Here is a 115,343-nt window from a genome sequence, read left to right as displayed (position 1 = left end):
AGTCCCCTGGGCGCCTTGTCTGGCACTCTTCACATCCGAGTGCCAGCGTTCCCCGGCCCAGTGTACGGCTGTGGGGTACACCCGGGGCAAGGTCGGCCCCTGGTGCAGCGTCGTAGGGCTAGCGTCGCGGTATGACGGTGACTTGGGAAGAGCTCGGGTGGGAGCGGGTCGCGGCCGGGGTGGGCCGGGTGCGGCTGCCGGGCTGGGACTGCACGGCGGGGCTGGTCGTCGGGGCGGGCGCGGTGCTGATGATCGACGCGGGGTCGAGCCTGGCCGAGGGGGTGCGACTGCGGGCCTGGGCCGAGGAACTCGGCGGTTCCCGTGTGACCCATCTCGCGCTCACCCACCCGCACTTCGATCATGTGTTCGGGGCGGCGGCGTTCGCGGGCGCGGAGGTCTTCGGGGCGGTGGGGGTGGACACCGTGCCGGCCGAGGAGCTGCGGGCGGACGCGGTGCGCAACGGTCTCGACGAGGCGGCGGCGACGGAGGCCGCGGACACGCTCGTCCGGCCCCGGCACCTCGTCTCCGGCGAGTGGACCCTCGACCTCGGCGGCGGCCGGCAGGTCCTGCTGGCGAACGTCGGCCCCGGTCACACCGCCCATGACCTGGCGGTCCTGGTCCCCGGCAGCCCCGAGACGGTGTTCTGCGGCGACCTCGTCGAGGAGTCCGGCGAGCCCCAGGCCGGACCCGACGCCGTACCGTCCCACTGGGCCGCCGCCCTCGACCGGCTCCTCGAACTCGGCGGCGAGGACGCGCTGTACGTGCCCGGTCACGGGGCGGTGGTGGACGCGGCGTTCGTACGGGCGCAACGCGACGCGCTGGCGACCCGTTTCGGCGTGTCGCGCTGATCGTGTGTCCCTCGGCCCCGAGCTTCTCCTATCGTCATCCGAATGCGCCAGTACTCCGCCGACCTGACCCCTCCCTGGAAGCGGCCGAAGCCGGTCCCCGAGGCCCCGGCGGAGCCCGGACTGGTGGTGGAGGAGCCCGGCACCGGGTTCTGCGGGGCGGTGATCCGCTGCGAGGCGGGCACGGTGACCCTGGAGGACCGCTTCGGCAAGCACCGGGTGTTCCCGCTGGAGCCGGGCGGCTTCCTGCTGGAGGGCAGGGCCGTGACCCTCGTGAGACCCGCGTCGTCCGCGCCCGTACGTCCCACCCGTACCGCTTCCGGTTCGGTCGCCGTCCCCGGCGCACGCGCCCGGGTCGCCCGCGCCGGCCGTATCTACGTCGAGGGCCGGCACGACGCCGAGCTGGTCGAGAAGGTGTGGGGCGACGACCTGCGCGTCGAGGGCGTGGTCGTGGAGTACCTGGAGGGCGTCGACGATCTGCCGTCGATCGTCGCCGAGTTCGCGCCGGGCCCCGACGCGAAGCTGGGCGTCCTGGTGGACCACCTCGTCCCCGGCACGAAGGAGTGGCGCATCGCCCGGTCGGTCACGAGCGAGCACGCCCTGGTCGTCGGCCACCCGTACATCGACATCTGGGAGGCCGTGAAACCGTCGTCCGTCGGGATCGAGGCCTGGCCCCGGGTGCCGCACGGCCAGGACTGGAAGACGGGCGTGTGCCGGGCCCTGGGCTGGCCGGAGAACACCGGGGCGGTCTGGCAGGCGATCCTGAAGCGGGTGGGGTCCTACAAGGACCTCGAGCCGGAACTGCTGGGCCGGGTCGAGGAACTGATCGACTTCGTGACGGTGTCCTGAGCATCCTGAGCCCCGGCCCCCGGCCCTCAGTCCTGACGCTTGACGGCTGCCGCTTGACGGCTGCCGCCTGACGCTTGACGGCTGCCGCCTGACGCCTGACGCCTGACGCCTGCGTACGGACGCCTGCGTACGGACGCCTGCGTACGGACGCTCAGTCGACCAGGTCCCGCACCACCGCGTCCGCCAGCAGCCGCCCGCGCAGGGTGAGCACGGCACGCCCCTCGTCGTAGGGGCCGCTGTCGAGCAGCCCGTCCGCCAGGGCCCGCCGCGAGGCCCCGAGTCCCTCCGGCCGCAGCAGGTCCAGCGGTACGCCCTCCCGCAGCCGCAGCTCCAGCAGGATCCGCTCCACCCGGCGGTCCTCGGCCGGCAGCAGCTCCCGTCCGGCCCCCGGGGACCGTCCGGCCGCGAGCGCCGCCGCGTACGCCCCGGGGTGCTTCACGTTCCACCAGCGGACGCCGCCCACGTGCGAGTGCGCTCCCGGGCCCGCGCCCCACCAGTCGGCGCCGCGCCAGTACAGCTCGTTGTGCAGGCAGCGGGCCGCCTCGGAGGTGGCCCAGTTGGACACCTCGTACCACTCGTAGCCCGCCGCGGCGAGGGTCTCCTCGGCGATCAGGTAGCGGTCGGCGTGGACGTCGTCGTCGGTCATCGGGACCTCGCCCCGGCGGATCCGGCGGGCGAGCTGGGTGCCCTCCTCGACGATCAGGGCGTACGCCGAGACGTGGTCGGGGGCGGCGCCCAGAGCGGCGTCCAGCGAGGCCCGCCAGTCGTCGTCCGACTCGCCGGGGGTGCCGTAGATCAGGTCCAGGTTGACGTGGTCGAAGCCGGCCGCCCGGGCCTCCGCCACACAGCGCTCGGGCCGGCCGGGGGTGTGCGTGCGGTCAAGCACCTTCAGCACGTGCTGCCTGGCGCTCTGCATGCCGAAGGAGATCCGGTTGAAGCCGCCCTGACGGAGAACGGCCAGGTAGGCGGGGTCGACGGACTCCGGGTTCGCCTCGGTCGTCACCTCCGCGTCCGCCGCCAGCCCGAACTCGTCGCGGATCGCGCCCAGCATCCGCACCAGGTCGGAGGCGGGCAGCAGGGTCGGCGTACCGCCGCCGACGAAGACCGTGCGGACCTCGCGCGGGTCGTCGCCGAGGACCTTGCGGGCCAGGCGGATCTCGTCGATCAGGGTGTCGGCGTAGTTCTCGCGGGAGGCGAGGACACCGCCGGTGCCGCGCAGCTCGGTGGCGGTGTAGGTGTTGAAGTCGCAGTAGCCGCAGCGGGTCGCGCAGTACGGGACGTGCAGATAGAACCCGAGGGGGCGGTCGGCGACGCCGGCGAGCGCGTGCGCGGGGAGCGCGCCGTCGTCGGGGACCGGCTCACCGTCGGGAAGTGCGGAAGGCATGTCGTCCATTGTCCCGTACGTCCGACCCCACCCCGGATGCCCCGGCATCCTGGGACCCCGGGGCCACACCCACCGGCCCGTGAACCGGCTGCCGGGCGGAGGCGGTACCGGGCGCTGCCGGGCGGACGCGATGTCGGGCGGACGCCGGACGCCAGGCGGGCGGTCAGCCCAGCAGCTCCGCGCCCAGCGGCCGCCCCGCCCGCGCGCCCGGCAGGATGTACGCCACCGCCGAGCCCCGCGCCTCGGTGAACCCGCTCAGCTCGTCCTGAGTCGCCATCCGGCGCTGCACCCGTGCGAAGAGCGCGGGGTCCCGCATGAACGCGAGGAACAGCAGGCCCTGGTCGGTGGGGCCGTCGGCGTAGGAGTAGCCGCGGCGCAGCATCCGGGCCCCCGCGTCGAGGCGGGGACTGACGGCCCGGACGTGGGAGCGCGGCGGGGCGGCGTCCACGGGCCCTCCGGCCGACGGACCTCCCGCCGAGGGACCTCCGGCCGGCGGCCCGCCGTCCAGCGGGCCGCCGGTCGAGCGGTCACGGCCGATGATCTCCTCCTGGCGGCGCACCGCGAGCCGCGCGAAGTCCTCGACGCGCAGATGGACCCGCCGTACGACGAGGTAGGTGGCGTTGCCCGACCACACCCAGCGTTCACACTCCTCGGGGGTGGGATTGGCGGGCCCGTCCGGGAAGCCGAGCAGGCTGCGCGGGGTGGTGCCGCCGTCGGGGGACGGGGGCAGGAAACCGTCCTGCCGCCAGCGCGGGTACAAAATCTCGCCGGCCAGCCGGGTCAGGGTCGAGGCGATCCCCTCGGTGGCGTCCGCGGTGTCGGCGCAGAGCTGCACCAGCAGGTCGCCGCCGCAGCGGTCGGGGTCGAGACGGTCACCGGTGAAGGCGGGCAGGTCACGCAGGGCGGCCGGGGCCCGCAGGCCGAGACGCGCGGGGAGCGCGGGACCGATGCCGAGGGTGGCGGTGAGGCGGGCGGCGCGCGAGCTGTCCGACTCCAGCGTCCCGGCGAGGGCCTGCGTCCAGGTCCCGAGCACCGCCTTCAGCGCACGCACGCCCGCCGCGCCGCGCAGGGCGGGGTCGAGATCGTACGCCAGGAGCAGGACGGTGGCCTGCCGCGGGGTCGTCACCCCGGCCTGGCGCAGGCCGTGGAAGCCGGGCTCGCGGGCGTCCTCGGGCGGATCGGCGTCGCGGGTACAGGCGGTCACGGTCAGCCCGAGCCCCGCGCCGGTGATCAGGACGCGTCGACGGGCGGGCGTCTCACTTACGGCATTCGTCGCCTTCGGCACGAACCGGACGATACATGCGCAGACCCGACCGCCCGGTCTCCCCCGCCTCGCCCGACAGCCCCGGCCCCCTCCTGGCCGCCGACCCAGCCTCCTCCTGCCTGCCGACCCAGCCCCCTCCTGGCCGCCGACCCACCCGCCTTCGACCGGCTCCGCCACCCTCGCCACCGCGCCGACCCCGGGCGGACGGGCACGAGCGGCGGCTACTCCGCCTGAAGGACCAGCAGCGCCAGGTCGTCGTCCGGCGGCTGGTCGCCGAACTCGTGGACCAGCCGCCGGATCCGTTCCGCGATCAGCTCCGCGTCGAGTCCGACGCAGCCCGCCAGCGCCGCGGCGAGACCGTCCTCGTCGTCGAACTGGCGGAGGCCCGACCGCCGTTCGGTGACGCCGTCGGTGACGCACAGCAGGCTGTCGCCTGGCCGCAGCTCCAGACTGTCGCTGGTGTACGTGACGTCCTCGATGACCCCGAGCAGGGTCTGCGGGCGCCCGCCCGTGGCGACCGAGCCGTCCGGCCCGAGCAGCAGCGGCAGCGGGTGCCCGGCGGAGGCGAGGGTGCAGCGGACCCCTCCCTCGAAGGGGGCCAGTTCGCCGTAGAGGAGCGACAGGAAGCGGGTCTGCGGGCCGTCGCCCGGCCCGGCGGGGCCGACGAAGGCGCGGGCGGCGGCGTCGGCGGCCTCGGTCGCGTCGTCGAGGAGGAGCTGGTTGAGCCGGTCCAGGACGTCGGCCACGCCATAGCCCTCGCGGGCCAGCAGCCGCAGCCAGGGCCGGGCGAGGCCGATGACGACGGCCGCCTCCGGACCCTTGCCCTGCACATCGCCCACCGCGAAGCACCAGCGGCCGTCGCCCGCCGGGAACAGGTCGTAGAAGTCGCCGCTCGGGCCGCCCTGCTCGCGCGGCTCGTAGACGAGGGCGCTGCGCACCCCGGGGATCTCGGCGACCGCGCCGGGCAGCAGCCCGCGTTGCAGCACGGCGCTGATGGTGGCCTGGCGGGCGTACTGACGGGCCGCTCCGATGGCGAGCGCCACCCGGCGGCCGAGATCCTCGACGAGCCCGGTGACCTCGTCGGCGAAGGCCGGCAGCCCGGCCTGCCCGATGACCAGGGTGCCGAGCGGCCGGCCGCCGGCGACCAGCCGGTAGGCGAGGGCCGTGCCGTTCGGGCCGAGCGCCGCGCCGGGCCAGGGGAAGGGCTCGGGCCCGGAGCGGGGGCCGCCGTCGGGCGGACAGGGGGGATCCTTCTCCAGGGCCCGGCGCAGCTCCTCGACGCGGTTCTCGCAGCCGTGCCAGACCCGGGCCAGCCGGGGCCCGGGCCCGCCGGCCCACTCACCGCGTCCGCTCACCTCGTCCTCCAGCCACACCGCGCACCAGTCGGCGAGCCGGGGCACGAGCAGCTGGCCGGTCAGCGCGGCCACCAGATCCTCGTCGAGCTGCCCGGCGAGCAGATCGGACGCCTCGGCGAGGAAGGAGAGGGCGCCGCGGTTGAGCCAGTCCCGGTCGCGCGACCCGACCGGTTGCGGAACCGGGGCCAGGGCCTCCAGGAGACCCGGGGCGGCGTCGTCGAGCGGGCGGTCGGAGTGGGCGGTGAGACCGGCGTGGCTGAAGCAACCGAGGTGTCCCGCGCGACCGGGGACGTCGTGCTCATGGCCGGGACGCGGCTGGTCGCCACGGCCGGGGAGGTCGGCGTCGTGGGACTCGGCGGCCGTCGGCAGCAGCCGGGCCCAGACCGTCTTCGTCCCCCTGCGGTACGTCACCCCCCAGGCGTCGGCCATCGCGGCGACCAGGCGCAGGCCGCGGCCGTACTCCGGCGTCCCGTACGACGGTTCGGCGGTGCCGTCGCGCGGGGCGCGGGAGGGGTGGTGGTCGGAGACCTCGACGACGACCGCGCGGCAGCCGCCGGGACGCCCGGGGTGCTCGGGATCCTCCTCCAGCCGGCAGGCCAGCTCGACGTCGGTGCCCGCGTGCACGACGGCGTTCGTGACGAGCTCGCTGACGACGAGCGTGGTGTCCTCCGCGAGGCGCTCGCCGGGTTCCCGGGCCTCCCCGGTCCGCCCGGCCTCTCCGGCCCGCCCGGTCTCCCCGGTCTCCACGGTCGGCCCGGTCTGCCCGCTCTCCCTGGCCCCCTTCGCGCCGAGCAGGCCGAGGCCGGCCCACTCCGTCAGCGCGGCGCGCACCAGCTCGCGGGCGGCGCCGGGCGCGAGGGGGCTGCCGTTCAGGGTCGCGCGGATGTGCGGGAGCGCGACCGAGTGCGTACTCGGGTGCGCGGGCGCGCCCTGGGCACGGGACACGGTGTCCCGTTGCGTCGGAATGGCCCCCATGCGCAGCTCCCCGGGCGGTTCGGATGCCCACAGGGTGACAGACCGATCCCGGCCATGAGCGCTGGGTTACCGAAGTGGGCCGTCCTGGGCGAGAACCGTGCTACGCAGCTGTCCGCATGTGCTCGATGAAGCGCGGTTGAGGGGCGGAATCCGAGCATTCGGACTCCGCCCCGGCCGCGCGCCGACGCGCCGTGTCCCGCGCCGTCGCGCCCCCGCGCTCCCGTGCTACGCCTCGCGCGATCCGGCGTACATCTCGTCGATGAGGTGCTTGTACTCCCGCTCCACGACGGGCCGCTTCAGCTTCAGGCTGGGCGTGATCTCGCCGTGCTCGACGTCCAGGTCCCGGGGCAGCAGCCGGAACTTCTTGATGGTCTGCCAGCGCTGGAGACCCTCGTTGAGCTGCTTGACGTAGCCGTCGATGAGCTCCACGGTGACGGGCGCGGCGACGACGTCCGCGTACGACTTTCCGGCCAGCCCGTTGTCCTTCGCCCAGTCGAGGAGCGACACCTCGTCGAGGGCGATGAGCGCCGTGCAGAAGTTCCGGTCGGCGCCGTGCACGAGGATGTTGGAGACGTACGGGCACACCGCCTTGAACTGTCCCTCGACCTCGGCGGGCGCGATGTACTTGCCGCCGGACGTCTTGATGAGGTCCTTCTTGCGGTCGGTGATGCGCAGGTACCCGTCGGGCGACAGCTCGCCGATGTCGCCGGTGTGGAACCAGCCGTCGGCCTCCAGGACCTCGGCGGTCTTCTCCGGGAGCCCGTGGTAGCCCTCCATGATGCCGGGGCCGCGCAGCAGGATCTCGCCGTCGTCCGCGATCCGCACCTCGGTGCCGGGCAGCGGCTTGCCGACCGTGCCGGTGCGGTAGGCCTCACCGGGGTTGACGAAGGAGGCCGCGGAGGACTCCGTCAGGCCGTAGCCCTCGAGGATGTGGATGCCGGCGCCGGCGAAGAAGTAGCCGATCTCCGGTGCGAGCGCCGCCGACCCGGAGACACACGCGCGCAGGTTGCCGCCGAAGGCCTCGCGGATCTTGGCGTAGACGAGCGCGTCGGCGACCTTGTGCTTGGCGCCGAGCCCGAAGGGGACGGCGGCGGTGCCGGTGCGCCGGAAGTTGTCCTGGGCGGCCTTGGCGTACTCGCGGGAGACCTCGGCGGCCCACTGGAAGATCTTGAGCTTGGCCCCGCCGCCCGCGCGGGCCTTGGCGGCGACCCCGTTGTAGACCTTCTCGAAGATGCGCGGCACGGCGGCCATGTACGTCGGCCGGACGACCGGCAGGTTCTCGATGATCTTGTCGACGCGGCCGTCGACGGCGGTGACGTGCCCGACCTCGATCTGGCCGGAGGTGAGGACCTTGCCGAAGACGTGCGCGAGCGGCAGCCACAGGTACTGCACGTCGTCGGGACCGACCAGGCCGGTCGCGGCGATCGCCTTCGCCATGTACGACCAGTTGTCGTGCGGCAGCCGGACGCCCTTGGGCCGGCCGGTGGTGCCGGAGGTGTAGATGAGGGTGGCGAGCTGATCCTTGGTGATCGCGCCGACCCGCTCCTTGATCAGCTCGGCTTCCTTCTCCAGCCGGGCCGCGCCGCGCTTCTCCAGCTCGTCGAGGGTGAGGATCCAGTCGGCGGTCTCCACACCGGCCGGGTCGATCACGACCACATGGGTGAGGGCGGGCAGCTCGGCCCGCTTCTCGACGGCCTTGGCGAGCTGGGCCGCGTCCTCGGCGATCAGCACCTTGGACTCGGAGTCCGCGAGGATGAACGCGGACTCGTCGGCGTTGGTCTGCGGGTAGACGGTGGTCGTGGCGGCCCCGGCGCACATGATGCCGAGGTCGGCGAGGATCCACTCGAGCCGGGTCGAGGCGGCGAGCGCGACGCGCTGCTCGGCCTGTACGCCCAGCTCGATGAGGCCGGCCGCGATCGCGTAGACCCGTTCGGCGGCCTGCGCCCAGCTCAGCGACTTCCAGTCGTCGGGGCCCTCGCCGGCCGCGGCCGGTACCGGGTACCGGTATGCCTCGGCGTCGGGCGTGGCCGCCACGCGCTCCAGGAAGAGGCCCGCGACGGACGGCGGACGGTTCTCGATCAGTGTCTGTGTGTCGCTCACGACATCCTCCGGGCCCGCGACGATGCGGCTGGCTCATTGCGGCGTCGTTCGACGCGGCGGTTGCTGACAGCGGCGGTTGTTGACGGCGGCTGTTGTTTAACTCACGAGTAACTACCGAGCAGGGATCAGAGTAGAGGGCGACTGGCCAGCACGTAAGAGGCTCCGGGCAGTCACTTTCCCCTGAATACAGCCACAGGGCCCGCCGCGCTGTCGCGCGACGGGCCCTGAAAACCTGCGTGGATCGTGACTATTTCTTGCCCTTGCCCGATCCCGGGTTGTCATCACTGCTCAGGACGGCGATGAAGGCCTCCTGCGGAACCTCCACGGAACCCACCATCTTCATCCGCTTCTTGCCCTCCTTCTGCTTCTCCAGCAGCTTCCGCTTACGGGAGATGTCACCGCCGTAGCACTTGGCGAGGACGTCCTTACGGATGGCGCGGATGGTCTCGCGGGCGATGACCCGGGAGCCGATGGCCGCCTGGATGGGCACCTCGAAGGCCTGCCGCGGGATGAGCTCGCGCAGCTTGGCGACGAGCCGCACGCCGTACGCGTACGCCGCGTCCTTGTGCGTGACCGCCGAGAAGGCGTCCACCTTGTCGCCGTGCAGCAGGATGTCGACCTTGACCAGGCTGGAGGCCTGCTCGCCGGTGGGCTCGTAGTCCAGGGAGGCGTAGCCGCGCGTCTTGGACTTCAGCTGGTCGAAGAAGTCGAAGACGATCTCCGCGAGGGGGAGCGTGTAGCGGATCTCGACCCGGTCCTCGGAGAGGTAGTCCATGCCGAGCAGGGTGCCGCGCCGGGTCTGGCACAGCTCCATGATCGAGCCGATGAACTCGGAGGGCGCGAGGATCGTGGCGCGTACGACGGGCTCGTACACGTCGTCGATCTTGCCCTCGGGGAACTCGCTCGGGTTGGTGACGGTGTGCTCGGAACCGTCCTCCATGACCACGCGGTAGACCACGTTCGGCGCGGTGGCGATCAGGTCGAGCCCGAACTCGCGCTCGAGCCGCTCACGGATCACGTCGAGGTGCAGCAGACCCAGGAAGCCGACGCGGAAACCGAAGCCGAGCGCGGCGGAGGTCTCCGGCTCGTACACCAGCGCGGCATCGTTGAGCTGGAGCTTGTCGAGGGCGTCGCGCAGCTCGGGGTAGTCGGAGCCGTCCAGCGGATACAGACCCGAGAAGACCATCGGCTTCGGGTCCTTGTAACCGCCCAGCGCCTCGGTGGCGCCCTTGTGCAGGGTGGTGATGGTGTCACCGACCTTGGACTGACGGACGTCCTTCACGCCGGTGATCAGATAGCCGACCTCACCGACGCCGAGGCCGTCGGCCGACTTCATCTCGGGGGCCGAGACGCCGATCTCCAGCAGCTCGTGCGTCGCGCCGGTGGACATCATGCGGATCCGCTCACGCTTGTTGAGCTGACCGTCGATGACACGCACGTACGTCACGACACCGCGGTAGGAGTCGTAGACCGAGTCGAAGATCATCGCGCGCGCGGGGGCGTCCTGGACGCCGACCGGGGCGGGGACCTCGGCCACGACCCGGTCCAGCAGCGCCTCGACGCCCAGACCGGTCTTGGCGGAGACCCTGAGCACGTCCGCGGGGTCGCAGCCGATCAGGTTGGCGAGCTCCTCGGAGAACTTCTCGGGCTGGGCGGCCGGAAGGTCGATCTTGTTCAGTACGGGGATGATCTTGAGGTCGTTCTCCATCGCCAGGTAGAGGTTGGCGAGAGTCTGGGCCTCGATGCCCTGGGCGGCGTCGACCAGGAGGACGGTCCCCTCACAGGCGGCCAGCGACCGGGACACCTCGTACGTGAAGTCCACGTGCCCGGGGGTGTCGATCATGTTGAGGATGTGGGTCTTGCCCGGATCCCCGGTCGGGGCCCAGGGCAGTCGGACCGCCTGGGACTTGATCGTGATGCCGCGCTCGCGCTCGATGTCCATGCGGTCGAGGTACTGAGCACGCATCTGCCGCTGATCGACCACTCCGGTCAGCTGGAGCATGCGGTCGGCGAGCGTGGACTTGCCGTGGTCGATGTGCGCGATGATGCAGAAATTGCGGATCAGAGCCGGGGCGGTACGGCTCGGCTCGGGCACATTGTTAGGGGTCGCGGGCACGCAGGGTCCTGTCTCTTGAGGCGCCTTGTGCCTCGGGTCGGATCGATACGTAGGCTCCATGGTCCCACGGGTGGGGACCAGGGACCGGTTTGGGCCACTCGGGGAGCCACTGGTAGTCTGGGCAGCTGTGTCTCCTGCCCTCTCAGCACAAGGCACATCTCCTCGGAGAACTTCTCGGACAACACTCTCGGGGAGCTTCGGGGTATCTCGGAAAATCATCGGCACGGGACCTTCGCGGGCCCGTGCCTGAACCTGAAAAGGCTCATTCGTGGCGAACATCAAGTCCCAGATCAAGCGGATCAAGACCAACGAGAAGGCTCGGCTGCGCAACAAGGCCGTCAAGTCCTCCCTGAAGACCGCGATCCGCAAGGCCCGCGAGGCTGCTGCCGCGGGTGACGTCGAGAAGGCCACCGAGTACCAGCGCGCCGCGGCGCGTCAGCTCGACAAGGCCGTCTCGAAGGGCGTCATCCACAAGAACCAGGCCGCCAACAAGAAGTCGGCGCTTGCTTCCAAGGTCGAGACCCTCAAGGGCTGATCCCCTCAGATCTGATCGCCGGAAGGACCAGGGCGGGCCCTCTCTCATCCGCCCCCGACCGGCACCCCCGGATCGCGCACGGCCTGCGTTCGCCACGCGGGCGCGATCCAGCAGTTCGAAGCTCTGAACCGAAGGCCCCCGCGCCTCGCCCTTCCCCAGGGCGGGTACGGGGGCCTTCGGTCTGCCCGGGGCCGTATTCTCCGACGGTCACCCGGGGCCGTCTTCTCCGACAGTCACCCGGGATCGTGACCGTCGGGGCCGTCGGGGTGTCAGGACCAGAAGTCGTTGCTCGTGTCGATGTCTTCGACGCACTCGTCGAGATCGCTGATCTTGTCACCGACGATCCGGAAGACGATGCCCCCGTTGTCGTCCATGTGCTTGCCGTTGCGGTCCGCGGTGATCCGGTGCAGGGAGACGGCGTGCCCACGGCCGTCGACGAGCACGGTGCGCAGGTCGACGCGCAGCGAACCGCCCGTCTCCGAGAACAGCTTGCCGTACATCTCCATGACCGCGTCGAGGCCCTTGAAGTCCCCGGAGAGCATGTGGGAACCGGGCACGTGGTGCGTACAGTCCCCCGTCATCATCCCGCGCAGGGCGTCCATGTCTCCGCGGGTGAAGGCCTCGTATCCCTTGCGGACGAGTGCCGCGTGCGGGTGTTCAGCCATGTCGATCGCCACCTTTCGCATGCGCCGGCGATGTGCGGCTGGTACCCCCGATTCTCCTCCCCGGCGGGGGAACGGCTACTGGATCACGCCGGTGACACCTGGGATGTACGGCTACCCGCGCCCCCCGGACCGCGCCGCCCGCGCGATCGCCACGACGGCCTTCTCGAGGGCGTACTCGGGGTCGTCACCGCCGCCCTTCACTCCCGCGTCCGCCTCGGCGACGGCCTGGAGCGCGACGGCCACTCCGTCCGGCGTCCAGCCCCGCATCTGCTGGCGCACCCGGTCGATCTTCCAGGGTGGCATGCCCAGCTCCCGCGCGAGATCGGCCGGCCGGCCGCCGCGCGCCGAGGACAGCTTGCCGATGGCCCGCACTCCCTGGGCCAGCGCACTGGTGATCAGCACCGGCGCGACCCCGGTCGCCAGCGACCAGCGCAGCGCCTCCAGCGCCTCGGCGGCACGCCCCTCCACCGCCCGGTCGGCGACGGTGAAGCTCGAGGCCTCGGCCCGCCCGGTGTAGTACCGCCCGACGACGGCCTCGTCGATGGTCCCCTCGACATCGGCGACCAGCTGGGACACGGCCGACGCCAGCTCCCGCAGATCGCTGCCGATGGCGTCGACGAGCGTCTGGCAGGCCTCGGACGTGGCCGACCGCCCGGTCGCCCGGAACTCCTGTCGTACGAAGGCCAGCCGGTCCGCCGGCTTGGTCATCTTCGGACAGGCCACCTCCCGCGCCCCCGCCTTGCGCGCGGCGTCCAGCAGCCCCTTGCCCTTGACTCCGCCGGCGTGCAGCAGCACCAGCGTGATCTCCTCGGCGGGCGCCCCCAGGTACGCCTTGACGTCCTTCACCGTGTCGGCGGACAGATCATGCGCGTTGCGTACGACGACGACCTTGCGCTCCGCGAAGAGCGACGGGCTGGTCAGCTCGGCGAGCGTGCCGGGCTGCACCTGCTCCGGGGTCAGGTCGCGCACGTCCGTGTCGGCGTCGGCGGCCCTGGCGGCGGCCACCACCTCCTGCACGGCACGGTCGAGCAGGAGGTCCTCCTGTCCCACGGCAAGCGTCAGCGGGGCGAGCGGGTCGTCATTCGCAGTCTTCCTGGCCATCACGGACAGCATCCCACGAGCCACTGACAACCCGACCCCCACCGACGAGCCGCCAAGGTGCCGCCGACCGGCCGCCAAGGAGCCCGCCGACGGGTCCCGCTCACGGCTCCTCCCGCCAGCCCTCCCACTCCCCCGCGAACTCGTCCAGCGCCGCCGCGTCGAGCCGTTCCTCCTCGTCCCGCAGCAGGACGAGCCACTGCGCGTCCTCCGCGTCGTCCTCCCCCGCCAACGCGTCCCGGACGACCCGCGGCTCCTCACGCACACCGAACCGCTCCCCGAGCGCCTGGGCCACCTCATCGGCGGCATCGCGATCGGGCAGCACCAGCACATGTCTCACATCACTCACCGCACCATTTTCCGACACGCCCAGGAGACAGCGCTCCAACCGGTCCCCCAGAGGTCCACCCCGACCGTTCAGCTCGACCTTTCACCCCGACCTTTCAGCTCGACTAGTCAGCTCGACCTTTCAGCTCGACTAGTCAGCCCGGTCGGTCACCTCAGCCGGTCGCCCCCGCCGGTCACCCCCGCCGGTCACTCCAGCCGGTCGCCCCGGGCCGGTCACTCCAGCCGTCGCCGAGAGGCTCTCCGTGTTCAGTCCCGCGTCACCCGCAGCTCTCCTCCCGTCCCGGCGGCCACCGCCAGCGCCCCGTCCCGGTCCGTCCGCAGCACAGTCGCCCCTCCCGCGCGCAGCGCCGCGACCGTGCTCGGCGCGGGGTGTCCGTACGGGTTGTCCGCGCCGCAGGAGATCAGCGCCAGCCGTGGCGCCACGGCGCGTATCAGGTCAGGATCCTGGTAGGCGGAGCCGTGGTTCCGCCTTAGTCCCTAGGGGACAAGGAACAGTGACAGGGGAACAGGGAGGGGGCGGGGGCAATGACCGCCACGACACAACGCATCGCCGCAGAGGTTGTAGTGCGGACCGCGAGAGAGTACCTGCGCGTCAGCAAGGGCCGGAACCGGTCGACCAAGAGCACCCGCGACCAGCACAGCGACAACCTGGCGGCCGAACTGGACCACGGCCCGTGGGCGTGGGGCGAGCCCTACGAGGACACTGGCAGTGCCAGCAAATACGCGCGCAAGATCCGCGACGACTTCGAACAGATGCTGGCCGACCTGCAATCCGGTGCTTTCGGCAAGCCCGGTGACGTCCTGGTGCTGTGGGAGATCAGCCGCCTGGCCCGCGAGACCGGCCGGGGCGTAGCCCTCGTGGACGCCTGCGAGGACGGCGGCTACCTGATCCACATCACGTCCCACGAGCGCACCTACAACCCCGCCAACTACCAGGACCGGCATAGCCTGATCAGCGGCATCAACGACGCGGAGAAGGAAGCCCGGCTGCTGTCCGCACGCACGCTTCGCGGCCTCAACGGCGCAGCCCGCGAGGGGCGTCCGCAGGGTCAACTGCCCTTCGGCTATCGCCGGGACTACGAGGTGGTGGACGGCCGCCCGCGCCCCGTCACGCAATACCCGGACCCCGAGACCGGCCCCCTGGTCAAGGAGCTGTACGAGCGCGTGGCGGGTGTGGACAGCAGGCTGCCAGAGCCCATGTACGCCATAGCCCGGGACTGGGAGAAGCGCGGTGTGACCGGGAAGAACGGGAAGGCGTTCACTCCCCAGAGCCTCCGTTCAATGCTGCTGCGGCCGGCCAACGCCGGGCTGCGCAAGCACAACGGCGTCCTGACGCCTGAGCAGTGGGAGGGGTGGACGCCGATCGTCGGTCGCGAACTGTTCGACCAGGTCCAGCGGCTCCTGGCCGACCCGTCCCGCCGGAACTACACCGGCGAACACATTCAGCACGTGCTGACCATGACGATCAAATGCGACGTCTGCGGGGCCGGAATGGTGGTCGTCACCCGCAGGCGGAAGGGTTCCAGGGACGCGGTCGGCTACCAGTGCGGGGCCCGGGGCCACGTGTGGATCCCCAAGGCGGAGACGGACCGGGTGCTGATCGGCGACCTGGAGGCGGCGGACCTCGAGACCAGGGAGCCCCGGCCCGTGTTGGGCGTGATCCTCGCCTACCTGTCCGCCCCGCAGCGTCTCGCACGGCTGCGACGGCCGGCCGCCGACCGCACCGAGGCGGAGGCCGCCGTGCGCGCCGAACTGGACGGCCTGCGCGCCGAGCTGGAGGTGCTGGAGGCCGCGCCGCGTCCAAAGACAGCCCGTGCGCGCCTCCAGCGCACGGCTGACATGGAGGAGCTGGAGCAGGACGCCGCCGCCCTCGAGGCGAAGCTGGCCCGGATGACGGCCCCGGACCCGCTGGAGGGCATCCTGCCCACCGACCCGGGGGCCGACCTCGTGGCGTGGTGGGAGGCGGCCGGGGTGCAGCGTCAGCGCGCCGTGGCGGGCCTTCTGCTGGCCCCTGAAGTCCTCGGGCAAGTACGTGTGATGCGGGCGCCCAGCCGTACGTCCGTGCCCGTTACGGAGCGGCTGAGGTGGGTCCGTGCCGAGTGACCCTGCGGTTGTCCCCCTGCCGGGAACAAGGGGACAAAGTCGGGGGACACGCGCGATCTTGTCCCGCTGAACCTCTTGCCTCTTTCTCCGGGCGCAAGAGATCTTGTCCCGCCTTACACCAGCCCTCATCTGCAACGGGACACCAACGATCTTGTCCCGAGGGCGAGTGGCTCTCGCCCGGATGCTTCCCTCTCTCGCCGGGACATGAGCCACCTGGCGAACTGAACCTCTCGCCTTTCGCCCTTTCGCTCCGAGGCGTATTCAGGGGCCGAAAGCGATCTTGTCCCCGCGCATGACAGAGCCCCGCCGGGCGGAAGGAGACGGTCTTCCCGGCGGGGCTCTGCGTGTCCCGGCCCCGAGGTGCCCAGTCCCGGGGCCGGTGGCTTACACCGGCCAGATGCGGCCGTCGTCGTCCTTGCGGACTTCCCGGCACCGGTGCAGGTACCCGAGCACCAACGGGGCCGACAGGCGGTCGTGAGCGCGCTCCAGGCGCTCCGTCAGTTCGTCCAGCGTCAGCCCGGGGTGAGCCGCGAGGATCTGCCGGAACCTTGCGCGGGCCGCTGGGCTGACCGGCTGCGTTATGGAGGTCATGACAGCCCCGCCCGGATCAGGCACTCCGCTATCCGCTCGCGTTCCTCGTCGGTCCAGAACGGGTCCCGGATCACCTCGCCGAGGGTCTGCAACTCGCCCCACGTCACGCCCAGCACCTGTTCCATCGCGGCCAGGGCGGAGCGCGCGCGGGCCGCCGCGTGCACGAGCTGCGCGCGGGTGGCGTCCATGATGGGCGGCCGGTTCGCCGGGGTCAGGTCCACGCCCGTGGTGAGCTGGACCAATTCCACGACCGTTCCCACGGCGGCCCGGTAGTCCTGGGTCAGTGCCTCTATCGCCTCGCGGCCGTTGTCGATGAGTTCCTGCCGGGCCGTCATCGCTCGCTCCTCTCCCGCAGATCGAACAGGGCTCCGCCGCCCGCGAGGCCGTACCGGATCTTGACGCGCCGGCGGTCCGGATCGGACAGGGCGTCGAAGTGGGCCAGGCACGGCCGCCAGTCGGAGCCGTTCCCGGAGCAGGCGCAGCGGCCTGTAGCTGCCCGGCTCATCGGTACGCCTGGGTGCGGTCGTGCGTGCCGAACACGGCCGCGTGACCGTCGCAGTACCGCGTCCGCGTGCAGCCGCAGGCCATCACAGCACCCCGCGTGGACCTGGCTGCCGCTGTGAGGGCCGTAGCCGGGTCTACTGACGCCAGGCGCCGGATGGCTTCCGTGCGGCGGCGAGAGGCCGTACCGAGCGCGTCCTCAGCAGCCCGGAACTCCTGCCGGACGCGGGACTGTTCGGCCTCGAGGGCCGCGTCCAGCCGGTCGGCCTGCGCCCGGCCCCGGGCCAGTCGGCGCTCGCGGTCCTCGGCGGCCCACCGCTCCCGGTCCCTCGGGCACGGCTGCGCCCCGAGCAGCGCGACATACGCCGGGGAGTCCGCAGGCCGCAGCCCTCCCAGTGCACGGGCGGACGCATCGGCGTAGCACCAGCGGCAGTGTGTGCGCCAGGTGTCCCTCGGGATCGCAGCCGTCTCCACGGCGGCCCGGCCGAACAGGGCCACCGCGTCGGAATTCAACGTGCGCAAGGTGTCGCGGCCACGCGGCGACGAGATGACGCGCCGGGCCTGGTCGGGGTTGGCGATGTCTTCGCGGCCGTCCGCGAGGACGACCATGTCCAGATCCTCGTCCGGCCAGATGGTCCGGCGCACCTGCTGCGCGAACGTCAGGGCGTCCGGCTGCCGCGCGGAGGCTTCCGTCCGCCGCTCGTGGAGCAGCCGGGTCACGTCGTCCTCGCGAACGGCGGCGGGCTGGCCGGCGCGCGAGGCGTCCCGGATGTTTCCCGTGCTGATCATGTATCGCAGGCCCCGTTCGCTGAGTCCGAGGACTCGGGCCGCCATTGCCACCGGTATCTGACCCATCGTCCGACCTGCCCCGTTCAATTCCGGAAAGTGTTGTTCCGGAAGGAAGATACGCTCGATTCCGGCGCACGCTTTCCGGAACCGGACCGGCCGAGATCGGAGCCGGGAGGCGTGCGCCTTATGAATTAGCTAAATCAACTCCCGTGCAAGTGCCGCAGGTTGGTTTAACTAAAACATCAAACCGTTACGGATAGAGCGTTCCTGACGCCGTTTCGACTGGCAATTGAGCGGCTAAATTACATGTGTAGGCCCCGGACGGGCCGCGATGCGGGTACGGCGCTCGCCAGGAACACCGGCTATGCACGCAGGTCGTAGGAGGGGAGAGCCCTCCAGCCGAAGGAACCCGGAGCCTGAGGGCTCCGCCGAACCTTCGTGGAGTGCCACGTGCCCAGGAAGTACGTTCTGAAGAACCCGGCGTCCCCTGAAGTCCGCCGCGAGCGCGCGCAGAAGGCGCGAGCCGCGCAACTGTCGGTAGAGCACTACGTCCAGAAGATCGTGGACCGTGCCCCCGAGCTGACCTCGGAGCACCTCGACAAGCTGCGGTCCCTGCTCGTTCCGGCGGGGGGCGCCACCGAATGAACGCATACGTAGAAAGCCCCGGCGGCAACCGGGGCTCTCAGAAAGTCATGCCGGGCGCTAACACGACAACGACTGCTGTTAATGCTACCGCAGCGGACACCGGAATTAACCGGATCATCGAATTCACTCCGGAGAGCCTGGCCGCACTGGTAGCGCGTGCGATCAGCGAGGAGTGGGCCCGGGAGTTCGGGATCATCCCGTGCCGCCACCCCGACGACGCTACGTCGCGCGGCATTGCCGGGGTGTTCGTGCGGCAGCCCGGGTTTCTCATCCCGTGGCGGCAGCCCGACGGCTCCACGGTGTGGCACTACCGGCCCGATGTGCCGGTGGTCGTAGACGGCGAGCCGCGCAAGTACGTGTGCCCGAAGCGCAAGGACGGCGAACCCAACCCGCTTAACCATGTCCGGCCGGCTGAGCCGGGAGCGTCCACGCTGCTCGTGGAAGGCAATCTCCAGACCGTAGCCGCCGCCAGGTACGCCCCCGATGACTGGGGCGTGGTCGGCATGAATGGCTGCTGGGGGTGGCGCGGCGCGGACCTGACGTGGGCGCTGGGCAAGGACATCGTGGTCTTCCATGACGCGGACCTGGCGGACAACCGCGACGTGTACGACGCCATCGGCGGTCTGCTGGAGGCGCTGGACGCCGAAGAGGCCCGCAGTGTCCGCGTGGCCCGGCTGTTGGGAGGCAGCCAGAAGGACGGCCTGGACGACATGCTGGGCCGTAGGCCCGAGCACACCCGGGCGCGCTTCCTGGTGAACCTCACGGACAAGGCCACGGACAAGCTGCCCAAGGCCCCGCCCAAGAGGAAGTCCGAGTTCTTCGACGGGTTCGGCGGCCTCAAGGTGGAGACCCTGACCAGCCGCGTCCTCGCCGATCACCCGGCAGCCCTGACCGCAGAGGACAAGATCGCCCTATACCGGGATGGCGTGTACCGCATCGACGGCCTGGGCTTCACGGCCGCCGTGGCTCGGCTGCTGGGTGAGCAGCACCGCCCGGCGCACCTGTCCGCAGCGGAGCAGAAGGCGCAGGCCACCCTGTATGAGACAGGCCGCGTGCTAAGGACCCACACCGACGAGCCGCTGGTGAACCTGGCCAACGGAATGCTGGACCTGCGCACGGGCGAGCTGAAGCCCCACGACCCGGCGTACCTGTCCACGGCGCAGCTTCCCGTGGCGTGGGACACCGAGGCGCAGTGCCCGGTGTACGAGGCATGGCTGAAGGAGGTGTGCCCGGACCAGGTCGACGACTTGGAGGAGGTCGTCAGCACGATGCTGAACCCGTCCCGGACACCGTCCAAGGCTGTGTTCCTGTTCGGTCCGTCCCGGTCCGGCAAGTCCACGTTCCTGCGGATTATGCAGCTCATCGCAGGCGGAGAGGTGAACGTGTCCGCCGTGACGTTGCACCAGCTCGCAGACAACCGCTTCGCGGCGGCCAACCTGTACGGCAAGATCCTCAACGCAGCGGCCGACCTGTCAGGCGCGGATGTATCGGACCTGTCCCTGTTCAAGATGCTCACGGGCGAGGACGCCGTGCACGCAGACCGAAAGCACGGGCGGCAGTTCGCGTTCACGAACACGGCGCTCTTCGCCTTCAGCGCCAACGAGCTGCCCCAGGTCAGCGAGTCGTCCCGGGCGTACGTGGAGCGCATCAAGCCGTTCTGCTTCCCGCACTCCTTTGCGGGCCGCGAGGATCCGGGGCTGGAGCGGAAGATCCGGGAGGAACTGCCCGGCATCCTCGTGCGCTGGGTCAAGGCGTGGCAGCGCAAGGCGGAGCGGGGCCGATACGCGGAGACTCTGCCGCACGTGGCAGCCGAGTTCGAGTCCCGGTCGGACCGGGTGCGGCAGTGGTTCAGTGAGGAACTGGCCGTCACCACCAAGCCAGGTGAGGGACTGAAGCCCGCCGAGCTGCTCAAGCTGTTCCAGGAGTGGACCGAGGCCAACGGGCTCAAGTCGCTCGGGCGGAACACCCTCACAAGCCGACTGAAGGGGTGCCCCGGGGTGCGAGAGATCCGCGTGGGCCCGTCCAAGACGCGGGCGCTGAACGTGATCAAGGAGCCGTCCGCCGATCCATTCGAGTAGAGGTGGCAGAAGTGGCACTTTCTGAGCTACTGCTGCGACCTGGGGATTGCACCCCCTACACCACGCCGTAGCTGAGAAACCCCAGAAAACTGCCACTTCTGCCACCCGGAGGGGTCCGGCCCGCGAAACCCGCAGGTCGGACCCCGTTTCGGTGGGTGGCACTTTTCGAATTCAGAAGTGCCACCCGGAGGCAGATAAGTGCCACCGGCGGACCGCCCGAGAGGCAGATCTGCCCCTGCTGGCGCTACCGAGAGGCAGAACCGCCACCGAACCGGCACCCGTCCATCAACGAAACTGCCACTCGACCCCGTGGAGCCTCAGCCACCGAAAGCCCGCCACGGCGGCGGGTGCGCCGGACGACCAGGCGCGCGTGTGTCTCGCTCAGCCCCGTTCCGGTATCAACCACGCCATCTCGTCGGTGACCTCGGCCCTGTGCCTCCTACCGGGCGCCGTACTCCGCTTGCAGGCGGGCCAGCAGGTCACGCGCTTGAGGTGCGGAGAACACCGTCACGTCGTCCCCGTCTTCGGGGACGCCGATCTTCCATTCGCCTTCCTTGTCCCCGGCTTCCACATGGATGGGCGGCTGCGCTATCCACATCACATCGATGCCGCGCCGGACCACCACGGCTATGAGTTCCGGCAGCAGCGGCCGGCCTCCCACACCACCGGGCCCCATGAGCAGGTCCGCGAGTGCTTCGGTGGCGTTGTCACCCCGCGCGGCCTCCGAGATGAGAGAGACCTGCCCGTTGCTCTCACTCGTGAGCGTCACCGTCATGTACGAGGAGTCCTCAGGCCGCAGCCACGGTGGAGTTTCCCAGTTGAAGGTCATTCGCCCATCCTCCCCACGTTGCAAGGGAGTTGATGCCTTCCGCACGGGATCGCGCATCGCTTGACCGGATCAGGACCCTGACCTCGTTTGGCCGTTTGCCGGGAAGGGGCGACCATGCCCCGGAAGTGAGCACAGGGAGGTGAGCAGGTGTCCAAGAGCAAGGCGCAGCGGGCGGAGCGGGACGCGCGTATCTACGGTCTGGCTCTGGCCGGGAAGACGGAACGCGAGATCGCCGCAGCGGAGAGCCTGAGCCCGTCCCGCATCCACGCCATCATCACGGAGGAGATCGGGCGCCGGGTCGGCCCGCCGGCGGAGGAGTACGCGGCTCGCCGGGACGCGGAGCTGTCCGAGCTGTGGTCCCGTGCGTTCACCATCGTCTCGGACCCGGCCAAGGACGCGGATACGCAGATCAAGGCCCTGTCCGCCGCTCTGCGGGTCAACGAGAGCCGGCGGAAGCTGCGGGGCGTGGACGCCCCCGAGGCGCTGAGTGTCCAACTCGACAGGCGCCTGGATCAGGAGACCGAGGCCGTGACTGTCGCAGTCCTCGCAGCCCTGCGCGTCCTGAGCGTGGAGGGTGAGCGCCGGACGGCCGCCCTCGAGGCCGCCGCAGCCGCGCTCACCGGGGGCCCGGAGCCTGAGCCGTTGCAGCATCCGCCGGCCGCGTGCACGCCGTACGTCTCCAGCGGAGCGCTGTTCATCGACGGACCGGGCGGCATCCGCTACCGCGTCGTAGCCGAGGAGCGGGCGCCCGCGCCCATGGTTTCCCAGCTCGCGCTTCCGCCGGGGCCGTCGGCCACCCGGGCGCAGCGCGGCGACGGACCGGACGGCGCGGACGCCGTGCTGGACGCCCTCGCCGACTTTGAGGAGGAGTTCGGCCCGCTCGGTGAAGGAGATTCGGACGAAACCCCCGGTACCGCCATTAACGACAATTAATGACTAGATACTTGTGCAAACTGATCCGGGCTAGACGGTACTGACGGTACTGCTCACAAAACTGCACGTCAGAGGGAGGGGCAGCCATGAAGCCTGCCGAGAAGAACGCCTCGAGGCGCCGCGAGATCAAGCGGGAGCTGCGGGACATCGCCCGCCGGCCGGACACCCCGGGAGCAGCCGGCCGCGTGCAGCGGCTCCGCGCGGAGTACCGGCGCCTGGTCTCGGCCCACCGCGCCCCGGCGCCCGAGAGGTCCGTGGCCCCGCCATCGGGCCTGACCGAGGAAGACGCAGCAGCGGTGGCGACGTGGCCGCCCGAGCTGCGTGCCCGAGTGCAGGGCGCCGCGCTCTCCCGCGTCCTCGCGCCGTGGGGGAGGAACTGACGGTGGCCCACCGCATCCGGCGGGTTCCGCCGGCGAGCCTCGGACCCATGCTCCACGCGGCGCGGCTGCGCACCGGAACAGGGCTGCGCGCCACGGCTCGTGCGGTCGGCATCGCCCCGTCATACCTCGTGGGCCTGGAGTCCTCCGAGCGCGTACCGTCACGCACGGTCGCCCGGCAGCTCGCGGACGTCTTGGCCCTGGCCGACGGCGAGCGGGCCCTGTTGCTCGCGGCGGCCGTAAGCGACGCGGGCCGCGACTATCCCCGTCCGCGTCCGGTCGGTGACACTCGTCGGACGATCCTCGGTGACGCCTCGGACACGTCCACGGACGCGCCCTGACTGTCCGGTGACCCGGCTGTGACACGGGTCTGACGGGGTGCCGGACAGCACCGGCATCGCTGCGACCTAGGACTCTCTTCCGCCCGCTCCGCCCGGCGCGGACACCCGCAGGTGACGCGGAGGTGGCGGACACGGACTGGTACCGCCGGTACCGTCTCGCCCCGCTCCGCATCCTGACTTCCGTTCAATCGCTCTGTATGCCTAGGCGAACACCTCTGGCTCCTGATAGTCTCGGGATATCAGGAGCCAGAACACGGAGCGAGGGACGATGACGGAGATCATGGAACGGTCGGCTCTCGCCCCCGAGATCCGCACCGCCGGACCGCGCCCGCTGTCCGAGGCGGCCCGCGCTGCGCTGGAGGCCGGGACGGCCGACAACACCCGGCGCGGATACAGCTCCGACTGGGCCGCGTTCACCGTCTGGTGCGCCGCGACCGGTGAGCGCCCGCTGCCTGCCACGGCCGAGACGCTGGTGGAGTACGTGACGTACCTGGCGGCCACGCCGTCCGCGCGCACTGGCCGGCCGCTGGCTCCGTCGTCCATCCGCCGGGCCCTGACCTCCATCCGTGCCGCGCACCGGGCGGCCGGCGTCACCCCGCCCGAGGTCATCGGCGCGCGCAAGGTGCTGAGCGGCCACCTGGACAAGCTGGCCAAGGCCAAAGACCCGGCGGCCCGCCCGCGCAAGGCGGCCCCCGCCACGCCCCGGGAGCTGCGCGCCATGCTCGCGGACGTCGACCGCACGACGCTGAAGGGGAAGCGGGACGCTGCGCTGCTCCTGCTCGGGTTCGCCACGGCGGCCCGCGTCTCCGAGCTGTCGTCCCTGGACGTCTCCAGCGCCACGGAGACCGAGCACGGCTACGACGTGCACGTTTACCGGCACAAGGTCCGCGAGTGGACGGACGCCCCGGTCATGTACGGGACCGACCCGGCGACCTGCCCCGTCCGCGCGCTGCGCGCCTACCTGGTGGCACTCGCCGAGGCCGGGCGCACCGAGGGCCCACTGTTCGTCCGCATCGACCGGCACGGCCGGGTGGCTCCGCCGATGATGCGCCGGGGCCAGATCATCGGAGACCCCACGGGCCGGATGACCGGTGAAGCCATCGGGGACCTGGTGGCCACGCTCGCCGACCGCTGCGATCTGAAGGGCGAATGGTCCGGGCACTCCCTGCGCCGGGGCTTCGCCACGGCCGCGTATGCGGCGGGCAGTGACCTGCTGTCCATCGCCCGCGCAGGTGGGTGGGGTGACGGCTCGCGGACGCTCGCGGGCTACGTGCAGACCATCGACCGCGTGAAGAACTCCCCGTTGATCGGTATCGGGCTCTGATCGCCCGCCGGTCGGCAGGGGAAGGGTGCGATTCCAGCCACGCCCCTGACGGCTGACAGCCGACCGCCCGGGGAACAGGGAGACACCCAAGGTCCGGGGACGGATTCTGTCTCCTGACACGGCGCTGACTGACGTCCAACGATGGGCTGAATGACACGCTGACACGTCAGACCATGGCCGGAATCGTTCGACCGTGTCAGGCCGACAACCGACGCCCCATCTGCTCCTTTATGTTGATCTCTCACAACTTCGCACGAACTATTGCGAATTCGGCGAAGCGCATGCACTCTGAGAGCAGCAAGACAGGCGGGCGGACCGGCAACGGTCCACTTGGAAGGCCCCCAGGACCAAGGAACTTGGCCGGGGCGTTCACCACTCCGGTGAACGCCCCGGCCTCTTTGCGTTTACGGAAGGAACCCGCGATGCCGAGCGAGACGCCCACTGATCTGATCCGAGCGGCCGAAGCAGCCGAATTGCTGGGCTGCCACGTCGCCACCATCCGCAACTGGGTCAAGGCCGGGTGGGTCCAGGGCTACAAGGTCGGCCGGCTGATCAAGGTGAGCCGGTCCGAGTTGCTCGCCTACGCGAAACCCATCAGTCCGAAGATCTGAAAAGGCCGCCGGGGTCTATCCACCCCAGCGGCCCGGTGCCTTCCGTTCCTACTCACGGCCAAGCGAGACGACTCGAAAGGCAACACCATCATGGCGTACATCCCCGCCCTGCCCGCACTCCACACCCCCCGCCTCACCGGTGCTCAGGCCGCCAACGTGCTGACGATGGCGTACGCGGCAGGCGACGACTCCGAGACCGTGGCACTGGCCGACCTGTTCGCCGACCTCGGCTCGAGGGCCGACCATGCGCAGCCCAGCCCCGCCGCCGCGTGCCTGTCGGCCGCCCTGCGCGGCGCCGCCCGCCAGACCGCCGCCCGGCTGTCCTGACACCTCGGAGGGATCGACATGGCGCACAGCACCGCATCACGCACCGCACTGCCGTACAACGTCGCTCAGCACGTCCTCCTCGCGATGACGTCGAACAGTCTCGGCAGCTTCCTCGCGCTCATCGACGCGACCGGAGACGACCGCGTGGCCGCAGGCCTCACGCCCACGCTGCTCCAGGCTCGCTTCCTGCTGTGGATGGAGGGCGAGGCGGAACGGCTGGGAGTGCCGGGCTTCGAGATCCTGCCCGCCTGATCCGCACGTGCGACCGCCGGGGGCCACGCCAGGTCCCCGGCGGTCTGCTTCCCCGACCGATAGATGACGTCAACCAGGAGAGAAGCGAACCCATCATGAAGCACGAACCGGCCGATAACGTCCCGGACTTTGGCGAGGACATCGATACGCCGCTACTGCGCCGGCGCTGGGGCCGCAGGCTCCGCTTGGTCCCCGACCCACAGCCGTCCGAGGCAGAGCTGGCCCTGCTCAAGGTCGAGGTGGAGCTGGCGGCCGTCATTGCGCGGGGCCCGGTCATCGCGGCCGTGGTGGACAGCCTGAACCAGGCCGTGGAGCGCCTTGCGGAGGGGCTGCGGGCCGGCTGACCGGCCAATCCAGCAGAGGACCCCGGTCCCAACGGGCCGGGGTCCTCGCACGTCCGACGTAGGGTTACAAGGGACTAAGGCGAACCCGTGATGGGCCACCTTGAGCACGTCCACCCCACGCACCAGCGGTGCCGCCGCCGACCGCAACAGTGCCTGCTGGGCCGGGGGTTCGAGGTCGCCGAGCAGCAGCATCCGCAGACCGGCCACCCGTACGAGCAGCGTCACGCTCGCGTCGTTCGGTCCGTCCGGTCGCGGCGCCGGGCTCGGTGGCGGCCACAGCACCTCCCAGTCGAGAGCACCGACCCGCCGCCGCTCCCCGGCCGCGGCCCGCACCACCGGCACGTGCCTCGCCTCCGCCTCCTTCCGTACGAACTCCACCTGGTCCACGGGCTCCTCGAACCCCGTCGTCTCGATCGCCCCCACCGCCCGGCCCCGCAGCACCCCCGGCAGCCCGGCCACATGATCGGCGTGGAAGTGGGTCAGCACGACGAGCGGCACCCGGGTGATCCCGAGCTTGCGCAGACAGCGGTCGACCAGCGCCGGGTCCGGTCCGGCGTCGACCACCACACCGGCGCCCCCACCCGCCGCCAGGACGGTCGCGTCACCCTGCCCCACGTCGCACATCGCAAGCCGCCAGCCCGGGGGCGGCCAGCCCGTGAGCACCCGGGTCAGCGGCGGCGGTTGTACCACCACCAGCAGAAGCAGCGCTCCGCAGACCGCGCACAGCCACGGGTGCCGCGACAACCGCCGCCCGAGCAGCAGCACCCCGCCCGTGACCAGGGCGAGCAGGAACGCCCCACCCCAGCTCCCGGGCCAGTCCACTCCCCCGCCGGGCAGCGCCGCCCCGGTCCGCGCCACACCCGCGATCCACCGGGCCGGCCAACTCGCGCACCAGGCCAGCGCCTCGGCCACCGGCATCGCCACGGGAGCAGTCGCCAGCACCGCGAAGCCCAGTACCGTCGCCGGCGCGACCGCGAACTCCACCAGGAGATTGCAGGGCACCGCCACCAGACTCACCCGCGCCGACAGCACAGCCACGACCGGCGCGCACAGCGCCTGCGCGGCTCCCGCGGCCGCCAACGCCTCCGCGAGCCGCGGGGGCACCCGGCGCCTTCGCAGCGCGGCACTCCAGCGCGGCGCCAGCGTCAACAGGGCTCCGGTGGCCAGGACGGACAGCAGGAACCCGTAACTCCGGGCCAGCCACGGGTCGTACAGCACCAACAGCAGCACCGCCGTCGCCAGCGCCGGGATCAGGGAGCGACGGCGGCCGGTCGCCAGGGCGAGCAGCACGATCGCTCCGCAGGCCGCGGCGCGCAGCACGCTCGGATCGGGCCGGCACACCACCACGAAGCCGAGCGTGAGCGCTCCACCGAGCAGCGCGGTCGCCCGGAGCGGGACGCCGAGGCGAGGCGCCAGACCGCGGCGCTCGACGTGCTGGGCCAGCCCGGGCGGGCCGAGGAGCAGCACGAGGATGATCGTGAGGTTGCTGCCGGAAACGGCGAGGGTGTGGGCCAGATCCGTCTCTTTGAACGCCTCGTCCAGCTCGGGGGTGATCCGCGAGGTGTCCCCGACGACCAGCCCCGGCAGCAGTGCCCTCGCGTCCGCCGGAAGTCCGTCGGTGGCCTCCCGAAGCCCGGCCCGCAGCCGCCCCGCCCACCGCTGCGCGGCCGACGGTTCCCGCACGACCGACGGCGCCGCTCGGCCCCGCACCCGCAGCACGGCCGCGAATCGGTCCCCGCCGGCCAGCGCGGGCACCAGCCGCCCGGTCACCCGCACCCGTGTGGACGGCAACAGCCCCAGCCACGAAGCCCCGGACCGCGCCCCGACGCCCCGCACACCGACCCCGGCCCCGGCCCCGGCCCCGGCCCCGGCGACAATCCGACCGCCGGGCACCTGGCGGCCCTCGGGATTCGCCCGTGCTCCACCCGTGCCCCGGCGCGAACCGACGTCCACCAGCACCAGCACCGGGGCCCGCGTCGCCACGGCCGTCCGGGCAGTCCCCTCGACTCTGCGCACCTCGGCGTTGATCAGGACGGAGTCCGAAGTCACATGGTCCCCTCTGACCCGGGGCCGGGTGAGTCGTGGGTCGGAGGTGATCTCGACCTCGGCGGTGACGGTCGCGTACTCCCGAGCCAACTTCGGCACCGGCCCGCGACGCAGATCGGCCCCGTGCAGCCCGGCCGACGCGGCAGCCGCGGCCACGCAGAGCAACGAGGCCGCGACGGTGGCCCTGGGCCACAGGCGCCGGCCGTCAACAGGGCCCGCACCGCGCCTCGCCGCACGCCGCCTCACGATCAGAAGGGCACCGCCGGCCAGCAGGCAGACGGCCACGATGCCACCCACCCACCCCGTGGACGCGTCCAACGTCAGCGCCGCCGTCGCCCAGGCCGCGAGTGCGGGTGGTACGAGCCGTAGATCCACCGGCCCTTCCTGACGCGGATGGGCGTCGCCCAGCCGCTTCCCCGAGGCCGCGTGCACGGCCCGCCGGACGGGGAAGCCGGGCCCGGCCCGAACACCGACGGCCTCGGTGTCCTCGCGCCTCATGGCCGCACGAGATTCCGCAGGTCGGCGAAGCGTCGCTCGCCGATGCCGTTGACCTCGCGCAGTTCGTCCACCGATCGGAAACCGCCGTGCTGCACCCGGTAGTCGATGATGTGCCGCGCCAGCACGGGGCCCACACCGGGCAGCGTGTCGAACTGTTCCACGGTGGCCGTGTTGAGGGAGACGGGGACCGGGGGCCCGGCTCCCGTGCCCGCACCGGTGGACCCCGCCGCCGACGAACCCGCTCCCGTCCCCGCCGCCCCGGCCTGCGGCACGGGGCCGCCGACGACGACCTGTTCCCCGTCCACGAGGAAGCGCGCGCGGTTGAGACCGTCGGTGTCGGTGCCCGGTCGCACACCACCGGCCGCGCCCAGTGCGTCGACCACCCGTGAACCGGCCGGGAGGCGGTGGATGCCGGGCTTCCTCACCTTGCCGCTGACGTCCACCACGATCTCGGCCCCGGCCGTGCTCCCCACGCCCGGCGGGCCTGCGGAAGGGGCGGGCCCAGCGGCCGGGTTCGGCTCCTCGGCCTCGTAGGGTGCGGCGGCTCGCACCACCTCCGGTGGCCGCACCGGCTGGGCCCGGCCGACCCAGAAGTGCTGCACGGCGAAGGCCGCGGCGACGAGGAGCAGCACCGAGAGCGCGAGCACGCTCCCGCGTTCCAGTCCGCAGCGCGCCAGCAGCCACACCGGCATCCGCTCCCGCAGCGCAAGCCCCGCCCGCTCCTGCCAGGCCCCGGCGACACCAGGACCACTCCCCTTGCGGACCTCCTCACCGCCGTCACCGCCGATGCCGCCATCGCCAACGGCTGCGAAATCAGCAACAGCTGCGGCATCGACATCGGTGTTCTGCTCACCCTCACCGTCGGGCGCAGCTCCCTGCGGCGCACCGGACCTCTTCGGAGCACCCGGCGGCGGCCCCATCCCCATCTCCCCTTGTTCCCCGGGCCGTCGGGCGAAGAGCACCTTCGCCCGACGGCGGTTCTCCTCCGCCGAGGCATGCCGGTGTCCGGTCCGGGCGCCGCCTGGCGGACGGAGACGGTGGGAACGGCCGTCGGAGCCGCGGCCCCGGCCGGGGCCGCTGGTCGCGTTCGGGCTGCGTGGACGTGATCGAAGTGCCATGCGACGAGGATCGGACACTTCGCCACATCGCGTTGATCTTGCTCAATTTCCGGGGTTGACGGCCCAGTTGTGGATAACTCCGTCACTCACACGAGTGAGCCGGGCCCTCAGCGCGGCGAGACCACGACCCCCAGCAGCCCTGGCCCGGTATGCGCCCCGATCACCGCGCCGACCTCGCTCACATGCAGGTCGGCGAGTCCGGGCACGCGGGACCGCAGACGGTCGGCGAGAGCGGAAGCCCGGTCGGGAGCGGCGAGATGGTGGACGGCGATGTCGACGGGCGCGCTGCCGGCCCGGTCGGCCCCGAGTTCCTCCAGGCGCGCGATCGCCTTCGACGCCGTCCGTACCTTCTCCAGCAGGTCGATGCGCCCCCCGTTCAGCTGGAGCAGCGGCTTCACCGCGAGCGCGGAGCCCAACAGGGCCTGGGCGGTGCCGATCCGGCCGCCGCGGCGCAGGTACTCCAGGGTGTCGACGTAGAAATAGGCGGAGGTGCCGGCCGCCCGCTTCTCCGCCGCGGTGACGGCCTCGTCCACGGTGCCGCCCGCCTCGGCGACCTCTGCCGCCGCGAGCGCGCAGAAGCCGAGCGCCATCGCGACCATGCCGGTGTCCACCACCCGTACCGGCACGGGCGCCTCACGCGCCGCGACGACCGCGGCGTCGTAGGTGCCGGACAGCTCGGCGGAGAGGTGGAGCGAGACGATGCCGGTGGCGCCGGACTCGGCGATCCTGCGATACGTCTCGGCGAAGAGCTGGGGGCTGGGGCGCGAGGTGGTGACGGAACGTCGCTTCTGCAAGGCCTGCGCGAGGGAACGGGTCGAGATCTCGGTGCCCTCTTCGAGAGCCTGGTCGCCGAGGACGACGGTCAGGGGCACCGCGATGATGCCGTGACGCTCCATCGTCCGCTGCGGCAAGTAGGCCGTTGAATCCGTGACGATCGCGACATGGCGGGACATGACCTGGAGGTTACCTGGCGTAGCCCCCGTGCGGCAGCCCGGCCCCTCGCAGCTGGACCGCCCTTGACCGAATCAAGTACCACGCCCAACGGCACCTGATCCAGGACCGCGTCACACGGCGAACCGGGGCCCCGGAGGGCAGGAATCCGGCACCGGGCTCAGGTGGTGCTCTCGGGGCGCGGCTTCTTCTGCCAGGGGTAGGCGGGGCGCGGTCCCGGTGGGGTGATGGCGGGCCGCGTCGGTTCCTGCGTGGTGCGCGCGCCGGGTGTCTCCGGCCAGGTCTGTCCTGCCGCCGCGCTGTCGGCGGCCGGCGCCTCGGGCCACGGGGGCGGCGGCGTCTGCGTGGAGGGGTCCGACGTGGTCCAGTGCCGCAGAGCACCGGCCTCGACGTCGATCTGGGTGCTGAGGGAGTCGAGGTCGTCGTCCGCGAAGCGGCGGGCCCGGTCCCGGGCCGCCCAGCGCAGCGAGTCCGCCGATCCCACGATGCGCTCGGTACGCTCCCGCAGCGAGGGCAGCCGCGCGGTGAGCGTCGTCCGGTCCGGTTCGGATTCCAGACGCTTGAGCTCGCTGTCCAGTTCGTGGCCGTGCGCGCTGAGCCGCTGGAACAGGGCGAGGGACTCCTTGAGGGACTCGTCCTCGGTGACGCCCGCGTACAGCGCGTCCTGGGTGGCCCGCATCGACGTGCGCAGCTTGAGCCTCAACTGGGCGATCTCGCCGGCCGGTCCGAACTGGGCGAAGGACTTGGCTCGCAGAGTGTGGTCCTCGACCGTGCGGCGGGCCTGGTCGATGGTGCGGTCGACGCCCCGCTTGGCGGCGCCGATCACCTTCACCGTGGCGTAGGCGCCGAGCACCAGGAAAAGCACGAAGAGCAGGGCGACGACTGCGATCACTGCTTCCACGAGCTCCTCCTCCGGCCTGCCACGACACATCCGGCGCCGCACAGGGCACGCCGTACTTCAAACGGTAAACGAGAAGGGCAGGCTCGGAGTTCCAGAAGAACCCCGAACCTGCCCGTAGGGGACTACCCGGAGCCGCACTCACCGGCCCGCGCCACCCGGCTCCGCGGTGCGTACCGCCCCGTCGTTCTCATGCTCACGCTCATGCCGGAACGATGTTCACCAGCTTCGGCGCCCGCACGATGACCTTGCGGATACCGGCCCCGCCCAGCGCCTTCACGACAGCCTCGTCGGCCAGCGCCACCTTCTCCAGCTCCTCGTCGGAGATCGCCGGGGACACCTCCAGACGCGCCTTGACCTTGCCCTTGATCTGCACGACGCAGGTCACGCTCTCGTCCACGACGTACGCCGGGTCGGCGACCGGCAGGTCCTGGTGGACGACCGAGTCGGTGTGGCCCAGCCGGCGCCACAGCTCCTCGGCCACGTGCGGGGCCAGCGGGGCGACCAGCAGCACCAGGGGCTCGGCGACGGAACGCGACACCGCGCCGCCCGCCTTGGTCAGGTGGTTGTTCAGCTCGGTGATCTTGGCGATGGCGGTGTTGAAGCGCAGGCCCTCCAGGTCCTGGCGCACCCCGTCGATCGCCTTGTGCAGGGCCCGCAGGGTGTCCTCGTCGGGCTCGTCGTCGATGACGCTCAGCTCGCCGGTGGTCTCGTCGACGACGTTGCGCCACAGCCGCTGCAGCAGGCGGTACTGGCCCACCACCGCGCGCGTGTCCCACGGGCGCGACACGTCCAGCGGGCCCATCGCCATCTCGTACAGGCGCAGGGTGTCGGCGCCGTACTCGGCGCAGATCGCCTCCGGGGTGACCGCGTTCTTCAGGGACTTGCCCATCTTGCCCAGCAGGCGGCTGACCTTCTCGCCCTGGTAGAAGTACGCGTCGTCGCGCTCCTCCACCTCGGCGGCCGGCACCGGGAAGCCGCGGCTGTCGCGGTAGACGTAGGCCTGGATCATGCCCTGGTTGAACAGCTTGTGGAACGGCTCCGCGGAGGAGACGTGACCCAGGTCGAACAGGACCTTGGACCAGAAGCGGGCGTACAGCAGGTGCAGTACGGCGTGCTCGGCGCCGCCGACGTACAGGTCGACACCGCCGTGCGGCTGCCCCTCGCGCGGGCCCATCCAGTACTGCTCGATCTCCGGGTCGACCAGCTTCTCGCCGTTGTGCGGGTCCAGGTAGCGCAGCTCGTACCAGCAGGAACCGGCCCAGTTGGGCATGGTGTTGGTCTCGCGGCGGTACTTGCGCGGACCGTTGCCGTCGCCCAGGTCCAGGGTGACGTTCACCCAGTCCTCGTTGCGCGACAGCGGCGTCTCCGGGGACGTGTTCGCGTCGTCGGGGTCGAAGGTGCGCGGCGAGTAGTCCTCGACCTCCGGCAGCTCCAGCGGCAGCATCGACTCGGGCAGCGGGTGGGCGACGCCGTCCTCGTCGTAGACGATCGGGAAGGGCTCGCCCCAGTAACGCTGCCGGCTGAACAGCCAGTCGCGCAGGCGGAAGTTGACGGTGCCCTTGCCGATCCCCTTGCGCGCCAGCCACTCGGTGATGCGCGCCTTGGCCTCGACGACGCCCAGGCCGTCCAGCGAGATGTCGTCGTTGGAGGAGTTGATGATCTTCGCGTCGTAGGACCCGAACGCGTTCTCCCAGGTCGACGTGTCGGTGCCCCGGCCGTCGGTCGGCTCGACGATGCAGTGGATCGGCAGCTCGAAGGCGCGCGCGAACTCGAAGTCGCGCTGGTCGCCCGCCGGGACGGCCATGATCGCGCCGGTGCCGTAGCCCATCAGCACGTAGTCGGCGATGAAGACGGGGACCTGCTCGCCGTTGGCCGGGTTGGTCGCGTACACGCCGGTGAAGACGCCGGTCTTGTCCTTGGCCTCGGCCTGGCGCTCGACGTCGGACTTCGACGCGGCCTGCGCGCGGTACGCGGCGACGGCCTCGGCCGGGCTCGCGTGGCCGCCGGTCCAGACGTCGTGCGTGCCCTCGGGCCAGGCGTCCGGGGTGAACTTGTCGACCAGCGGGTGCTCGGGCGCCAGGACCATGTAGGTCGCGCCGAACAGGGTGTCCGGGCGCGTGGTGAAGACCGTGATGCGCTCGCCGTCCACGGGGAAGTCGACGCGGGCGCCCTCGGAGCGGCCGATCCAGTTGCGCTGCTGCAGCTTGATGGCCTCGGGCCAGTCCAGCGCGTCGAGATCGTCCAGCAGCCGGTCCGCGTAGGCGGTGATGCGCATGTTCCACTGGCGCAGCTTGGCCTTGAAGACGGGGAAGTTGCCGCGCTCGGAACGGCCGTCGGCGGTGACCTCCTCGTTGGCCAGCACGGTGCCCAGCCCGGGACACCAGTTCACCGGGGCCTCGGAGGCGTAGGCCAGGCGGTACTCGCTCAGGACGTCGGCGCGCTCGGCGGCGGTCAGCTCGTTCCAGGACCGGTCGCCGCGCACGCTCCGCTCACCGGACTCGAACAGGGCGACCAGTTCGGCGATCGGACGGGCCTTGTCCGCCTCGTCGTCGTACCAGGAGTTGAAGATCTGCAGGAAGATCCACTGGGTCCACTTGTAGTAGTCCGGGTCGATCGTGGCGAACGACCGGCGCTTGTCGTGGCCCAGGCCCAGCCGGCGCAGCTGGGACTTCATGTTGTTGATGGCCGCTTCGGTGGTGATCCGCGGGTGCTCGCCCGTCTGCACGGCGTGCTGCTCGGCGGGCAGGCCGAAGGCGTCGAAGCCCAGGGTGTGCAGGACGTTGTGGCCGGTCATGCGCTGGAAGCGCGCGAAGACGTCGGTCGCGATGTAGCCCAGAGGGTGGCCGACGTGCAGGCCCGCACCGGAGGGGTACGGGAACATGTCCATGATGAACTTCTTGGGCCGGGCCACCAGCTCGGGGTCACCGGCCAGGTCGCCCTTCGGGTTCGGTGCGGCGTACGTACCCTCGGCGTCCCAGAAGTCCTGCCAGCGTGCCTCGATCTCGGCGGCCATGGCTGCCGTGTAGCGGTGCGGCGCGGCCTCCGCCGGTGCGGCGGCGGCAGCGGGGTTCGTCTCGCTCATGGTCCTCAAAGCTCCATCGATCGTCTCTGCCAGCGGGTTGTCGTCCAGGAAACGAAAAATCCCCTCGCACAGGAGGGGACGCCGCGCCGATTCCGAACCGTCCGTTCACCGGCGGTCGGGACTGATCAGCGCGGCCCACTAAGCAGAAGGCGTACAGCACACATGGCGTTAGGGTACCGCAGGCCTTGAGCAAGCCGCGCCGTTCGTACGTATGCATGGTCGCGACAACGTTGGTGCGACCAGAATGGCGAGGCCGGAACTGAATCAAGGTCAAGGGTTACTTCGCGTAACAGCAGCTAAGGGACATCACAACAGTCACATTGTCGTTTGATAACAGCGCAATAACTCAAACCTCGTACCCATCGGTATGGAGCCACTTAGAGTTCGGCAGCGGGACCGCTTTCCCGAAACTGCTCGGAGTTGCCCCCATGAACCCTCGTTCTAGTAACAGCTCGCTTCCCAAGCCCGGCCGGTCGGCCTACGGGGTGGCGACGGCTGTCGTCCTGGTCCTCATACCCGTGGTCGTGCTGGTCGGCGGCGACCAGTTCCAGGCATTCCTCAACTTCGGTGCGGGCGTGCTGTCACTGGTATGCCTCACCTGCTCGGTCATCTGGGGTCTCGTCGCCCAGGACCGGCTCATCCTCAACACGCGTCAGCGGATCATCGCGCAGGCCATCCACCGGGTGACCGCCGTGGGCTCCATCGCGTTCCTCGTCGTACACATCTCCGTCAAGCTGGTGCTGCAGCACACGGTCCTGATCGCGGCGCTGATCCCGTTCAGCCTGGGCATCAAGGGCAGTGCCGGACTCATCGGCCTCGGCTCCCTGGCCGCCCTGCTCATGATCTTCGTCGGCATCACCGGCGCGCTGCGCAACCGCTTCGCCGCGCCCGCCGAGGTGGCCGCCCGCTGGCGCGCCATGCACATGCTGGCCTACCCGGCGCTGTGCGCGGCCCTGATCCACGGCCTGTTCGCAGGGCGCGCGGCCAAGCCGTTCTTCATGGTCTCGTACGAGCTGTGCCTGGCCGGCGTCATGGCCGCCCTCGCCCTGCGTTCCGCCCCGCGCCCGTTCAAGCGCAAGGTCGCCGACCGGATCGCCACGATCCTGGGCACGCAGGACCGCTCCGCCATGGACGGCCTGGACGCGTCACGCGCGCGTGTGGGAGAGACCGGATCGACCGCGCTGCCCGGCTACGAAGGCCGCTCGGGCCGCTCGCCGCTGACCGACACGATGAGCTCCACCCGGATGTCCCCGCCGTCGTCGTCGCTGTACGGCACGCCCGCGCCCGCCGCCCAGGAGCCCGCGAACGGCTTCGCGGCCGCCTACCGCGCCGTCAACACACCGCAGCGCGGCCAGCAGCAGCCCTACGCGGCCGACCAGACGGCGCGGATGAACCTGCCGTTCGACATCCAGGCCACCGAGGCCATCCCCCGGGTAGACAACGGCGGCAGCACCTCGGGCAGCTGGCCGGTCCCGTCCCCGCCGCCGGTCGGCGAGGCGCCCCCGTCGGCCTACGACCCGCTCCAGGACACGGGATTCAACATCCCGGTCTATGACAATTCGGGTACCGCCGGGTACGGCGGACGTGACGTGTACGACACCGGTGAGACGAACCCCCCTTACGGGACGTACAACCAGAACGACACGTACAACAGCGGTCCCGCCAATGAACCATCACCTGGCTCGTCGTTCGACGCGCCGGGTTCGGGCGAACCTTGGAACACGCCTTCCGGAGGCTATAGGTGAACGAGGCCCTGCCCGACGTCCCAGAAGTCCGCGTGGTCGGGCTTCCACAGCTCACGTCGGGCTTCGACCTTGTCGAGAGACTCGATCTGCCCATGCACCTGAAGGTGCACGGGCCGCTCGAACCCCTGGGCGGAGAGGCACTCGCGAAGCTCTCCGAGAACATCAACCTGAAGGGCCGCGGCGGCGCGGGCTTCCCCTTCCACAAGAAGCTGCGCTCGGTCGCCGAAGCGGCGATCAAGCGCGGCGTACGACCGGTCGTCGTCGTCAACGGCAGCGAGGACGAACCGGCCTGCCGCAAGGACACGGTGCTCATCAACCGTGCCCCACACCTCATCCTGGACGGCGCGCTGCTGGTCGCGGAGGCGCTGGGTGCCCGCACGCTCGTGGTGGGGGTCACCCGCGAATCCACCCAGCGCTCCATGGAGGCCGCGCTCGCCGAGCGCGGCCTCAGCAACGGCCGTAGATCGGCGCTGAAGGCGTTCGTCCAACGCAACCCGATCCGCATGGTCACCGGCGCCGCCGCGTCACTGGTCCGCTCCATCGACGGCGGCCCGCCGATCCCGCCCGGCCGCAAGATCAGCGCCTCGCAGAACGGCGTCGGCGGCGCACCGACCCTGCTCTCCAACGCCGAGACGTTCGCCCAGTTGGCCATCGCCGCCCGCATCGGCCCGGAGCGCTACGGCAACACCGGCCTGTACGACGAGCCGGGCACCGTCCTGCTGACGGTCTCCGGCGCGGTCGCCCGCCCGATGGTGATCGAGGTTCCCACGGGCGTGCCGCTGCGCTACGTCCTTCAGCTCGCCGGCGCCCCGCCGGTGCCCCAGGGCGTGCTGACCGGCGGCTACCACGGCAAGTGGATCGACGCGGCGACCGTCAACGAGGCGATCGTCTCCCGCAACTCCCTCGACGCGGTGGGCGGGGCGCTCGGCGCCGGCGCGATCCTGCCGATCAGCCAGGAGACCTGCCCGCTGGGCGAGTCGCTGCGCGTGGCCCAGTGGCTGGCCGACGAGAGCGCGGGACAGTGCGGTCCCTGCTACCTCGGCCTGCCGGCCGCCGCGCGGGGCATGGAGGACATCATCAACGGCGGCGGCCCGGCCGCCCTGGAGGCTCTCAAGCAGGTCGCCAAGAACGTCAAGCGGCGCGGCGCGTGCTCGCACCCGGACGGCTCCGCGATGTTCCTGGAGTCGACCATCAAGGCGTTCACCGACGACCTGGCCGCCCATGTCCTCGGCAACGGCTGCGGACGCCCCGTGGAGGGCGTTCTGCCGCTCTTCGAGGCCGGCATGGCCCCGGCGGCCATCACGAGCGGCAACGCGCCGGAGGAGAGCGGCTCGAGCCGCCAGAAGATCTTCGTCGACTGGACGCTGTGCCGCGGCCACGGCCTCTGCGCCGACATCCTCCCGGAGGTGTTCCAGCTCGGCGCCGACGGCTTCCCGACGGTGGCACAGGCGAAGGTGCCGCAGAACGCGGAGGCGAAGGCGCTGCGCGCGGTACGCCGCTGCCCGGCGCTGGCCCTGCGGGTCGAGGAGGACACGCGCGCGCAGGCGCCCGCCCGCAACCTCCCGGTCCTCTCCCAGGGCCGCGGCCGCCGCGCCCTCGGCCGCTAGAGCGCCACGCCGACGCCGACGCCGGACCGGACCGGACCGGACCGGACCGACAGACGACAGACCGACGGACGACAAGGGGCCGCCTGAGAACAGGCGGCCCCGAAGCGTCGATCCTGACGGAATGTCCGAAGAGGGAATGTCGGAACGCAATCCGAACGCAAAAAAATCTCGCCGGATCGGATTCGATCCGGCGAGATCTGCTGTGGAGCTAAGGAGAATTGAACTCCTGACCTCCTGCATGCCATGCAGGCGCTCTACCAACTGAGCTATAGCCCCTCGCGGCCTGGCGGCGAAGCCGCGTGCTGACCGTGCCGCCCGGTTTCCCCGGCGGCGACGCCAACATTACCGGCCCCGGGGGTGGACCACCAAATCGATTCCGCCCTGTCCGATTTCACCCGATATGCAGGTCAAGCGGTGACGAACGAGTAGAACCGCTTGAGCGTGCAGTGCTCCTCGAGGAGCCGCCCGTAGATCGGCTCGCCCTCCAGCTCCCGATACGTCTCGATCGGGTCGCCTTTTATGATCAGCGCCCGCGCGCATTCCTCGCACCAGTACTGGTAGTCGGGGTTGACCGGCTCCATGTCACGGACGATCGGGGTGCCGCTGCCGCACCAGTCGCACTTTCGCCTGTGTGCACCCATCGATCAGCTCCAGCTGTGGCCGCAGGCCGTGCACACGTAGGAAATCCCGCCGTTGTCACCAAGAACCTGGGCCACATGACCGGAACCACAGGAGGGGCAGCTGAGCCGGGTGGCCTTGTCCGGTGTCACCGCCGCATCGGAGAGGTGACCGACCTCTCCGAGGATGCTCGCAGGCATCGCTACTCCCTCCCGTCGGGCCGCGCTCCCTTCCGGCCGTTTGATTCTGCCACGGCCGGGCCAATACGGTCAGCGACGCCTCAGTACCAGTCCGGACACGGCACCCAGGACAGCTGTCGTAGCGAGCGCGAACATGCATGTGAGAAGCGCTTCCGAAGAGGTATACGCCTCTTGGCCCCCAAGTGACTCAAGCCGGTGGAAGAACAGTGTGCCGAAGGCCGCGACGCCGATCAGCTGCCCGAGCTGGGTCACCGTGGCGAGCAGTCCGCTGGCGTCCGCCGCGTCCTCGGGCCGCACCGCCGCCAGCGCCCCGGTGAGCGTCGGGCTGAAGGCGAGGGCGAGCCCGACGCCCACACCGGCGTACGCCGCGTACAGCAGGGCACCACCGTGGTCGCCGCCCCGGAAGGCCAGCCCCACTCCCAGCACGGACAGCGCGGTGAGCGTGAACCCCGCCGGGGCCAGGGACCGTTGCCAGGAGGCGGGCCACCTGCGCCAGGTCAGTCCGACCACCCCGAAGACCACCGCGGTCGGCGCGAAGGTGAGTCCGGCGCGCAGCGCGCTGTAGCCGAGGCCGCCCTGGACGTGCAGGGTCAGTACGAACAGGAAGCCCCCGTTGACCGCCATGACGGCCAGGACGCGCAGGACGGCGAGACCCATCCCGGGGTGACGCAACACACGGGGCGCGATCAGCGGAGCGCCGCCCCGCCGGGCGAGCCGGGCCTCGTAGCCACGGAACAGCGCCAGCGCGAGCGCGCCGACGGCCAGCGACACCCAGGCCCACAGCGGCCAGTCCTTCTCCTGTCCGAGCACGAGCGGCACCGTGATCAGGGAGACGGCGGCGCCCAGGAGCACGAGGCCGGGCCAGTCCATCCCGCGCGCCCCTTCCCGCGCCCCCGCGCCCACCGCTGGCCGCCCCACTCCCCCGCCACGGGGCAGGACGCGCCCGCCGACGACCAGCAGGACCAGGCCCACCGGCACGTTCACGAGGAACACCGGACGCCAGCCGGTGCCCAGCAGGTCGGCGGCGACGAGGACGCCGCCGACCACCTGCCCGGCCGCGGCGCCGACGGCGAGGACCGCCGAGTAGGCGCCAAGCGCCCGTACCCGGGCCTCGCCGGTGAACGTGCGCTGGATCAGGCTGAGCACCTGCGGGATCATCACCGCCGACCCGGCGCCCTGCACCAGCCGGAACACGATCAGTTCGGTACTGCCCTGGGCCAGCCCGCAGGCCAGCGAGGCGGTCGTGAACAGAGCGAGCCCGACGAGGTGGACGCGGCCGTGCCCGAACCGGTCGCCGAGACGCGCGCCGGTGATCAGCAGCACGGAGTACGTGATGGCGTATCCGGCGACGACCAACTGGAGGTCCGCGCCGGACGCGTTCAGGTCGGAACCGATCGTGGGGGCCGCGACGTTCACGATGAAGACGTCGAGCAGTGCCATGAACTGGGCCGCGAGCACGACCGCCAGCAGCCGCCGAGGCCGATTGTCAGTGCCAGGGTCTTTACTGGCGGCAGGACTTGAAGCGGGTGGGACGGGCGCGGGGACCGGGCTCGTCCGGGGTGTCGTCGTCATGCGTCGAGCGTGACGAGGATCCGGTACGGGTGCCGAGAGCCCGCCGATGCTGGTACTGACGGCACCTGGCAGAGGACGGGCGGGGGGTCGACCATGGGGACGTGGGGGGACGTGACGATGGGGGACGTGACGATGGTGACGCGAACAGGCACGGAGACCAGGCCGGAGACGAGGCTTGACACAGGGCCGGAGCCGCGACCGGCGCCGCGGCCCGCGCCGGCGTCGGCGCATCGGCGCCGCCCCGAGCTGGCCGCCTTCCTGCGCAGCAGGCGGGCCCGGGTGACACCGGGTGACGTCGGGATGCCACCCGGGCTGCGGCGCCGCACGCCGGGACTGCGGCGCGAGGAGGTGGCGCAGCTCTCGGGCGTGGGCGTGACCTGGTACACCTGGCTGGAGCAGGGTCGGCCGATCAACGCCTCCGCGCAGGTCCTGGACGCCGTGGCGCGCACGCTGCGGCTCGATCCGCCGGAGCGGGAGCATCTGTACCACCTGGCGGAGGTGCCCTACGCGGCCGTGCCGGAGGCTCTGGTGCAGAGCGTGGGCCCGGAGATCCAGGGCATCATCGACGCCCTGGCGCCGCGGCCGGCGGTGGTCTACAACTCCCGCTACGACATCCTGGCCGCCAACGCCGTCTACGACGACCTGTTCATCACGCCGGTGGACGCCTGCACGCCGGGGCCGAACAACGCGCTGTGGCGGCTGTTCACGGTCCGGGAGCAGGACTGCCCGCTGCTGTTCCGGGACAAGGAGCTGCCGGTGATGGTGGCGACCCTGCGGGCGTCGTACGGGCTGCATGCCGGTGAGCCCGGGTGGGAGGACTTCATACGCCGGCTGTCGCAGGCGAGCCCGCTGTTCGCGCGGCTCTGGGCGTCCGGTGACGTGGCGGAGCCCGGCCGCCGTGTGAAGGTCTTCCGGCACGAGGCGGTGGGCGAGCTGCGGATGACGTCGATGTCACTGTCGATCAACGGGATGCCCGAGTGCCGGATCGTCGTCTACACGCCGAACGACGAGGAGACGGAGCGCCGCACGGCCGCGCTGCGGAACGGGGCGACAAAAAATCCCGCCCCTTGAGGGGGCGGGATCCTTGTGAACAGATCTCGACCGATCGCTACCGATCTTTGACAACTCAACAGAGTGTCGACCGACAGACCAGGTGATCCGTGGAGCTAAGGAGAATTGAACTCCTGACCTCCTGCATGCCATGCAGGCGCTCTACCAACTGAGCTATAGCCCCTTGCGTTCTTCCCGCTCGGCGGGCGAACAAGAAGAACTTTAGCCTGCGACCTGCCGGAAAGTGAAATCCGGGTCCCGGCGGCCGCACGGCGCTCAGTCGTCGTCGCCGAGTACCGGCTCGGGCAGGGTGCCGGCGTTGTGCTCGAGCAGGCGCCAGCCCCGAGCGTCCTCACCGAGGACGGACCAGCAGCAGTTGGAGAGACCGCCGAGGGCTTCCCAGTGGTGGGCTTCCAGGCCGAGGAGACGGCCGATGGTGGTGCGGATGGTGCCGCCGTGACTGACGACGACGAGCGTGCCGTCCTCGGGCAGCTTGTCGGCGTGCCGCAGCACCACGGGAGCGGCGCGGTCGGCGACCTCGGTCTCCAGTTCGCCGCCGCCTCGGCGGACCGGCTCGCCGCGCTTCCACGCCGTGTACTCATCACCGTGACCGGCGATGATCTCGTCGTGCGTCAGCCCCTGCCAGAGGCCCGCGTACGTCTCCCGCAGGGCCTCGTCGTGGGTCACTTCGAGGCCGGTGAGGGCGACGAGCTCGGCGGCCGTGTTCGCGGCCCGCGACAGATCCGAGGAGACGATCGCGTCGGGCTGGAGGGAGGCGAGCAGCCGGGCGGCGCGGCGGGCCTGGGCCACACCGGTCTCGGTCAGCTCCACGTCCGTCGTGCCCTGGAAGCGGCGCTCCACGTTCCAGGCGGTCTGGCCGTGCCGCCACAGGATGATGCGGCGGCCACGGCCCGGCCGGCGCTCGGCGGCCGGCCCCGCGGGGGCGCTCACCGCAGGTCCCCGAATCCGGCGGCGTCGTCCTCCTCGGCCTCGGCCTGCAGCTTGGCGTGCTCCTGGGCCTTGCCGCGGGTCGCCTTGGCGTCGGCGGGCAGCTCCAGCTCGGGGCAGTCCTTCCATAGCCGCTCCAGAGCGTAGAAGACGCGCTCCTCGCTGTGCTGGACGTGGACGACGATGTCGACGTAGTCGAGCAGGATCCAGCGGGCGTCGCGGTCACCCTCCCGACGTACGGGCTTGGCGCCGAGCTCCTTCTGGAGGCGCTCCTCGATCTCGTCGACGATCGACTTGACCTGGCGGTCGTTGGGCGCGGAGGCCAGCAGGAAGGCGTCCGTGATCGACAGCACGTCGCTGACGTCGTACGCGATGATGTCGTGCGCGAGCTTGTCGGCAGCCGCCTGGGCGGCGGACTGGATGAGCTCGATGGAGCGGTCGGTGGCGGTCACTACGTGGCTTTCCGTCGGCGGACACTTGTCCCCAAGGGTCTCACGGACCGCCGACGGCACCCCACGTGATGAAGGGATCACCCGCGCGGGGGCCGTTTCCGTCCCGCCCCGCGAGTGATCTCAACCGGCCGATCCGGCCGAGGAGGGCTCGTAGTCCTCGCCCAGGACGACCGCGACGTCCGCGTTCCCGGAGACCGTGCCCTTCTTCACCGCGTCGGCGTCCAGCCTCAGGGTCTGGGCGACCTCGGTGGCGTTCTGCTTGTCGGCGGGGTCCGCGTAGAGCACCCGGGAGGCGGCCGTCGTGCTCGACGGGGTGCCGGCCTCCAGGAAGGTGAAGCCACCGTTGAGGAGCACCACGCGCGCGTCCTCGGTGTAGGCCTTGGTGCCGCTCGCGTTCTGGACGGAGACGCTGACGGCCGCGTCCTTGTCGGGGCTCTTGGCCGCGCCGCCGAGGACGTCCTTGACGACGCTCGCGCTGGCCTCCGCGTTGAGGGTGCCGTCGGTCTGCACGGGCAGCAGCGCGGTCTTGTAGTCGCCGCTCTTGGCGAGGTCCGCGAGCTTGGCCAGGAAGGCGCCGAGGTCCTTGTCGGTCAGCGAGGGGTCGAGGATCTGCGCCAGGGTCTGGACGGTGACGGTGGCGCCCTGCGCGTCGGACGACACCTTGCGCAGCGCTCCCTGCATGACCTGGCCGAACCGCTGCAGTTGGGCGTTCTGGGCCTCGCCCGTGGCGCGGTAGGTGGCGTAGGCGACGGCCATCTTGCCGCTGAGGGTCTGGCCCTTGCCCTTGTTGACGAGGGGTGCCCCGCCCTTCTTGGCGGCCGGGTCGGGCACGGTGGCGTCGGTGTCGACCTCGATGTTGCCGACGAGGTCGACGAGGTTCTGGAGGTAGGGCGTGTCCAGCCGCCAGGTGCCCTCGATGTCGGTGCCGAGGACGGTGTCGAGGGCGTCGCGCGTACCGGCCGAGCCGTCGTCGTCGACGGACTTGGCGAGGGTCGTCGTGGTGCCGTCCTCGTCGGTGACGACGAGCGAGTTGGGCAACAGGACCGTGGCGGCCTGCTTGGTGGTGGTGTTGTCGACGAGCAGCACCGTGGAGGTGCCGCCGCCGGAGGTGTTGTGCAGGTGGACGACGACCACGTCACGCTTCTGCGCGGCGGTGGCGGTCGTGGTGCCGGTGCCGGAGTCCGGGGACGACGACAGGCCGGGCAGCTTCCCGGCGTACCAGAGGTAGCCCACTCCGCCGACCGCGACCAGCGCCAGAACCACGGCGAGGGCGACGAGGCGGCTGCGCGAGCGGCGCTTGGCCTCCTCACGGCGCTCGGTGCGGTTCTCGGTGAAGTTCAGCCAGTCGATGACGTCCTCGGAGTCGCCGTCGGGCTCCTCCACGAACGCGAACTGCTCGGTCTCGTAGTCGCGTTGGGGCAGCCCGGGCGCTCCGGGCGCATCGCGCCCGTCCACCGCGGCCCCGGGCCGTCCGTCGACGTCGATGCCGGTGTCGGCCGCTGCCTTCGCGCCGGTCTCGACCGGACCGCCCTGCTGCGGGATGTAGGCGGTCTGCTCGGCGACGCGAGGCTGTTCGACCCGGGGCTGCTGTCCACCGGCGGCGGTCTGCCCGTAGGGGTCGTACGGGGCCTGGGTCGCGGTGCCGTAGGGGTCGTAGCCGACGGGAGCCTGCCGGCCGGTGTCGTACGGGTCGTAGGCGGGCGTGGGCGGCTGCTGACCGGTGTCGTACGGGTCGTAGGCGGGCGTCTGCTGCTGCCCGCCCGTGGCGTAGGGGTCGTAGCCGTACCCCTGCTGTCCCTGCTGTCCCTGGGGCTGGTGCGGCTGCTGCCCCTGCTGCCCGTACGGGTCGTAGGACTGCTGCGGCACCTGCTGCGACGGGACCTGTCGGTAGACGGGCTGCCCGAACTCGTCGTAGCCGACGAGCTCGTACTGGTCGCCCCCGTACCCCGCGTCGTATCGGTCGTTCACCGGTACCCCTCTCGGCTCACTCGCCGCGGTACAGCTCGCGCTTGTCGATGTAGCGCACGACTCCGTCAGGCACCAGATACCAGACGGGGTCGCCCTTGGCGACTCTCGCACGGCAGTCTGTGGAGGAGATGGCGAGCGCGGGCACCTCGACGAGCGAGACACCGCCTTCGGGCAGACCGGGGTCCGTCAGGTTGTGTCCCGGCCGGGTGACGCCGATGAAGTGCGAGAGGGAGAACAGTTCCTCGCTGTCCCGCCAGGTCAGGATCTGACCCAGGGCGTCGGCGCCGGTGATGAAGAACAGGTCGCTCTCGGGGTTGAGGGACCGGAGATCGCGCAGCGTGTCCACGGTGTACGTGGGGCCGCCGCGGTCGATGTCGATACGGCTCACCGAGAACTGCGGGTTCTCGGCGGTCGCGATGACCGTCATCAGGTAACGGTCCTCGGCCGGGGAGACACTGCGGTGGCTCTTCTGCCACGGCTGGCCGGTCGGGACGAACACGACCTCGTCCAGGCGGAACTGCGCGGCGACCTCACTGGCCGCCACGAGGTGTCCGTGGTGGATCGGATCGAACGTTCCGCCCATGACGCCGAGGCGGCGCTTTCCCGGGTTCGACGGGCCGGTAGGCATGTCCTGCTCTCCCATGCGTGCAGACCCTACCGGCCCGGTTCCGGGGCCCCGGCCGGCGGATGCCCGGAGCGCCCCGCTATGCCGGACTGCCCGTCGGTGAACACGTCGCGTCTCAGCGGTCGCGGTTGAAGCGGGTGGTGATCCACAGCAGGAGCAGCAGGATGAGGAACGCGCTGCCACCGGTGACCAGCGGGCTGAGGCTCTCGTGGTTGCCACCGTGCTCCTCGCCCTCGGCGGCGAGGGTGACCAGCTGGGCAGCGGTGCTGTGAAGGCTCATCTTCGGCAGGACCTATCCGGTGGGCGGGATAAAGATGTCGGCCCATCGTAAGCGGGCGGCCGGGCGGCGATCACGCCGACTCCGCCATTGGGAACCTTCCCGGCGGCTCAGTCGTCCTTCCGCTTGTAGCCCCGCAACAGGAACCACGCGGTGAGCGCACAGCCCAGGATCATCACGACCAGTACGACGCGGAGCAGATTCCCCGCCCCCTGCTGCTGGGCGGCGCCGGCGGCTTCGGTGAGCCAGGCGGCTGCGGGGTGGTGCTCCATGGGGCGGGACTCCTTCGGTGTAGTGCCCGTCCACGGTAACTCCGCCTAGGCTGGGCTCGGCTTCGGGGGCGCAAAGGGCCGCACAAGGGTCCGTAAAGGTCAGGCAGAGGGCCACACAGCAGGTAGCGGCCACACAGACGCACATGGGGGAAGACATGTCCGACGACGGCCACGAGCAGAACGACACCGGCCGGGAGAACGTGCCGAGCAGGCAGCGCAGGCGCTTCCCGGGAATCTCCTCCCGTGCCTACGAGCATCCGGCCGACCGCTCCGCCCTGGTGGCGCTGCGCAAGCTGAGCGGCTTCGACACCGTGTTCAAGGCGCTCAGCGGGCTGTTGCCCGAGCGGAGCCTGCGGCTGCTGTTCCTGTCCGACTCGGTTCGGGTCTCCGACCAGCAGTTCGCGCACCTCAACGACATGCTGCGGGACGCCTGTTACATCCTGGACCTGGAGAAGGTCCCGCCGATGTACGTCAACCAGGACCCGCAGCCCAACGCGATGTGCATCGGTCTGGACGAGCCGATCATCGTGGTCACCACCGGCCTCGTCGAGCTGCTCGACGAGGAGGAGATGCGCGCGGTCGTCGGCCACGAGGTGGGTCACGCCCTGTCCGGGCACGCCGTGTACCGCACGATCCTGCTGTTCCTGACGAACCTGGCGATCCGAGTCGCCTGGATCCCGCTGGGCAACCTCGCGATCATGGCGATCGTCACGGCGCTGCGCGAGTGGTTCCGCAAGTCGGAGCTGTCCGCCGACCGGGCGGGTCTCCTCGTCGGCCAGGACCTGAAGGCCTCCATGCGGGGCCTGATGAAGATCGCCGGCGGCAACCACCTGCACGAGATGAACGTGGACGCGTTCCTGAAGCAGGCCGAGGAGTACGAGGCCGGCGGCGACCTGCGCGACTCCGTGCTGAAGATCCTCAACGTGCTGCCCCGTACCCACCCCTTCACCACCGTGCGCGCGGCCGAGCTGAAGAAGTGGGCCGAGTCCCGCGACCACCAGCGGATCATGGACGGCCACTACCCGCGGCGCACCGAGGACAAAGACACCTCGGTGACGGACTCCTTCCGCGAGTCCGCGAGCCACTACGCGACGAGCGTCAAGAGCTCCAAGGACCCGCTGATGAAGCTGGTCAGCGACATCGCGGGCGGGGCCGGCGACCTGGGCGGCCGGGTGCGGCGCGGCTTCGGCGGGTTCGCGGGCTCGGCTCCGGCGGACGACCAGCCGCCGAGGAACGGCTCGGCCGGCTCGCAGGGCAGCTCGGACGGCTCGGACGGCGGTCCGGACGGGCCCACGGACACGCCTCCGCGCGCCGACAGCTGATCCGCCGTGCGAGCGCGCCCCTGAGCGGGTTCACACCTTCGGCTGGGCGCTCGTCGCGAGCGATCCGCACAGGGCCGTCGCGCCGCCCGTCGCGTAGGGGTCCGTGCCGGCCGGGCCGCCCGTCTTCGCGGTCTGGCCGGCCAGCAGGGGCCGCAGATGGTTCGTGGAGTCCTCGGCGCAGGACAGCGGGCCGGCCTGGACGTAGGACACGATCAGCTGGACCTGGTGGGTGCGCAGGTCGTTGCGGTCGAAGCGGAAGTGCAGCTCGCGGCGGACGGTGAAGAGGGAGGCCGAGGTGTCGGCCCCCGCGCCGGTCGGCCGCAGCGCGTACACGAAGGTGTGGTCGGCGGTGACCTCGAGGGTCGCGGAGTCGGTCTCGGCGGCCTGGAGCGTGCCCTGGACGCGGATGCTGCTGTCGGCCAGCTGGGCCTGGGCGGGGTCGAAGCGGACCAGCCAGCCGGTCGGCGCGTGTCTGCCGTCGGCGGTCGGATGGCTGAAGCTCTCGTCGAACTGGTCGAGCTGCTCGGCTGCGACCAGGGCCCGCACGGGTCGCACCTGCTGCCGGGTGAGCACCTCCGGGTAGAGGGAGGAGTGCACGATGTACTCCTTGGCCGCGGTCAGGGCGGTGACGACCTGGCTGTCGGAGAAGTGCGCGGTGCGCCGGGAGGCGGGCAGCGGGATGCCCTCGGCGCCGATGCGGAACTGCGCGGCGGGACTGTGCGCGAACAGCGACTCGGGATCGGCCGCCCCGGGTACCACGCCCAGCGGGGAGAGCGGGATGACGGTCATCCGCAGGGGCTCGACGGACCGACGCGCCAGGGGGCTCTGGTAGGGGTTGCGTACACCCATGTAGACGGCGGTGCCGAAGGCGACGGCGATCAGCATGACCAGCATCAGCGCCTGTCGTGACAGGCCCCGGTGCCGGGGCGGTCTGCGGCGGACGGCGGGCGCGTGGTCGGCCATGCGCTCCTGCGCGGAGTACTCCTGGATACGGGCAGCACGGACGAACGATTCGTCGAAGACGACGGATCGGTACTCGTCCTCTCCACCTCCGGATGTGCCCTCGGGTGTCCCCTCCGGTGGGTCTCCAGGACCGGCCATACTTTCAGAGTAGGTCTCACGGACCCCGGGTAAACGCCCTGCCGTACGACAACTTCTGACAGACGTTCAGGGTTTGGGCGGAACGGCCGAGACGGGTGGCCGGGAGTAGTCGGCGGACGCCGAGGGCGGCGGCACGCTCCCCTGTTCGAGACCGGTCGTGGCGGGCGAGGGCAGCTGATCCCGGCTGCTCGACGAGGCGCCCCGGTAGACCGCGGCGAAGGCCAGCGCGACCATGCCGACGCCCATGACGAGGGCGAGCATCCAGGCGACGGGACGATGCCAGCGGACCTGCCTGCCGTAGGCCCCGGGGTCGCCGTAGCGGCGTTCCCACGCCTCGGGCAGGTCGGCGTCGTCCAGATCGTCGAGTTCGGGATCATGGCCGAAATCGCCGGGTCCGTCGGAACCGTAGGCGTCGTCGTAGCGGTCGCCTCTGGCGCGGGCACGGCGGGCTTCGGCCTCGGCTCTCGCCTCCGCGGCGGCCAGGAGGCGTTCGACGGCGGTCGGCTCGTGCACCACGGCCGCCTTGATGAACGCCTCGTCGAAGACCACGGAGGCGAACTCTTCGTCCGACACCCCGCGGTCGTGGTCGTCGTCGGGCTCCCAGCCGTCAGGGAACGGCGTACCCCCCACGTCCTCCGGCACGAATCCAGAGTAGACCTGGGGGGTCAATTTGGGCAGTCGGCAGGGAAATTCATCCGCCGGATGAGACACCGCTCACGACGCCCCGGAGGAGGTTTCAGCGCCGTACGTGCCCGTCGCCCGTGACGATGTACTTGGTGCTGGTCAGCTCCGGGAGGCCCATCGGGCCCCGGGCGTGCAGCTTCTGGGTGGAGATGCCGATCTCCGCGCCGAAGCCGAACTCGCCGCCGTCGGTGAAGCGGGTGGAGGCGTTCACGGCCACCGTGGTGGAGTCGACCAACTGGGTGAAGCGGCGGGCGGCCTGCTGCGAGGTGGTGACGATGGCCTCGGTGTGGCCGGAGGTCCACAGCCGGATGTGCTCGACGGCCCGGTCCAGGGAGTCGACGACGGCGGCGGCGATGTCGTAGGAGAGGTACTCCGTCTCCCAGTCCTCGGGCGTGGCCTCGACCACGGTCGCCTTGGAGTCCTCGGCGTAGGCCAGCACGCGCTCGTCGGCGTGCACGGTGACGCCCGCCTCCGCGAGGGCGTCGAGGGCGCGCGGCAGGAACCGGGCGGCGATGTCCTGGTGGACCAGGAGGGTCTCGGCGGCGTTGCAGACGCTGACCCGGTGCGCCTTGGAGTTGATCAGGATGTCGATCGCCATGTCGAGGTCGGCGTGGGCGTCGACGTAGACGTGGCAGTTGCCGGTGCCGGTCTCGATGACCGGGACGGTGGACTCCGTGACGACGGTCTGGATGAGCGAGGCCCCGCCGCGCGGGATCAGGACGTCGACCAGGCCGCGGGCCCGCATCAGCTCGCGCACGCTGTCGCGGCCCTCGCCGGGCACCAGCTGCACGGCGTCGGCGGGCAGCCCGGCCCCGCCGACGGCGTCGCGGATCACCCGGACGAGAGCGGTGTTCGACTCGTGGGCGGAGGACGAGCCACGCAGCAGGACCGCGTTGCCGGACTTCAGGCAGAGGGCGGCGGCGTCCACGGTGACGTTCGGGCGGGCCTCGTAGATGATGCCGACGACGCCGAGCGGAACACGGACCTGGCGCAGGTCGATGCCGTTGGGGAGGGTGGATCCGCGGACGACCTCGCCGACCGGGTCGGGCAGCGCGACGACGTCCCGGACGTCCGAGGCGATGGCCCGCACCCGCTCCGGGGTGAGGGTCAGCCGGTCCACGATCGACTCGCTGGTGCCCGCCTCGCGGGCCTTGGCGATGTCCTTCGCGTTGGCCTCGACGATTTCGCTCGTACGGACCTCCAGCGCGTCCGCGATGGCGAGCAGCGCGTCGTCCTTGGCGGCCCGGGGCAGCGGCGCGAGGTCGGCGGCGGCCGCCTTGGCGCGGTAGGCGGCACGGGTGACCGGGGACATGGAGTCGTACGGCGAGAGCGTGGTCATAAGGGAAGCGTAGTGCGCCGCGCGGGCCGGTCCACCGTTCGTTCCACACCCCGAGATGCGCCACGAGACACACCACGAGACACGCCACGCGATACGTCCCGGGACACCCCGGCGCCCGGCGGCGAAAGCGTCAGTACGGGTGGACGCCGACCGGGGTCGCGGGGGCCGGTCCGTAGCCCGCCGCGATGCGCTGGTGGTAGGTCTGGCGGTCGATGACCTCCAGGCCGACGATCTCCCAGGGCGGCAGCCCGGCGGTCTGCCGGTGCTCCCCCCACAGCCGCAGGGCGACGGCGGCCGCGTCATGCAGGTCGCGGGCCTCCTCCCAGTAGCGGATCTCGGCGTGGTCGCCCGCGTATCTGCTGGTCAGGAGGAAGGGGTGGTCGTGGGCGAGCTGCTCGAGGGCCCGCCGGACCTCCTTCAGCGGGGCCTCCTCGCCGGAGACGCTGAGGGTGACGTGCCACAGCCGGGGGACGTCCACGGGCTGCTCGCCCTTCGACTCGGCGCCCTCCTGGGCCAGGTACCGGTCGCCGGCCGCCACACTGGTCAGCGCGCGCTCCTCACCCGGCGCGCGCGCCGGCGCAGGACCCGCGACACGTGACTGAGCCGGACCGGCCGTACGCGACGCCGTCGAACCGGTTTCGCCGGTACTCCCACGGGCCGCTGCCACCCCAGGGCGCACTCGTCTCACGACGGCCTCCTTTACGCAGCGCTCGTGCGGAATGTGTCCCGCGTTCTCTGTCCCTGGAACAAAGTTGAGCAGGCCGCACCGCTCCGCGGGGCGGTTTCACGGAACGTCCCCCACCGGTACGGACCGTTCGAGCGGGTTTACGGGTGCAGGATCACCAGGTCGTCCCGGTGGACGACCTCGCGCTCGTACTCCGCGCCCAGCTCCCGTGCCAGATCCCTGGTCGACCGGCCGATCAGCTGGGGGATCTCCTTGGCGTCGAAGTTGACGAGGCCGCGGGCCACCGCGCGCCCCCGGGCGTCCCGCAGCTCGACGGGGTCGCCCGCGCTGAACTCGCCCTCCACCGCGGCGATCCCGGCCGGCAGCAGCGAGGTACGCCGGTCGACCACCGCGCGCACCGCCCCGTCGTCCAGCGTGAGCGAGCCCTGCGGGGTGGAGGCGTGCTGGAGCCACAGCAGCCGGTCGGCGGAGCGCTTGCCGGTGGCGTGGAAGTAGGTGCCGGTGTCCCCGCCGGTGAAGGCGTCGGCCGCGTGGACGGCGCTGGTGAGGACCACGGGAATGCCGGCGGCGGCCGCGATCCGGGCGGCCTCGACCTTGGTGACCATGCCGCCGGTGCCGACGCCCGCCTTGCCGGTGCTGCCGATCTCGACGTGCGCCAGGTCCTCGGGGCTCCGCACCTCGGCGATCCGTGAGGTGCCCGGCTTGCTGGGGTCGCCGTCGTACACGCCGTCGACGTCGGACAGCAGGACCAGCAGGTCGGCGTGGACGAGGTGGGCGACGAGGGCGGCGAGCCGGTCGTTGTCGCCGAAGCGGATCTCGTCGGTGGCCACCGTGTCGTTCTCGTTGACGATCGGGAACGCGCCCATCGCGAGCAGTTCGTCGAGGGTGCGGGAGGCGTTGCGGTGGTGGGCCCGTCGGCTCATGTCGTCGCTGGTCAGCAGTACCTGGCCGACGCGGACGCCGTACCGGGCGAAGGAGGCGGTGTAGCGGGCCACGAGCAGGCCCTGGCCGACGCTCGCGGCCGCCTGCTGGCGGGCGAGGTCCCGGGGGCGGCGGCGCAGGCCCAGCGGGGCGAGCCCTGCGGCGATGGCGCCCGAGGAGACGAGCACGATCTCCTTCTCGCCTCCGCTGCGGCTCTTGGCGAGGACGTCGACGAGCGCGTCGACCCGGTCGGCGTCGAGTCCGCCGGAGGCGGTGGTCAGCGACGAGGAGCCGACCTTGACGACGATCCTGCGGGCCTCGCTCACGGCCTGCCTTGCCCCTGCCACCTTGGTCTTCGCTCCTCGCGTAGGTCGACGGCTCCCCGCCTGGCAATCTACGCGAACGGGGGCGGAGGCCGCGCGGGAGTTTCAGCTCGCGGACAGGCTCGCGCTGTAACCGTTCGCTCACGCTTTGCGTACGGCAAAAAGGTTGTACTGGTTCCCCATGTAATTTGAAGAGAACACAAATTTATTTTGAAGTTTGTGTCACCTACAGTTCGCCCTGTGAAGCGCATACTCCTGAGGTCGGGGAAGAGCCCCTTCGACGTCGTCCCGGTCGAGGAAGCCCTCCACCGCGACGTGATCGCCACCAACTCCGGCAACCTGATCTTCAGCGATGCCGCGCACAAGATCCTCACCACGCCGGACTCCGAGGTCTTCTCGAACGGCATGCGGACCGACGTGAACGCGGCGGCCCGGATCAACGAGGAGTACGACGCCTTCGTCGTGCCCCTCGCCAACGCCTTCCGGCCGACCTTCGAGCAGCCGCTCCAGCGGCTGACCAGGCTCATCGGGAAGCTGAAGATCCCGGTCGTGGTGATGGGTGTCGGCGCGCAGACCGGTGTGACCTACGACCCGGCGCGGCTGAAGCCCATGGAGCCCAGCGTGCGCGCCTTCTGCGCGGCGGTGCTGGAGCGCAGCGCCTCCATAGGCGTGCGGGGCGAGTTCACCGAGCAGTACCTCACCGACATGGGCTTCCGCGACGTCGAGGTCATCGGCTGCCCGTCGATGTTCATGCACGGCGACCGGCTGCCCGTCGAGAAGAAGACGGCGGCCCTGACCGCGGAGTCGCGGATCGCCGTCAACGGTTCGCACACCGCGGTGCGCGGCGGCGGTCTGCACAAGGTCATCGCCCGCACCCACGAGCGCTACCCGAACCTGCGCTACATAGGCCAGAACCTCACCGACGCCAAGCAGCTGCACTGGCGGGACGTGGACTCCCCGGCCGGCCGGATCACCGAGATGCCGACCCACCCCGACCACCCCATGTACCGGGAGGACAAGGCCCGGGTCTACATCGACCCGATCACCTGGATCGACGACCTGCGGGACTTCGACTACTCGTTCGGCTCGCGCATCCACGGCAACATCGCGGCGCTGCTGGCGGGCACGCCCGCGACCGTGCTGGCCTTCGACTCGCGCACGCTGGAGCTGTGCCGCTACTTCGAGATACCCCACCGGCTGCTCAGCGAGGTGACCGCGGACCTCGACCCGGCCGAGCTGTACGAGGAGGCCGACTTCACCGGGCTCAGCGGCAACCACAAGGAGCGCTTCGACCGCTTCACCGCGTTCCTGGACAAGAACGGGCTGCCGAACACCTTCACCCACGGCGACGGCGGCGTGGCCTTCGAGAAGAAGCTGCGCTCGCTGTCCTTCCCGGCGGGCGTGCGCCCCTGGAACCACGCCGACCTCGCCTCGCTGGCCGACAGGTTCGGCTGGCTCCAGCAGCGCATCACCGAACTGGACTCCCACAACGCCCAGTTGAAGCGGGATCTGGCGAAGAACCGGCCGGGCGCGAAGGCCGCGGCCAAGGCCGCCGCGGTCATCCCCGCCCCGTCGATCTACCGTCGCGCGAAGCGCGCGGTGGGCGGCCCGCTGCGCCGCGCGCTGAAGCCGAGCAAGTAGGTCCCGCGAGCACGGCCGCACGGCACCGCGGCCGTGCGGCACCGCGGCACCGCAGCCGTGCGGGCTCACGCGGCCGCCCGACCGCCCGGTCGCATCGGGCGGCGGAGTCGGCGGATCCTGCGGCGGACCTTGCGGGTGAAGCCGCGCAGGAAGGTCTCGGTCGGGTCCTTGCGCCAGCCGGGGAACTCCCTGGCCTCGCGGGGCTCGGCCAGGTAGATCCGGTCGGGCAGGCCGGCCGTGCGCGAGCGGTAGTGCGGATAGGCCAGGAAGAGCTGGGTGTCGCGCTTCTTCAGGACCGGTACCGGCTCGCTCTTGGCCTTGATGAACTCGAGGACGTCCACCAGGAGCTCGGGGCGCTGCCGGGCCACCAGCTCCAGGCGCAGCCGCTCGTGGACCCGGAGCCGCTGGGCGACGCCCTCGTTCCAGTAGGTGTCCATCAGCGGCTTGGCCAGCTCCATCTTGGTGCGCCGGATCTCCTCGTCGTTCCTGAGGAAGACGGGCCCGAACTGCGGCAGCACGGTGACGAGGAACGGGCGGACCATGAGCACGTCCCGCTTGGCGCCGGGCGGGACGAGCCGCTCCAGCAGCCCCATCAGGGCGCGCGCGGAGTCGAAGCGCAGGGTGTAACTCCCGCTCTTCGTCACCTGCTTGCCGTCGGTGCGGCCCACCAGGTAGTAGCAGGTGTAGTCGGCGACCACGGAGACGCCGTCGGCCCGCAGATAGGCCTCCATCGTGAACAGGGCGTCCTCGCCGGTCCACAGCGACTCGTCGAAACGCATGCCGTGGCGCTCCAGGAACTCCCGGCGGAACAGCTTCTGCGCGCTGAGGGTGAACTTGATGTTGGAGGAGTAGACGTCCGTACGGTCGAGGGTCTCGCCCCACATCGACTTCGGCGGCTTGCGGTTGATGCCCTCGACCCGGCCGAGGACCACGTCCGTGCCGTTGCGGTCGGCCATGGCCACCATGCGCTCCAGGGCCTCGACGCCGAGCCGGTCGTCGGCGTCGAGGAAGAAGACGTAGCGCCCGGTGGCCTTGGAGAGGCCTACGTTGCGCGGCCCGCTGGGGCCGCCGGAGTTCTCCTGGCGGACCACGGTGACGGCCATGGGCGCGCGGGCGGCGAACTCCTCCAGATACTCCCCGGTGCCGTCCTGGGAGCCGTCGTCCACGGCGATGACCTCCAGGCGCGCCGCGTCGAGGGTCTGCGCCTCGACCGATGCCAGGCACTCGACCAGGTACGGCATCGCTTCGTACGCCCCGATGACCACCGTGACGTCAGGCTGCGCAGCGGTCACTTTTCCCTCTCATCCCGCACCGGTTCCCCCACATGAACACTTTGGATACCCGGTAGACGATGGATGAACGGGGTGGGTTGCCTGGGTTTCGGTACGTGTCCCACATCACAGAACATACAAGAGGCCGGGCCCCCGGGGAGAACTCTCCGGGGGCCCGGCCTCAGGAAATACGGGCGTCAGCCGGCCGTAACACCCTTGGGCAGTTCCGTCGCGTCGTCCGGCGCGGCACCGACCGCGTCGTCCATCGTGACCGCGTGGGATTCCTGGCCCACGTTGCGTGCCTCGGCCTTCAGCGCGAGGTCGGTGATCGCGGTGTCGAACTGCTCGAGCGAGGTGGGCTCGTCGGGTCCGAGCAGGTACTCCTTGAGTTCCTTGCGGTCCTTGGCCAGTGGATCGCCGGCCGGGTCGCGGACCGCGTCCAGCAGCTGGTCCAGCTCGGCGGCGCTGTTGCTGAGGATCACCGCCGCGCGCACGGCGGTGTTCTGCCGCCTGAACTCCTCGGCGCCCAGCTCCGCGGAGTCCGCGACCGCATACGGCTTGCCGCTCGCGATGAAGTCGGAGACCACGCTGGAGATGTCCGAGACCATCGCCTCGGAGGCGTTGAAGCAGTCGTACAGGCGAGGTCCGGCGCCGGTGATCACCCGGTGCTCGAAGGAGGGGAAGGAGCGCCAGTAGGTCTCGTTCCACTCGGCGCGCAGCCGGGCGGCCTCTTCGTGCTTGCGGACGTCGACGATGCCGTCACGGCTGGTGACGGCCTCGTCGGCGCGCTCGTCGAACGCGAGGGAGAGACCGTCCAGCCGGGCCTTGAGGCGAGTCAGTTCCGCCTTGGCCTTGGCCTCGGCCGCCGGGTCCGAGGTGAAGCGGGGGTCGCCCGCCCGCTGGGCGGAGGCCTTCTTGATCAGGGCGGTGATCCGGCGGTGCGCGGCGCCGGCCTTGGCGCTGCGGGTGCCGGTGAAGGGGTGCGGCTTGTACAGGACACGGACCGGGGGTTCGGCCGCGATCAGCTTCTTCACGATGTTCTCGCCGGCCAGCAGGAGCGAGGTGTTGCCCGGGTTGTCGTCCCAGCCCTCCCAGGTGGGCGCGTACAGAACCGTCGGGCAGGACCCGTCGGCGGCTCCGCCGCGGGGACCCGCGGCTGTGCCCTGCGCGGTCTTGATCGGCGCCAGCTGCGGACGGCCGACCTCCACGATGTCCTCGTCGCGGATGCCGACGTCGGCGATGGCGTAACGGTCGCGGCCCGCGCGGCCGGCGGTCCACACCTCGTCGTAGACCTTGCTGAACGGGTTGACGCTGGCGAGCTTGTCGCTGTCGCCGTGGCCGATGAAGACGTGCTTCATGGTCGGCACCCGAAGCAGGTGGATGTTCTTGCCGACGTTCGCGCAGTACAACGCGACCCGCACCATGGACAGGTCCATGTTCATCAGGTGCACCCCCCCGGGCACGCAGACGACGGGGACCGAGGTGGGCGCCATCTTCTCCAGGACGGTGCGCTCACGCAGGATGACCAGGGGCCGGGACTCCATCTGCTCCATGGTCTCCAGCCACATGTTGACCTGGTAGGCGGAGTCGTCGGAGCCGGAGAAGTACAGCACCGTCTGCGGCCGGTACTCGCGCAGCCAGGCGCTGACCGTGCCGAGGACCTTGTCGGCCTTCGGCGGCAGCCGCTTCGCCCGCAGGTACGGCACCAGCGCCAGCACGTACAGCGCGCCCAGGCCCAGGGTGACGCCGATGCCGACGAAGCCCGCGGCCTCGGAGTCGGTGAGCGCGCTGACGAGGAGACCCACGACGGCCGCGAGGTCGAGGTGGAGCATCTTGACGGTGGCGCGGCTCAGCAGGCGGCGCGGCGGCGCGTCCGGTATGCGCAGCCGGGAGGCCACGTCGACGTTCCTGGTCACGACCGGCATCTGACGGCGCTTGCCGATCAGGGTGATCAGCGCGCCGTGCGGGGCCTGGAGGCCGAAGAACACCGTGAAGCACGCGATCGCCGCGTAGAAGACCGGCTCCTGGGAGAGGTCGAGTCTCGCCAGCAGCAGGATCAGCAGCAGCTCGCGGACCAGGAACCGGGTGGACAGACCGGCCCGCACCTTGCCCAGGAGGGCGATGAGGCGACTGCCTTTGCGGTGGAGGTAAAGGTCCGCCAGGTACGTCACGGCGGCCGCGGCGGCGAAGGCGGGGACGCTCGGAACGAGCGCGGCCACCATGAGGCCGGGGTAGCCCAGCATCATGAGGGCCGCCGCGGCCAGTTCGGCCGCGCTGCCCACCCGGGCTACGCGAATAGCGGTGGATATCACGGAGAAACCTGCTCTGGGAGGGGGCCGGTCATAGGTACTAAAAGTCCGGAAAATCCTTTGTGAAGGTTTCGGGAGTCTTACGGATCAGGCCTCTGTGAATTCTCCGTAAACAGGGAGCCACAGAGGCCTGAAAAATCGATGGCTATTTCCGATGGATTATGCCATGCCATCCTGTCGGTCGAGCACTCCGGCCAGAGCCTGCTCGAAGTCCGACGCCCGGCCGGCGGCCGCCGTCGGGTCCTGCTGGCGGACGTCGATCACATGCCCGGTGAGCTCGGAGAGCAGCACGTCGAGCGAGGTGCGGGCAACCGCCTCCGAGGAAAGCAGACTGCCCGAGGGCTCCTGCCCGAAAGCCTTGGTTCGCATGGGCGTGGCCGTGCGCTCCGGGTTGACGCAATTCACCCGGATGCCGTCACCGGCCCACTCGTCGGAGAGGGCCTGGGTGAGGTTCACCATGGCCGCCTTGGTGGACGAGTACAGGCTGTACTCGGCACGCCCCCGCGTGTAACTGCTGGAGGTGTACAGCAGCAGCTGGCCCTTCGTCTCCGCCAGGTACTTGTACGCCGAACGTGCGATCTGCACCGGTGCCAGGTAGTTGACTTTCAGCGCTTCCTCGATGGTCGCGTTGTCGGTCTCGGCCAGCTTGCCGATGCGCAGCACGCCCGCCGTGTTGACGACGTAGTCGATGCGCCCGGTCTCGCTGTACGCCTTGGACAGCGCGTCGTCGACCTCCTCCGGGTTCTCGACGTGCGTGCCGGTGGTGGAGCGGCCCAGCGCGTACACCTTGGCGCCATAGGACTCGGCGAGCTCGGCGATGTCCTTGCCGATGCCGTACGAACCGCCGAAGACGACCACGGTCTTGCCGGTGAGGAGCTCGCGGTAGACCTCCTCGCCCATCTGCTCGGGGGCGGCGGAGGAGGCCAGCTGGAAGAGCTTGTCGGCGATGAAGACGTCGACGGGCTGGGTCACCTTCATGTTGTACTCGTCACCCGCGACGACGTGGATCGGCACGTCGGGCAGATAGCGCAGCACGACGGTGCAGTCGTCGGTCGCCTGGAAGTTGGGGTCGCCCGCCGCCACCTCGTACGCCCGGCGGATGGTGGACAGCTTGAACGCCTGCGGGGTCTGACCGCGGCGCAGCCGGGAGCGGTCCGGGATCTCGGTGATGAACTCACCGTCCTCGCCGTGCGTGCGCGTGACGATGATGGTGTCCGCGGACGGGATGGCGACGTCGACCGCCTGGTAGCGCTCCAGCGCCGTGACGCAGTCGTCGATGACCCGCCGCGAGAGCAGGGGGCGCACGGCGTCGTGGAAGAGGACGTTGAGATCCTCGCCGTCGGCCAGCCCCTCGCCCAGGGCCGCGATGGCGCGCTCGGTGGTCTCGTTCCGCGTGGAACCGCCCTCGATGATCTTCCGGACCTTCTTGAACCCGGCCTTGGCCACGATCTTCTCGATGTCCGGCACGTAGCCCGGCGCCATCAGCACGATGATCTCGTCGATCGAGTCGGCCTTCTCGAAGGTGGTCAGGGTGTGCTCGATGACTGCCTTGCCGGCGATCTTCAGCAGCTGCTTGGGGATCGACAGACCCACGCGCTGGCCGGTGCCACCGGCCAGGATCACTGCGGTGGTACGGGGCTTGGCTATGTGCTGGGACACAGTGGACCTACCTTGGGGCGACAGGGAACGGGGAAATGGTCCCACTTGCGGTTACCGCGATGCAAGGTGAGCGTCGTTCGCTGCAAATGTGCACGCAACCTGGCATTCACCTTGCCTCGACGGCGTTTCCTAAGACTCCGGCGCGGCTTCCCATGGAGGGTCCCTGGAAATCCTGTGAGTTACTGCACAAGGAGTATCTCATTGCCGAGAGTGACCGAGCGCCACGGACAAGAGCGTGCCGAACGGCGTCAGTGCCGTCGGATCCGCTTGAGGCAGCGGTGCCCGAGGACGCGTACGAGCTCCTTGGACGAGGTCCGGTGCACCGGGGGCGCCGAGGCCCCGCCGGATGCGGCGACCACCGCTGCGAGCGCACCATACAGCGCCTGAGCGGCCACCTCGGGTGCGATCCGGGCCTCCTCCGGCCCCGGCCGCCCGGCGGGCTCCGGCACAGCGGACAGCAGAGCCGGGTCACCGATCACCCGCACCCCGGTCGACCCGATCCGCTCGGCCATCTCGGCGCCGATCCCGGTGGCCGCCCGGACCGCCCACTCGGGTGTGGAGATCCTCACGTCCTGTGAGGTGGGACTGCACGTGTTCTTCATATGCATGACCGCACCGTTACGAACCAGTAGGGAATACAGCTCGTCAGGGAGGCCATTACCGCGGAATTCCTTGTTGAGACTGCGCAGCATTTCGGTCTCGGCGAGGGTGAGAGAACGATTCGCCGTGTCAGGAACGGGCTGAAGGAGATTCGCGGGCAGTCCGAGCAGTCCCTCGAAGGTGCGCATCAGCCCGCCGCGGTCCCGGTCGTCCACCACGACGACGGTGACCCGCTCGGGCCCGACCACCCGCACCCACCGCTCGACCAGCCGGTCGTGCCGGTGCCGGCGCCAGAAACTGGGGTTGGGCTTCTCGTAGGGGGCCTTGCGGAGCATGTGCTCCAGCCACTCCTCGTAGCCCATGCGCAGGCCGTTCTGCACGTACTGCTGCCACTGCGAGGGCATGATCCTCACCAGCGGGCGCAGGGTGACCAGCACCTGCACCGGCTCCCCGCCGAGTTGCTCGACGATCCGCCCGGCGGTCGCGTCGTCCGGGGCGTCGGCGAAGAACTCGCTGCTGATCACCGAGGTGTGGCGGCCGGTGGCGTGCACCTGGTCCACGAGCCGCGTCCAGTGCCGCTCGGTGGGCGTGGTGTCGCCGATCATCCCGGTCCGGGAGCAGGCCGCCAGGACGGCCTGCATGGGGTGTCTGCTCTGCGCCGGGTACGCGACGCCGTACGCCGGCAGCTGCTCCTTCGCCGCGAAGAGGGCGCCCTGGATCGAGGTGGTCCCGGTCTTGTGCGGCCCTATGTGCAGCAGGCGGGTACCGGCGGTCAGCGGGGTGGGTTTCACGGGGGCCGGGGCGCCGTCACTCGTACAGTCCGCGGGGTTCGTACAGTCCGTCTCCATGGTCAAGAGACGGTAAGAGGGGTTCCTTAGGGGACGCTGAGAGGAGCCTGGGGCACAGATGAGTCCCGGGCTCCGATCGGCGTTTTCTCACGTCGGGGTTTTCCCGGCCGCCTGCTCCGCTCTTACCGTCCGCCCCAGGGACGGTCGCGTCGACGCCGTCGGGGCGGAAGTCCCGCGTGCGGGCGGAGAAGCGGAAAGACCCGTGGCGGCCGGCCGGTGTACGGCCGACCACCACGGGTCCGGAAGACCAAGCCGACGGAGCCGGCCGGGCTGGAGGGGCTAGAAGGGCTCGAAGCCCTCGAACTCCTTGGCCGCCTCGTCGCGTTCGGCCTGCTTGTCCCGGCGACGCGTCGTCGCGGGACGCGGCTCCTCGAAGCGGTGGTCCTCACCACGGCGGCCGAGCATCTCGGCGCCGGCCGTCACGGACGGCTCCCAGTCGAAGACGACCGCGTTGTCCTCGGGGCCGATGGCGACGCCGTCGCCGCCCCGGGCGCCCGCCTTCATGAGCGCGTCCTCCACGCCGAGGCGGTTGAGCCGGTCGGCGAGGTAGCCGACGGCCTCGTCGTTGCTGAAGTCGGTCTGGCGCACCCAGCGCTCGGGCTTCTCGCCCCGGACGCGGAACAGGCCGTCCTCCTCCAGCGTGACGGTGAAGCCGGTGTCGTCGACCGCCTTCGGACGGATGACGATCCGGGTCGCCTCCTCCTTCGGCCTGGCCGCGCGCGCCGCGGACACCATCTCGGCGAGGGCGAAGGACATCTCCTTCAGACCCAGGTGGGCGACCGCGGACACCTCGAAGACGCGATAGCCGCGCGCCTCCAGATCCGGGCGGACCATCTCGGCGAGGTCCTTGCCGTCCGGTACGTCGATCTTGTTCAGCACCACGAGCCGCGGCCGGTTGCCGAGGCCGCCGTACTGCTTGAGCTCCTCCTCGATGATGTCGAGGTCGGAGAGCGGGTCGCGCTCGGACTCCAGGGTCGCCGTGTCCAGCACGTGCACAAGGACGCTGCACCGCTCGACGTGGCGCAGGAACTCCAGGCCCAGTCCCTTGCCCTGGCTGGCGCCCGGGATCAGACCCGGCACGTCGGCGATCGTGTAGACCGTGGAGCCGGCCGTCACCACGCCCAGGTTCGGGACGAGGGTCGTGAACGGGTAGTCCGCGATCTTCGGCTTGGCGGCGGACAGGACGGAGATCAGCGAGGACTTGCCCGCGCTCGGGTAGCCGACAAGGGCCACGTCGGCGACCGTCTTCAGCTCCAGGACGATGTCCTGGAGGTCACCGGGCACGCCGAGCAGCGCGAAGCCGGGCGCCTTGCGGCGGGCCGACGACAGCGCCGCGTTGCCGAGGCCACCGCGACCGCCCTGGGCGGCGATGTACGAGGTGCCGTGGCCGACCAGGTCCGCCAGCACGTTGCCGGCCTTGTCCTGGACCACGGTGCCGTCCGGGACCGGCAGGATCAGGTCCTGGCCGTCCTTGCCGGAGCGGTTGCCGCCCTCGCCGGGCTTGCCGTTGGTGGCGTTGCGGTGGGGCTTGTGGTGGTAGTCGAGGAGCGTGGTGACCGACTGGTCGACGACCAGGATCACATCGCCGCCACGGCCGCCGTTGCCCCCGTCGGGGCCACCGAGCGGCTTGAACTTCTCACGGTGGACGGAGGCACAGCCGTGGCCTCCGTTACCCGCGGCGACATGGAGTTCGACGCGGTCCACGAAGGTGGTCATGGTAGGTGCCTCCAGCACTGCGAAAACGTACGGGTTTCTTACTGCCTAACACGCGAAAGGCGGACCCGCCTTCCCACACGGGAAGTGAGGTCCGCCTCGCGAAAGTTTCCGATCAGGCGACCGGAACGATGTTCACGACCTTGCGGCCACGGTGGGTACCGAACTCCACCGCGCCGGCGTTCAGCGCGAACAGCGTGTCGTCGCCGCCACGGCCGACGCCCGCGCCGGGGTGGAAGTGCGTGCCACGCTGGCGGACCAGGATCTCACCCGCGTTGACGACCTGACCGCCGAAGCGCTTCACGCCGAGCCGCTGGGCATTGGAGTCGCGACCGTTCCGGGTGGACGATGCGCCCTTCTTGTGTGCCATGTCTCCTCAGTCCCTTACTTCGCAGCCGCGGGGATCTCAGTGACCTTGATCGCCGTGTACTGCTGGCGGTGGCCCTGACGACGGCGGTAGCCGGTCTTGTTCTTGTAGCGAAGGATGTCGATCTTGACGCCCTTGTGGTGGTCCACGACCTCGGCCTGGACCTTGATGCCGGCCAGCACCCACGGGTCGCTGGTCACAGCGTCGCCGTCGACAACGAGCAGGGTCGAGAGCTCGACCGTGTCGCCAACCTTGGCAGTGGAAATCTTGTCAACCTCAACGATGTCGCCGACAGCAACCTTGTGCTGGCGACCACCGCTGCGCACGATGGCGTACACGCGGATCTCACTCTCTCGCTCTGGGACGGCATCCCCGAAGTCCAGCCGCCCGGGAACGAACACGGACGGCCTCTCCCGACCACCGAGGTAACCGGCACCCGGGAGGAAGAGGGTTTACGGGGATGTGACATGTCAGCCGACACGCCGAGGGTCAAGGCTACGGGCCCCGGCTTGAGGGGTCAAACCGGGCCGGGCGTCCGGCATTCACACGTCCCGCGGATCACGGTTTCATCACAGAACTCTCAGCCCTCTCGACGTACCTCCCGCAACGCGCGGATATGCCCCGATCATCCCGCCACCCCCTCCGGCTGAACTTTTCTCGACCATCACGAAAATCCCCAGGTTTCACATACGATCCACAATCATTGCCAAGCAAGATCATCTGTTGATCACGGCTGATCAACACCCTTGGGGGGGACCAGAGTTATGGCTGGAAAGAGGCGTGCCGAAATCGGCCGGAGACGGTTCATACGGCTGGCCGGAGGCGGCGCCGCGGGGGTGGCGGTCGTGGGAGGCGGGGCCGTCACCGCGATGGCCACCGGAGTGTTCGAGTCACCGACGCCGCCGGACCCGTTCGCCAACATGCCGCGGTCGATCGCGCTGAGCCTGCCGTCCGGCACGGGCGGGGAGCCCATACCCGTGCCGCCGCTGCCGGACCCGCTGGAGGGCGGCAGCGTCAGCGCGCCGAGCGCCGGCACGCACATCCCGTACACGGGCGGCACGCCGACCGAGACGGACGTCCCGACCACCCTGCCGTTCGAGTTCAAGAAGGCCGGCTACCAGATCGCCCCCGATCTGCCGGAGGCCATGCGGCCGTGGCGCAACCGGGCCACCACCTGGGCCAACGTCAACCTCTCGTCGGGCGACTACCACCTGAACGCCGACGGCGTGTACATGAAGTACACGGCCGACGGAAAGTCCTACGACCACCCCGTCGGGCAGATCCAGTTCGGCCTCGGCTGCATCACCAGCTACCGCGTCGAGACCGACCCGACCCGCAAGGCCGTGTTCCTCAAGCGCGCCAAGGCCCAGGCCGACCGGCTGATCGCCAAGCGGGTCGAGACCCGCGGCGCCTGGTACTTCCCGTACCCGTTCGACTTCACCCACGCCGAGCACAGCGGTGTCGTCTACAAGGCGCCCTGGTACTCCGGCATGGCGCAGGGCGAGGCGATCAGCCTCTTCTCCCAGCTCGCCGCCCTGGAGGACGGGCTCAGCGCGGACGAGCGGGCCCTGTACCGGTCGGCCGCCGACGGCGCCTTCGCCTCCCTGCTGCGCGCCGACAACGCCAACCCGTGGGTGGTGAACAAGGACAAGGCGGGCTACCTCTGGATCCAGGAGTACCCGTTCAAGACGGCCGGCACGGGCGACTACACGTACAACGGCATGATCTTCGCCATGTTCGGCGTCTGGGACTACTACGGGCTGACCGGCAACGAGCTCGCCGCCCAGCTGTACGACGGCGCCTGCACGACGATCGCCCGGTACTTCACCCTGCTGCGCAACCCGCGCTGGTTCTCGTACTACTGCCAGACGCACCGGATTCCGGCGAACACCTATCACCACCACCACATCACGCTGTGGCAGCAGCTGAACTGGCAGACCAACAGCTCGGTCTTCGCCCACCAGCTGGACATGCTGATCGAGGACGTCCCGCCGGGCGTGAAGTCCGGCTCGGTGATCGCGATCGCCGCCGGCACGCACACCCTGTACAAGCTGGACACCAAGGCCGACGGCAGCTGGGTCAAGGCCAAGGCGGACAAGATCCTCAGCTCCAAGAAGGTCGTCTTCGCCCGGGCCACCCAGGCTCCGATCGACATGCGGCGCCGTATCCAGGGCGCCGGCGTCTGGTACCGGATCAGCGCCGGAGCGTACAAGGGCTACTGGATCGGGGAGGCCTACCCGAAGGCCTTCCTGCGCGGTGAGCACGTCACCGTCGCCTACCGGGTGCCGCGCACGCTGACGATCGCCGCGAACGCCTCCGTCGAGGCGATCGACTTCGGCACCAACGGCGTGGCAGGCACGCTCAAGACCCTGAAGTACTCCGAGTCGCACACCCTCCAGTTCGACCGCAGGGCGGTCGTGAACGGGCGGTCGATGCTGCGGATCACCTCGGAGGAGTTCGCCGGGTACTGGATTCCCGCCACCCAGGTCGCCACCGACGGACACTGATCGACACGGTTCGAGCCGGTACGCGTCAGGGGCCGCCCCCATCGAACGGGCGGCCCCTCCCCGTATGCTCGCGATGCGTAGCCAGACACCGGAAGGCGGAGAAGTGAACTACAGGGTCCAGCCCAGCGCCCAGGTCGACGCGGGTGCCGAGATCGGCGCCGGGAGCAGTGTGTGGGACCTCGCACAGATCCGGGAGGGCGCGCGGCTCGGAGAGGGCTGCGTGGTCGGCCGTGGGGCGTACGTCGGTTCCGGTGTCCGCATGGGCGACAACTGCAAGCTCCAGAACTACGCGCTGGTCTACGAGCCGGCCGAGCTCGGCGACGGCGTCTTCATCGGCCCCGCCGTGGTCCTCACCAACGACCACAACCCGCGCTCCGTGGACCCCGAGGGCAAGCAGAAGCGCGGTGGCGACTGGGAGGCCGTCGGCGTGCGGATCTCCGACGGGGCGTCCATCGGGGCGCGTGCCGTGTGTGTCGCACCCCTCACCATCGGCCGCTGGGCGATGATCGCCGCAGGCGCCGTCGTCACCAAGGACGTGCCGGACTTCGCGCTGGTCGTGGGCGTCCCGGCTCGCCGGGTGGGATGGGTCGGAAGGGCCGGCGTCCGGCTCGTCGAACGGGAGGGTGAGCCTGATGTGTGGGAGTGCCCGCAGAGCGGCGCCCTCTTCGACGAGAAGGACGGGACACTGGTCGAGCGCACCGCGTAGCGACCCGTCCGCGTTGACCCGATTTACGTACCTGTAAACGCAAGGTTCACGAAATCGTTATGCGAGTGAGCCGCAGCCCGAAAGCCGTGTTCTGACCACGGCCTGGACGGACATGGACGGGACACGACAGGACGCGCTCCCCCCGCAGGGCAACCCATGGCGGATCCGGCGCGTCCAACCTTTTGCCTACCATTCCCTTTGCTCGCGAACCCCACATGCCCGCCCCCAGTAGAAGAGTGCTCTGTGAAAGTCATCAGCATCGTCGGTGCCCGTCCCCAGTTGGTGAAGCTCGCCCCCATCGCGGCCGCCTTCGCGGGAACCGAGCACGAGCACGTGATCGTGCACACCGGGCAGCACTACGACGCCGACCTCTCGGACGTCTTCTTCTCCGGACTCGGCATCCCGGACCCCGACGTCCACCTCGGCGTCGGCTCCGGCAGCCACGGCGTGCAGACCGGCGCCGTCCTCTCCGCGCTCGACCCGGTCCTCGACCGTGAGCAGCCCGACTGGGTGCTCGTCTACGGCGACACCAACTCCACCATCGCCGGCGCGCTGTCGGCCGTGAAGATGCACCTGCCCGTGGCGCACCTGGAGGCGGGCCTGCGCTCCTTCAACCGGCGCATGCCGGAGGAGCACAACCGCGTCCTCACCGACCACAGCGCCGACCTGCTCCTCGCGCCGACCGAGGAGGCCATGCGCCACCTCGCGAACGAGGGCCTCGCCGACCGCGCCCGACTGGCCGGCGACGTGATGGTCGACATCTGCCTGCGCATCCGCGACCAGGTCCGTGCCGGTGAGTTCGCCGCGCCGGAGCTGCCCGAGGGCATCGACCCGACGCAGCCCTTCCTGCTGGCGACCCTGCACCGCCCGGACAACACCGACGACCCCGAGCGACTCGCCCGGATCGTCGACTCGCTCGCCAAGCTGCCGGTGCCGGTGGCGCTCGCCGCCCACCCGAGGCTCGTCGCCCGCGCCCAAGAGCACGGCATCGACCTGACCCAGGGCAACCTGCACGTCGGCCGCCCGCTGCCGTACGCGAGCCTGGTCGCCGCCGTGCTGGCCTCCGTCGGCGTGGTGACGGACTCCGGCGGTCTGCAGAAGGAGGCGTTCCTGCTGGAGCGCATCTGCACCACGATCCGCCCGGAGACGGAGTGGGTGGAAACCGTCAACACCGGCTGGAACGTCCTTGTACCCGACCCGCACACGCTGTCGCCCCAGGAGTGGGCCGAGACCGTGACCCGTGCCGTGCCGACCGACGACCCCGGCATCCCGTACGGCGACGGCCGCGCGGCGCACAACGTCGTCCGTCTCATGGAGGAATGGAAGGGGGGCAGCCGGCCCGCCTGACATGAGGAACGCGACCGGGGAGCGTGGCCGTCCGCCTGCGGACGGCCACATGTGACCCACAGTCCGCGCATGTCAGCGTGCTAGCGTCAACCGCTATGTCATCGTCTCCCCCGTCCGGGCCGCCTGCGGAAGGCAAGCGACCGCACGTCATCTATCTCGCCGTCGGATTCCCACCGGCAGCCAAGAGCTCCACGTACCGGATGCGCGAGACCGCCAACCAGTTCGTGAAGGCCGGCTGGGACGTCACGGTCGTCAACATCGCCCGGGAGTCCTGGGAACTCGACTCGGGCATCGACCTCTCGCTGCTGGAGCAGGTCGACCCCCGGGTGAAGATCGTCGAGCTGCCGCTGTCGCGCGACGACCTCGAGACGGACATCCGCCTCTTCGACGAGGCGCGTGCCCTCGACCCCAACGGCTGGGTCGCCAAGCTCCGCAAGCGCCAGACCGAGACGTTCCCGGAGCCCAACTTCGGTGAATGGCGCGGCGATCTGGAGCAGGCCGTGCTGCGCATCCACCAGGAGCACCCGGCGGACCTGCTGCTCGCCAGCTGCGTGCCCTACGTGAACCTCGCCGCGGCCTGGAAGCTGTGGGAGGACGCGAAGGTGCCGTACGCGGTGGACTTCCGCGACGGCTGGTCCATCGACGTCATCGACGGCGTCGAGGCCTTCGCCCGCGACTCCGCCGAGGGTCTGTGGGAACAGAAGATCCTCGACAACGCGGTGTCCCTGTGGGTCGTCAACGACCCGATCGCGGAGCACTACCGCAAGCGCTATCCCGAGTTCGCGAGCCGCGTGCACGTCGTCCGAAACGGCTACGACGCGGACAGCTCGCCGGGCCGGGCGCACAACCCCGACGCCGAGTCGGGTCTCGTCTTCGGCTACCTCGGCACGGTCAACTTCACCGTCCCGCACCTGGAGACGGTGCTGAACGCCTGGCGCGCCGCCCGCGCCAAGGAGCCGCTGCTGGCGAACGCGCGTTTCGAGCTGCGCGGCCATCTCGGCAACGGCGCCACCCGCGGGGCGAACCGGCACGCCGAGGTCTTCAAGGAGGCCGAGGCCGACGGCGTCGTCTTCGGCGGTCCCGCCGCCAAGGCCGAGGTCTCCTCGATCTACGCCCGCTGGGACGCCATGGTGCTGATCCTCATCGGCGGCCGGTTCGTCACCTCCGGCAAGGTGTACGAGTACATGGCGACCGGCCTGCCGATCGTGTCGGCGCACGCCGTCGAGCACGACGCCTCGAACGTGCTGAGGGGCCACCCGCTGTGGACCGGCGCCCCCGGCCTCGACGAGGCGGGCCTCACCGAGTCCTTCATCAAGGCCGCCCACATGGCGGTCGAGACCACCGACGAGGAGCACGCCGAGGCGATGGCCCACGCCGACCAGTTCACTCGCGAGGCGCTGATGTCCGTCGCCGTCAAGAACCTGGTCGAGGAGCTCGCCAAGTGACCGAAGTCCTGCTCGTGGCGTCCGTCAGGCCGAATTTCGGCGTGCTCGCCGACACGGTGCGCAAGTTCAACGCCCAGGGTGCGCGCGTGCACCTGGCGGGCATGTTCCACCTGGAGGCCGAGGGCGTCCCGGAAGAACTCGCCCAGGTCGAGCTGGCCGGTGCGCACCAGCTGCCGCGCACCCTCAAGCACCGCAGCCAGGCGGTACGCCGCCGGCTCGGCAAGGCCCCGCGCGGTCTGCGCAACTGGACGCAGGTGCGGAGCGATTCGTGGCTGCGCTCCCACGGCCGCAAGGCCGACGTGCTCGTCGCCCTGGACGTGGCCGCCGTGTACACGGTGTGGCGACTCGCCGAGTACAACCGCACGGCCGCGGCCAGGTTCGGGCTCGCGCCCGCGCTGAAGGCCGTCGAGGAACTGAAGGCGCAGGGCGGCGCCACGGCCCGCCACTCCACCGTCCTGCCGCCGCTGCACGCCGTCGCCCGTGACGTGAAGCGTTCGGTCGACCGGCTGCCCGCGCAGCTGGTGCGCACCGTGACCCCGCGGCCCGTGATGCGTTCGGGCGTCGGCGCCCGGCTGTGGCGCTCGGCCGTGACCGCGCCCGGCATGCCCATAAAGGTGCGCGCCGCGACCTCGCGGTACGTCGCCGAGGGCATGCAGTGGGCGGGCCGCACCAGCGGTGCCGCGCTCACCCTCGCGGACGCCGCCTCGAAGATCCCGGACCTCCAGCTGCGGGCGGACCTCTACAACGAGGGCGTCATGCAGGAGCTGAAGAAGGGCATCAGCCCCCGCTTCCTGGGCAAGGCGGTCGCGGCCCAGCTCGCGAACGCCGACGCGCTCTTCGCCGCGGGCAAGACCGACGAGGCTGCCGAGGCGCTCAACCGCACCCTGTTCCTGCACTTCCACCGGGTGCTGCACATCGACCAGTTGTCGTCGCCGCTGGCGAAGGACGCCGAGGGTTTCGTCGCCCCGCTGCACCGCTCCAAGGCGTTCCAGGCACTGAGCCGCCCGCGCGGCCGCAAGGTGCCCGCCGCGCCCGCCCCCACCGACCGCCCGCTGCGGCTGCTGGTGACGACGAGCGCCAACGACAACTTCCTGCACCTGGTCAAGGAGCACTTCGCCGATCACCCCGGCGTCGAGCTGCGCTATCTCGACCTGGCCGCGAACAAGCACCTGAAGCGGATCTCCTGGGCTGCCCCGCGCATGCTCAAGGACCGGCTGTCGGGCGACACGAGCGACTACCAGGAAGAGGTGGAGCGCCTGATGCGCCCGCACCTCGACTGGGCCGACACCGTGTTCCTGGAGTGGGCGGCCGGTCCGGCCGGCATGCTCACCACGATCGACCCGGGCGACACCCGGATCGTCGTGCGCCTGCACAGCTACGAGGCGTTCACCCGCTGGCCGCACATGACGGACTTCTCCCGGATCGACGACATGGTCTTCGTCGCCCCGCACGTGAAGGACCTGACCACCTCGCTCGTGCCGACGCTGCGCGGCGAGCAGGCCCCGCGGTTCCACCTCATCGACAACGCCATGGACCTGTCGGGCTTCAACCGCGCGAAGCCGGCCGAGGCCCGCTTCAACCTCGGTCTGGTCGGCATCAGCCAGGTCGCCAAGGACCCCAAGTGGGCCCTGGACGTCCTGGCGCGGGTCCGCAAGCACGACGAGCGCTACCGGCTGCTCCTGGTAGGCGGCGACATGGACCCGAAGACCAGCCAGGCCACCAAGGACTACCTGACCGAGTTCGAGGAGCTGCTGGCCCCGCTGGAGGAGTCCGGTGCGGTGGTCCGGCTCGGCGCGACGGACGACGTCCCGTCGAAGCTCGTCGAGATCGGTACGATCCTCAGCTCCTCGGTGCGCGAGGGCTGCCACGTCGGTCTGATGGAGGGCGCGGCCAGCGGCGCCGTCCCCGTCGTCCGCGACTGGCCGTTCTACGCGGGCAAGCCCAACAGCGCCCGCACCCTCTACCCCGAGGGCTGGGTCGTCGCCTCCCCCGCCGAGGCGGCCGAGCGGATCCTGAAGATCACGGCCACGGAGGAGACCTGGCGCGGCGCGGGCAAGCTCGCCACCGAGCACGCGCTGACCGTGTGGGACTGGCCCGTGGTGCAGAAGCACTTCGAGAAGCTGGTCCTCGACGAGAGCTGACGCGAGAGCCGACGCGGACATGAGTGAGGGCCCCCGGGATCATCCCGGGGGCCCTCACTCATACGCTCACTCGGGCGCTCACGGGTGCCGCAGCCGCCACCCGGCCCACGCCGACTCCACCATCTCGCGCACGCCGCGCTCCGCGCTCCAGCCGAGCTCGTGGTGGATGAGGTCGGCGGAGGCCACGACCCGGGCCGGGTCGCCCGGACGGCGGCCGGACACGTCGGGCCCGGTCCCCGCGCGGCCGGTGACGTCCTGGATGACGGCGATCATCTCGGCGACCGAGACGCCCTCGCCCCGGCCGATGTTGAGCACCAGCCGGGCTTCGGGGTCGGCGGCCAGCCGGCGGGCGGCCGCGACATGCGCGGCGGCGATGTCCTCGACGTGGATGTAGTCGCGGACGCAGGTCCCGTCGGGCGTCGGATAGTCGTCACCGAAGATCCGCGGCGCCTCCCCCGCCTCGAGCCGCTCGAAGACCATCGGGACGAGGTTGTAGACGCCGTCGTCGCCCAGCTCGGGCGTGGCCGCGCCCGCCACGTTGAAGTAGCGCAGCGAGGCGGTGGCCATCCCGTGCCGGGCGCCGACCGCCCCGACCAGCCACTCGCCGGCGAGCTTGGTCTCGCCGTAGGGGTTGATCGGCACGCACGGCGTCTTCTCGGTGACGAGGTCGACGTCGGGCATGCCGTACACGGCGGCGGACGAGGAGAACAGGAACCGGCCGACGCCCGCGGCGACGGCGGCGTCCAGCAGGACGCGCATGCCCTCGACGTTCTCGCGGTAGTAGTACAGCGGCCGGTCCACGGACTCGCCCACCTGCTTCTTGCCCGCGATGTGCACGATGCCGGTGACGCCGTGCTCGCGCAGCACCCGCCCGACGGTGTCGCCGTCGAGCACCGTGCCGACCTCCAGCACCACACCGTCCGGGAGCCGCTCGGCCCGGCCCGTGCTCAGGTCGTCGAGGACGACGATCCGCTCACCGGCGTCCGTCATCGCCTTCACGACATGCGAGCCGATGAAACCGGCGCCGCCCGTGATCAGCCAGGACATGGCAAAACCTTCCTGCACCAGGGCCCCGCCCCCTGATACGGGACGGGGCCACGAGGTTGTTCGGGTACGAGCGTCAGCCGCCGATGACGACGCGGCGGACGCCCTTCCAGACCTCCGGGTCCGTCGTACGGCGACCGTCGACCAGGACGGTGACGTCCGGCAGGTCGGCCGGGGTCAGCGTGCGGTACTCGGCGTGGTCGGCCTGGAGGATCGCCGCGGTGACCTTCTCGCCCGCGTGCGGGGTGAGGCCGTGGGCGGCGAGCTCCTCGTCCGTGTACATCGGGTCCGAGACGAACGGCACCGCGCCCCGCGCCTTGAGGGCCTCGACGGTCGGGAAGACACCGGAGAAGGCGGTCTCCTTCACGCCACCGCGGTAGGCGGCGCCCAGCACCAGCACGCCCACGCCGGTCAGGTCGCCGTAGGCGGCGGCCAGCAGGTCGACGGCGTACTCGGGCATCGCGGCGTTCGCCTCACGGGCCGAGCGCACCACGGTCGCGGCCGGGTCGTTCCACAGGTACATCCGCGGGTAGATCGGGATGCAGTGACCGCCGACGGCGATGCCCGGCTGGTGGATGTGGCTGTAGGGCTGCGAGTTGCAGGCCTCGATGACCTTCTTGACGTCGATGCCGTTGCTGTCGGCGAAACGCGCGAACTGGTTCGCCAGGCCGATGTTGACGTCCCGGTACGTCGTCTCGGCGAGCTTGGCCAGCTCGGAGGCCTCGGCGGTGCCCAGGTCCCACACGCCGTTGGCCTGCGGCAGGTCGGCGCGCTCGTCGAAGTCCAGCACCTGCTCGTAGAACTCCACACCGCGGGCGCTCGACGCCTCGTCGATGCCACCGACCAGCTTGGGGTAGCGGCGCAGGTCGGCGAAGACCCGGCCGGTCAGCACCCGCTCCGGGGAGAACACCAGGTGGAAGTCCTCGCCCGCGGTCAGCCCCGAGCCCTCGGCCAGCATCGGCGCCCAGCGGGTGCGGGTGGTGCCGACCGGCAGCGTGGTCTCGTAGCTGACGAGCGTGCCGGGCTTGAGACCCTGGGCGATCGCCTTCGTCGCGGAGTCCATCCAGCCGAAGTCCGGGGTGCCCTCGGCGTCCACGAACAGCGGGACGACCACGACCACGGCCTCGGACTCGGCGACGGCGGACGCGGTGTCCGTGGTCGCGCTCAGCAGCCCGGCGTCGACGGCCTGCTTCAGCTTGACGTCGAGGTCGTGCTCGCCGGGGAACGGCTCGACACCGGCGTTGACCAGCTCGACGACCTTCTCGTTGACGTCCGCGCCGATGACCCGGTGGCCCTTGGAGGCGAACTGCACGGCCAGCGGCAGGCCGATCTTGCCGAGTGCTACTACACAGATGTTCATGGAGGGTCGCTACTTCCTTTTGGAACCGGTCGGCTTCTTGGAGCCGTTCGGCTTGGACTTCTTGGTGCCGGCGGCCCGCTTCAGGCGGCCGGCCCCGGACTTCAGTTTCCGCACGAGTCTCTCCAGCCCCCGGCGGAGCACCGTGATCTTCGGCGGGTACATCTGGGCCGTGTCGATCACGACACGCCCCTTGTCGTTCACCACGGCCGACGCCCGGTAGGGATCCCCCTCCCGGCCCCACTGGCGTGCCAGCGGCATGGGCAGGTCCTTGCCCCGTACGGGAATCTCGTACGTCGAACCGGCCACGTCCAGGTATACCCGCACGCCCCGCTTCGCGGTGACGTACGCCAGCGGGATCCGGGCGTGCAGCACGGTGGCCGCGCCGTCCTCGGAAGGCTCGAACGTGACCTCGCCCACCGGCGCCGGCAGGACGTGGTCCGCCTTCAGCCGACGCGCGCCGGGCTTGTTCGCCGACTTGGGCATGGCCTTGTCGGCGAGCCGCAGCACCGCGCCGTCGACGTCGCCGAGCACCGGCACCCGCACGGACAGCGTGTAGGTGAGCGCCTCGCCCTGCTGCTCCCAGGCGGAGGCCAGCAGCTCGGTGCCCTGGGCGAGACGGCCGGGCACGGACTCCCCGACCAGCTCGTAGACCCGGTCGGCCAGGCCGATGCGCGGGTCGCGGAAGCCGGCGTACCGGGCGTAGGCGCGGTCGCCCTCGAGGACGAACGGCGGTGCCCCGTGCGCCTTCTCCGAGCTGATCGCCTCGGCGAGCTCGTCGATCGCGCCGGCCCGGGCGAGCGCGATGCGCACCCGGCGCTTGACGTCCATCGCGTCGCGGATGCCGTCGGTGAAGTAGACGTCGGCGAGCCGCGCGATGCCCGCGCAGATCTGCCGCTGGAGTTCGCGGTCCAGCCCGGGGAAGTCGTCCTGGACGAGCTTGGCGAGCTCCCAGGTGAAGTGCCGGCGCAGCAGCGCGTCCCGCTCCGGGCCCGCCTCGACGAGACCGGCCGTGAAGTCCATGATCTCGGCGGCGGCCCGCAACCGCGCCAGGTGGTCGGCGCGGTAGGTGATGTTGCTGGCGTCACCGCGCTTGACCGCGTAGTAGCAGGTGTAGTCGGCCACCACCGAGATCTTCTTCGCGCGCACGCACGCCTCGATGGTGAACGGCTGGTCGCTGCCCACGGGCAGGTGCTCGGGGAAGCGCAGCTTGTGCTTCTCGACCAGGTCCCGGCGGAACAGCTTGGTGTTGGCCAGCGTGAAGGGCAGCGCGGAGTCGTACAGGCTGACGTCCGGGTCGTTCTCCTTGTACAGCGCCTGGTGCACGTACCGGCCGTTGGTGCCGACCATCTTGCCGACCACGACGTCGGAGCCGTGCTGGTCGGCGTAGTCCACCATCCGCTCCAGCGCTTCCTCACCGAGGTAGTCGTCGGAGCCGATGAAGTACACGTAACGGCCGGTGGCCACGTCCAGCGCCCGGTTGCTGGGCGCGGCCGGGCCGCCGGAGTTCGGCTGGTGGAGCACCTTGACGGTGTCCGGGTACAGCGCGGCGAAACGGTCCAGCTCGGTGCCGCTGTCGTCGGTGGAGCCGTCGTCGACGGCGACGATCTCCAGCCGCTCACGGCCGATGCTCTGCCCGACGAGGGAGTTCAGGCACTCCGTCAGGTACGGCATCGTGTTGTAGACGGCAACGACGACGCTGACGTCAGGCGCAGCACACATTCTCCGGCTCCTGGTCTCCGACAGCCGACGGCCGGCTGGGTCCTGCGGGGAAAGTCTCACAGAACATAGGAGTCCTGCCGAGCACGCACCGTTCCCCCGATGTGTGATGCTCAGCTGCCATCTGCGGCCAGATCCTCCGGCTGAAGGGACACCGTGCGGTTGCTGGTCGCCGACTCGAGGACCGCGGCCGCCACCTCGACGGTACGCATGCCCTGGCGCAGGGTACAGATGTCGGCCTGCTTGCCGAGCACCGCGTCCCGGAACAGCTCGTGCTCGACGAGCAGCGGCTCCCGCTTCGGGATGGCGTACCGGATCATGTCGCCCTCGGACACCCCGCGGAACGCCCGCAGGGCCTCCCACTCGGTGGTCACGGCGGCGTTGGAGTGGAACGTCAGGTCGGCGGTCAGGGTGTCGGCGATGAAGCAGCCGCGCTCACCGGTGACCGAGGTGAACCGCTCCTTGAGCGGGCTCAGCCAGTTCACCAGGTGGTTGACCATGGTGCCGTCGTCGAGACGCCCCACCGCGGAGACCATGTCCTCGTGCTCACGGCCGCTCTTGGAGACGGTGTGCGCGGCGATGGACGCGTACTGGCGTCCGGTCACCCAGCCGGTGAGGTCGATGTCGTGGGTGGCGAGGTCCTTGACGACGCCGACGTCCGCGATGCGGTGCGGGAAGGGCCCCTGGCGGCGGGTGACGACCTGGTAGACGTCACCGAGCTCGCCGGCCTCCAGACGGGCGCGCAGCGACATCAGCGCCGGGTTGCACCGCTCGATGTGACCGACGCCGGCCACCAGGCCGCGCGACTCGAAGGCCTCGACGAGACGACGGGCGCCGTCGACGGTGTCCGCGACCGGCTTCTCTACCAGCGCGCACACACCCGCCTCGGCGAGCGCCAGGCCGACCGGCTCGTGCAGGGCGGTGGGGCAGGCCACGACGGCGTAGTCCACGCCGAGGGCGATGAGCTCCTCGACGGTGTTCAGGATCGGCGCGCCCTGGGCGGCGCCGAACTTGTCGCCCATCGGGTCGACGACGCCGACGAGGTCGACGCCCTCCAGACCCGACAGGACGCGGGCGTGGTGACGCCCCATGGAACCGAGGCCGACGAGTCCCGCTCGCAGCGACTTCCCGGTACTCACAGTTGCTCCCCCAGAGCATTGACGGCGGTGACGATGCGTTCCAGATCCTGGGCGGACAGGGCCGGGTGCACGGGCAGGGACACGACCTGGGCGGCCGCGCGGTCCGTCTCGGGCAGGTCCCAGTTGCGGCCCGCCTTCTGGTCCGGCTCCCAGTACGGCTTCAGCCGGTGGATGGGAGTCGGGTAGTACACGGCGTTGCCGATGCCGGCCTCGGTCAGCTTGGCCATGGCGGCGTCGCGGTCACCCAGGACCCGCAACGTGTACTGGTGGTAGATGTGCCGCGCGCCCTCGGCGACCTTCGGCGTGACCACGTTGGGCGCGGTGATGTGCTCGGTGAGGTACGCGGCGTTGGCGATGCGCTGCTCGGTCCAGCCGGTCAGCTTGCCGCGCTGGACGCGGCCGATGGCGGCGGACACGTCCGTCATGCGCACGTTGGCGCCGACGATCTCGTTGGCGTAGCGCTTCTCCATGCCCTGGTTGCGCAGCAGGCGCAGGGTGCGGGCGGTCTCCGCGTCCCCGGTGGAGATCATGCCGCCCTCGAGGCTGTGCATGTTCTTCGTCGGGTAGAAGCTGAAGGTGCCCGCGGCGCCGAAGGCGCCGACCGGGGTGCCGTGCAGGGCGGCCGCGTGGGCCTGGCAGGCGTCCTCGATCACGGCGAGCCCGTGCCGCTCGGCGATCGCCATGATCTTGTCCATGGCGGCCGGGTGCCCGTACAGGTGCACCGGCATGATCGCGGCGGTGCGCGGCGACAGGGCGGCCTCGACCGCGGCCGGGTCCAGGCAGTACGTCTCCGGGTCGATGTCGACGAAGACCACGTCGGCGCCGACCAGCCGCACCGCGTTGGCGGAGGCGGCGAAGGAGAACGACGGCACGATGACCTCGTCGCCCGGGCCGAGACCGAGGGCGAGGAGCGAAAGGTGCAGCGCGGAGGTTCCGGAGTTGACCGCGACGCAGTGACGCCCGTCGACGAGCTCCGAGAACTCCTCCTCGAAGGCGGCCACCTCGGGCCCTTGGACGACCATGCCGCTGCGCAGCACGCGCACCGCGGCCTCGATCTCCTCCTCGCCGATCACGGGTTTGGCGGCCGGTATGAACTCATGGGCGTCGGTCATCGACATCCCCTCCTCTACGGCGACCTCTTAGCCGCACCACGTCATGCATGGTCGGGAAGAGACCGTGTCGATGCTCAGCACGGCCGCATCCCTGGTTGTCCGCCGATGCCGGTGAGCGGGGCGGACGGGTTGTACACAGGACCCCGCGCCCTGAGGGCTCTTTGCGGGAAGTCAGCCGTGTCCGGTTGGAAGACCGGTTGTGCTCATCGGCCGGGATCACGGTGTGCATGTCTTTGACCACCGGGACCACGGTGCACGTTACCAGCACGCGGACGGCGATTTTCCCCAGGGTTACCACAGTGAAACTCACGGAGAGCGTGCGCTCCATCACAAGCGGGAACGGGACAACACAGAGTAACTCGCTGCTGAACGCAATGCGACGCGGGCACCCGGAGGATACCGGGTGCCCGCGTCGCATCAGAGGCGGAGCGAAGCGGAGGTCACTCCTCCGTCGAGGCCGAGACAGAGGGCTGGCTCTGCTCGGCCGCCGACGTCGTCGTCTTCGACACCGCCTTCGCGGCCTTCTTCGCCGTCGTCTTCTTGGCGACGGTCTTCTTCGCCGTCGTCTTCTTCGCCGCCGCCGTCTTGGTGGCGGCCTTCTTCGCCGTGGCCTTCTTCGCCGTCTTGCGGGCGGCCGTCTTCTTCGCCGGAGCGGCCTCCGCCTCCTCGGCGGGCGCCTCGGCCACCTCGACGACGGTCTCCGCCACGGTCTCCGGCACGACCGACGGCACGACCACGACGGCCGTCTCCTCGGACGCGGTCGGCGCGGTGGCCTTGCGCACGGCACGGCGCCGCGGGCGGGCCGGAGCCGCGCTCTCGACGACGGGCTCGGCGGCCTGCTCCGCCTCGGGCTGCTCCACCGGAGCGACCTCTGCGGCCGGGGCCGGCGCGACCGACGGCTCGGCGACCGTCAGTACGGCGGCCTCCGCCCCGGCGGGCGAACCGGCCGGCGCGGACACCTTGCGGGTGGCGCGACGACGGGCCCGGCCCTTGGGCGCGGCCTCGTCGACGACCGGAGCCTCGACGACGGCAGCCTCGACGACCGGGTCCTCGACGGCGATCGGCGCGGCCTGCGCGGTGACCGCCTCGGCCGGCTGCACCGGACGCTCGGCCTCCGCCTCGGCGGTGACCTCCTGCGCGGTGGGCGCCTCGACGGGCTCCTCCTCGGCGCTCGCCTCGAAGCCACCCGCCCTGCGCGACGCGCCGCCCCTCGGCGCAACCGCCGGAGCGGACGCCCGGCGGCTCGCCCGGCGGCGGCCCCGGCCACGCGTGGCAGCGGCCTCCGCCTCGGCGATGCTGCTGTACAGCTCCTCGTCCGCCGCGAACTCGGGGGCCGCGAGCGCGACCGGCTCGGCCACCTCGGCGGCCACCTCGGCCTCGCTCTCCGCCTCCTGCTCGACGCCCACGTACGGTTCGACGACATCGGCCGTCACCGTCTCGTGCTCGTGGTCGTGGTCGTGGCCCTGTCCGTCGCCACCGCGGCCGCGCTTCTTGCGCTTGCCGCCGCCACCGACCGCGGTCGGCTGCTCCATGTGGACGATGACCCCGCGCCCGTTGCAGTGCACGCAGGTCTCGGAGAACGACTCCAGCAGCCCCTGGCCCACCCTCTTACGGGTCATCTGCACGAGCCCCAGCGAGGTCACCTCGGCGACCTGGTGCTTCGTGCGGTCACGGCCCAGGCACTCCAGCAGGCGCCGCATCACCAGGTCCCGGTTGGACTCCAGCACCATGTCGATGAAGTCGATCACGATGATGCCGCCGAGGTCGCGCAGCCGCAGCTGGCGCACGATCTCCTCGGCCGCCTCCAGGTTGTTCCTGGTGACCGTCTCCTCGAGGTTGCCGCCCTGACCGGTGAACTTGCCGGTGTTGACGTCGACGACGATCATCGCCTCGGTCCGGTCGATCACCAGCGAACCGCCGCTGGGCAGCCAGACCTTGCGGTCCAGCGCCTTGGCGAGCTGCTCGTCGATCCGGTACGTGGCGAAGACGTCGACCTCGGAGGTCCACCTCGACAGCCGGTCGGCCAGGTCGGGCGCGACGTGCGAGACGTACCCGTGGATGGTCGACCAGGCCTCGTCACCGCTGACGATGACCTTGGAGAAGTCCTCGTTGAAGATGTCGCGCACGACCCGGACGGTCATGTCCGGCTCGCCGTACAGCAGCGTCGGGGCGTTGCCGCCGTTCTTCGCCTTCTTCTGGATGTCCTCCCACTGCCCCTGCAGACGCTCGACGTCGCGGCGCAGCTCGTCCTCGCTCGCGCCCTCGGCGGCGGTGCGCACGATGACGCCCGCGTCCTCGGGGACGATCTTCTTCAGGATCGTCTTCAGCCGGGCCCGCTCGGTGTCGGGCAGCTTGCGGCTGATGCCGGTCATCGAGCCCTCGGGCACGTACACGAGGTAGCGGCCCGGGAGCGAGACCTGGCTGGTCAGCCGGGCGCCCTTGTGGCCGATCGGGTCCTTCGTCACCTGGACGAGGACCGGCTGACCCGACTTGAGGGCGGCCTCGATGCGACGCGGCCCGTTGGCCATGCCGAGCGCCTCGAAGTTGACCTCGCCGGCGTACAGGACGGCGTTGCGCCCCTTGCCGATGTCGATGAAGGCGGCCTCCATCGACGGCAGCACGTTCTGGACCTTGCCCAGGTACACGTTGCCGACGTAGGAGGTGGCCTGCTCCTTGTTGACGTAGTGCTCGACGAGCACGTTGTCCTCGAGGACGCCGATCTGGGTGCGCTCGCCGCTCTGGCGGACGACCATCACGCGCTCGACGGCCTCGCGGCGGGCCAGGAACTCGGCCTCGGTGATGATCGGCACCCGTCGGCGGCCCTGCTCACGGCCTTCCCGGCGGCGCTGCTTCTTGGCCTCGAGACGGGTCGAGCCCTTGATGGACTGCACCTCGTCCGACGGCTCGGAGGGCTTGCGCGGCTCACGGACCTTGACGACCGTGCGCTCCGGGTCCCCGTCGCCCGCCTCGGCGTCGGGAGAGGAGTCACCGGCACGACGACGCCTGCGACGGCGACGACGGCTGCCGGCGGTGGAGCCACCGGCCTCCTCCTCGGCGTCCTCCGCGTCCTCGTCCTCCTGCTCGACGGTGTCCTCGGCGTCCTGCGCGGCCTGCTCGGCGGCGAACTCGTCGGACTCGGCGTCCCCCTCGCCGTCGGCGGCATCGCCACGACGACGGCGACGGCCGCCACGACGGCGACGGCGGCGCGACCCGGTCTCCTCGGTCTCGTCGTCACCGTCGACGACGTCCTCGGCCTCGTCGGCCTCCTCCGGCTCGGTCTCCGACTCGTCCGCGGCGGCGGGCGCGGCGGGCACGACGGCCGCGGCGGTCCGGCCGGTCTCGGCCTCCTCGCCGAAACCGGATCCCCGGCGACGACGGCGACGACGCGACCCGGTCGGCTCCTCCGGAGCCTCCTGAGCGACCTCGACTTCCTCGACTTCCTCGGGCTCCTCGGTCTCCGGCACCTCGGTCCCGGCGGCGGCAGCCTCGGCTGCGGCCCGCTGCGGCGTCTGGAACTGCGGCTCGGCGAACACGGGCGCCTGGAACACGGCGACCGCGGGCCGCGCCGGGCGACGCGGCGCGTCGGCCTCCGCGCTCTCCTGCGAGGGCGCGGAGAAACCTACGGCGGCCCGACGGACCACACGACGGCGCCCACGACGGGAACCGGCGTCCTCGTCGGCCTGAGCGGACTGCTCGGCCTGAGTGGTCTGAGTGGTCTGAGCGGTCTCGGCGGCGGGCGTGGCCTCGGCCGCAGCGGCGGGAGCCTCGGGAGCCTTCGCCTCCTCGGCGGGGGCGACGGCAGCGCTGACGGCCGGCTCGGGAGCCTCGGCCTCGGCGGCGGGCGCGGTCACCCGACGCGTGGCGCGACGGCGGGTCCGGGGAGCGGGCTCGGCGGGCGCCTCGTCGGTCACGGCCGGAGCCTCGGCGGCGACGGCGGGCGTCTCGGTCTCGGCGGCGACGGCGGGCGTCTCGGCCTCCGGGGCACCGGCGGGCGCGGTCGCCCGACGAGTGGCCCGGCGCCGCGTACGGGGCGTGGCCTCGGCGGGCGCCTCGTCGGCCGGCGGGGCGACGGGCTCGGACTCCGCGGCGGGCTGCGCCACGGCCGCGGGCTCGACGATCTCGGCCGGAGACTCGGACGGTGTGGTCACGCGACGCGTGGCCCGGCGACGGCTACGGCGAGGAGCGGCGTCCTCGGCGGGGGCTTCCTCGGCCGGGGCTTCCTCCACGGCGGGCGCGCTCACCTCGGCGGCGGCCACGGGCAGAACGGTCTCGGCGGCCTCGTCGGCGGCCGGAGCGCCAGCGGGAGCGGAGGCACGGCGGGTGGCACGGCGCCGGGTACGCGGCGCGGCCGCTACGGCTTCCTCGGCCTCGGTGTCGGCGGTGCCGCCGGCCTGAACGGCATCGGCGGTCTCGGCGGCCTCGTCTTCGAGGGCCTCCTTCGCCAACTGCTCGGCGGACTCCACGGCCGGTATGGCCGGCGTGGTGGTCTCGGCCGAGGCGTCGGCGGCGGCGACCGGCGGACCCGCCGGCCGGGAAGCGGCACGGCGCCGACGACGCGGCGGCAGGGTGTCGCTGGGGGTGTTCGCTTCGGAGTTCGTTGCGGACTCTGCGGATTCGGTTGGCTCGAGCATGCGGGCGTTTCTCCCGTCAGGCTCCCGGGCGCCGCACCTGGTCCGGCGCCGATCACTAGGGATCGATCGCCGTTGACGTCCGCGGCTCGCGCGATGCGCGGTGCCGCCGTCCGGGGCGCGGGCGCCGCACGGGAGCTCTCTGTGTCCTGTCTCGCCGGTTCCGTACGCCGAATGCGCACGGCCTGGCGAAAGTCTTCTGGTCGGTTCGCCGCCCGACCCAGGTGGCTCCCGAGTACCAGGGCGGCGCTACGACGTGCGTTCCTTCGCGGAACCTTCCCTACGCGGGCGCCTCCGCGGCGGCAGCGGGATCGGCCGTTGTGGGGGCCTGAGCTGCCTCGCGGTCGGGCGCGAGCGGGTCGGTCACCGTGCCGGTCTCTTCATCGAGCAGCCCCTGCGCCAGCCTGGTCACCGCTACGGGGACCGGCGGCGCCAGGTCGGCCACGGCGCGAAGACCGGACAGGACGTCGTCGGGTCGTACGGCAGGCGTCACGTGCCGAACAACCAGCCGCAGTATCGCACAGGGCTGGTCCGTCGGCCTATCAGCAGGTTCACTGTGCGTCTCGAGTCGGACGACGGCGGCGCGGGCGTCGAAGGTACGGACGCCGTTCTTGGCCATGCGCTGCACCTCGACGGCGTCGGCCTTGTTGAAGGCTTCCACCGCGCGATCGGCGTCGGCCGGGTCCACCCCGTCCAGCCGCAGCTCCCACACGGAGGCCGTCAGCCGGTCGGCGAGTCCCGAGGTCCGGACCTCGACCGCGTCGACGACGTCGAGCCCGGTGGGCATCGACTCGTCGAGGAGGATTCTCAGCTTCTCCGGGTCACGCGCCTCGGTGAGCGCGATCTCCAGATACTCCGCCTCACTGCCCGTGCCGGTGGCTGCGGCATTGGCGTACGACACCTTCGGATGCGGCGTGAACCCCGCCGAGTACGCCATCGGCACCTCGGCACGGCGCAACGCGCGCTCGAAGGCGCGCTGGAAGTCACGGTGGCTGGTGAACCGGAGGCGGCCGCGCTTGGTGTAGCGCAGTCGGATGCGCTGCACCGCGGGTGCGGGCGGCGGGCCTTCGGGCTGTCGCTTGCCCAGTGTCGTTCAGTCCTTCGTGAGAGCGGTCGTACTCCTACCAAGAGTACGTGTCTCGCCCCCCGATGGTTCCCGCCGGCCGACCGGCTCCCGCTCGCGCGACTCCCCGAAGAGCATCCGCCGCACGTCCGCGCGGGCCTGCCGGGCCGTCTCCCGGGCGGCGGCCAGGGTCTGCCGGGTGGCCCGGCCCACGCTGCGCGCGGCCCGCGCGGCGGGACGCAGCACGGCGTCCCGGACCAGATGCCCGACCGGCGTGAGGACGGTCCGGTACGCCCAGCGCACGGGCTCGACGAAGACCCACCGCAAGAGGGTCCCGAGGTACCGTCCCACGGCCTGTGAGATCCGCCCGGCGATCCGCCAGGCATGCCCGAGGGCTTCCCCCACCTCGCGCGCGACGACCGCCAGGAAGCGGCCGACGGGGGCGAGCACCCAGCGCCACAGGGCGAGCACCGGCAGCACGACCAGGATCCGGGCGGTCCAGTACAGGACCACGCCGATCCCCGTGACGAGCAGCGTCAGGAGCCGCCACACCCCCCGCGCGCACCAGGCGATCGCCCGCCCGACCGGCGCGAGGATCCACCGGTGGACCCAGCGGGCCGGAACGACGACGAGGTACCGCACCAGCCACGCCACGGCGGTGTACGCGCCGACGCCGACGGCGGCAAGAATGGCCCCGATCCCCTTCAGCAGCCACCGGCCCGCATGCCCGACCGGAGTCAGCACGCGCGCGTACACCCACGCCAGCCCGGCCCCGATCCCGCGCGCCAGCCACGCGACGCCGTGCCCGACCGGAGTCAGGACGTACCGGTAGGACCACACCACCGGCACCACGAGCAGCATCTGTACGAGCCACCCGAGTGCCCTGCCCGAGGGGACGACGACGTATCGCCACAGCCCGATCAACGGCAGGACGAACAGCGCCTTCCCGAGCCACAGCAGGGCCCGCCCCAGCGGCCGGAGCACCGTGTCCCGGAGGAACCGCCCCATGACGACGAGCGCGTCCCACGCCATCCGCACGGGCAGGACCAGCACGAGCACGACGATCCGCACGGGCAGCCGGATCGCCACGACGAGACACCCCTCGGGCTCCCGCACGGGCGGCTGCGTCGACGGTCCGGCGGGCGGTTTCTCCAGGTCCATAACGACGTAGACGCTACAACCGCCGCGGTGGATGCGCTGCTGAGGGTGTGTCAGGGGGCTGAGGGCGTGTCAGGGGCGGGCTACTTCTTCCGGGGCCGCGCCGCCTTCCCCGCCCGGGACGCCTTCGGGCGGCGTTCCGGACCGGCCGGACGGGGGACGGCCTTGACGTGGGGCGCGGAGAACTCACGGTTGACCTCCGTCTGGCGGCGGACGGCAGCGGGCAGGTCCGGCATCGCCAGCAGCGTGTCGCACGCCCGGACGGCGACCGGGTGATCGCCCACCCAGTAGGCGCAGATGGAGAACTCGAAGAGCAGGCCCCAGCGGTACACCCAGGACCTGGTGAAGAGCAGGTCGTCGGGCTCGCCCCTGCCGACGACCGCGCCGAGCAGGGCGTACGCGGTGTGGTAGCGGCTGCGCAGACGCAGGCGCGAGGCCATCTCGTAGACGGCTTCGAGACGGGCCGGGCGGGACTCCCAGGCCCGGGAGAACGCGTTCATGGCTCCGGGCCAGTCGTCCGTCTTCTCCGCCCGCAGGATCCCGGCCTCCAGGAGCGAGCAGTAGACCTCCTCGCCCCAGCCGCCCAGCTCGGCACGCCGCTCGTACAGGGCGATCGCCTCGTCCGCGTGGCCCAGGTCGCGCTCGGTGTTGGCCAGGTAGAAAACGGTGCGCGGATTGGCGGGGTCGCGCTCCAACTCGCCCCGCAGCAGGCGTGCGTCGCGCTCGAACTTGTCGCTGCGGCAGCCGCCGTCGGCGTGGTCCTCGATGACGAGGGCGTCGAGGTTCTCCTGCCGGTCGGGGCCGTCGGTGCACGGGTACTCGTGGGTGACGCCCTCGTAGCGCCAGGCCCGGTCGCCCCGCATGAGGTGCTTGAAGCGGTGCTGGGTGCCCGGGGTGTCGTAACGCAGCATGTACGAGCCCGCCGTCAGCCGGGGCAGCGGCGCGTCCCGGCGCATGACGTGGTCGGCGTCGAGAGTGAGCAGGTAGTCGGCCTTGCCGCGGGCGTGCTGGATGTTCAGCGTCCGGTTGTGCCCGAAGTCGACCCACGGCTCCTCGTGGAGCTCGCCCGGAATGCCGTCCAGCACCTTGCGGATCAGATCCTGCGTGCCGTCCGTCGAGCCGGTGTCGGAGATCACCCAGTAGTCGATGAGGGGCCGTACGGACTCCAGGCAGCGCTCGATCACGCGCGACTCGTCCTTGACGATCATGCACAGGCACAGGGTCTGGTGGGTCACGGGCGTCAACGTGACACAGGTCCGCTCCCCGGCCGCCCGCTCCACGCCCGGAATACCCCATCAGCACGCATCGATTAGTCCGATATGTCTATAAAAACTATCTTTTGGACCTTGTGCCTCGCGTGAACCGGTCCGCTCAGGTCAAGCTCGCCCTCAGGTTCGGGGAGCGCCCGGACCGAACGATGCAAGGAGCACGAAAATGCGACCTGAGTTCGGACCGTACTCCCTCCTTGGTCCGGTGGCCCGACACAGATGCAAGCAGGCCGGCATGGTGGCCTCGCTCGCCGTGGTCCTGGCGGCCGGCGTGATCAGCCCGGCCGCGGCGGCGGCCCGCAGTGTCACCGACCGAGTACAGGCGGAACTCCCCTCCCTCGGCGACAAGTGCAAGCCGGGGCACCACAAGCCGGGGCACCACAAGTCGAGGGCGATCGAGGCCGGCGGCAACGACAAGTGCCAGGGCCCGACGGGTCCCACCGGCCCCAAGGGTCCCAAGGGCCCCAAGGGCGACAAGGGAGCCACCGGCGCGACGGGCCCCACCGGTGCCACGGGCGCCCAGGGCGAGCAGGGCGAGCAGGGTGATCCGGGCGACATGGGCGACACGGGAGCGACCGGAGCCACGGGCGCAACCGGCAGGCCAGGCGTCCACGGCGTCACCGGAGCCACCGGCGCAACCGGCAGGCCGGGCATCCACGGCGTCACCGGAGCCACCGGAGCCACCGGTGCGGACGGCATCGCCGGCGTGACGGGAGCCACCGGAGCGGACGGCGTCACCGGAGCCACCGGCGCCACCGGAGCCACCGGTGCCACCGGTGCGGACGGCGTCGACGGAGCGACGGGAGCCACCGGCGCCACTGGCACGAACGGCGTCGACGGAGCCACCGGGCCGACGGGTGCGACCGGAGCCACCGGGGCGACGGGCCCCTGCTCCGACATCGACGCCGCGCAGGACTCCAACAACTTCGAGCTGAGGGTCGCGCTGACCGGCGGATCCACCTTCGCGGGCATCCACGACCTCCGCGGCACCGCGCCCCGCCCGTTCCTGTGGACGGACCTCAGCACCCACGCCAACTACCCCGCGGGCGGAGTGGACGCCGACGGACGTGACGTCGGCTTCGTCTGCGGCGCCGCCGTCAACGGGCACGACGCCAATACCGGGAACCCCATCAAGTTCGACGTCGTGACCACCACCGGCCAGGTCTGGGAGACCACCTGCATCGCGGTCGCCGGCACCAACCCGGCCACTCTGAACTGCAACGACACCGTCACCGGCGTGCCCAACCCCTGGACCAAGGTGACCCTGCAACCGTTGGCGACCGTCATCAACGGCGGCTCGTGACGGATCCCGCACCACGCTGAACGCGATGCCCGGAGGTCCGCCGACCGACCTCCGGGCATTTGTCGCGATACCCCGGCAGGGCGCCGCGAATCCTCAGTGGCTGTGCGCCGCGCTCCCCGCCGGCTGCTTCACCGTCAACGGCAGCAGCTTCTTGCCGGTGGGACCGACCTGGATGTGCGTGTCCATCGCCGGGCACACCCCGCAGTCGAAGCAAGGCGTCCAGCGGCAGTCCTCGACCTCCGTCTCGTCGAGGGCGTCCTGCCAGTCCTCCCAGAGCCAGTCCTTGTCGAGGCCCGAGTCCAGGTGGTCCCAGGGCAGGACCTCCTCGTAGGACTTCTCACGTGTCGTGTACCAGTCGACGTCCACGCCGAAGGCGGGCAGCGTCTTGTCCGCGCAGGCCATCCAGCGGTCGTAGGAGAAGTGCTCGCGCCAGCCGTCGAAACGGCCGCCGTCCTCGTAGACGGCCCGGATGACGGCACCGATACGGCGGTCGCCGCGCGAGAGGAGTCCCTCGACGATGCCCGGCTTGCCGTCGTGGTAGCGGAAGCCGATGGAGCGGCCGTACTTCTTGTCGCCGCGGATCTTGTCCCGGAGCTTCTGCAGACGCGCGTCGGTCTCCTCGGCGGAGAGCTGCGGCGCCCACTGGAACGGGGTGTGCGGCTTCGGCACGAACCCGCCGATCGACACCGTGCAGCGGATGTCGTTCTGGCCGGAGACCTTGCGGCCCTCGGCGATCACCTTCATCGCCATGTCGGCGATCTGGAGCACGTCCTCGTCCGTCTCCGTCGGCAGACCGCACATGAAGTACAGCTTCACCTGGCGCCATCCGTTGCCGTACGCGGTGGAGACCGTACGGATCAGGTCCTCTTCGGAGACCATCTTGTTGATGACCTTGCGCATGCGCTCCGAGCCGCCCTCGGGGGCAAAGGTCAGACCGGACCTGCGGCCGTTGCGGGTCAGCTCGTTCGCCAGGTCCACGTTGAAGGCGTCCACGCGGGTGGAGGGGAGGGACAGGCCGATCTTGTCGTCCGTGTAGCGGTCCGCGAGGCCCTTCGCGATCTCGCCGATCTCGCTGTGGTCGGCGCTCGACAGCGAGAGCAGGCCGACCTCCTCGAAGCCGGTCGCCTTCAGGCCCTTCTCCACCATGTCGCCGATACCGGTGATCGACCGCTCGCGCACCGGGCGCGTGATCATGCCGGCCTGGCAGAAACGGCAGCCGCGGGTGCAGCCGCGGAAGATCTCCACCGACATGCGCTCGTGCACCGTCTCGGCGAGCGGCACCAGCGGCTGCTTGGGGTAGGGCCACTCGTCCAGGTCCATGACCGTGTGCTTCGACACGCGCCACGGAACGCCCGACTTGTTCGGCACCACCCGGGCGATCCGGCCGTCCGCCAGGTACTCCACGTCGTAGAAGCGCGGGATATACACCGCACCCGTCTTCGCGAGACGGAAGAGGACCTCCTCGCGGCCGCCCGGCCTGCCCTCCGACTTCCACTCGCGGATGATCTTCGTCATGTCCAGCACGGCCTGCTCGCCGTCACCGATGACCGCCGCGTCGATGAAGTCGGCGATCGGCTCGGGGTTGAAGGCCGCGTGACCGCCCGCCAGCACGATCGGGTCGTCGAGACCGCGGTCCTTGGACTCCAGCGGGATGCCCGCGAGGTCCAGCGCCGTCAGCATGTTCGTGTAGCCCAGCTCCGTGGAGAAGGACAGTCCGAACACGTCGAAGGCCTTCACCGGACGGTGGCCGTCCACGGTGAACTGCGGGACGGCGTGCTCCCGCATCAGCGCCTCCAGGTCCGGCCACACGCTGTACGTGCGCTCGGCCAGGACCCCCTCCTGCTCGTTCAGCACCTCGTACAGGATCATGACGCCCTGGTTGGGCAGCCCGACCTCGTACGCGTCCGGGTACATGAGCGCCCAGCGGACGTCGCAGGACTCCCAGGGCTTGACCGTGGAGTTGAGCTCGCCGCCCACGTACTGGATCGGCTTCTGCACATGCGGGAGCAAGGCTTGTAGCTGCGGGAAGACCGAATCGACAGACATCGCGGCGTTACCTTCGTGAGCTGGCGGGGACAGGGGTGACCATCAAGCCTAACCCGCTCGGAGGACTCCCCCGTCCGCGAAGATCCCGGGCCTAAACCTCCATCGAGCCGCTGGTCTTCTTCCACTCCGCCGGCAGGGCCTCCTCCACCCGCTCCGCGCGCCGCTCCTCACGGGCGTACAGCACGCCGTACGTGAAGGTGCTCTCCCCCGCCGCGTGCGCCACCGCGGACAGCTCCCGCAGGGTGGTGCGGGCCATGACGCTGTCCTGGTGGTCGCCGAGCAGGCTCTGGAGCGACTTCATGGACTTGACCAGGGTCTTGGCCGTGCTGCCGAGGGCCGGATGGGCTGTCTCGGCCGCGTACCGCGTCCGCTTGGCCTTCTTGCGGGCCTCGTGCAGCGCGAGGTCGCGGTCGGTGCCCGGCGGCTGCTCCATGGCCTCCTCGACCAGCGCGGACACCTTCCCGAAGTCCTTGCGCACGGCCTTGGCGAGCACCTTGTCGGGCTTCCTTCCGGCCGCCTCCAGCGTCGGCGGGTCGGCGACCACGGCGTCCAGGCTGTCGAGGAGCGTCAGATAGCGCTGCGAGTCGAGCACGCCGAGCAGCCGGCGACGGGAACCGTGCTCCCCGGCCTTGGCCCAGCCGCCCAGCCGGTCGTGGACCGGGCCGGAGACCAGGGTGGAGGGCAGTTCGCCGAGGCCCGCGTCCAGCCGTTCGGCCAGCACCTCGTGGTCGCGGCCCACGCCCAGCTCCCCGGCCAGCCACTTCAGTTCGGCGCCGATCGGGTCGGTGACCTGCCGGTCGAGGACCTTGTGGAAGGAGCGGAACGTGCTGCGCAGTCGGCGGGTGGCGACCCGCAGGTCGTGGATCGACCCCTCGGCGTCCCGGCGCACCGCCGGGTCCAGCTCGACGATCGCGTCCCGCTGAGCACGGATGTACGCCAGGACGTGGTCTCCGGCGGTGACGGGCTCGGCGGGGGCCTTGTCCTTCGGCCGCGGATGCCCGCCCTTCGTCTCCGCCAGCGCCCGCGCCAGCTTCGACGCCGACTTCGACGGCCGTACGCCCGCCTTGCGCAACCGCTTCTCCACCTTGTCGAGCAGGACCGGATCGCCGCCGTCGGCGAGCTCCACCTCGATCTCGGTCCACTGGGCGCTGCCCTCGCCGCCGAACTTCCGGTCCGCGCGTACGGCGTCCACGCTCGCCTCGGCGAGCAGCCGGCCCTTGGCGTCGACGAGTTCACGGATGTCCCGGCTGGAACGCAGCCGCACCACGGGCACGAGCTGCCCCTCCCGTACGCGGGAGCGGACCAGCCCGGCGAGTTCGTCGGGTACGGCGTCGGAGAGCGGGGCCCGGATCTCGTCCCGGACGCCGGGTCCCACCGGCAGCTTCAGGTGCCAGCCGGCGTCGGCGCCCCCGGTGCGGCGACGCAATGTGATCGAGGCCGAGGCCAGACGCAGGTCGGAGGTGTCGTAGTAGGTCGCGTCCAGCTCGGTGACGCCCTTGTCGAGGACGGACGCGACCCCGGCGACACCGGTCAGGTCGGGCAGCCCGCTCTCATCGGATTCGTACTTGCGCTCGATCTCGCGTTTCGTCTCCGTCATAAATCGAACCTAGTCGGAGTCGGGCCCGAACGGCAGTGTGCACAGGACCCGAATCACGACCCGACCCGGGGAAAACATAAGGTCCGGAGCCTTCTCGTGCCTCTTACGCCGACATGGGTCGCTGCACCCGGATGGACTGGAGCAACCCCACCGCCACCCAGACCGCGAACATCGACGTGCCTCCGTAGGAGACGAACGGCAGCGGCAGGCCCGTCACCGGCATGATCCCCAGGGTCATCCCGATGTTCTCGAAGGACTGGAAGGCGAACCAGGCCACGATGCCCGCGGCGACGATCGTGCCGTACAGCTCCGTCGTCTCGCGAGCTATGCGGCTGGCACGCCAGAGGACCACACCGAGCAGGACGATGATCAGGCCCGCGCCCATGAAGCCCAGTTCCTCGCCCGCGACGGTGAAGACGAAGTCCGTCTGTTGTTCCGGGACGAACTGGCCCGTCGTCTGGGAGCCGTGGAACAGCCCGGCGCCGGTGAGGCCGCCGGAGCCGATCGCGATCCGCGCCTGGTTGGTGTTGTAGCCGACGCCCGCGGGATCGAGGCTGGGGTTGGCGAAGGCGGCGAAGCGGGCGATCTGGTACTCGTCCAGGATGTGCAGCTGCCAGACGGCGATCCCGCCGGCCGCGCCCGCGCCGAGGAGTCCGAAGACCCAGCGGTTGGAGGCGCCGGAGGCGAGCAGCACACCCAGCACGATCATCACCATGACCATGACCGACCCGAGGTCGGGCATCAGCATCACGATCAGCATGGGGATGGCCGCGAGCCCGAGGGCCTGGAGCACCGTGCGGTGGTCGGGGTAGAGCTTGTCGCCGGCGTCGACCCGGGCCGCGAGCAGCATCGCCATGCCCAGGATGATCGTGATCTTCACGAACTCCGAGGGCTGGAGCGAGAAGCCGCCGCCGACCACGATCCAGGAGTGCGCGCCGTTGACCGTCGAGCCCAGCGGCGTCAGCACCGCCAGGATCCCCATGAGCGAGAGGCCGTAGAGGACCGGTACGGCGTTGCGCAGGGTGCGGTGGCCGAGCCAGATCGTGCCGATCATCAGGCAGATGCCGATGCCGGTGTTCATCAGGTGCCGGACGAGGAAGTAGTACGGGTCGCCCTGGTTGATCTCGGTGCGGTTGCGGGTCGCCGAAAAGACCAGGAGCGAGCCGATCAGCGACAGGGCGATCGCCGACATCAGTATCGGCCAGTCCAGCCGTCGGGCCAGCGAGTCACGGGCGAAGACCCGGGTCCAGCCGGCCCGCTCGGGCCCGTATCCGGAGACGGAGAAACCGTTCGCGCCGCTCATGTGCACATCCTCCGGCTTCCCCTCTTCCGCCGTCGCCTGCGGGTGTCTCGGTTGGTGCCCGTGTTCTGCTGGACGGTGGCCCCCGCCTGCGTCTCGTCCGGCTCCGGGGCGCTCTCCTGGCTGGCGCGCTGCTCCTTCGCCGGGTCCTTGGAGACCTTCGGGGCCTTGATCGTGCCGTCCGCCTGGACCTTGGGCAGGCTGGTCTGCGGGGTGGGCAGCAGGGCGTTCTTCTTGTCGATCTTGCCGTCGTCGGTGACGCCGTACATCGCGTTGTAGATGTGCCGCACGGCCTCACCGGAGGCGCCCGAGCCGGTACCGGCCTGAGCGATCGTCATCACGACCGTGTAGTCCTTGCTGTACGTGGCGAGCCAGGACGTCGTCTGCTTGCCGTAGACCTCCGCGGTACCGGTCTTGGCGTGCAGCGGGATCTCCTCCTGCGGCCAGCCGCCGAACTTCCAGGCGGCGGTACCGCGGGTGACCACGCCCTCCAGCGCGGCGTCCATGCCCTTGATCGTCGCCTGGTCGACCGGCAGCTTGCGCTGGACCTTGGGCTTGATCTCCTGGACGGTCTTGCCGTCGGCGCTGACGATCGCCTTGCCGATGGTCGGGGTGTACATCGTGCCGCCGTTGGCGAGCGCCCCGTAGATCACCGCCTCCTGGATCGGGGTGACGAGGGTGTCACCCTGTCCGATGGAGTAGTTGATCGAGTCGCCCTCGCGCATCTTGTTGCCCTCGAGGCAGTTCTCGTACGCGATCTTCTCGACGTAACTGCCGTTCTTCTTGCCGTACTTGCACCAGGAGTCCTTGTTGGCCTTCCAGTAGGACTCCTTCCACTGACGGTCCGGGACGCGGCCGGTGACCTCGTTGGGCAGGTCGATGCCGGTCTCCTTGCCGAGGCCGAACTGGTGGGCGGCCTTGTAGAAGTAGTCCTTTGGCTCACCCTTCGCCGGGTTGATGCCGCCGTCCTTCTTCCACTCCCGGTCCGCGAGGCCGTAGAAAACGGTGTCGCAGGAGACCTCCAGGGCCCGGCCGAGCGAGATGGGGCCGAAACTCTCCCCCTCGAAGTTCTTGAAGACCTGGCCGCCCACCGAGTACGAGCTGGTGCACGGGTAGCCGCCGTCCCACTCGTAGCCCGCCTCGACCGCGGCGGCCGTGGAGACCACCTTGAAGGTCGAACCGGGTGCGGACTGACCCTGTATGGCCCGGTTCAACAGCGGGTAGTCGGAGTTCTTCCCGGTGAGTTTCTTGTAGTCCTTGGCGGAGATGCCGCCGACCCAGACGTTGGGGTCGTAGGCCGGGGCGGACGCCATGGCGACGACACGGCCCGTCTTGGCCTCCATCACCACGACCGCTCCGGAGTCGGCCTTGTAGTTCTCGCCGGTGATCTTGTCGAACTGGGTGCGGGCGATCTTCATCGCGTTGTTCAGCTCGTACTCGGCGACCCGCTGGACTCGGGCGTCGATGCTGGTGACGAGGTTGGAGCCGGGCTGGGCCGCGTCCGCCTCGGCCTGGCCGATGACACGGCCGAGGTTGTCCACCTCGTAGCGGGTGACGCCGGCCTTGCCGCGCAGTTCCTTGTCGTACTGGCGCTCCAGGCCGCTGCGGCCGACCTGGTCGGAGCGCAGATAGGGCGAGTCGGTGTCCTGGGCCTTGGTGAGCTCGTCGTCCGTCACCGGGGAGAGGTAACCGAGGACCTGGGCGGTGTTGGCGTTGCCGGGGGCGGCGTAACGGCGCACGGCCTCGGGCTCGGCGGTGATGCCGGGGAAGTCCTCGGCGCGCTCGCGGATCTGGAGGGCCTGCTTGGCGGTGGCCTCGTCGGTGATCGGGATCGGCTGGTAGGGCGAGCCGTTCCAGCAGGGCTGGGGCGTCTTCGCGTCGCACAGCCGGACCTTCTGCGCGACCTCCTCGGCGCTCATGCCGAGAACGCCCGCGAGCTTGGCCAGGACCGCCGCGCCGTCGTCCTTCTGCTTCAGCAGGTCGGTGCGGGAGGCGGAGACCACGAGTCGCGTCTCGTTGTCGGCGAGGGCCACCCCGCGGGCGTCCAGGATCGAGCCGCGCACGGCGGGCTCGACGACCTGCTGGACGTGGTTGCCGGAGGCCTCCTTGGCGTACTCCGCGCCCTCCCGGATCTGGAGGTACCACAGACGGCCGCCGAGGGTGCCGAGCAGGGAGAGGACGAGGATCTGGATCACGACGAGCCTGATCTGGACCCGTGGGGTCCGACCGGTCTCGGGAATGTTGGTCACTGCGGTGCCTCCCCCTCTCAGTACGCGGACGTGTGCACGCGGACAGGTGTGCGTACGCATGATGAACGACGGGCCTGTGAGGCCACGTTCCGCCAGAACTTCCCCGTTCGGGTGAACCTCCGGGTGAACCCACGGGCGAGCCTTCGGGTGGACATTCGGGTGAACCCGCCCCCGCTCACAGCCGCTTGACCCCCTTGATACGACCGGCGCGCGCCCCGCGCGAGCGGGCCGCCTTCAGCTTCAGCCCGCTGCGCTGCCCGCCGATCCTGAGACCCGTCCCGGAGGAGAGCCAGCCGGACGAGATGTCCGGGCTCTTGGCGGCGGAGTTGGTGTCCGCGAGGGGGTCGTTGTCGGCGCGGCGCGCCAGGAACATGACCCCGGGGACGACGAACGGGGCCAGCAGCAGGTCGTACAGGCCGGCGGTGAACAGCAGCCCGGTGAGGCCGACATGGCGGGCGGCGGTGTCGCCGACGAGGGCGCCCACCCCGGCGTACAGCAGGGTGGAGCCGATCGCGGCGCCGACGACCACGACCATGGGGCCGGTGGCCGACTTGATCTGCCCGCTCTCCGGCTTGATGAGCCCGGCGAGGTAGCCGATGACGCACAGCACGAGGGCGTAGCGCCCGGCGGCGTGGTCGGCGGGCGGCGCGAGGTCGGCGAGCAGACCGGCGCCGAAGCCGATGAGGGCGCCGCCGACATGGCCGTAGACCATGGCGAGGCCCAGCACGGTGAGCAGGAGGAGGTCGGGGACGGCGCCCGGGAGGTGGAGGCGGGCGAGGACGCTCACCTGGATCACCAGGGCGACGACGACCAGCGGGACGGAGAGCAGGATCCGGTTGACGCGCATGGGGGTTGTCAGCTCCTACTGCTGCTGGCCGTCTACGGGTGCGTTCGCGTTCGGAGTGACCGTGACGGTCACCGTCGGCGTGGGGACCGGTTTGGGCTTCGAGGGGAGCACGGTGTCGCGCGGATCCTTCTTCGGAGCCTCGACGACCACGCCCACGATGTCGAGCTTGGTGAAGCTGACGTACGGCGTGACGTAGAGGGTGCGGGTGAGGTCGCCGCCGGAGGGGTCGACGCGGGAGACGACGCCGACGGGGACGCCGGGCACGAAGGGCTTGTCGGCCTGCGAGCCGAAGGTGACCAGCCGGTCGCCCTTCTTCACGTCGGCCTTGCCGTTGAGGAGTTCGACGCGCAGCGGCCGGTCGCCCTGCCCGGAGGCGAAGCCGAGTTCGTCGGAGGCCTCCATCCGGGTCCCGACGGTGAAGTCGGGGTCGCTGGCCAGGAGCACGGTCGCGGTGTGGGGCCCGACGGTGGTGACCCGCCCGACCAGACCGTCCCCGTTGAGGACCGTCATGTCGCGCTTGACGCCGTCGTTCGCGCCGACGTCGATGGTGATGGTCCAGGAGAAGCCCTGGGCCGCTCCTATCGCGATGACCTCCGCGCCCTTGATGCCGTACTGGCCCGTGCCGGCGATCTTCAGCATCTTGTCGAGCTGCGCCAGCCGGCTGCGATTGCGGTCGTCGCTGCCGAGTTTCGCCTTGAGAGCCGCGTTCTCCTTCTCCAGATCGGTGAGCCGGTCATGGCGCTCACCGGAGTCCCGGACGGCGGAGACGGCGTTGCCGACGGGATCCACCGCCGACGACACGCCGTTCTCGATCGGGCCGAAGGCCGCGGCCGCGGCCTGCCGGGCACCGTCGACCGGGGAATCCTCCCCACCCCGGATGTCCACCGTGATCAGCGCGAACGCTACGGCGATCAGCAGCACCAGGAGCAGCCGGCTCTCTCGTGTGTCCCTCACGTGCGGCGGCCGTGCCCTTCCTCGAGAAAAAACCAAGTACAGGAATCAGGAAGCAGGATCAGTAATTCGGGTAGCCCCGGGCCAAGATGACCAAGGGCGCTTTGTGGGAGCTTATGCCTAGATATCAACGATCCGCCGCACGAGAGGAGATCATCCCGTACGGCGGAATCGAAGCGTTACGTCATCTGCGGGGCGCGGCGTCCAGGACCTGCTGGAGCGCCTCGAATTCCTCCACGCACTTCCCGGAGCCGAGCGCCACACTGTCCAGCGGGTCCTCGGCGATGTGGATGGGCATGCCCGTCTCCCGGCGCAGCCGCTCGTCCAGACCGCGCAGTAGGGCTCCGCCGCCGGTCAGAACGATTCCGCGGTCCATGATGTCGCCGGACAGCTCCGGCGGACACTTGTCGAGCGTGGTCTTCACCGCGTCGACGATCGCGTTGACCGGCTCCTCGATCGCCTTGCGCACTTCGGCGGCCGAGATGACCACGGTCTTGGGCAGTCCGGAGACGAGGTCCCGGCCACGGATTTCGGTGTGCTGGTCGTCGTCGAGGTCATACGCGGAACCGATCGTGATCTTGATCTGCTCAGCCGTGCGCTCACCGAGGAGGAGCGAGTACTCCTTCTTGATGTGCTGGATGATCGAGCTGTCCAGCTCGTCGCCCGCGACGCGGATGGACTGGGCGGTGACGATGCCGCCGAGCGAGATGACCGCGACCTCCGTGGTGCCGCCGCCGATGTCCACCACCATGTTGCCCGTGGCCTCGTGGACCGGCAGGCCGGAGCCGATGGCCGCGGCCATGGGCTCCTCGATGATGTGCACCTGACGGGCGCCGGCCTGGGTCGACGCCTCGATGACGGCGCGGCGCTCGACGCCCGTGATGCCCGAGGGCACGCAGACGACGACCCGCGGACGAGCCAGATACCGCCGCTTGTGGATCTTCAGGATGAAGTAGCGGAGCATCCGCTCGGTGATCTCGAAGTCGGCGATCACGCCGTCCTTCAGCGGGCGCACGGCAACGATGTTGCCGGGCGTGCGCCCGATCATCTTCTTCGCTTCGGCGCCGACCGCGAGGATGCCACCGGTGTTGGTGTTGATCGCGACGACGGACGGCTCGTTGAGTACGATCCCGCGACCCCTGACGTACACCAGCGTGTTGGCGGTCCCGAGGTCGACAGCCATGTCACGGCCGATGAACGACATTGAGTTCCCCATCAGGATTCGACTGGCCTTCCATGAGCTTTGAGGGCTTATCAGGTCGGCGAGGTGGGTGCTGTGACGTGAAGGCTTCCATCGTAAACGCGCCTGCACGAACACTGCGGAGCGGTCTCCGCCATTGTTTGCAGATGCTGTGAGGGTTCGCTTCTGGAGACGGGCGTTCGGGGGCTCACGTTCCCTCGATCGCCCGCTCCAGCCGCTCCGGCCGCCGTCGGATCAGGCTCGGCCGGGGAAGAAGATCTTCACCTCGCGCTCGGCGGACTCCTCGGAGTCGGAGGCGTGGATCAGGTTCTCGCGGACGATCACACCGAAGTCGCCGCGGATGGAGCCGGGGGCCGCGGCGATCGGGTCGGTCGGACCCGCGAGCCCGCGCACGCCCTCGATGACCCGGTCGCCCTCGACGATCAGCGCGACGACCGGACCGGAGGCCATGAACTCCACCAGCGGCTCGTAGAAGGGCTTGCCCTTGTGCTCGCCGTAGTGCTGCTCCAGCGTGTCCTGGTCCAGGGTCCGCAGTTCCAGCGCGGTGATCTGCCAGCCGGCCTTGCGCTCGATACGGCTGAGGATCTCGCCGGTCAGGCCACGACGGACGGCGTCGGGCTTGAGCAGGACGAGGGTGCGCTGGCTCACGAGGTGACTCCTTCTACTGCCGGTGTGTTTCTACTGCCGGTGTGTGCGGTGGGATGAGGTTACAGGGCGTGTCCTGCCACCTGTCACGCAGCGTCAGCGGTATCCGGAGAGCCTGCGGCGGCCTGGGCCGCGAAGCGCGCCTTCGCCTCGTCGACCTTCCGTCCGAAGTGCACGGACGCCCACCACAGGGCCCCGAAGAGCACCCCCAGGAAGAACATGATCGGGACGAAGAAGCCGGACGCGACGAGGGCGATCTGAAGCGCCCAGCCGAGGGCCACGCCCCCGGGCCGGGTGACCATGCCGCACAGCAGCACGCTGAGGAACATGGCGATGCCGCACACCGTCCACACCGTGGCGGTGGACAGGTCGGCGTCCTTCATGGCGACCAGACCGGCGAAGCCGATGACGAAGAACTCGCCGATCAGGGTCGAGGAGCAGAGCGTACGCATGGTGGGGACCTCAGCCCTTTCCGAGGAGGAGCAGCCGGGCCTCGCCGACCGTGATGACGGAACCGGTGACCAGCACCGCGCCGCCCGCGAACTCGCCCTCCTCCTCGGCGAGCGTGACCGCCGCCTCCAGAGCGTCGGGCAGCCTCGGCTCGACCTGGACGCGGTCGTCGCCGAACACCTCGACGGCGATCGCGGCCAGCTCGTCGACGTCCATCGCCCGGTGGCTGGAGTTCTGGGTGACGACGACCTCCGCGAAGATCGGCTCGAAGGCCTCCAGGAGCCCTCGCACGTTCTTGTCGCCGCTGGCCCCGACCACACCGATCAGCCGGCTGAAGTCGAAGGCCTCGCCGACGGCCTCGGCGGTGGCCCGGGCGCCGGCCGGGTTGTGGGCGGCGTCGAGGACCACGGTCGGGGAGCGTCGTACGACTTCGAGGCGGCCCGGCGAGGAGACGGCCGCGAAGGCCTTGCGGACGGTGTCGATGTCGAGCGGCTCGGGACGCTGCGAACCGACGCCGAAGAACGCCTCGACGGCAGCGAGCGCGACGGCCGCGTTGTGCGCCTGGTAGGGGCCGTGCAGGGGCAGGTACACCTCGGGGTACTCGCCGCCCAGGCCGCGCAGGGTGACCATCTGTCCGCCGACGGCGACCTGGCGGGCGACGACCCCGAACTCCAGCCCTTCGCGGGCCACGGTCGCGTCGACCTCGACGGCCTTCTTCAACAGCACCTGGGCCGCGTCGACGGGCTGCTGGGCCAGGATGACGGTGGCGTCCTGCTTGATGATCCCGCCCTTCTCGGCGGCGATCTCGGCGGTCGTCTCCCCGAGCCGGTCGGTGTGGTCCAGGTCGATGGGCGTGACGACGGCGACGTCACCGTCGATCACGTTGGTCGCGTCCCACGAGCCGCCCATCCCCACCTCCACGACGGCGACGTCGACCGGCGCGTCCGAGAAGGCGGCGTACGCCATGCCGGTGAGCACCTCGAAGAAGGACAGCCGGTACTCCTGCATGCCGTCGACCATCTCGACGTACGCCTTGATGTCGTCGTACGTCTCGATGAACCGCTCGGCGGAGATCGGCGCGCCGTCCAGGCTGATCCGCTCGGTGATCGACTGGACGTGCGGGGAGGTGTACCGCCCCGTGCGCAGGTCGAAGCCGTTCAGCAGGGCCTCGACCATGCGGGCGGTGGAGGTCTTGCCGTTGGTCCCGGTGATGTGGATGGAGGGGTACGACCGCTGCGGGTCCCCCAGTACGTCCATCAGCGCGGCGATGCGGTCGACCGAGGGCTCCAGCTTGGTCTCGCCCCAGCGGGTGGCCAGCTCCGCCTCGACCTCGCGCAGGGCCTTGTCGACCTCGGGGTCCCCGGGACGCGTGGGCACATCGGCCTGCGGCGCGCCGCCCTGGGTGCGGAGGGTGCGGCTGCCGGCTTCGATGACCGCGAGATCGGGGTCGCGGTCGGTCTCCTCCGCGATGATCTCGTCGAAGGGATCGAGGGGGTCGGGCAGGTCGTCTTGGTTGCCGTTCGGGGGGAGCTCGCTCACGGGGCCAGTCTACGGACGGCCGGTGACGGACGTAGGCGAAGGCCCCCGGAACCGTACCGGTCCCGGGGGCCTTCGTCGTCATGACGCCTTACGGTGCCTACGCCTGCGGCAGGCGATCGAGCTGGGTCCGGATGCGGGCGATGTCCTCGTCCGCCTTGGCGAGGCGGGTGCGGATCTTCTCGACCACGTTGTCCGGGGCCTTCGCGAGGAACGCCTCGTTGCCGAGCTTGGCGTCGGCCTGGGCCTTCTCCTTCTCGGCGGCCGCGAGGTCCTTGGCCAGGCGCTTGCGCTCCGCGGCCACGTCGATCGTGCCGGACAGGTCCAGCGCGACCGTGGCGCCCGCGACCGGCAGAGTCGCCGTCGCCGAGAAGGCGTCGCCCTCCGGCTGGAGACGGAGGAGCTGACGGATCGCGGTCTCGTGCGGCGCCAGCGCCGTGCCGTCGAGCGTCAGCCGGGCCGGAACCCGCTGGCCGGGCTGGAGGCCCTGGTCGGCGCGGAAACGGCGGACCTCGGTGATCACGGACTGGAGGCTCCGGATCTCCTGCTCGGCGGCCGGGTCCCGGAAGCCGCTGTCCTTGGGCCACTCGGCGATGACGACGGACTCGCCACCAGTGAGCGTGGTCCACAGCGTCTCCGTGACGAACGGGACCACCGGGTGCAGGAGCTTGAGGGTGACGTCGAGGACCTCGCCGAGGACGCGTCCGGAGACCTTCGCGGCCTCGCCGCCGGCCATGAACGTCGTCTTGGACAGCTCGACGTACCAGTCGAAGACCTCGTCCCAGGCGAAGTGGAACAGCGCGTCGGAGAGCTTCGCGAACTGGAAGTCGTCGTAGAGCGCGTCGACTTCGGCGACCGTCTGGTTCAGACGGGAGAGGATCCAGCGGTCCGTCGCCCCCATCTCGGACGGACTCGGGAGGGGCCCCTCGACCGTCGCGCCGTTCATCAGCGCGAAGCGCGTGGCGTTCCAGATCTTGTTGGCGAAGTTCCGGGACGCCTGGACCCAGTCCTCGCCGATCGGGACGTCCGTACCGGGGTTGGCGCCGCGGGCCAGGGTGAAGCGGACGGCGTCGGAGCCGTACTTGTCCATCCAGTCCAGCGGGTCGACGACGTTGCCGAAGGACTTCGACATCTTCTTGCCGCGCTCGTCACGGACCAGGCCGGTGAGGGCGATGGTCTTGAAGGGGACCTCGCCGTCCATGGCGTACAGGCCGAACATCATCATCCGGGCGACCCAGAAGAAGATGATGTCGTGGCCGGTGAGCAGGACGTCGGTCGAGTAGAACTTCCGCAGGTCCGCGGTCTGTTCGGGCCAGCCCAGGGTGGAGAACGGCCACAGGCCGGAGGAGAACCAGGTGTCGAGGACGTCGGTGTCCTGGCGCCAGCCCTCGCCCGTCGGCGGCTCCTCGTCGGGGCCGACGCAGACGACCTCGCCCTCGGGGCCGTACCAGACCGGGATGCGGTGGCCCCACCACAACTGGCGCGAGATGCACCAGTCGTGCATGTTGTCGACCCAGTCGAAGTACCGCTTCGACATGTCCTCGGGGTGGATCTTGACCCGTCCGTCACGGACCGCGTCGCCGGCCGCCTGGGCCAGCGGGCCGACCTTGACCCACCACTGCAGGGACAGGCGCGGCTCGACGGTGGTCTTGCAGCGCGAGCAGTGGCCGACGCTGTGGGCGTACGGCCGCTTCTCTGCGACGATCCGGCCCTGGGAGCGCAGGGCCGCGACGATGGCGGAGCGCGCCTCGAAGCGGTCGAGTCCCTCGAACGGGCCGTGGACGGTGATGACCGCGCGCTCGTCCATGACCGTGATCGACTCCAGGCCGTGGCGACGGCCGATCGCGAAGTCGTTCGGGTCGTGGGCCGGGGTGACCTTGACGGCGCCCGTGCCGAACTCGGGGTCGACGTGGGCGTCGGCGACGACGGGGATGGTGCGGTCGGTCAGCGGCAGCTTGATGCGCTTGCCGACGAGGTGCCGGTACCGCTCGTCGTCGGGGTGGACGGCGACGGCGGTGTCACCGAGCATCGTCTCGGCGCGGGTGGTGGCGACGACCAGCGTCTCCTCGCCCTCGCCGTACTTGATGGAGACGAGCTCGCCGTCGTCCTCCTGGTACTCGACCTCGATGTCCGAGATGGCCGTCAGACAGCGTGGGCACCAGTTGATGATGCGCTCGGCGCGGTAGATCAGCTCGTCGTCGTAGAGCTTCTTGAAGATGGTCTGGACGGCCTTGGACAGGCCCTCGTCCATGGTGAAGCGCTCGCGGTCCCAGGCGACTCCGTCGCCGAGCCGGCGCATCTGGCCGAGGATCTTGCCGCCGTACTCCTCCTTCCACTGCCAGACCCGCTCGACGAACTCCTCGCGGCCCAGGTCGTGGCGGGACTTGCCCTCCTCGGCGAGCTGCTGCTCGACCTTGTTCTGGGTGGCGATGCCGGCGTGGTCCATGCCCGGCAGCCACAGCGCCTCGTAGCCCTGCATGCGCTTGCGGCGGGTCAGGGCGTCCATGAGCGTGTGCTGGAAGGCGTGCCCCAGGTGCAGACTGCCCGTGACGTTCGGCGGCGGGATGACGATCGTGTACGGAGGCTTCTCGCTCTTCGCGTCGGCCTCGAAGTAGCCCCGCTCCACCCAGCGCTCGTACAACGGCCCCTCTACGTCGGCCGGCGCGTACTGGGTCGGCAGTTCGGTGGGGGGCGCTGTGGGCTGCTGCTGAGCGTTGTCGGTCACGCGCCCAGTTTAGGGGTGTCACGGCGTCGTCCCGAAACGTGTTTCCTCTGTAACGGTGGGGGCCCCGCCGCCGTACCGGTATGCGCTTTGGGCCAGGATGTGAAAATCACATAAGCACTGGAGGGGAACCCAGAAATGAGTCACAACCAGCCGGGCCCGTACGGCGGGCCGCCCCAGCAGCCCGGACCGTACGGCCAGCCCGGTCCGTACGGTCAGCCGCCGCAGGCGCCCCAGCCCGGCTACGGCTACCCCCAGCAGCCTCCCGCCCCGCAGCCCGGCTACGGCTACCCGCAGCAGCCCCCGCAGGGCGTCCCCCCGCAGACCCCGCCCTACGGCCAGCAGCCGCCGTACGCCCAGCAGCCGACGCCTCCTTACGGCCAGCAGCCGCCCTACGGTCAGCCTCCGTACGGCGTCCCGCAGCCCCCGCCGCCGGGCGGTGGCGGCAAGAAGGCCGGCATCATCATCGGCGCCGTCGCGGTCGTCGCCGCGATCGGCGTGGGCGCGTACTTCGTGATCGGCGGAGGCGGCGGCGCCGGCGGCCTGAAGGACGACGGCGCACACAAGCTGACGGCTCCGGCTTCCCTGCTGGCGAGCAAGTACAAGCGGATGGGAGACGCCAAGGAGGAGAAGGCGAGCGCGAGCGACGAGAAGGACCTCGCCCAGGCGGGAGTCAGCAACGCCACGTCCATCGGCTCCATCTACTCCACCATCGACCTCACATCCATCGACACCACGGACCCGAGCGAACTCGCGAAGACGGAGACCGCCGAGAACGTCACCTTCTTCGGCATCTACGGCACGGTGAAGGACCCCGAGCAGGCTCTCGACATCACCCTGACCCAGATGAAGTCGGGATCCGACGACGACGTGAAGTTGATCGGCGACGCCGAGACGGTGACTCCCGACGACCTCGACGGAGCCGTGATGAAGTGCCAACAGGCCGAAAGCACCAACGAGGTCACCAAGAAGACCCAGAAGACCTACATGTGCATCTGGGCGGACTACAGCACGATGGGCGTGGTGGAGCCGACAGCCGGCTCCAAGACGTACACGCTGGACGAGTCGGCACAGATAGCAGCCGGAGTGCGTAAGGAAGCCCGCGTCAAGGCCTGACGCTCCGGGCCGCTCGACTCAACGACGAAGGGGCCCCGGTCGGTTGACCGGGGCCCCTTCGTCGTACGGGTGAGGATCAGGCCGTCTTCTGCTCGCCCGGGCCGCGGCCGCCGCGCGCGTCGCGCGGGATCAGGGTCGGGTTGACGTTGGAGAGGACCACGTCCGCCGTGATGACGACGCGGGCCACGTCCTTGCGGGACGGGACCTCGTACATGACCCCCTGGAGGACTTCCTCCATGATGGCGCGCAGGCCGCGCGCGCCGGTCTGGCGCAGGATGGCCTGGTCGGCGATGGCCTCCAGGGCCTCCCGCTCGAAGTCCAGCTCCACACCGTCGAGTTCGAAGAGCCGCTGGTACTGCTTCACCAGCGCGTTGCGCGGCTCGATCAGGATCTGGAGGAGCGCCTCGCGGTCCAGGTTGTGGACCGAGGTGATGACCGGGAGACGGCCGATGAACTCCGGGATCATGCCGAACTTGACCAGGTCCTCCGGCATGACGGCCTCGAACTGGTCCTTGGACTCCAGCTCGCGCTTGGAGCGGATCGTCGCGCCGAACCCGATGCCCTTGGCGCCGGCCCGGGTCTCGATGATCTTCTCCAGGCCCGAGAAGGCGCCGCCCACGATGAACAGCACGTTCGTCGTGTCGATCTGGATGAACTCCTGGTGCGGGTGCTTGCGGCCGCCCTGCGGCGGGACCGAGGCGGTGGTGCCCTCCAGGATCTTCAGCAGGGCCTGCTGCACGCCCTCGCCCGACACGTCACGGGTGATGGAGGGGTTCTCGCTCTTCCGCGCGACCTTGTCGATCTCATCGATGTAGATGATCCCGGTCTCGGCCTTCTTGACGTCGTAGTCCGCGGCCTGGATCAGCTTCAGCAGGATGTTCTCGACGTCCTCGCCGACGTAGCCCGCCTCGGTCAGCGCCGTGGCGTCGGCGATCGCGAACGGGACGTTCAGCATGCGCGCCAGGGTCTGCGCCAGGAGCGTCTTGCCCGAGCCCGTGGGGCCGAGCAGGAGGATGTTGGACTTCGCCAACTCGATGGCGTCCTCGCGGCCTTGGGCGCCGCCGTTCTCACCCGCCTGGACGCGCTTGTAGTGGTTGTACACCGCGACCGACAGTGCCTTCTTGGCGGGCTCCTGGCCCACCACGTAGCCCTCGAGGAACTCGTAGATCTCGCGCGGCTTCGGGAGTTCCTCCCAGCGGACCTCGCTCGTCTCCGCGAGTTCTTCCTCGATGATCTCGTTGCAGAGATCGATGCACTCGTCGCAGATGTACACACCGGGCCCTGCGATGAGCTTCTTGACCTGCTTCTGGCTCTTGCCGCAGAACGAGCACTTGAGCAGATCGCCGCCGTCACCGATGCGTGCCACGGTGTGCTTCCCCTTCGCCTGGGAGACGACTGGACGCTTTCGAATCCAGCGGCTCCTGGTGCTGCCTTATCCCGACGGTACCTTGCCGGGCCCCCCGTTCGGGCCCCCCTTGGCACGGTTCACTGTGACGTGGACCCTGTCACACCGTGCCGAGGGGGGCCCGAACGGGACGACCCCGTGCGCTAAACGAGCGAGTTGTTGTTCAGCTTGCGGGTGGAAATGATCTGGTCGACCAGGCCGTACGCCAGGGCGTCCTCGGCCGTGAGGATCTTGTCGCGCTCGATGTCCTCGCGGATCTTCTCGATCGGCGTGGTCGAGTGCTTGGCCAGCATGTCCTCCAGCTGCGCACGCATCCGGAGGATCTCGTTGGCGGCGATCTCCAGGTCGGAGACCTGACCGCGGCCGGTCTCGCTGTAGGGCTGGTGGATCAGCACGCGCGCGTTCGGCAGCGCCATGCGCTTGCCCGGCGTACCGGCGGCCAGCAGGATCGCGGCGGCGGAGGCCGCCTGCCCCATGCAGACCGTCTGGATGTCGGGCTTCACGAACTGCATCGTGTCGTAGATCGCGGTCAGCGCCGTGAAGGAGCCGCCGGGGCTGTTGATGTAGACCGAGATGTCCCGGTCGGGGTCCATCGACTCCAGGCACAGCAGCTGCGCCATGACGTCGTTGGCGGAGGCGTCGTCGATCTGCACGCCCAGGAAGATCACGCGCTCTTCGAAGAGCTTCGCGTACGGGTCGTACTCGCGGACGCCCTGGGAGGTGCGCTCGACGAAGCGCGGGATGACGTAGCGGGATTCGGCGCGAGGGCCGGTGTACTCGGCCTCGGTGCGGGCGTAGATGCCGCTGCCGGGGAAGTCGTTCACGGTGTCTCCTGGAAAGAGGACTGGGGCGGTGGGCTGGAGGGGCTGGATGGGGCGCTGACGGCTTCCGGGGGCCTCGGTGACCTCGGAGTAGCCCGGCGGGGCCTCGAGGGGCTCCGGGCGGTCCCCCAGGGCTCCCAGGGACTCCGGGAGCTTCGGTGCCTCCGGGGAGGCGGCTCCGAGGGAGCTCCCGGAGGTCCGGGAGTCTCGAAGGGCCTCCCGGGGGCTCCGGAACCCCGGTGCCTCTGGGTGCCTCCGGGTGCCTCGGCGGGTTCCCGGGGCTTCGGAACTCCGGGGGCCTCCGGGACCTTCGGAACTCCGCGGGGGTCCAGGGGGCTCCGAAGACTCCGGATCCGAAGACTCCGGAAGGGGCTCAGGGAGTCAGGGGGCTCCGCGAAGCGCCCTGCGTGGCCCTGCTGCCGTCAGTGGTCCTCAGGCCGCCCCGGTACCGCCGCCGCCCGGCATGCCGGCAGCCGTCGGGATGACGTCGTCGATGAGGCCGTACTCCTTGGCCTCGAACGCGTCGAACCAGCGGTCGCGGTCCGAGTCGCGGGTGACCTGCTCGACCGTCTGGCCGGTGTGCTGCGAGGTCAGCTCGGCCATGCGCTTCTTGGTGTGCAGCAGCCGCTCGGCGTGGATCTTGATGTCGGAGGCCGACCCCGCCAGACCCGCGGAGGGCTGGTGGATCAGGATCTCGGCGTTCGGCAGCGCGAAACGCTTGCCGGGAGTGCCCGCGCTGAGCAGGAACTGCCCCATGGAGGCCGCGAGGCCCATGGCGATGGTCACCACGTCGTTCTTGATGAACTGCATCGTGTCGTAGATCGCCATGCCGGCCGTGATCGAGCCGCCGGGGCTGTTGATGTACAGGTAGATGTCCTTGTCCGGATCGGCGGCAAGGAGCAGCAGCTGTGCGGTGATCTTGTTGGCGATGTCGTCGTCGACCGCCTGGCCGAGGAAGATGATCCGCTCGCCGAGCAGCCGGTTGTAGACCTGGTCGCCGAGGCCACCACCGATGGGGTCGCCGGCGGCTGTGGGCATCAGATTCGTCACGTATCCACCTGCTCGTCTTACGACGGCGCCGGGCCGTCTCACGTGTACTGCCGGGGGCAACGGAGACTCCCCTGCCCTCGTACTCATGGACCCTAACGCGCGGGTCCCTTCGGAGAATCCCGGAGAGGACGGTGTTCGCCGGGGGCGTAGACGTGGGGCTCCCGTCCGGGAGGGACCGCGGGCCGTCACGCGGACGGTCGCGCCCGGTCGCGCTCCGCAGCGGAGCCGCACCCGGACGCCCCGCCCGCACCCCCTGGCCAGGCCGTCTCGCCGACCTCCCGGCCGACCTCCCCGACGACCGGCCGACCGCCCTGCCGCCGGCCATCCCGTCGGTCATCCAGCCGTACGACAGAAGGGCCCCGGAGCGCATACCGCCCCGGGGCCCTCATGTCTGCGTCAGAGGTGACGCGAGGCTGCTCAGGCCTCGGTCTTCTCCTCGGAGGTCTCCGCCTCGGCAGCGGCCTCGTCGGTGTCCTCCTCGGTGTCTTCCTCGTCGTCCAGGTCGATGACCTCGCCGTTGGTGTCCTTCACCGTGGCGGACTCGACGACCGTGGCCAGCGCCTTGCCGCGGGCGACCTCGCCGACCAGGAGCGGAACCTGGCCGCCCTCGACGACCGCCTGGGCGAACTGGTCGGGGGACATGCCGGAGGAGGCGGCACGGCGCATGAGGTGCTCGGTGAGCTCCTCCTGGTTGACGTTCAGCTTCTCGCGCTTGACGAGCTCGTCGAGCACGAACTGGGTCTTGATGCCCTTGACCGCGGCCTCACGGGTCTCGGTCTCGAACTCCTCGGCGGTCTTGCCCTGGATCTCCAGGTACTTGTCGAGGTCGAGGCCCATCTGGCCGAGCTGGTGGTGCTCCAGGTTGTGCTTGCGGGTGTTGACCTCGTCCTCGAGCAGCTTCTCGGGGACGGGCACCTCGACGAGCTCCAGCAGCTTCTCCAGGACGCGCTCCTGGGCCTGCGTGGCCTGGTCGTACTGCTTCGTGTTCTCGAGGCGCTTGCGGCTGTCCGCCTTGAGCTCCTCGAGGGTGTCGAACTCGGAGGCGAGCTGCGCGAACTCGTCGTCCAGCTCGGGGAGCTCGCGGGCGGCGACCTGGGTGACCTTGACGGTGACCTCGGCCTCCCTGCCGGCCGCCGAGCCGCCCTTGAGCTCGGAGGAGAAGGTGGCCTCGCCACCGGCCTCCAGGCCCTTCACGGCCTCGTCGATGCCTTCCAGCAGCTCGCCCGAGCCGATGGTGTAGGAGACGCCGCTGGCGACGCCGTCCTCGAGGATCTCGCCGTCGACCTTGGCCTCCAGGTCGACGGTCACGACGTCGCCGTCCTCGGCGGCCCGCTCGACCGGGGAGGTCGAGGCGAAGCGCTCGCGGAGCTGCTCGACCGCCTTGTCGATGTCCTCCTCGGACACCTCGACGGCGTCGACCTCCACCTCGATGGAGGAGAAGTCCTCGGGGAGCTCCAGGGACGGGCGGATGTCGACCTCGGCGGTGAAGTTCAGCGTCTCGCCGTCCTTCAGCTCCGTGATGTCGACCTCGGGCTGGCCGAGGACGTCGAGCTCGGCCCCGTTGACCGCCTCGGTGTAGAACTTCGGAAGCGCGTCGTTGACGGCCTCCTCCAGCACGGCGCCACGGCCGAAGCGCTGGTCGATGACCCGGGCGGGGATCTTGCCCTTACGGAAGCCCTTCACCGTGACCTGCTGGTTGATCTTCTTGTACGCCGCGTCGAGGCTGTCCTTGAGCTCCTCGAAGGGCACCTCGATGCTGAGCCGAACCCGAGTCGGGTTCAGGGTCTCCACGGCGCTCTTCACGGTTCGGTCTCCTTGGGGGCTGACTTCTTGGTTTCTGCCGGAGCCAGACCGGCTCCCGCGGATTCGCCGCCCGGAGGACTTACCAGAGGATGAGGCATACGGGCGTGCAGCTTGCATAGTAACGGCAGCGACGACACGCCCCAAAGGCGATCAAGCGAGGTGACCGCGCAGATGGCCGGTGACGGCCGATGATGGCCGTTCGTCGGTCACCGATGGTCGAGTCGATGGCCGGTGGTGGCCGGTCGTTGGTCGGGGTGGCGGGATTTGAACCCACGGCCTTCCGCTCCCAAAGCGGACGCGCTACCAAGCTGCGCCACACCCCGTCTGGTGCGACACGAAGGGTACATGCCCGCAGGCCGCCTGACCGCCGCTTTTGCCGAGTCTCGGGGCGCGCCGCGCCGGGCCCGGGAAACGGGGTGTGCGCGGCGGGTCGCCGACCCGCTACGATGCCTGAAGTGCCGCGGTCACTGACCTGCGGCGCGTCGTGTGCGGGCGTAGCTCAATGGTAGAGCACTAGTCTTCCAAACTAGCTACGCGGGTTCGATTCCCGTCGCCCGCTCTGTACGACGAAGGCCCGGGTGAGAGGTCGATTTCCTCTCCCCGGGCCTTCGGCATTCCTGGAGGCGTTTCAGTCGTGCCCCTCCCGTGCCCCAATCGTCGAAGGGGAGCCCAAGACCGTCAGGTGGTTTCGGAATCCAGTTCGGACCCTCGTCGTTCGGGATCTTCGACGCCTTTCCCGACGACGACGGGCGCCAGACGCACCTGTCGGGTGCGGTCGCCGAAGCACTCGGTGAGAACACGGGCGAGCTCTTCGAGGAGCCCACGATCGAGCAGCTTGATGTCATCGCGGAGAAGCAGCCCGCATAGAGCACGTGCCGCCCGCGGGGCGGCCTCGCCAACGAGATGGCCGAAGCCGATGGGGCCACAGCCGCACCCAGACCGGATCCCGACCCCGACCCCGACGACGTGACATGGATCGAACCACCGCATTGCCCCGAATGCAGCGCATTGGTTCGCATATGTCCCACGAACTACGACCGGTGGGTCAGTCTCGCCGTGGTGGAGTTGCCCGCCAAAGACGTCCCAGAGGCCTTCAGGTGGCGTTTGACGAGGCTTCCGGGGCGATCCCCCATCCCCGCGGATATCGTGGCCGTCCGGGTCCGTGGGATCGATCCGCTACCGAGCGAACCCGTCGTGCCGGCTCACCGCATGATGTGCATCCCCGAGCGGGGTGAGCCGTAGATCACACGGCAGCGAGCAAGAGGCCCGGACACGCGGGGGCGGGCCTCAGAAGCTGATCGAGTTGATGGTGTCCGCGAGGGAGTCGAGGAAGCGGTTGATCGACGGGGCCATGCCGGTCGAGGCGAGGAAGAAGCCGAACAGGATCGCGACTATCGCCGGCCCCGCCTTGATCGACCCTCCCCGGATGAGCACCACCAGGATGATCGCCAACAGCAGCACCACTGACAGTGAAATGGCCACAACTGATCACACACCCTCGTTCGGTCCGCACTCCCGAGACCATCGTGCCACCAACGGGGCCTCCCTATGCGGCCCGTGACACATCATCGCGCGGACCCGTCCGGCCGGGGTGCGCCGCACCGCAATTCGATCACTTACCCGCACCGGGAATTGGGGCAAGTCGTTGCCGTGTCCACACAACGCCTGCGCAGGTAATTCGAATTATGGCCGCAGCCTCGTCAACTACAGGTGCACAACCGGCGTTATGCACCTTTTAGTCGGGATGAATCGTGACATCAAGGCCAAGCGCGAACTGGGGCGACCACCCCGGAGGCCGATCCGGTGAGCAATCCCGAGGGCAATAACAAGGAATGACCTGGGGCGTTTTACGAATACGCGCGCGCGACGCTAGGGTGCCTCAAATGTTCCACGCCGCCTCGTCTCTCGCTCCGAGCCCCCGGTCGCGCCAGGACCAGAACGATCAGCACGACCAGTCCGGGGACAGATACGTCGAACGACCGTCCCCGCGGCCCGCCGCGAAGCGGGACGCGTTCTTCGACAACGCGAAGTACCTGGCGATCGTGCTGGTGGCGATGGGGCACGCCTGGGAGGCGCTGAAGGGCGACAGCCGGGTCCTCACGGCGGCGTACGTGCTGCTGTACACGTTCCACATGCCGGCTTTCATCGTCATCTCCGGCTTCTTCTCCCGCAGTTTCGACGGGAGCCCCGGCAAGCTCAAGCGGCTGGTGACGGGCGTCGTCGTGCCGTACATCGTCTTCGAGACCGCTTACCCGCTCCTGAAGACGTACGTCGGCGGCGCTCCCCAGGACATCAGTCTGCTCGACCCCTACTACCTGACCTGGTTCCTGTGCGCGCTGTTCATCTGGCGGCTGACCACGCCCATCTGGAAGCTGGTCCGTCATCCGCTGCCGCTCGCGCTGGGCATCGCCATGCTGGCGTCCGCCACCCCGAACATCGGTGGTGATCTGGACCTCCAGCGCGTCCTTCAGTTCCTGCCGTTCTTCGTGCTGGGACTGAACCTGAAGCCGGAGCACTTCGCGCTGGTGCGCCGGCGCTCGTGCCGGATCGCGGCGGTGCCGGTGTTCGCCTTCGCGCTGGCCTTCTCCTGGTGGGCCGTGCCGCGGATGAACAGCGGATGGCTCTACCACCGCAACTCCGCGCAGGAGCTGGGCGTCCCGTGGTGGGTCGGCCCCGTCATGCAGCTCGCCCTGTTCGGCTGCTCCCTGCTGCTGACCGCCTGCTTCCTCTCCTGGGTGCCGGGTCGCACGATGTGGTTCACGGCGCTCGGCGCGGGCACGCTCTATGGCTATCTGATGCACGGCCTGCTGATCAAGACCGCCGACTACCGCGGCTGGTTCGACCACCCCGCGCTGCACCGCCCGCTCGGGGAGATCGCCGTCACCGTGGCCGTGGCCGTGGCCGTCACCCTGCTGTGCACCAAACCCGTTCGGCAGGTGCTGCGGTTCGTGATGGAACCGAGGATGGACTGGGCCTTCAAGCGGGACGCGGGCGAGGTCGCCCGCGGGCGCGAGCGGGGCGAGCAGGGCGAGCGGCGGCAGAAGCCCGACGTGCGGGACCAGCCGGCGCGGTCGGCGGACGTCGCGGGCTAGGGTCTCGTGTCCTGACGCGCGGTGAGACCCAGGAGTGCGCGCATCCGCGCGTACTTCTCGGTCAGGCGCGCCCGGGTGGTCGCGTCGAGGACGGCGAGCCGCGCCGGGTCCGCGTTGTGCGCCAGGTCCGCCTCCTTCACCAGCAGCGCGCCCGGCGTGGCCAGGATGCGCCCCGCGTACGCCTCCGGCGTCTCCCCCGCCCGTTTGGTGACCGCCAGGACGACGGCCTTCGTACGGTCGCTCAGCGCCGCCTCGTCCAGCCAGGTCTCGGACAGGGCGTCGTCCTCGACGGCGTCGTGCAGCCAGGCGGCCGCGATCTGCTCGGCGTCGCCGCCACGCGCGCGTACGCCCTCGGCGACCGCCTGGAGGTGCTCGGCGTAGGGCCGGCCCGCCTTGTCGGTCTGTCCTTGGTGGGCGGCGCGGGCGAGGCTCTCGACCTCGGACAGGGTGAGCATCGTGGGTGGTCCTCCTCGGGAGTCTCGGGAGTCTCGGAAGCCACGGGAGCGCTCAGGAGGCTCCGGAGCCTCGGGAGTCCCGGCAGCGCTCAGGACGGTTCGGGGGGTCGGCACAGGCACAGGCACAGGCTCGGGCACAGGCACGAACTCGGGCTCAGGACAGTGGGGCCGACTGGGCCGTCGGGCCCTCGCGGCAGACCAGCAGCAGGGCACGGTCGTCGTTGACGTCCTTCGCCACCGCCTCGATCAGGTGCCAGGCGGCGCCCTGGAAGCCGCCGGCCACATACCGGTCGGCCTCGCCGGTGAGCCGGTCGATGCCCTCGACGATGTCCCGGTCGGAGGTCTCCACCAGGCCGTCGGTGAAGAGCATCAGCACGTCGCCGGGGCGCAGCGAGCCCTTCACGGGGTCGAACTGGGCACCGTCGTACACCCCGAGGAGGGGGCCCTCGGCGGCCTTCTCCTCCCAGCGCCCGCTGCCGGCGCTGAGCTGGAGGCCCGGCGGGTGGCCGGCCGAGTAGAGCTCGTAGTCGCCGGAGTCGAGGTCGAGGACCAGGTGGATGGAGGTCGCGAAGCCCTCGTCCCAGTCCTGGCGGAGCAGATAGCCGTTGGCGGCCGGGAGGAAGGCGTGCGGCGGCAGCGAGCCGAGCAGACCGCCGAAGGCGCCCGACAGCAGAAGGGCCCGTGAACCGGCGTCCATGCCCTTGCCGGAGACGTCCGTGAGGACGACCTCCATGGTCCGGCCGCCGTTCGTCCGGGCCGCGACGACGAAGTCACCGGAGAACGACTGGCCCCCCGCCGGCCGCAGCGCCATCTCGCGGTGCCAGCCCTGCGGCAGGCTCGGCAGCTTGCTCTGCACCCGGATGCGTTCGCGCAGGTCGAAGAGCATGGTGCCGCCGCGCCGCCAGGGCACGCCGACCCGGCTGCGGAACTGGGCGATGAGAAGTCCGAAGAAACCGCATGCTGCGACGACCAGGACCACGCCCGGGGTGACTCTGGACGGGCCCTCGGTGTACGGACCCAGTTGCACCGACTCCACGATGAGGGCCGTGGCCGCCGCCGCGTACAGGCCGAGCAGGCTGGACGGGCGCAGCAGCAGTCCGCCGGCGACGATCGGCAGGACGAGCGCGGCCGGTGAGCACCAAACCGAGTTGGCGAGTGTGGTGACGGCGATCAGCGGAACGGTGAGCAGCAGGAAGGCCAGCGCGATCCAGTCCGAACCGTCGCCGCGGAAGTAGTCCACGGCGCTTCTGCGCAGGCCGGTGCGGACCCGGTGCCACATGTGCTTCAACCGGGCCGTCAACGTCTCGGCTTCCGCGCGCCGCTGTCGTCCTACTGCCATTAGTTCGGGACCCTATCCATCGAACCCGCCGCTTGGCACGGGAGGTCCCACTTGTCCCCCCTCCGAGGCTCAACTTCACAGTGAACTTCACGGAAAGCGCTCGCGCCCCGAGGAGGGCGAAATTGGCTGGCTCGTCCCGCACTGGGCTGCTAGGCATGAGGCCATGACGAGTGAGGCGACGGACCGTGCGACCTCTTCCGCGGCCGGGCGTCGGGAACAGCGGAAGGTGCGGGAGATGCGGGAGTCGCGGGAACCACGAGTGCTGCGCCGGGACGAATGGGACGAGTGGTACGACACCCTGCTCCGCGCCTTCGGCGGGATCGGGGAGTCGACCGAGGAACGGGAGCTGTTCAGGTCGCTCACCTCGTACGAGCGCTCCCTCGGCGTGTGGGACGGCGACCGGTGCGTGGCCACGGCGGGGGCGTACGACTTCCGGCTGACGGTGCCGGGCGGGGCCTCGGTACCGGCGGCGGGCGTGACGATGGTCGGCGTGAGCGCGACCCACCGGCGGCGCGGGGTGCTGACGTCGATGATGAGGCGACAGCTGGACGATGTGCGGGCGTGGGGTGAGCCGCTCGCGATCCTCACCGCCTCCGAACCGGACATCTACGGACGGTTCGGGTACGCGGCGGCGACCTTCGGGCTGCACGCCGAGATCGACACCAGTCGGGTCCGGCTGTCCGTCCCGGCCGGCACGGACGACGTACGGCTGCGGTACGTCGACCCCGGCGCGGAGCTCGAGGTGTGCGAGTCGGTGTACGCGCGGACCGTGCCCGCCCGGGCCGGGATGCTCGCGCGCCGGCCCGGCTGGGAGCGGCTGGGGCTGCTCGATCCGGTAAGCGAGCGGGGCGGGGCGTCGCCGTTGCAGTGCGTGCTCGCCGAGCGGGACGGGGAGGTCACCGGGTACGTCCGCTTCCGGGTGCGGTCCGAGTGGCGGGACAGCGGGCACAACGGGCAGGTGCGGCTCCAGGACCTGGCGGGGGTCGATCCGGTGTCGGAGGCGGCGCTGTGGCGGTTCCTGTTCGGGATCGACCTCACGACCTCGCTGAAGGTGCGGGGGCGGCCGATGGACGAGGCGTGGCAGCATCTCGTCTCCGACATCCGGCGGTGCGAGCTGCGGGTGCGGGACTCGTTGTACGTGCGGCCGGTGGACGTGGGTGCGGCGCTCGAGGCGCGGACGTATCAGGCGCCGGTGGACGTGGTGTTGGAGGTCGAGGACGCCTTCTGCCCCTGGAACTCGGGGCGTTGGCGGCTGTCGGGGGACGCCAAGGGCGCGGTGTGCGGGCCTACCTCCGATGCCGCCGATCTCGCGCTGTCCGTACGGGAGTTGGGGGCGGCCTATCTCGGGGGTGTGAGCCTCGCCTCGCTGGCCGGGGCCGGGCGGGTGCGGGAGCTGCGGCGGGGTGCGCTGGCGGAGGCCTCGGTCGGGTTCGGGGCGAGCACCGCCCCTTGGCTGCCGCACGGGTTCTGACGGGAGCCGCGCGGTCAGTTCTTCTGACAGGTCGGGCACCAGAAGAGGTTGCGGGCGGCCAGGTCGGCGGTGCGGACGGCGTCGCCGCAGAGGTGGCAGGGCTGGTGGGTACGGCGGTAGACGTACACCTCGCCGCCGTGGTCGTCGACGCGGGGCGGGCGGCCCATGGCCTCCGGGGTGTGCTGCGGACGGACCGTGTCGATGCGGTTGTTGCGGACGCCCTCACGCATCAGGTCGACCAGGTCGGCCCAGATCGCGTCCCATTCGGCGGGCGTGATGTCCCGGCCCGCGCGGTACGGGTCGATGCGGTGCCGGAAGAGGACTTCCGCCCGGTAGACGTTGCCGACCCCGGCGATGATCTTCTGGTCCATGAGGAGGGCGGCGATCGTCGTACGGCTGCGGGAGACGCGGCTGTACGCGGCCCGGGGGTCGGCGTCGGCGCGGAGCGGGTCGGCGCCGAGGCGGTCGTGTATCGCCTGCTTCTCGTCGCCCGTGATCAGGGCGCAGGTGGTGGGGCCTCGCAGGTCCACGTAGGAGGTGGGGCCGGCGAGGCGGAGCCGGACCGTGTCCGTGGGCGGCGGCGCGGGGGCCGGGCCGAAGTCGACCTTGCCGAAGAGGCCCAGGTGGATGTGGATCCACCGGTCGCCCGTGAAGCCGAGGAAGAGGTGTTTGCCGTGGGCCTCGGTGCGGGTGAGGCGGGTGTCGGCGAGGAGGGCCGCGCCGTCGGTGAACTTGCCCTGGGGGCTGGTCACCTGAAGGGGGTGGCGGGCGAAGCGGCCGTAGTCCTGCGCCAGTCGGTGAATCGTGTGCCCTTCCGGCACCGGCGCCTCCTTCTCTTTCCCACCCGCCCGACTCGGTCGAGTGACAGGCCACCCACACCGGGGCCCCGCCCCGGGCGTTGGGGGGCCCCCCCCCCCCCCCCCCCCGGGGGGGGGGGGGGGGGGGGGGGGGGGGGGGGGGGCCCCGGCCCCCCCCCGGGCGGGGGGGGGCCCCGGCGGCCCGGCCCCCGCCGCTCCGG

At 70.5% G+C, this 115,343-nt stretch carries 95 protein-coding genes, 4 tRNA genes and 2 pseudogenes; 30 read left to right on the top strand and 71 right to left on the bottom strand.

The window, feature by feature from the left end; genetic code table 11:
- Window positions 1-131 precede the first annotated feature (131 nt).
- On the top strand, window positions 132-848 hold the full coding sequence (locus ACIRPU_RS02180; RefSeq protein ID WP_355701285.1) for an MBL fold metallo-hydrolase: 717 nt from the start codon (window positions 132-134) through the stop codon (window positions 846-848).
- 42 nt (window positions 849-890) lie between these two features.
- Entirely contained in the window at window positions 891-1,694 is an 804-nt protein-coding gene (locus ACIRPU_RS02175; RefSeq protein ID WP_403860439.1) for a DUF3097 domain-containing protein, read from the top strand.
- A 151-nt stretch (window positions 1,695-1,845) separates the two neighbouring features.
- On the opposite strand, the gene hemW is transcribed toward ACIRPU_RS02175, so the two are convergent.
- The 5 genes from hemW to lepA all read right to left on the bottom strand — a co-directional run bounded on the left by hemW (window position 1,846) and on the right by lepA (window position 10,888).
- Window positions 1,846-3,078, bottom strand: coding sequence for a radical SAM family heme chaperone HemW (gene hemW, locus ACIRPU_RS02170; protein ID WP_403860436.1), 1,233 nt, complete (start codon window positions 3,076-3,078; stop codon window positions 1,846-1,848).
- 163 nt (window positions 3,079-3,241) lie between these two features.
- Complete coding sequence (locus tag ACIRPU_RS02165; protein ID WP_403860433.1) at window positions 3,242-4,363, bottom strand: Dyp-type peroxidase; 1,122 nt, start codon at window positions 4,361-4,363, stop codon at window positions 3,242-3,244.
- A gap of 200 nt (window positions 4,364-4,563) precedes the next feature.
- A complete protein-coding gene (locus ACIRPU_RS02160; protein WP_403860430.1) occupies window positions 4,564-6,672 on the bottom strand; it encodes a SpoIIE family protein phosphatase in 2,109 nt (702 codons plus the stop codon).
- A gap of 225 nt (window positions 6,673-6,897) precedes the next feature.
- Window positions 6,898-8,772: an AMP-dependent synthetase/ligase gene (locus tag ACIRPU_RS02155; protein ID WP_403860427.1), complete on the bottom strand. Its 1,875-nt coding sequence runs from the start codon at window positions 8,770-8,772 to the stop codon at window positions 6,898-6,900.
- A 247-nt stretch (window positions 8,773-9,019) separates the two neighbouring features.
- The gene (lepA, locus tag ACIRPU_RS02150; protein WP_384123995.1) at window positions 9,020-10,888 is read right to left on the bottom strand and encodes a translation elongation factor 4; all 1,869 of its coding nucleotides are present in this window, start codon (window positions 10,886-10,888) and stop codon (window positions 9,020-9,022) included.
- 268 nt (window positions 10,889-11,156) lie between these two features.
- Here lepA and rpsT point away from each other — a divergent pair, with 268 nt between their 5' ends.
- Window positions 11,157-11,423: a 30S ribosomal protein S20 gene (rpsT, locus tag ACIRPU_RS02145; RefSeq protein ID WP_020127768.1), complete on the top strand. Its 267-nt coding sequence runs from the start codon at window positions 11,157-11,159 to the stop codon at window positions 11,421-11,423.
- Between the two features lie 269 nt (window positions 11,424-11,692).
- Here the strand turns inward: rpsT and ACIRPU_RS02140 are convergent, their stop codons facing one another.
- The 4 genes and pseudogenes from ACIRPU_RS02140 to ACIRPU_RS02125 form a co-directional block, all read right to left on the bottom strand.
- Window positions 11,693-12,088: a nuclear transport factor 2 family protein gene (locus tag ACIRPU_RS02140; RefSeq protein ID WP_355701292.1), complete on the bottom strand. Its 396-nt coding sequence runs from the start codon at window positions 12,086-12,088 to the stop codon at window positions 11,693-11,695.
- Window positions 12,089-12,199: 111 nt separating this feature from the next.
- Window positions 12,200-13,189: a DNA polymerase III subunit delta gene (gene holA, locus ACIRPU_RS02135; RefSeq protein WP_403860422.1), complete on the bottom strand. Its 990-nt coding sequence runs from the start codon at window positions 13,187-13,189 to the stop codon at window positions 12,200-12,202.
- Window positions 13,190-13,289: 100 nt separating this feature from the next.
- Window positions 13,290-13,535, bottom strand: coding sequence for a hypothetical protein (locus ACIRPU_RS02130; protein WP_355701294.1), 246 nt, complete (start codon window positions 13,533-13,535; stop codon window positions 13,290-13,292).
- A gap of 245 nt (window positions 13,536-13,780) precedes the next feature.
- Window positions 13,781-13,999: pseudogene (locus ACIRPU_RS02125) on the bottom strand (hypothetical protein); the annotation flags it as partial.
- Window positions 14,000-14,059: 60 nt separating this feature from the next.
- Here ACIRPU_RS02125 and ACIRPU_RS02120 point away from each other — a divergent pair.
- Window positions 14,060-15,637, top strand: a complete 1,578-nt coding sequence (locus tag ACIRPU_RS02120) for a recombinase family protein (protein ID WP_403860419.1) — start codon at window positions 14,060-14,062, stop codon at window positions 15,635-15,637.
- Window positions 15,638-16,021: 384 nt separating this feature from the next.
- Here the strand turns inward: ACIRPU_RS02120 and ACIRPU_RS02115 are convergent, their stop codons facing one another.
- From ACIRPU_RS02115 to ACIRPU_RS02100, 4 genes are read right to left on the bottom strand one after another with little or no spacing between them, the layout of a single operon-like run.
- On the bottom strand, window positions 16,022-16,228 hold the full coding sequence (locus tag ACIRPU_RS02115) for a hypothetical protein (protein ID WP_403860416.1): 207 nt from the start codon (window positions 16,226-16,228) through the stop codon (window positions 16,022-16,024).
- Window positions 16,225-16,563: a hypothetical protein gene (locus tag ACIRPU_RS02110; protein WP_403860413.1), complete on the bottom strand. Its 339-nt coding sequence runs from the start codon at window positions 16,561-16,563 to the stop codon at window positions 16,225-16,227. The genes ACIRPU_RS02115 and ACIRPU_RS02110 overlap by 4 nt, the downstream gene beginning before the upstream one ends.
- Window positions 16,560-16,733, bottom strand: coding sequence for a hypothetical protein (locus ACIRPU_RS02105; RefSeq protein WP_403860410.1), 174 nt, complete (start codon window positions 16,731-16,733; stop codon window positions 16,560-16,562). Before ACIRPU_RS02105 ends, ACIRPU_RS02110 begins: the two co-directional genes overlap by 4 nt.
- The gene (locus tag ACIRPU_RS02100; protein ID WP_403860407.1) at window positions 16,730-17,518 is read right to left on the bottom strand and encodes a hypothetical protein; all 789 of its coding nucleotides are present in this window, start codon (window positions 17,516-17,518) and stop codon (window positions 16,730-16,732) included. The genes ACIRPU_RS02105 and ACIRPU_RS02100 overlap by 4 nt, the downstream gene beginning before the upstream one ends.
- Window positions 17,519-17,968: 450 nt before the next feature.
- Between ACIRPU_RS02100 and ACIRPU_RS02095 the strand changes: the two genes are divergently transcribed.
- Both ACIRPU_RS02095 and ACIRPU_RS02090 read left to right on the top strand, forming a co-directional pair.
- Window positions 17,969-18,163 (top strand): hypothetical protein, encoded by a 195-nt coding sequence (locus ACIRPU_RS02095; protein WP_403860404.1) that lies wholly within the window; start codon window positions 17,969-17,971, stop codon window positions 18,161-18,163.
- Window positions 18,164-18,210: 47 nt separating this feature from the next.
- Window positions 18,211-20,241, top strand: coding sequence for a phage/plasmid primase, P4 family (locus ACIRPU_RS02090; RefSeq protein ID WP_403860401.1), 2,031 nt, complete (start codon window positions 18,211-18,213; stop codon window positions 20,239-20,241).
- Between the two features lie 439 nt (window positions 20,242-20,680).
- Here the strand turns inward: ACIRPU_RS02090 and ACIRPU_RS02085 are convergent, their stop codons facing one another.
- The gene (locus ACIRPU_RS02085; protein WP_403860398.1) at window positions 20,681-21,016 is read right to left on the bottom strand and encodes a hypothetical protein; all 336 of its coding nucleotides are present in this window, start codon (window positions 21,014-21,016) and stop codon (window positions 20,681-20,683) included.
- Window positions 21,017-21,217: 201 nt separating this feature from the next.
- Here ACIRPU_RS02085 and ACIRPU_RS02080 point away from each other — a divergent pair, with 201 nt between their 5' ends.
- The 7 genes from ACIRPU_RS02080 to ACIRPU_RS02050 all read left to right on the top strand — a co-directional run bounded on the left by ACIRPU_RS02080 (window position 21,218) and on the right by ACIRPU_RS02050 (window position 25,235).
- Window positions 21,218-22,003, top strand: coding sequence for a hypothetical protein (locus ACIRPU_RS02080; protein ID WP_403860395.1), 786 nt, complete (start codon window positions 21,218-21,220; stop codon window positions 22,001-22,003).
- Between the two features lie 86 nt (window positions 22,004-22,089).
- On the top strand, window positions 22,090-22,383 hold the full coding sequence (locus ACIRPU_RS02075) for a hypothetical protein (RefSeq protein WP_403860392.1): 294 nt from the start codon (window positions 22,090-22,092) through the stop codon (window positions 22,381-22,383).
- A 2-nt stretch (window positions 22,384-22,385) separates the two neighbouring features.
- A complete protein-coding gene (locus ACIRPU_RS02070; protein WP_403860389.1) occupies window positions 22,386-22,721 on the top strand; it encodes a helix-turn-helix domain-containing protein in 336 nt (111 codons plus the stop codon).
- Between the two features lie 268 nt (window positions 22,722-22,989).
- Complete coding sequence (locus ACIRPU_RS02065; RefSeq protein ID WP_403860386.1) at window positions 22,990-24,045, top strand: tyrosine-type recombinase/integrase; 1,056 nt, start codon at window positions 22,990-22,992, stop codon at window positions 24,043-24,045.
- Window positions 24,046-24,467: 422 nt separating this feature from the next.
- On the top strand, window positions 24,468-24,656 hold the full coding sequence (locus tag ACIRPU_RS02060) for a helix-turn-helix domain-containing protein (RefSeq protein WP_403860383.1): 189 nt from the start codon (window positions 24,468-24,470) through the stop codon (window positions 24,654-24,656).
- A 90-nt stretch (window positions 24,657-24,746) separates the two neighbouring features.
- Entirely contained in the window at window positions 24,747-24,983 is a 237-nt protein-coding gene (locus tag ACIRPU_RS02055; RefSeq protein ID WP_403860380.1) for a hypothetical protein, read from the top strand.
- 18 nt (window positions 24,984-25,001) lie between these two features.
- Window positions 25,002-25,235: a hypothetical protein gene (locus tag ACIRPU_RS02050; protein WP_403860377.1), complete on the top strand. Its 234-nt coding sequence runs from the start codon at window positions 25,002-25,004 to the stop codon at window positions 25,233-25,235.
- Window positions 25,236-25,387: 152 nt separating this feature from the next.
- Here ACIRPU_RS02050 and ACIRPU_RS02045 read toward each other — a convergent pair whose 3' ends face one another.
- From ACIRPU_RS02045 to leuS, 5 genes are all read right to left on the bottom strand, one after another.
- On the bottom strand, window positions 25,388-28,123 hold the full coding sequence (locus ACIRPU_RS02045; RefSeq protein WP_403860374.1) for a ComEC/Rec2 family competence protein: 2,736 nt from the start codon (window positions 28,121-28,123) through the stop codon (window positions 25,388-25,390).
- The gene (locus ACIRPU_RS02040) at window positions 28,120-29,241 is read right to left on the bottom strand and encodes a helix-hairpin-helix domain-containing protein (RefSeq protein ID WP_403860371.1); all 1,122 of its coding nucleotides are present in this window, start codon (window positions 29,239-29,241) and stop codon (window positions 28,120-28,122) included. The genes ACIRPU_RS02045 and ACIRPU_RS02040 overlap by 4 nt, the downstream gene beginning before the upstream one ends.
- Window positions 29,242-29,348: 107 nt before the next feature.
- Window positions 29,349-30,194, bottom strand: coding sequence for a DegV family protein (locus ACIRPU_RS02035; RefSeq protein ID WP_355701297.1), 846 nt, complete (start codon window positions 30,192-30,194; stop codon window positions 29,349-29,351).
- 158 nt (window positions 30,195-30,352) lie between these two features.
- Complete coding sequence (locus ACIRPU_RS02030) at window positions 30,353-31,093, bottom strand: hypothetical protein (RefSeq protein WP_403860367.1); 741 nt, start codon at window positions 31,091-31,093, stop codon at window positions 30,353-30,355.
- Between the two features lie 199 nt (window positions 31,094-31,292).
- Entirely contained in the window at window positions 31,293-34,175 is a 2,883-nt protein-coding gene (gene leuS / locus ACIRPU_RS02025; RefSeq protein WP_403860364.1) for a leucine--tRNA ligase, read from the bottom strand.
- Window positions 34,176-34,603: 428 nt separating this feature from the next.
- On the opposite strand from leuS, the gene ACIRPU_RS02020 reads away from it, so the two are divergent.
- Together ACIRPU_RS02020 and ACIRPU_RS02015 are read left to right on the top strand one after the other, a co-directional pair.
- Window positions 34,604-35,920, top strand: coding sequence for a ferric reductase-like transmembrane domain-containing protein (locus ACIRPU_RS02020; protein ID WP_403860361.1), 1,317 nt, complete (start codon window positions 34,604-34,606; stop codon window positions 35,918-35,920).
- The gene (locus ACIRPU_RS02015; protein WP_355701301.1) at window positions 35,917-37,527 is read left to right on the top strand and encodes an NADH-ubiquinone oxidoreductase-F iron-sulfur binding region domain-containing protein; all 1,611 of its coding nucleotides are present in this window, start codon (window positions 35,917-35,919) and stop codon (window positions 37,525-37,527) included. The genes ACIRPU_RS02020 and ACIRPU_RS02015 overlap by 4 nt, the downstream gene beginning before the upstream one ends.
- Window positions 37,528-37,730: 203 nt before the next feature.
- On the opposite strand, the gene ACIRPU_RS02010 is transcribed toward ACIRPU_RS02015, so the two are convergent.
- From ACIRPU_RS02010 to ACIRPU_RS01995, 4 genes are all read right to left on the bottom strand, one after another.
- Window positions 37,731-37,803: transfer RNA gene (locus ACIRPU_RS02010), tRNA-Ala, on the bottom strand.
- Between the two features lie 131 nt (window positions 37,804-37,934).
- Complete coding sequence (locus ACIRPU_RS02005; protein ID WP_003976229.1) at window positions 37,935-38,168, bottom strand: hypothetical protein; 234 nt, start codon at window positions 38,166-38,168, stop codon at window positions 37,935-37,937.
- A gap of 3 nt (window positions 38,169-38,171) precedes the next feature.
- On the bottom strand, window positions 38,172-38,345 hold the full coding sequence (locus ACIRPU_RS02000; RefSeq protein ID WP_403860358.1) for a hypothetical protein: 174 nt from the start codon (window positions 38,343-38,345) through the stop codon (window positions 38,172-38,174).
- 69 nt (window positions 38,346-38,414) lie between these two features.
- Window positions 38,415-39,803 (bottom strand): MFS transporter, encoded by a 1,389-nt coding sequence (locus ACIRPU_RS01995; protein ID WP_403860355.1) that lies wholly within the window; start codon window positions 39,801-39,803, stop codon window positions 38,415-38,417.
- Window positions 39,804-40,217: 414 nt separating this feature from the next.
- Here ACIRPU_RS01995 and ACIRPU_RS01990 point away from each other — a divergent pair, with 414 nt between their 5' ends.
- On the top strand, window positions 40,218-40,988 hold the full coding sequence (locus ACIRPU_RS01990) for a helix-turn-helix transcriptional regulator (RefSeq protein ID WP_403860352.1): 771 nt from the start codon (window positions 40,218-40,220) through the stop codon (window positions 40,986-40,988).
- A 90-nt stretch (window positions 40,989-41,078) separates the two neighbouring features.
- Here the strand turns inward: ACIRPU_RS01990 and ACIRPU_RS01985 are convergent.
- The 7 genes from ACIRPU_RS01985 to ACIRPU_RS01955 form a co-directional block, all read right to left on the bottom strand.
- A tRNA-Ala gene (locus tag ACIRPU_RS01985) sits at window positions 41,079-41,151 on the bottom strand.
- 92 nt (window positions 41,152-41,243) lie between these two features.
- Complete coding sequence (locus ACIRPU_RS01980; RefSeq protein WP_403860349.1) at window positions 41,244-41,918, bottom strand: histidine phosphatase family protein; 675 nt, start codon at window positions 41,916-41,918, stop codon at window positions 41,244-41,246.
- Complete coding sequence (rsfS, locus tag ACIRPU_RS01975; RefSeq protein WP_403860346.1) at window positions 41,915-42,367, bottom strand: ribosome silencing factor; 453 nt, start codon at window positions 42,365-42,367, stop codon at window positions 41,915-41,917. The genes ACIRPU_RS01980 and rsfS overlap by 4 nt, the downstream gene beginning before the upstream one ends.
- A 120-nt stretch (window positions 42,368-42,487) precedes the next feature.
- Window positions 42,488-44,335: an LCP family protein gene (locus ACIRPU_RS01970; protein ID WP_403860343.1), complete on the bottom strand. Its 1,848-nt coding sequence runs from the start codon at window positions 44,333-44,335 to the stop codon at window positions 42,488-42,490.
- Between the two features lie 16 nt (window positions 44,336-44,351).
- Window positions 44,352-44,978: a nicotinate-nucleotide adenylyltransferase gene (gene nadD / locus ACIRPU_RS01965; protein WP_355701307.1), complete on the bottom strand. Its 627-nt coding sequence runs from the start codon at window positions 44,976-44,978 to the stop codon at window positions 44,352-44,354.
- 97 nt (window positions 44,979-45,075) lie between these two features.
- Window positions 45,076-45,240, bottom strand: a complete 165-nt coding sequence (locus ACIRPU_RS01960; protein ID WP_310430738.1) for a hypothetical protein — start codon at window positions 45,238-45,240, stop codon at window positions 45,076-45,078.
- A gap of 107 nt (window positions 45,241-45,347) precedes the next feature.
- Complete coding sequence (locus ACIRPU_RS01955) at window positions 45,348-45,509, bottom strand: hypothetical protein (protein ID WP_328481903.1); 162 nt, start codon at window positions 45,507-45,509, stop codon at window positions 45,348-45,350.
- A 155-nt stretch (window positions 45,510-45,664) separates the two neighbouring features.
- Between ACIRPU_RS01955 and ACIRPU_RS01950 the strand changes: the two genes are divergently transcribed.
- On the top strand, window positions 45,665-46,831 hold the full coding sequence (locus tag ACIRPU_RS01950; RefSeq protein WP_403861559.1) for a M48 family metallopeptidase: 1,167 nt from the start codon (window positions 45,665-45,667) through the stop codon (window positions 46,829-46,831).
- 30 nt (window positions 46,832-46,861) lie between these two features.
- Here the strand turns inward: ACIRPU_RS01950 and ACIRPU_RS01945 are convergent, their stop codons facing one another.
- From ACIRPU_RS01945 to proB, 5 genes are all read right to left on the bottom strand, one after another.
- Window positions 46,862-47,932: a hypothetical protein gene (locus tag ACIRPU_RS01945; RefSeq protein ID WP_403860338.1), complete on the bottom strand. Its 1,071-nt coding sequence runs from the start codon at window positions 47,930-47,932 to the stop codon at window positions 46,862-46,864.
- Window positions 47,933-47,998: 66 nt separating this feature from the next.
- Window positions 47,999-48,601 carry a hypothetical protein gene (locus ACIRPU_RS01940; protein WP_403860335.1) on the bottom strand — a complete coding sequence of 201 codons (603 nt, stop codon included), beginning with the start codon at window positions 48,599-48,601 and terminating at the stop codon, window positions 47,999-48,001.
- Window positions 48,602-48,668: 67 nt separating this feature from the next.
- Window positions 48,669-49,955, bottom strand: a complete 1,287-nt coding sequence (locus ACIRPU_RS01935; protein ID WP_403860332.1) for a glutamate-5-semialdehyde dehydrogenase — start codon at window positions 49,953-49,955, stop codon at window positions 48,669-48,671.
- A gap of 130 nt (window positions 49,956-50,085) precedes the next feature.
- Entirely contained in the window at window positions 50,086-50,643 is a 558-nt protein-coding gene (locus ACIRPU_RS01930; RefSeq protein ID WP_355701311.1) for a hypothetical protein, read from the bottom strand.
- Between the two features lie 137 nt (window positions 50,644-50,780).
- Complete coding sequence (gene proB / locus ACIRPU_RS01925) at window positions 50,781-51,887, bottom strand: glutamate 5-kinase (RefSeq protein WP_403861556.1); 1,107 nt, start codon at window positions 51,885-51,887, stop codon at window positions 50,781-50,783.
- A gap of 237 nt (window positions 51,888-52,124) precedes the next feature.
- Here proB and ACIRPU_RS01920 point away from each other — a divergent pair, with 237 nt between their 5' ends.
- A complete protein-coding gene (locus tag ACIRPU_RS01920; protein WP_403860327.1) occupies window positions 52,125-53,525 on the top strand; it encodes a polysaccharide pyruvyl transferase family protein in 1,401 nt (466 codons plus the stop codon).
- Window positions 53,526-53,590: 65 nt separating this feature from the next.
- On the opposite strand, the gene ACIRPU_RS01915 is transcribed toward ACIRPU_RS01920, so the two are convergent.
- The 7 genes from ACIRPU_RS01915 to rplU all read right to left on the bottom strand — a co-directional run bounded on the left by ACIRPU_RS01915 (window position 53,591) and on the right by rplU (window position 62,630).
- Window positions 53,591-54,817, bottom strand: coding sequence for a glycosyltransferase family 2 protein (locus tag ACIRPU_RS01915; RefSeq protein WP_403860324.1), 1,227 nt, complete (start codon window positions 54,815-54,817; stop codon window positions 53,591-53,593).
- Window positions 54,818-54,993: 176 nt separating this feature from the next.
- Entirely contained in the window at window positions 54,994-57,078 is a 2,085-nt protein-coding gene (locus tag ACIRPU_RS01910; protein ID WP_403860321.1) for a hypothetical protein, read from the bottom strand.
- Between the two features lie 186 nt (window positions 57,079-57,264).
- Window positions 57,265-58,764, bottom strand: a complete 1,500-nt coding sequence (locus ACIRPU_RS01905; RefSeq protein ID WP_403860318.1) for a D-ribitol-5-phosphate cytidylyltransferase — start codon at window positions 58,762-58,764, stop codon at window positions 57,265-57,267.
- A 248-nt stretch (window positions 58,765-59,012) separates the two neighbouring features.
- Window positions 59,013-60,212 (bottom strand): hypothetical protein, encoded by a 1,200-nt coding sequence (locus tag ACIRPU_RS01900; RefSeq protein WP_403860315.1) that lies wholly within the window; start codon window positions 60,210-60,212, stop codon window positions 59,013-59,015.
- A 279-nt stretch (window positions 60,213-60,491) separates the two neighbouring features.
- Window positions 60,492-61,928 carry a GTPase ObgE gene (obgE, locus tag ACIRPU_RS01895; protein WP_355701316.1) on the bottom strand — a complete coding sequence of 479 codons (1,437 nt, stop codon included), beginning with the start codon at window positions 61,926-61,928 and terminating at the stop codon, window positions 60,492-60,494.
- Between the two features lie 112 nt (window positions 61,929-62,040).
- Complete coding sequence (gene rpmA, locus ACIRPU_RS01890) at window positions 62,041-62,295, bottom strand: 50S ribosomal protein L27 (protein WP_007381992.1); 255 nt, start codon at window positions 62,293-62,295, stop codon at window positions 62,041-62,043.
- Between the two features lie 14 nt (window positions 62,296-62,309).
- The gene (gene rplU, locus ACIRPU_RS01885; RefSeq protein ID WP_007381993.1) at window positions 62,310-62,630 is read right to left on the bottom strand and encodes a 50S ribosomal protein L21; all 321 of its coding nucleotides are present in this window, start codon (window positions 62,628-62,630) and stop codon (window positions 62,310-62,312) included.
- Window positions 62,631-63,128: 498 nt separating this feature from the next.
- Here rplU and ACIRPU_RS01880 point away from each other — a divergent pair, with 498 nt between their 5' ends.
- The 5 genes from ACIRPU_RS01880 to ACIRPU_RS01860 all read left to right on the top strand — a co-directional run bounded on the left by ACIRPU_RS01880 (window position 63,129) and on the right by ACIRPU_RS01860 (window position 70,438).
- Entirely contained in the window at window positions 63,129-64,799 is a 1,671-nt protein-coding gene (locus ACIRPU_RS01880; RefSeq protein WP_403860311.1) for a D-glucuronyl C5-epimerase family protein, read from the top strand.
- Window positions 64,800-64,902: 103 nt separating this feature from the next.
- On the top strand, window positions 64,903-65,505 hold the full coding sequence (locus tag ACIRPU_RS01875) for an acyltransferase (protein WP_355701318.1): 603 nt from the start codon (window positions 64,903-64,905) through the stop codon (window positions 65,503-65,505).
- 243 nt (window positions 65,506-65,748) lie between these two features.
- Window positions 65,749-66,852: a non-hydrolyzing UDP-N-acetylglucosamine 2-epimerase gene (wecB, locus tag ACIRPU_RS01870; RefSeq protein ID WP_403860308.1), complete on the top strand. Its 1,104-nt coding sequence runs from the start codon at window positions 65,749-65,751 to the stop codon at window positions 66,850-66,852.
- Between the two features lie 200 nt (window positions 66,853-67,052).
- Window positions 67,053-68,297, top strand: a complete 1,245-nt coding sequence (locus ACIRPU_RS01865; protein WP_403861553.1) for a glycosyltransferase — start codon at window positions 67,053-67,055, stop codon at window positions 68,295-68,297.
- On the top strand, window positions 68,294-70,438 hold the full coding sequence (locus ACIRPU_RS01860; RefSeq protein ID WP_403860305.1) for a glycosyltransferase family 1 protein: 2,145 nt from the start codon (window positions 68,294-68,296) through the stop codon (window positions 70,436-70,438). The genes ACIRPU_RS01865 and ACIRPU_RS01860 overlap by 4 nt, the downstream gene beginning before the upstream one ends.
- A 78-nt stretch (window positions 70,439-70,516) precedes the next feature.
- Here ACIRPU_RS01860 and galE read toward each other — a convergent pair whose 3' ends face one another.
- From galE to ACIRPU_RS01815, 9 genes are all read right to left on the bottom strand, one after another.
- Window positions 70,517-71,485: a UDP-glucose 4-epimerase GalE gene (gene galE / locus ACIRPU_RS01855; RefSeq protein ID WP_403860302.1), complete on the bottom strand. Its 969-nt coding sequence runs from the start codon at window positions 71,483-71,485 to the stop codon at window positions 70,517-70,519.
- Window positions 71,486-71,558: 73 nt separating this feature from the next.
- On the bottom strand, window positions 71,559-72,842 hold the full coding sequence (locus ACIRPU_RS01850) for a nucleotide sugar dehydrogenase (protein ID WP_403860298.1): 1,284 nt from the start codon (window positions 72,840-72,842) through the stop codon (window positions 71,559-71,561).
- 9 nt (window positions 72,843-72,851) lie between these two features.
- On the bottom strand, window positions 72,852-74,561 hold the full coding sequence (locus ACIRPU_RS01845; protein WP_355701323.1) for a glycosyltransferase: 1,710 nt from the start codon (window positions 74,559-74,561) through the stop codon (window positions 72,852-72,854).
- Between the two features lie 110 nt (window positions 74,562-74,671).
- The gene (locus ACIRPU_RS01840; RefSeq protein ID WP_403860294.1) at window positions 74,672-75,697 is read right to left on the bottom strand and encodes a Gfo/Idh/MocA family protein; all 1,026 of its coding nucleotides are present in this window, start codon (window positions 75,695-75,697) and stop codon (window positions 74,672-74,674) included.
- The gene (locus ACIRPU_RS01835) at window positions 75,694-76,809 is read right to left on the bottom strand and encodes a DegT/DnrJ/EryC1/StrS family aminotransferase (protein WP_403860291.1); all 1,116 of its coding nucleotides are present in this window, start codon (window positions 76,807-76,809) and stop codon (window positions 75,694-75,696) included. The genes ACIRPU_RS01840 and ACIRPU_RS01835 overlap by 4 nt, the downstream gene beginning before the upstream one ends.
- Window positions 76,810-77,249: 440 nt before the next feature.
- Window positions 77,250-81,440, bottom strand: a complete 4,191-nt coding sequence (locus ACIRPU_RS01830) for an Rne/Rng family ribonuclease (protein WP_403860288.1) — start codon at window positions 81,438-81,440, stop codon at window positions 77,250-77,252.
- 277 nt (window positions 81,441-81,717) lie between these two features.
- Window positions 81,718-82,482 carry a TIGR03936 family radical SAM-associated protein gene (locus tag ACIRPU_RS01825; RefSeq protein ID WP_403860285.1) on the bottom strand — a complete coding sequence of 255 codons (765 nt, stop codon included), beginning with the start codon at window positions 82,480-82,482 and terminating at the stop codon, window positions 81,718-81,720.
- A 48-nt stretch (window positions 82,483-82,530) separates the two neighbouring features.
- The gene (locus ACIRPU_RS01820) at window positions 82,531-83,661 is read right to left on the bottom strand and encodes a hypothetical protein (protein WP_403860282.1); all 1,131 of its coding nucleotides are present in this window, start codon (window positions 83,659-83,661) and stop codon (window positions 82,531-82,533) included.
- An 80-nt stretch (window positions 83,662-83,741) separates the two neighbouring features.
- Window positions 83,742-84,893, bottom strand: coding sequence for a glycosyltransferase (locus ACIRPU_RS01815; RefSeq protein WP_403860279.1), 1,152 nt, complete (start codon window positions 84,891-84,893; stop codon window positions 83,742-83,744).
- 238 nt (window positions 84,894-85,131) lie between these two features.
- Here ACIRPU_RS01815 and ACIRPU_RS01810 point away from each other — a divergent pair, with 238 nt between their 5' ends.
- Window positions 85,132-86,229, top strand: coding sequence for a hypothetical protein (locus ACIRPU_RS01810; protein ID WP_403860275.1), 1,098 nt, complete (start codon window positions 85,132-85,134; stop codon window positions 86,227-86,229).
- Between the two features lie 93 nt (window positions 86,230-86,322).
- Here the strand turns inward: ACIRPU_RS01810 and ACIRPU_RS01805 are convergent, their stop codons facing one another.
- From ACIRPU_RS01805 to ACIRPU_RS01755, 11 genes are all read right to left on the bottom strand, one after another.
- Window positions 86,323-88,275 (bottom strand): TIGR03960 family B12-binding radical SAM protein, encoded by a 1,953-nt coding sequence (locus ACIRPU_RS01805; RefSeq protein WP_403860272.1) that lies wholly within the window; start codon window positions 88,273-88,275, stop codon window positions 86,323-86,325.
- A gap of 91 nt (window positions 88,276-88,366) precedes the next feature.
- Window positions 88,367-89,872, bottom strand: coding sequence for a CHAD domain-containing protein (locus ACIRPU_RS01800; RefSeq protein WP_403860269.1), 1,506 nt, complete (start codon window positions 89,870-89,872; stop codon window positions 88,367-88,369).
- A gap of 103 nt (window positions 89,873-89,975) precedes the next feature.
- Window positions 89,976-91,175, bottom strand: a complete 1,200-nt coding sequence (gene rodA / locus ACIRPU_RS01795) for a rod shape-determining protein RodA (RefSeq protein ID WP_355701331.1) — start codon at window positions 91,173-91,175, stop codon at window positions 89,976-89,978.
- The gene (gene mrdA, locus ACIRPU_RS01790) at window positions 91,172-93,421 is read right to left on the bottom strand and encodes a penicillin-binding protein 2 (RefSeq protein WP_403860266.1); all 2,250 of its coding nucleotides are present in this window, start codon (window positions 93,419-93,421) and stop codon (window positions 91,172-91,174) included. Before mrdA ends, rodA begins: the two co-directional genes overlap by 4 nt.
- Window positions 93,422-93,596: 175 nt before the next feature.
- Window positions 93,597-94,268 (bottom strand): rod shape-determining protein MreD, encoded by a 672-nt coding sequence (gene mreD / locus ACIRPU_RS01785; protein ID WP_355701333.1) that lies wholly within the window; start codon window positions 94,266-94,268, stop codon window positions 93,597-93,599.
- Between the two features lie 15 nt (window positions 94,269-94,283).
- A complete protein-coding gene (mreC, locus tag ACIRPU_RS01780; protein WP_384123807.1) occupies window positions 94,284-95,222 on the bottom strand; it encodes a rod shape-determining protein MreC in 939 nt (312 codons plus the stop codon).
- 181 nt (window positions 95,223-95,403) lie between these two features.
- Complete coding sequence (locus ACIRPU_RS01775; RefSeq protein WP_054244925.1) at window positions 95,404-96,423, bottom strand: rod shape-determining protein; 1,020 nt, start codon at window positions 96,421-96,423, stop codon at window positions 95,404-95,406.
- Between the two features lie 231 nt (window positions 96,424-96,654).
- Entirely contained in the window at window positions 96,655-97,068 is a 414-nt protein-coding gene (ndk, locus tag ACIRPU_RS01770; protein ID WP_355701335.1) for a nucleoside-diphosphate kinase, read from the bottom strand.
- Between the two features lie 83 nt (window positions 97,069-97,151).
- Window positions 97,152-97,517, bottom strand: a complete 366-nt coding sequence (locus ACIRPU_RS01765; RefSeq protein WP_171397247.1) for a DUF4233 domain-containing protein — start codon at window positions 97,515-97,517, stop codon at window positions 97,152-97,154.
- Window positions 97,518-97,527: 10 nt separating this feature from the next.
- On the bottom strand, window positions 97,528-99,054 hold the full coding sequence (locus ACIRPU_RS01760; RefSeq protein ID WP_403860260.1) for a bifunctional folylpolyglutamate synthase/dihydrofolate synthase: 1,527 nt from the start codon (window positions 99,052-99,054) through the stop codon (window positions 97,528-97,530).
- A gap of 97 nt (window positions 99,055-99,151) precedes the next feature.
- Window positions 99,152-101,776 carry a valine--tRNA ligase gene (locus ACIRPU_RS01755; protein ID WP_403860257.1) on the bottom strand — a complete coding sequence of 875 codons (2,625 nt, stop codon included), beginning with the start codon at window positions 101,774-101,776 and terminating at the stop codon, window positions 99,152-99,154.
- A gap of 135 nt (window positions 101,777-101,911) precedes the next feature.
- Between ACIRPU_RS01755 and ACIRPU_RS01750 the strand changes: the two genes are divergently transcribed.
- Window positions 101,912-102,889, top strand: coding sequence for a hypothetical protein (locus ACIRPU_RS01750; protein ID WP_403860254.1), 978 nt, complete (start codon window positions 101,912-101,914; stop codon window positions 102,887-102,889).
- A 76-nt stretch (window positions 102,890-102,965) separates the two neighbouring features.
- On the opposite strand, the gene clpX is transcribed toward ACIRPU_RS01750, so the two are convergent.
- The 5 genes from clpX to ACIRPU_RS01725 all read right to left on the bottom strand — a co-directional run bounded on the left by clpX (window position 102,966) and on the right by ACIRPU_RS01725 (window position 108,291).
- Entirely contained in the window at window positions 102,966-104,255 is a 1,290-nt protein-coding gene (gene clpX / locus ACIRPU_RS01745) for an ATP-dependent Clp protease ATP-binding subunit ClpX (RefSeq protein WP_351754030.1), read from the bottom strand.
- A gap of 182 nt (window positions 104,256-104,437) precedes the next feature.
- The gene (locus ACIRPU_RS01740; RefSeq protein WP_351754032.1) at window positions 104,438-105,118 is read right to left on the bottom strand and encodes an ATP-dependent Clp protease proteolytic subunit; all 681 of its coding nucleotides are present in this window, start codon (window positions 105,116-105,118) and stop codon (window positions 104,438-104,440) included.
- A gap of 429 nt (window positions 105,119-105,547) precedes the next feature.
- Window positions 105,548-106,153 carry an ATP-dependent Clp protease proteolytic subunit gene (locus ACIRPU_RS01735; RefSeq protein WP_028806515.1) on the bottom strand — a complete coding sequence of 202 codons (606 nt, stop codon included), beginning with the start codon at window positions 106,151-106,153 and terminating at the stop codon, window positions 105,548-105,550.
- 429 nt (window positions 106,154-106,582) lie between these two features.
- Complete coding sequence (gene tig, locus ACIRPU_RS01730; protein WP_403860249.1) at window positions 106,583-107,968, bottom strand: trigger factor; 1,386 nt, start codon at window positions 107,966-107,968, stop codon at window positions 106,583-106,585.
- A 246-nt stretch (window positions 107,969-108,214) separates the two neighbouring features.
- Window positions 108,215-108,291, bottom strand: a tRNA-Pro gene (locus tag ACIRPU_RS01725).
- Between the two features lie 165 nt (window positions 108,292-108,456).
- Here ACIRPU_RS01725 and ACIRPU_RS01720 point away from each other — a divergent pair.
- The 3 genes and pseudogenes from ACIRPU_RS01720 (at window position 108,457) to ACIRPU_RS01710 (ending at window position 109,210) form a co-directional block, all read left to right on the top strand.
- A tRNA-Gly gene (locus ACIRPU_RS01720) sits at window positions 108,457-108,527 on the top strand.
- Between the two features lie 58 nt (window positions 108,528-108,585).
- Window positions 108,586-108,835 (top strand): annotated as a pseudogene (locus ACIRPU_RS01715) (antibiotic biosynthesis monooxygenase).
- Between the two features lie 36 nt (window positions 108,836-108,871).
- The gene (locus tag ACIRPU_RS01710; protein WP_403860246.1) at window positions 108,872-109,210 is read left to right on the top strand and encodes a DUF6083 domain-containing protein; all 339 of its coding nucleotides are present in this window, start codon (window positions 108,872-108,874) and stop codon (window positions 109,208-109,210) included.
- A gap of 45 nt (window positions 109,211-109,255) precedes the next feature.
- Here the strand turns inward: ACIRPU_RS01710 and ACIRPU_RS01705 are convergent, their stop codons facing one another.
- Window positions 109,256-109,450, bottom strand: coding sequence for a hypothetical protein (locus ACIRPU_RS01705; RefSeq protein ID WP_030779494.1), 195 nt, complete (start codon window positions 109,448-109,450; stop codon window positions 109,256-109,258).
- Window positions 109,451-109,851: 401 nt separating this feature from the next.
- Between ACIRPU_RS01705 and ACIRPU_RS01700 the strand changes: the two genes are divergently transcribed.
- A complete protein-coding gene (locus ACIRPU_RS01700) occupies window positions 109,852-111,060 on the top strand; it encodes an acyltransferase family protein (RefSeq protein ID WP_403860243.1) in 1,209 nt (402 codons plus the stop codon).
- Here ACIRPU_RS01700 and ACIRPU_RS01695 read toward each other — a convergent pair.
- Both ACIRPU_RS01695 and ACIRPU_RS01690 read right to left on the bottom strand, forming a co-directional pair.
- Window positions 111,057-111,515, bottom strand: coding sequence for an HD domain-containing protein (locus tag ACIRPU_RS01695; protein ID WP_403860240.1), 459 nt, complete (start codon window positions 111,513-111,515; stop codon window positions 111,057-111,059). The genes ACIRPU_RS01700 and ACIRPU_RS01695 overlap by 4 nt on opposite strands.
- A 154-nt stretch (window positions 111,516-111,669) precedes the next feature.
- Entirely contained in the window at window positions 111,670-112,854 is a 1,185-nt protein-coding gene (locus ACIRPU_RS01690) for a PP2C family protein-serine/threonine phosphatase (RefSeq protein WP_355701355.1), read from the bottom strand.
- A 235-nt stretch (window positions 112,855-113,089) separates the two neighbouring features.
- Between ACIRPU_RS01690 and ACIRPU_RS01685 the strand changes: the two genes are divergently transcribed.
- Entirely contained in the window at window positions 113,090-114,325 is a 1,236-nt protein-coding gene (locus ACIRPU_RS01685) for a GNAT family N-acetyltransferase (protein WP_384123941.1), read from the top strand.
- A gap of 14 nt (window positions 114,326-114,339) precedes the next feature.
- Here ACIRPU_RS01685 and ACIRPU_RS01680 read toward each other — a convergent pair whose 3' ends face one another.
- Window positions 114,340-115,146, bottom strand: coding sequence for an Fpg/Nei family DNA glycosylase (locus tag ACIRPU_RS01680; protein ID WP_403860236.1), 807 nt, complete (start codon window positions 115,144-115,146; stop codon window positions 114,340-114,342).
- Between the last annotated feature and the right edge of the window lie 197 nt (window positions 115,147-115,343).

It is taken from the genome of Streptomyces sp. NPDC102259 (assembly GCF_044766465.1).
In the GTDB taxonomy this organism is placed as follows: domain Bacteria; phylum Actinomycetota; class Actinomycetes; order Streptomycetales; family Streptomycetaceae; genus Streptomyces.
The sequence above is the reverse complement of the archived record's forward strand: the minus strand, read 5'-3'. Positions and strand labels throughout refer to the sequence as shown.

What these genes read in the sequence shown, in the direction of transcription:
- ACIRPU_RS01700 (WP_403860243.1), top strand. Translation starts at nt 109,852, where the DNA reads ATGTTCCACGCCGCCTCGTCTCTCGCTCCGAGCCCCCGGTCGCGCCAG.
- ACIRPU_RS01690 (WP_355701355.1), bottom strand. Translation starts at nt 112,854, where the DNA reads ATGGCAGTAGGACGACAGCGGCGCGCGGAAGCCGAGACGTTGACGGCC.
- ACIRPU_RS02045 (WP_403860374.1), bottom strand. Translation starts at nt 28,123, where the DNA reads ATGAGGCGCGAGGACACCGAGGCCGTCGGTGTTCGGGCCGGGCCCGGC.
- ACIRPU_RS02085 (WP_403860398.1), bottom strand. Translation starts at nt 21,016, where the DNA reads ATGACGGTGACGCTCACGAGTGAGAGCAACGGGCAGGTCTCTCTCATC.
- ACIRPU_RS01805 (WP_403860272.1), bottom strand. Translation starts at nt 88,275, where the DNA reads ATGTCTGTCGATTCGGTCTTCCCGCAGCTACAAGCCTTGCTCCCGCAT.
- ACIRPU_RS01935 (WP_403860332.1), bottom strand. Translation starts at nt 49,955, where the DNA reads ATGACCACGCTCTCGCCGTACGACTCCATGTCCCCGGTCACCCGTGCC.
- ACIRPU_RS02050 (WP_403860377.1), top strand. Translation starts at nt 25,002, where the DNA reads ATGGCGCACAGCACCGCATCACGCACCGCACTGCCGTACAACGTCGCT.
- ACIRPU_RS01835 (WP_403860291.1), bottom strand. Translation starts at nt 76,809, where the DNA reads ATGACCGACGCCCATGAGTTCATACCGGCCGCCAAACCCGTGATCGGC.
- ACIRPU_RS02040 (WP_403860371.1), bottom strand. Translation starts at nt 29,241, where the DNA reads ATGGCACTTCGATCACGTCCACGCAGCCCGAACGCGACCAGCGGCCCC.
- ACIRPU_RS01955 (WP_328481903.1), bottom strand. Translation starts at nt 45,509, where the DNA reads ATGGAGCACCACCCCGCAGCCGCCTGGCTCACCGAAGCCGCCGGCGCC.
- ACIRPU_RS01695 (WP_403860240.1), bottom strand. Translation starts at nt 111,515, where the DNA reads ATGCTCACCCTGTCCGAGGTCGAGAGCCTCGCCCGCGCCGCCCACCAA.
- galE (WP_403860302.1), bottom strand. Translation starts at nt 71,485, where the DNA reads ATGTCCTGGCTGATCACGGGCGGCGCCGGTTTCATCGGCTCGCATGTC.
- ACIRPU_RS02005 (WP_003976229.1), bottom strand. Translation starts at nt 38,168, where the DNA reads ATGGGTGCACACAGGCGAAAGTGCGACTGGTGCGGCAGCGGCACCCCG.
- ACIRPU_RS01820 (WP_403860282.1), bottom strand. Translation starts at nt 83,661, where the DNA reads ATGGACCTGGAGAAACCGCCCGCCGGACCGTCGACGCAGCCGCCCGTG.
- ACIRPU_RS01900 (WP_403860315.1), bottom strand. Translation starts at nt 60,212, where the DNA reads ATGGAGACGGACTGTACGAACCCCGCGGACTGTACGAGTGACGGCGCC.
- nadD (WP_355701307.1), bottom strand. Translation starts at nt 44,978, where the DNA reads ATGGGAGAGCAGGACATGCCTACCGGCCCGTCGAACCCGGGAAAGCGC.
- ACIRPU_RS01735 (WP_028806515.1), bottom strand. Translation starts at nt 106,153, where the DNA reads ATGCCCACAGCCGCCGGCGACCCCATCGGTGGTGGCCTCGGCGACCAG.
- ACIRPU_RS02000 (WP_403860358.1), bottom strand. Translation starts at nt 38,345, where the DNA reads ATGCCTGCGAGCATCCTCGGAGAGGTCGGTCACCTCTCCGATGCGGCG.
- ACIRPU_RS01945 (WP_403860338.1), bottom strand. Translation starts at nt 47,932, where the DNA reads ATGGCCGGTCCTGGAGACCCACCGGAGGGGACACCCGAGGGCACATCC.
- ACIRPU_RS01990 (WP_403860352.1), top strand. Translation starts at nt 40,218, where the DNA reads ATGCCACCCGGGCTGCGGCGCCGCACGCCGGGACTGCGGCGCGAGGAG.
- ACIRPU_RS01845 (WP_355701323.1), bottom strand. Translation starts at nt 74,561, where the DNA reads ATGTGTGCTGCGCCTGACGTCAGCGTCGTCGTTGCCGTCTACAACACG.
- ACIRPU_RS02060 (WP_403860383.1), top strand. Translation starts at nt 24,468, where the DNA reads ATGCCGAGCGAGACGCCCACTGATCTGATCCGAGCGGCCGAAGCAGCC.
- ACIRPU_RS01800 (WP_403860269.1), bottom strand. Translation starts at nt 89,872, where the DNA reads ATGACGGAGACGAAACGCGAGATCGAGCGCAAGTACGAATCCGATGAG.
- ACIRPU_RS02110 (WP_403860413.1), bottom strand. Translation starts at nt 16,563, where the DNA reads ATGACGGCCCGGCAGGAACTCATCGACAACGGCCGCGAGGCGATAGAG.
- ACIRPU_RS02020 (WP_403860361.1), top strand. Translation starts at nt 34,604, where the DNA reads ATGAACCCTCGTTCTAGTAACAGCTCGCTTCCCAAGCCCGGCCGGTCG.
- ACIRPU_RS02075 (WP_403860392.1), top strand. Translation starts at nt 22,090, where the DNA reads ATGAAGCCTGCCGAGAAGAACGCCTCGAGGCGCCGCGAGATCAAGCGG.
- ACIRPU_RS02175 (WP_403860439.1), top strand. Translation starts at nt 891, where the DNA reads ATGCGCCAGTACTCCGCCGACCTGACCCCTCCCTGGAAGCGGCCGAAG.
- ACIRPU_RS02035 (WP_355701297.1), bottom strand. Translation starts at nt 30,194, where the DNA reads ATGTCCCGCCATGTCGCGATCGTCACGGATTCAACGGCCTACTTGCCG.
- ACIRPU_RS02120 (WP_403860419.1), top strand. Translation starts at nt 14,060, where the DNA reads ATGACCGCCACGACACAACGCATCGCCGCAGAGGTTGTAGTGCGGACC.
- ACIRPU_RS01960 (WP_310430738.1), bottom strand. Translation starts at nt 45,240, where the DNA reads ATGAGCCTTCACAGCACCGCTGCCCAGCTGGTCACCCTCGCCGCCGAG.
- ACIRPU_RS02055 (WP_403860380.1), top strand. Translation starts at nt 24,747, where the DNA reads ATGGCGTACATCCCCGCCCTGCCCGCACTCCACACCCCCCGCCTCACC.
- ACIRPU_RS02115 (WP_403860416.1), bottom strand. Translation starts at nt 16,228, where the DNA reads ATGACCTCCATAACGCAGCCGGTCAGCCCAGCGGCCCGCGCAAGGTTC.
- hemW (WP_403860436.1), bottom strand. Translation starts at nt 3,078, where the DNA reads ATGCCTTCCGCACTTCCCGACGGTGAGCCGGTCCCCGACGACGGCGCG.
- ACIRPU_RS02100 (WP_403860407.1), bottom strand. Translation starts at nt 17,518, where the DNA reads ATGATCAGCACGGGAAACATCCGGGACGCCTCGCGCGCCGGCCAGCCC.
- ACIRPU_RS02160 (WP_403860430.1), bottom strand. Translation starts at nt 6,672, where the DNA reads ATGGGGGCCATTCCGACGCAACGGGACACCGTGTCCCGTGCCCAGGGC.
- ACIRPU_RS02065 (WP_403860386.1), top strand. Translation starts at nt 22,990, where the DNA reads ATGACGGAGATCATGGAACGGTCGGCTCTCGCCCCCGAGATCCGCACC.
- ACIRPU_RS01685 (WP_384123941.1), top strand. Translation starts at nt 113,090, where the DNA reads ATGCGGGAGTCGCGGGAACCACGAGTGCTGCGCCGGGACGAATGGGAC.
- ACIRPU_RS02140 (WP_355701292.1), bottom strand. Translation starts at nt 12,088, where the DNA reads ATGGCTGAACACCCGCACGCGGCACTCGTCCGCAAGGGATACGAGGCC.
- ACIRPU_RS01850 (WP_403860298.1), bottom strand. Translation starts at nt 72,842, where the DNA reads ATGAACATCTGTGTAGTAGCACTCGGCAAGATCGGCCTGCCGCTGGCC.
- holA (WP_403860422.1), bottom strand. Translation starts at nt 13,189, where the DNA reads ATGGCCAGGAAGACTGCGAATGACGACCCGCTCGCCCCGCTGACGCTT.
- ACIRPU_RS02105 (WP_403860410.1), bottom strand. Translation starts at nt 16,733, where the DNA reads ATGAGCCGGGCAGCTACAGGCCGCTGCGCCTGCTCCGGGAACGGCTCC.
- rodA (WP_355701331.1), bottom strand. Translation starts at nt 91,175, where the DNA reads ATGAGCGGCGCGAACGGTTTCTCCGTCTCCGGATACGGGCCCGAGCGG.
- ACIRPU_RS02180 (WP_355701285.1), top strand. Translation starts at nt 132, where the DNA reads ATGACGGTGACTTGGGAAGAGCTCGGGTGGGAGCGGGTCGCGGCCGGG.
- ACIRPU_RS01865 (WP_403861553.1), top strand. Translation starts at nt 67,053, where the DNA reads ATGCGCGAGACCGCCAACCAGTTCGTGAAGGCCGGCTGGGACGTCACG.
- ACIRPU_RS01765 (WP_171397247.1), bottom strand. Translation starts at nt 97,517, where the DNA reads ATGCGTACGCTCTGCTCCTCGACCCTGATCGGCGAGTTCTTCGTCATC.
- ACIRPU_RS01830 (WP_403860288.1), bottom strand. Translation starts at nt 81,440, where the DNA reads ATGCTCGAGCCAACCGAATCCGCAGAGTCCGCAACGAACTCCGAAGCG.
- ACIRPU_RS01750 (WP_403860254.1), top strand. Translation starts at nt 101,912, where the DNA reads ATGAGTCACAACCAGCCGGGCCCGTACGGCGGGCCGCCCCAGCAGCCC.
- ACIRPU_RS02090 (WP_403860401.1), top strand. Translation starts at nt 18,211, where the DNA reads ATGCCGGGCGCTAACACGACAACGACTGCTGTTAATGCTACCGCAGCG.
- ACIRPU_RS01775 (WP_054244925.1), bottom strand. Translation starts at nt 96,423, where the DNA reads ATGTCGTTCATCGGCCGTGACATGGCTGTCGACCTCGGGACCGCCAAC.
- rpmA (WP_007381992.1), bottom strand. Translation starts at nt 62,295, where the DNA reads ATGGCACACAAGAAGGGCGCATCGTCCACCCGGAACGGTCGCGACTCC.
- ACIRPU_RS01710 (WP_403860246.1), top strand. Translation starts at nt 108,872, where the DNA reads ATGGCCGAAGCCGATGGGGCCACAGCCGCACCCAGACCGGATCCCGAC.
- leuS (WP_403860364.1), bottom strand. Translation starts at nt 34,175, where the DNA reads ATGAGCGAGACGAACCCCGCTGCCGCCGCCGCACCGGCGGAGGCCGCG.
- mreD (WP_355701333.1), bottom strand. Translation starts at nt 94,268, where the DNA reads ATGCGCGTCAACCGGATCCTGCTCTCCGTCCCGCTGGTCGTCGTCGCC.
- ACIRPU_RS01950 (WP_403861559.1), top strand. Translation starts at nt 45,665, where the DNA reads ATGTCCGACGACGGCCACGAGCAGAACGACACCGGCCGGGAGAACGTG.
- obgE (WP_355701316.1), bottom strand. Translation starts at nt 61,928, where the DNA reads ATGACCACCTTCGTGGACCGCGTCGAACTCCATGTCGCCGCGGGTAAC.